The organism is Halobacillus sp. B23F22_1, from assembly GCF_043497005.1.
Classification (GTDB): Bacteria; Bacillota; Bacilli; order Bacillales; family Halobacillaceae; genus Halobacillus_A.
Genome location: NZ_JBIEKE010000001.1, coordinates 1,441,089 through 1,522,755, shown reverse-complemented (window position 1 = coordinate 1,522,755; position 81,667 = coordinate 1,441,089). Strand labels below are relative to the sequence as shown.

The window sequence follows — 81,667 nt, the reverse complement described above, 5'->3', positions numbered from 1 at the left end:
CATGTATTAGGCACGCCGCCAGCGTTCGTCCTGAGCCAGGATCAAACTCTCCATAAAAGTTGAGAATGACTTGCTCATTTGCACACCGAATGTGCTTGTTTTACTTCCTTCTATACTATAGAAAGAAATCTTGACGTACTGGTTGGTTCGTTCAGTTTTCAAAGATCAATGAACTGCCTTGCGACAGTAAATAAATTCTATCATAGTTCCTCAAAATATGTCAATACTATCAAAAGTTTTTTTCTCAATATAATTGATTGATAGAACTAAGCCGCTCAAATGAGCAACGATACCCATCGTAACTAAAATCAATATTAAAGTCAACAACAAAAACAAGAAAACCAAAGCGATAGTCAGCTTTGGTTTTTTTACTCTTACACTGCCTTTACATAATAAATCGTTTTCCCTCTTTTTCTGCGGATCATACGAGCAGCTAATTTTGCGCCTCGTTTGTCATCAGTAACTAAAAGTATATCTTTTGTACACTGAAGCCGTTCCTTTAATGCCCGCTGCAAATAACTTAATGGAATATTTTCTGCACCTGGATAAGGTGAACGATGGGCAGATATATAGTCACGTATGTCAATTACACAAAAATTATCGCGAGAAGTCGATTGATTTTTGTATGGTTTTAAAGCAAAAGTTTGATAAAGACCTCTGACCATAAAAAAAACCAAGAACACGATTAATACGATACTAAATTCCAGCATTATATAAGCCCTTCCTTACCTTAGAATACAAGTTCACCTTTCCAGTCTAACATTCCGCCTTCAAGATTATGAACTTTTTGAAAGCCTTTTTCATTAAGAAATTCGGATGCATTCATACTTCTTCTTCCCGACCTGCAAACCATAACATATTCTTTTTTGGGATCAAGGTTATTAACTTCCTCCGGTACATTTCCTAAAGGAATATGCTGTGCAGTAGGAATCATTCCTTGAGCTACTTCTTCATTTTCACGAACATCTATTATATTAAGTTCTTTATTTTCATCTAAAGCTTTTTGCAATTCTTCAGGTGTCATAATTTTCACTTCACTCATTAAGATTCCTCCTTCAAAATTAGATACTTCCATTTTTATTCTATTAAATTAATGAAGCTAGTCAAGAAATTAAAACTATATTAAAGACTATCCCCTACAAGAGGATAGTCTTTGATGGTTAGTTAGCTACAATATTAACTAACTTCCCAGGTACTGCAATTACTTTACGTACAGTTTTTCCTTCAAGCCATTCTTGGATATTTGAGTGTTCTAAAGCAGCTTTTTCAAGATCTTCTTTTGAGGCGTCTGCATTAACCATCATTTTAGCTCGAACTTTCCCCATAACTTGAATAACAACTTCTATTTCGTCTTCCACAAGTTTAGACTCATCATACATCGGCCATTGTTCAAAAGTTATACTTTCCGTATTCCCTAGTATATCCCACAGTTCTTCTGCTAGATGAGGGGCTACTGGAGATAGAAGTTTCACAAAGCCTTCTACGTATTCTTTAGGAATTTCTTCTACTTTATACCCTTCATTAATAAATACCATCATTTGTGATATCCCAGTATTAAAACGAAGTTCTTCAAAGTTTTCGGTCACCTTCTGTACGGTCTCGTGATAAGTTTTTTCCATGGAGGTATCAGCACTATTCTCCTTGACAGCACTAGCAAGCTTTCCTTCATCAGTAAATAGTCGCCATACGCGATCTAAGAATCTTCTGGCACCGTCTAAACCATTTGTAGACCATGCAATTGATGCTTCTAAAGGTCCCATAAACATCTCATACAACCGCAGCGTATCTGCACCATGAGTGTTCACGATATCATCCGGGTTTACTACGTTCCCTTTAGATTTACTCATTTTTTCGTTTCCTTCGCCTAAAATCATTCCCTGGTTAAATAGTTTTTGGAACGGTTCTTTCGTAGGGACAACACCCACATCGTATAAAACTTTGTGCCAAAAACGAGCATAAAGAAGATGTAATACTGCGTGTTCTGCCCCACCTATATATACATCAATAGGAAGCCATTTTTTCAGTTTCTCGTAGTCTGCAAAAGCTTTATCATTTAAAGGGTCTATATAACGAAGGAAGTACCAGCAGCTTCCTGCCCACTGCGGCATTGTATTCGTTTCACGGCGACCCTTCATTCCTGTTTCTGGATCAACAACGTTTACCCATTCATCAATATTAGCCAACGGGGATTCACCAGTGCCTGACGGCTTAATTTCTGAAGTTTTCGGTAAGCGAATAGGCAGTTTTTCCTCCGGCACGGCTGTTATTGAACCATCTTCCCAGTGGATCACTGGAATCGGCTCTCCCCAGTAACGCTGACGGCTAAACAACCAATCTCTAAGTCGATAGGTTGTTTTTCTTTTTCCTTTATTGTTTTCTTCAAGCCAGTGAATCGTTTTTTCAATAGCATTTTCTTTGTCAAGGCCATTTAACATACCTGAATTTATGTGCTTCCCATCCCCAGTGTATGCTTCTTCTTCAATGTCTCCACCTTCAACAACAGCAATAATAGGTAAGTCATACTTGCTAGCGAATTCATAGTCACGCTCATCGTGAGCAGGTACAGCCATTATTGCACCGCTGCCGTAACTCATTAAAACGTAGTCTGCAACCCATATCGGTAATTTATTTCCATCAATCGGATTAATGGCATACGCTCCGGTGAACACACCTGTTTTATCCTTGGCTAGGTCTGTTCTTTCTAATTCACTTTTATTTTGAGCGTCATGAATGTATTGATTTACTTGGTCTTTCTGCTCAGACGTTACAATTTGAGCGACTAGCGGATGCTCGGGTGCTAATACAGCATAAGTTGCTCCATAAAGGGTGTCCGGACGAGTCGTAAACACATCGAATGCAGCGTTATGATGAGCAATTTCAAAAACAACTTCAGCACCTTCAGATTTTCCTATCCAGTTTCGCTGCATATCTTTTATGCTCTCCGGCCAATCTAAATCTTCAAGATCTTCTAACAAACGATCCGCATATTCAGTAATTTTCAGCATCCATTGTTTCATGGGGCGGCGTTCCACAGGGTGTCCCCCACGTTCGCTTTTTCCATCGATCACTTCTTCATTGGCAAGTACTGTCCCCAGTGCAGGGCACCAATTCACCGCTACTTCATCAATATAAGCCAATCCTTTTTCATAAAGTTTAAGGAATATCCATTGGGTCCACTTGTAATAATGAGGATCTGTAGTATTAATTTCACGCTCCCAGTCGTAAGAAAAACCTAATTCTTGGATTTGCCGCTTAAACGTTTGAATATTTTGTTTAGTAAATTCTTCAGGATCATTCCCAGTATCAAGAGCATACTGCTCTGCAGGGAGCCCAAACGCATCCCATCCGATGGGATGCAGAACTTCGTACCCTTGCATTCTTTTCATCCGCGATAAAATGTCAGTAGCCGTATAACCTTCAGGGTGGCCCACATGAAGTCCAGCACCTGATGGGTAAGGAAACATATCCAAAGCGTAAAATTTCTTCTTACTTGATTCCGCATCCGTTTTAAAAGTTTTATGTTCTAACCAGTAGTTTTGCCATTTCTTTTCAATCGTTTTATGATTAAATGCCATTTGCCTTCCTCCTCATTTATAAAGTCAGTAAGTATCTTTTAAAATCTGCAAAAATAAAGAAAAAAAGCCACTCATCCCAAAATAAGGGACGAGAGACTTCTCCCGCGGTACCACCCAAATTAACGTTATCACGTTCACTTGTAATCGATATCGGTGATTAAACCGGAAGAAGTTTCTTTTTCACTTCTTCGACATCCAAGGTGAGTTCACAAAGGCCCAAGAACAACTTCCACCATCCGTTGCCTCTCTATATCTTGGGGGATTTATTACTATTCCTTTTCAACGTCGTTACATATCTATTCTGTATATTATTGAATGCAAAACTCTTTGTCAAGTTCTTACGTTTATAAAGAGATTTACCCCGGGAATATGTGTGACTAAGGAGGTAGTATATGAAGAAACCTATTCGCAGACCGGGCTCACCTCCCAAAAGTGGTGTAAAACGCACAATAAACACTCCAAAACGAGTCGTGCAATCCGAAAATAAGCATCGATATAAATAAAGCTTTACAATTCAACGAGTCTGATCGTTTTATCCGCAGATGCTATAGCCAACTGCTTTCCGCCAGGTAAGTAGTCAACACAGTAATTTCCTTTTGCAGTGAGATCATAATGCTGCATTTTTAAATTTTCTAATTGAACCCTGGTTAATCGATATGGCATGGCTATAGCTACCTCTTTTTCATCTGGTGAAATGGCTATTGTATAATACCCTTCACCCCCTATGGAGTGCGACTCTAACTTTTGGTGCGCTTCCATGTCCCACAGAATTAACTTGCCATCAAACCCTGTAGACACACCATGGCGGTCAGAATCAAAAAATTCAACATTCATAGTAGCACGCTCGTGTCCTTCGAATTCTGCTAACACTTCCCCTGAAGGTATTAAAAAACGTCTGAGTTTTGAGCCGCCCCCTCCTATTATAGCATGAAGTTCCTTTGTAGCAGCAGCTAGAACCCCGCTGTTCTGTTGATCACTTTTAAACTTTTCCACTACATCTCCTTCAGGCCATTCTCTAACTCTTAACATTGATGATTTGTTACTCGTCAGCAAAAAGCGTCCATCATATGTAAAACGAAGATGACTGACTCCTGACTTTAAATCCTGCCAGCTTTTAAAAGGGGAGGAGGCTGAGATTTCATGCATTAGTATCTTTCCATCCCCTGAGGCTGAAATCAGCTTCCGTCCATCGTCAATCCATTGAATACAATTAACTGTTTTCTCATGACCTTTATATTCTTGTATTTTTTCTTGTGTATCTATATCCCATAAAAACAACTCTCCAGAAAATCCCGCCGAAAGAAGAAAACGTTCATCCGGATGATATTTTAGTTGATTAACATGTGAAGAATGAGCCTTTATCAATCGTACGTTCATTAACCCTCTCCCTTTCTTTTATAAACAGATGGTTCATGCTAAAATAATTCAGTATTTAGTATTATTTAAAGGAGCCCCACATTTATGAAACTAAAACGAGTTTTACCCTTTGCTCATGAATTAATAAAAGAAGCGCTAACTGAAGGTGATGTAGCTATTGACGGTACTTGCGGCAATGGACACGATACGGTTCAATTATGTAAGTTTGTAGGTTCGACAGGACATGTATATGGATATGACATTCAAAAGCAGGCGATTGACCATACACTTGAAAGATTGCAGAGCAACCATTTAGCTGATCGATCTACACTCTTTCAAGTGAGTCATGACCAAATCGAATCAACTATTCCTGATGAAGCTCTTTCCCGTCTAAAAGCAGCCATCTTTAACTTAGGTTACCTCCCGGGCAGTGACAAATCGGTTGTAACTAAACCAGACCCAACCATTTCTTCAGTAAGTTTAATTTTAGAGCATTTAGCCCCAGGGGGTCTCATTGTTTTAGTAGTTTATCATGGACATCCAGGAGGCAAAGAGGAAAAAGATGCTCTCCTCGAGTATGTTCAACACCTTGATCAAAAAGATTACAGCGTCTTGCAATATGGGTTTATCAATCAAAAAAATTTTCCACCATTTATAGTTGCCGTTGAAAAGAAGTAATTATGAATGGATGGCTCTTAGTTTATTATACATTTTAGTATTGAAGTAAAAGAAAGTGGCTTTCCTTCCACTAGCTCGCAGGAGTGATTTCACAAACCCCTTTGCCTGGTTTAACGTTTTCACTTTATGATCGGCTAAATATAAACCTACCAGCCCCTCATGGATCATTTCGTGAAATGAAGGGTGTGGTAAGTCTTTAATTGAGCGGTTGGTTTGTTCGACGAAATAAACGAATCGCTCTTTCATTAATTCTTCATGTTCATAGTACGCGCAAAAGTTTAGATCTCCTTCTTTCTCATCTTCTTCTTGATCGATATAATAATCAAGCAAGATGTGGAGACCCTGCATATAAGGAAAGTAACTGCTTGTGACTTTCTCAGCTAATTGTTCCGTCATATCACCACTAAGTGTGTACGAGACTAAACAAAATATCCCCAATGTGGATCCCGTACAGGCAGAGAATTCATACCATTCTAGATGCGGACATTCTTTCCGATAATGTTCATACCAGCTTTTAAGCCTTGGGATTCTCTCTTCTACCCGTACATGTTTATTTACTTGCAAGTCATTATATAAACCGCCTAACTGAGTAGTATAGGCGTTCACCTTTGGATAGTCCTGCACATTTCTTAAAACTTTTTGACACGTCAGCACTAAGGAATGTAAATAACCTCCATCGTCCTTATCCTCTCTGTAATAATAGTAGTCTTTAAGTTCATTAGATGGATTAAGAGCATCAGTCATAGAATGGTGCAGCATACGGAAATCCTGAGGATCCATTGAGGTACTCCGGTCGCACAGATTATCTAAGTAATCACTGATGGTTTGATATGCTACAATAAACTGCACAGCCTCCCTCCAATTTTCTTTAGCAAGCAGAGAATAAATCCCGCCCCCCTCACAATGAAACGTTTTTAATTTAATGCTGGCTACTGCCTGGTCTTTTAATTCTTGGTTTGGTATGGCTTCGGCTTTTTTTCTCCAGTGACTCAATTGTTTGTGAACATAAGGAAAAACTTGCTTATAAACGCGAACCATTAATGGGAATGCACGTGTAGGAACTTTCTCACCCACATTAACCTCTCCTTTTACTGCTTGATCAGTTGCTGTTGTATAAAATTATACAAATAAAGATATGGTTGCTGCCACTTCACTTCATTAAATATTTCATGATAGTAGCCAGGCCACTCTTTATAAAATTTTTCGGAAGTACACACTAAATTGAACCATTGATATGTTCGTCGGCGGTCTACAATCAAGTCATCTCCTGCCTGCATAATAAGTAATGGGATATCAGGAAAATATTTTACCTCTTTAAAAGCTTTTTTTATCGAGCGTTGAAATTCGATGTACCATCTTACGGACACTTTATCAATGATTAATGGATCACTTTGATCACTTGCGATCATTTCTTGATTGGTTGTAACCGTCTCTGGCGCTAAAGAAGATGATACCTTAAAGGCAGGCCACACGATATTTAATCCTCTCGATAAAACTTCCATGGGTTTGCTCGCTCCATTTTTTATACTAAAAGCTGGAGAGGATAATATAACGCCGTCTACAGTTATTTTTAATTGTTGAAGTGTTCTTGTTACAATAAGCCCCCCCATACTATGCCCTAACAAAAAGACAGGTAAATCTTTGTCCGCTTCTTCGACCCACTCGCTCACTTTTTTTATGTAATCATTAAAGGATCGAATATGTCCTTTCTTGCCCTCTGACATACCTTGGCCTGGAAGATCATTTATCTTAACTTCAAAGCCATCTTGTTCCAGCTTTTTTACTAAATGGACATAACGGCCTGCGTGTTCAAAGGCTCCATGCACTATTATAATCGTAGCTCTTTTTTCACCTGTCATTCCATCGTTCTCCCTATCCTCTATTTGTTATACTGAATTTATCATAATTATAAGGGGGTTCGCTATGATTTACGAATATAAAGGAAAGAGGCCGATGATAGACGATAGCGCCTTTATTGCTGACGACGCAGTGATTACAGGGGATGTTACGATTGGATCCTTATGTAGTGTTTGGTTTAAAACAGTCATCAGGGGAGATGTAGCTCCAGTTTATATTGGAAATAAAGTAAATATCCAAGACTTAAGTATGCTTCACCAAAGCCCTGATATCCCACTAAAAATAGAAGATGGGGTAACGGTAGGACATCAGGTTACTTTACATTCTGCCCATATTAAAGAGAAAGCACTCATTGGAATGGGGTCGATAATTTTGGATGGTGCAGAAATTGGTGAACAGGCTTTTATTGGAGCCGGAAGTCTCGTACCACCTGGAAAAGTTATCCCTCCACGCACCTTGGCTTTGGGAAGACCAGCAAAAGTTGTACGTGATTTAACTGAAGAAGATTACCAAGAACTGAACCGGATAAGAGCTAGTTATGTAGATAAAGGCCAGGTTTACAAAGGCATGCAGTCTTCCTAATAAAATGGGCGCCGATCATTAAACGGCGCCCATTTTATTATTTATTCAGCTTTTCTTTTAATAACTCAGCTTTATTTGTTTGTTCCCATGGAAACTCAATATCTGTCCGGCCAAAATGACCATAAGCTGCGGTTTGACGATAAATGGGACGTCTAAGATCAAGCATCTTAATAATGCCTGCCGGTCGTAAGTCAAACAATTCTCGTACAGCTGAAACAAGCATCTCTTCAGGTACTTTACCAGTGCCGAATGTGTTGATTGAAATAGATACAGGCTGAGCTACTCCAATAGCGTAAGCAAGCTGTACTTCACAGGATTGAGCTAATTTCGCAGCAACTATGTTTTTCGCTACGTAACGAGCAGCGTAGGCTGCTGAACGGTCTACCTTAGTTGCATCTTTCCCACTAAAAGCTCCTCCGCCGTGGCGAGCATATCCGCCGTAAGTGTCCACAATAATCTTTCGTCCTGTTAATCCTGCATCTCCTTGAGGTCCACCAATTACAAATCGTCCAGTGGGATTAATGAAATACTTTGTTTGTTCGTCAATCAGCTGACTAGGAACCACAGGATTAATAACATGTTTCTTTAAATCGTGCTGAATTTGCTCTAAGGTGATTTCTTCAGCGTGCTGAGTTGAAATCACTATTGTATCGACTCTTACAGGCTGATCCTTTTCATCATATTCGATAGTAACTTGTGTTTTACCATCAGGGCGTAAATAACTTAAAGTACCATCATTTCTTACGTCGGATAGGCGTTTTGCAATTTTGTGTGCTAAAGAAATAGGAAGAGGCATTAATTCTTCCGTTTCGTTATTCGCAAAACCAAACATTAAGCCTTGGTCTCCTGCCCCTATAGCTTCTATTTCATCTTCACTCATCTGACCTTCCCTTGATTCCAATGCTACATCCACACCACCAGCAATGTCTGGTGACTGTTCATCTATAGCCGTTAGTACGGCACAAGTATCGGCATCAAAACCATACTTGGCTCTCGTATAACCGATTTCTTTTATTGTTCTTCGAACGATAGCGGGAATATCCACGTACGTATTTGTACTAATTTCCCCTGAAACTAAGACGAGTCCTGTTGTTACTGTAGTTTCGCATGCCACCCTTGCATTAGGGTCGTTTTTTAAAATTTCATCTAATATCGCATCAGAAATTTGATCACAGATTTTATCAGGATGCCCCTCTGTTACTGATTCTGATGTGAATAACCGGCGATTAGCAGGCATTCTTTAAAACTCCTCCTTCTGTAAATACAAAGTTTGGACGGAACTCTTTCCAGTATGTTTATAGAAGTTTAACTTAAAGGAAAACTTCTCGTTTTTTTATAGTTAAATAAATTATTATATGAAAGGATGTATATTGTGTACATAAAGAAAAACCCTTCCTTCTAAAAGAGGAAAGGTACTTATTCCTTTCGCTCTTATCGTCCAAGATCTCCTGGAAAAATAGGGATCTTGCTGCAGGTTGGCACCATGTCAGATGTCTGACGGGTTGCCGGGCTTCATTGGGCCTGTCCCTCCACCACTCTGGATAAGAGAGTATCCGTTCGGACTAATAGTATCGAAATCCCGCAACCATGTCAATTAGTTTTCCCATTATGAAAGGGAACAGGAGCCGTTTTTGCCACGTGTCTTTAATCATTTTATAACGATTATAACCATCTCGATAAAATAAGTTTCTTTTATTACCTAGTCCGGGAATAGACATTATAAGACCTATCCATAAAGTTAGAGCCGTTTATTGTTTAATAGCCTCTACAAGGCTTCCTTATTGGTGCTACTATTTGAATTTTTTTAGTGATACTATCCCTGTAATAAGATTCAACCTCAAACATGCCCTCAAGATTTTGAAACAATTTCAGAGCAGTACGAAAAACTGATCCAATACCTTAAATTCCTTTTGCTCTGATAAGTCAATCAACAGTTTTGTCTCCTAAACGATTTTCACAATGCCGATTACTTTCCATCAATAACAATATAGCTCAATGATTAATAAAATAAAAAGAAAGCAATTTCATTCAATAGTATGGACTAATAAATTGAATGTGTTATACTTTATCTCAAAGTAGCACCAAATCTTTAAAGTAAAGGCGGGTAGACACATATGAGCGCAATTAATCAGATGTCTGATTTATCTCAACTATTAAATGAATCAAATGTTCATCACCAATTATCAGTCCCACAACTAGTAGAAAAAATCCTTTCACGTAAAGAAGGCACCCTGACTAATAGTGGAGCGGTTCAAGCAACTACAGGTGAATATACTGGTCGTTCTCCACACGATAAATTTATTGTTAAGGATGAAGAATCTACTAAGAATGTAAATTGGGGAAAAGTCAATCAGTCCATTGACGAACTCACTTTTATAAAGCTTTATCATAAGGTGTTGGACTATTTAAAAAAACGTGATGAACTTTTTGTATTTAACGGTTTTGCCGGTGCAGACGAAAGATACCGCCTACCTTTACGAGTGATTAATGAGTTCGCCTGGCATAACTTATTTGCTCACCAAATGTTTATTCGTCCTGACCAAAACGATTTAAATCACCATGATGCTGAATTTACTGTCATCTCTGCACCAACTTTTAAAGCTGATCCCGAAGTAGATGGTACAAACTCAGAAGCTTTCATTATGATTTCCTTTAAACACCGAGTCGTGCTAATCGGAGGAACGGAATATGCCGGGGAAATCAAAAAATCTATTTTTTCAGTTATGAACTATGTCTTACCTAAACAAAACGTGCTCTCAATGCATTGTTCAGCTAATGTTGGTAAAGAAGGAGATGTCGCTCTTTTCTTCGGGCTCTCAGGAACGGGAAAAACAACTTTATCGGCAGACCCCGATCGTAAACTAATTGGAGATGATGAACATGCCTGGTCGAATTATGGAATTTCTAATATAGAAGGCGGCTGTTATGCAAAATGCATCAACCTTTCTTATGAGAAAGAACCTCAAATCTTTGATGCTATTCATTTTGGCGCTGTATTGGAAAATGTTATTTTACAAGAAGGAACACAGCAGCCTGATTATGACAACACAACGTTAACTGAAAATACGAGAGCTGCCTACCCGCTTCACCATATTAAGAACACTATTGTTCCAAGTGTGGCGGGTCATCCAAATGCGATTGTTTTCCTTACGGCTGACGCAACTGGCGTGCTCCCCCCTATAAGTAAGTTAACGAAAGAACAAGCGATGTATCACTTTCTTAGCGGCTATACCAGCAAATTGGCAGGAACCGAACGAGGGGTAACTTCCCCCCAGGCAACGTTCTCCGCTTGTTTCGGCTCTCCATTTCTTCCATTAGCTCCTTCTGTTTATGCAGAAATGCTCGGAGAAAAAATAGACCAGTTTAATTCAGACGTCTATTTAGTAAATACAGGATGGACAGGTGGGCCTTATGGAGAAGGTCAGAGAATGAAACTCACCTACACACGAGCAATGATTCACGCGGCACTCGAAGGAGAATTAAATTCCGCGGACACGTATACCGATCCTGTATTTGGCTTAAACATTCCAGTTCATTGTCCAGGAGTTCCTGATGATGTATTAATTCCTAGGAAAACGTGGGAGGATTCTCAAGCATACGATGAAAAAGCTCATGAACTTGCCAATCAATTCCATGAGAATTTCAAGAAGTTTAAACATGCAAGTACTGAAATTGCGAATGCAGGACCGAATTACGGCAAAGAATAATTATTTTTCCTCATTTCCTTAATATATAGAAAAAACCGTGCATGGGATGCACGGTTTTTTAATGAGCGTCCATATGTTTATTTTTAATGACTTTTAAACACTCTGTTAAGACTTCATCCTTCATCATGAAGCTGTAAAGAGCATTACTTTTTATACTTTCAGGTATATGAGCAAGCAATACAGGACCCTCTGTTTCATAATAATGAGGCCGCTCAATAAGTTCAGAAATGCTCGCGTAGTATACATTTTTTACAATGGTGCCGCCTTTACCTGCTACATAATACTGGCCGATATAGTGGAGGTTCTCTACCTCTGCCCCCGTTTCTTCTTTCACTTCACGCACAGCTGCATCTTTAGCTCCTTCTCCTTTTTCGACTTTGCCGCCAGGAAATTCCAAACCTCTATCTTTATGCTTTGTAAGAAGCCACTGGTTCTTGAATCGGCAAATAACCCAAACATGCTTTGGTGCAGTTGAGAATGGGTGATCCTCAAAAGAGAGTTTCACTTGATTTCTGTAATAATCATAAAAAGTTTTCACGTTAGCTCATCTGCCTTTAATATCTAGTTATGTACTTCTGCATTAAATCGTATCATAAGCTCTGCAGATTAAAAACAATAGTGAATATTACACTTGTGTTACACAAATCTTCACTTAATTGAAACCTTCTGTTAGTTAATCGTATAGATTCAACCAACATTAAAAGAGGCTCCTGATGAGAAATAATATATTTACATTGGCTGTATTCAGCCTTCTCTTTTTTGATTCTGCTTGTTCAAGTGCAGAAGGAGAGAAAGATAAAGAAGTATTCGAGCTGCAGCTTCTGAAGAGTTAGACAGCTTCTCTATGGACATGGAAATGAGTCAAAAGATGAACATATAATCTAAGGATGCTGAAGAAGGAATACCAAATGGAATCCCTTTACAGACTACTATGAATTCCGATATGCAAATGGATCCTGTTAATTTTTATCAAACCAATGAATTCATGTGCCAATCCATGGAAGAGTATTATACGGAAGACAGCATGTATATGACTGTTCCTGGCGAAGAAAGCTGGTATAAAGCTCCAGAAGAACTCGTTAATGGATCAGATTAGTACAGAAGAACAGCCCCCTGTAAACCAACTAGAAATCCTCGAAGTAGATGAATTCAACTTGGAAGAAAATTCCTTCCTTTTAGCTCAGAAGGGGAAAACATTCAGGCTTTAAATGAGGAATCTGTCAATGAAATGCTCCCGGAAGGTATTATGCCGGAATATGCTTTGAAGGAATAACAGTTAAACAAGTAAATTACACTTTTGAAATAGATAAAGAAAGTTACTATCCGAAACAATTGGAAGCGAAGATGAGCTTTATCGTGAATATGGAAGGTGAAGAAACCTCTATCCATCAAACAAAGAATGGAAGTTATAGCAATTTTAATGAAGTAAATGAAATTGAAGTTCCATAAGAAATCATCGAAAAAGCTGAAGATTTACCAGACGCCAGAAACAACCCTTAATAACAATCTACGCCGCTTCAATCTTGAAGCGGCGTTTCATTATTATTTAAATCCTCTAACACACCCATCGATGAAATATGCTGCTTCGTTTTTTCATCGCCGAGATCATAGATCATCCTAAAGGCAGACTTCATTCCCTCATCAAATTCATCATTAGACTGATCTCTATGATAGGGGTCAAAAGGAACATGAGCTCTAAAAAAAGACCTGGTGTCAGAATTGTACATTTCATCAAATACTTCTCTTAATAATAACAAGTCCTCTTCATCCGCATGAATAATAAAATCATCATTATTAGCATCATGATTAATCGAAATCTCCCGGGTCCCAATATTCACATAATAAGGTCTTTTATTCATTATCATAAGCCTCCTTTACTCTAGGTTTAGCAAAAGTGAGACTTTTATAACGTAAAATTACTTATGGTGTAAATGCGGACAAACTTTACAATAATTACTGTCTTTATAAAGCTTATAAGAGAGACAACAGCACTTTCGTTGTCGTGCTCCTGTTTCAAGCAAAGGCTGCTTTACAAAATAAGTGAAAGGATTTGTTTTTTCCCCAAAAGCCTCTCCTGGAAGCTGCTCCACAATATAATAAAAATCTTTTTTAAGTTTTCTTACCGTCTTAGGACCATACCATTGGTCTAATTCTCGTTCATAAAAACGAAACATATATATCGCTATGTTTTCCCACATTACGTCCATTGAAAGTCGAGTTAACTGGTTGATGTGCAAAAATAAGGGACGTACGTGATGCGTGAAAAGGTTCGTTACCTCCTTTTGCAACCATTTATCCCGATCAATTTTACCGGGTTCAGTTACTTCTTTGGAAATAAGCTCCAGTTTAGGAAACCATTTTTGCTCGTTATTCGTAAGTACAAGATTTATATTATCGAATTTCATGTTAGGACATTTATTAAAAAGAGTCATCATTGCTATAGGAACAGTAGCAATGTAATAACCATACCTTTTTGAAAGAACGGAAGCTGAAGTAAGCAGAAATTCTGATTTCATATAAGCGTGGATGTAATCAATGGTCTGCTGGATACCGGATTTTATCTTTAGACGTTCGCCTTTAATTGTTTCATACCCTTCGTCTTCCACCTCTAGATAATATCTAAAGTGCTTATGAAGAAATTGTTCTTCACTATATAGTAATGTTCCCAAAATGCCGCCTCCTATTATTCGATTAATTCACATGAAAATGCCAATATTTATTAGTTAATCTAGCCAAAGCAGCCTTGTCAACTTCGTAACCTATACCCGAGGCTTCAGGCACTTCTATGCTGCCTTCTTTTACTTTAATGTAAGGTTGAATAATATCCTCTTCCAAATAACGCGTAGAGTGAGATAAATCTCCGGGTATTGTAAAATTGCTAAGGGAAGCTAACGCAATATTATGAGCTTTAGAAATGCCTGTCTCCACCATGCCTCCACACCACACGGGAATTTGATGTTTCTTACATAAATCATGTATATGAATAGCTTCCGTTAATCCGCCTACACGGCTTATTTTTATATTTATTGTGCGACAGCAATCCATAGCAATGGCTTGTACAGCATCTTGAAAGCTTTGGATTGATTCATCTAAACAAATCGGGGTTGTGACTTGATGCTGCAGCTGTTGATGCAAATAAAAATCCCCAGTTCTAAATGGCTGCTCAATCATTTCTAAGTTATATTGGTCTAAGCGCTTTAAACCTGGGATATCCTCTGCATTGTACATACCATTCGCGTCAATCATTAGGGGTAAATCTGGATATCGCTCTCTAACATGGGAAATGATTTCTTCTTCTTTACCCTTTTCCACCTTCAACTTAAAACGCTCATATCCTGATTCCAGCAATAGGGGAACATCTGTTGACAATTGACTAGTTAAACTTAGTACTGCTCCTGCTTTTACATTCTTCCGAACCCCTCCAATTAACTTAGAAAGGCTTATATTCAACTGCTTTGCATGTAAATCCCATAAAGCTGCCTCTATTCCTGCCTTAGCCATTTGATTACCTTTAATAAAAGAAACACCTTCAGAAAAGTCACTCGGATGGGGCATCTCCTCAAAGTTAAGAGAAGGAATAACAATATCTTTAAGAACGTGCCAAGCTGTTTGAATGGTTTCAGAGGTATAAAAAGGGAGGGAAAACGCAGTAACTTCTCCATACCCTATCATTCCATTCGTATCCTCAATCGAAATTATAATGACCGAACGCTCTGATAACTTTCCACTATTTGTTTGAAAAGGAGTTTTTAAAGGGATGGTGATTTCATTTAAATTAATTTTACTTATGTTCACGGTTCTCTCCCTTTTCTATTAGTGAGTGCAATTTTCTTCTTACTATTTTGTTAGAGGCATTTCTAGGAATTTCTCCTATGAAATGTATAGAAACCGGTACTTTAAATCCAGCTAATCGTTGCTTACAATATCTCTGGATTTTTTCTTCCGTTACCGGATGATCGTCAATGGCTACTATAAAAGCAACAGGAACTTCCCCCCACTCTGAATGTTCAATTCCCGTTACAGCTGCTTCTTGCACCCCATCAACCTCTAAAAGTACACTCTCAATCTCAGCGGGATAAACATTTTCACCACCGGAAATCAGCATATCTTTGACTCGATCAATAACAAACAAAAACCCCTCTTCGTCCAAATAACCTAAGTCACCTGTAGCTAAATATTCATTGTCTTGGTAGTGATGACGATAATAACCACCTGAAACCATTGGACCTTTCACATGGATTTCACCTACTTCATTAGGAGCACAAGGTTTCCCGTCATCTCGTATGCTTAAGCTAGCAGGCGTAAGTGCCTTTCCAGCAGATCCCAACTTCTCAAAAGCGTCACCTGGTCGCAAGGTGGAAATTTGAGAGCTCGTTTCTGTCATTCCATACGTTTGAAAAACCGGAATATTAGCTTTATAGGCTTCTTTTAATAATGGTTCAGGCACAGGACCTCCACCAAGTAACGCCCCTCTAAACGTAATGGGATATGCTTGTTTCCTATTTTTTAGAAGCCTTTGGAGCATTACTGTTACGACAGATACTAAAGTAACCTGGTGATGAATAATCTTCTCATTGACGACCTCAGCATCAAATTTCTCCAATAATACGATGGGCATGCCGTATATAACATTTTTCATTATTAGAGAAAAACCGCCTACGTGAAACAAGGGCAAACATACCAACCATTTATCTTTATCTGTTAAACCAAGGTTTAATGCAGAAGCGATCGCACTAAACCAATGATTGCCATAAGTATGCATAACTGCTTTAGGTTTACCTGTAGTTCCTGAGGTATACATCATGGTAAATCGTTCATCCAATCGTAGGGTTTCTCTAACCTCCATTGTTTCTTCACTTTTGGCCAGTTGTTCTACCTTTAATAGATCAATGTCTGCTTGACTTTCTTTCATTGCTCGTTCGCCTAATCTTTTATATTGTGAATCTACCACAATACTACAGGTATCTGAATCATCAATTTGATAAGCTAACTCTTTTGCTGATAACCTTACATTCAGACAGACCGCCACTGCCCCCACATAGCTCACAGCATGTATAAACAATACATAATCAAGATGATTTGCTGATAAAAAAGCTACATGATCCCCCGGATTTATCCCTTTCTTTAGTAAGCCATTTGCTAGCTTCCGGCTATCATTCCTTAATTCTTTAAATGTAAACGATTCCCCGCCATCCATTTCTATCGCTATTGAATCGGGCTGTAAGTCATACTGCTTTTCTAACCAATGCGGAATTTCGATCATGTTTCTCCTTCTTTCCATACTATTAATGATTGAACTAAAGAAAAGGACTCTCCCTCAATGGGAAAGCCCTTATAACGACTAAATATTATGGGAAACGAGGAAACTGTTTAAAGTCGGGCTTACGTTTTTCCTTAAACGAATCGCGGCCTTCCTTTGCTTCTTCAGTGGTGTAATATAACAAGGTTGCATCCCCGCCCATTTGCTGTAGTCCTGCTAAACCATCTGTATCAGCATTAAAGGAAGCTTTAAGGAAACGGAGCGCTGTTGGTGATTTTTCCAGCATTTCTCTTCCCCATTGTACGATTTCATCTTCTAATTGGTCTAAAGGCACGACCGTATTGACGAGCCCCATATCTAATGCTTCCTTTGCGCTGTATTGACGACATAAATACCAAATTTCACGCGCTTTCTTATGACCAACAATACGCGCTAGTAACCCTGCGCCATATCCCGCATCGAAACTACCCACTTTCGGACCTGTTTGTCCAAATATAGCATTATCCGCTGCAATAGTTAAATCGCACACGATATGTAGTACGTGTCCACCACCAATAGCATACCCAGATACCTCAGCAACAACCGGCTTAGGTATTACGCGAATTAAGCGCTGTAAGTCTAATACATTTAAACGAGGAATGTGATCATCACCTACATAACCGCCATGACCTCTTACACTTTGATCTCCTCCTGAGCAAAATGCATCATCGCCGGCACCTGCTAATACAATAACACCAATGTTTGAATCGTCGCGTGCATATGCGAATGCATCAATTAGCTCTTGGACAGTCTTTGGACGAAATGCATTGCGCACCTCTGGACGATTTATTGTTATCCTTGCGATCCCTTCAAACGTTTGATAAAGAATATCTTCATATTCTCGTTCTGAAACCCAATCATACTTCATAATAAATACCTCCTTATTACTCTATACGGGGTCACCCCCGTTACAATCCACATTAATTATAGCATGAATTCTTCTACAATTTTAGCGAAAGTTCTTGGGTCTTCTACATGTACCGCATGACCTGTGCCTTTCACTTTAACCAACTCACTTTCTGGCAGAAGCTCATGCATCTTTTGGTTAAGTTTAACAAACTTCTCGTCTTTTTCTCCAATAATCAACAATACATTCAGGTTTAAACCAGGCATCTGCGCCCACCATGAGGGTTGTTTTCCTGTTCCCATTCCTTCTAGAGATTCAGCGAGTCCCTGAGCAGTATGACTTAAACGTTCCTCTCTCAGTTCAATCCGTTCTTTTTCCGGTAAACGGTTTTGTGATTTAAAGAGAGGAAGAGATTCCCAGTAATTAACAAAAGACGGTACACCTTTTTGCAGAAGCTGTTCGATATGGTGTTGATCTTTAGATTGGCGGGCCACTTGCTCTTCTACTGTTTCTAATCCAGGAGACGAGCTTTCAAGGATTAATGTCTCCACATATTCAGGATAAAGAATAGCAAAAGAAAGGGCAGCCCTCCCTCCCATGGAATAACCAAGCAGAGGAATCTTTGAATAACCAAGTTGCGTAATCAACGATTTTAAGTCGTCTGCAAACTCCTCCATGGAGATAGGTCCTGTCTCTCCAGTTTTACCATGTCCAGGCATATCCATTGAAACCAATCGAAAAGAAGAGGAAAGTGTAGCTTTAACCTTTTTAAAGGTAGAAGAACTTCCTGTAAATCCATGTAACATTAAAAGAGGCGGTCCATCACCTTTCTCCTCTACCCAATACTTCCGGGGTCCAGTTGATACATACATGACTTAACTGTTCCACCCTTCTATTAAGTCAGCAACTTTATTCCATCTCGTCTGGTGAAAAGCTACGTGACTCTCTCGATCTGTTATGACTTCGACAACAGAGAGTCCTTCTTCTTTATAGCTAAGTCTTAGGGCTTCTATATAACTCTCCCAATTTACTACCCTGCGATGACTACCTTCATACATAGAAACAACTTTTTCGAAATCAATTCCTAACGGAGTACCAAACAGTTCTTCAAAATGATCACTATTTAAAGCCTGTGGTAAATATGAAAATATCCCGCCGCCGTCGTTGTTAATCACCACAATCGTCATATTGATTTTTTTCTGTTTCGCTATTAATAAACCGTTTAAGTCATGAAAAAAGGATAAATCTCCTAACAATAAAGTCGTATTTCTCCCTTGAGCCGCTGTGCCCAAAGCTGTAGATACTACTCCATCAATTCCATTCGCCCCCCGATTTGCCATAATATTAATTTTTTTCGGAGATGACGCGAAAAAGCTGTCTACTTCACGAATAGGCATGCTGTTTCCTACAAAAAGATTAGACTCTTCTGGTATAGCTTCTGACAAATAAACGACAGCGTGCCCCTCATTTAAAGCCGGTTCAGGACTGGCAAGCATAATTTTCTTCACTTCGACATTTAAACTTTTCCATTGTGATAACCACTCGGTTTCATTACCCTCTTCCCCAACATCTTTTAATATCTGCTCGCAAAATTCTGCAGGATGAGAGAATACAAACGTGGTAGGAACACCCGAAGGCTCTCGATGACTGGCAAATTCATCAACGACGTAATGATCAACGTCATTACTATGTTTCTGAATCCATTTTAAATATGCTTTTGATACGGGCATAGCGCCAAACCTAATAATATAATCGGGTTTATAATCATTTTTAAACTTTTCTGATCTTAAAAGAGCATCATAGCTTTCAATCACGTTTCTTTTATCATGTGGTCCTGTACGTAATTGTGATAAAGGGTCAGCTATAATAGGCAAACCTGCTTTAGCTGCCAATTGTGCAATATAGTGCGGTAACTGCTTGTTTGATTGAGGTCCGCATACAATTAATCCCTTTTGACCACTAAATAACTTCTCTTTAAAAAAACGAATCTGCTCATTATTTAAAGTTGCATTTCCAGTGATCATAACAGGCACAGAAGGGATGTCACTTCTCCAACAACCCGGAGTAGTAAAATCAGGGATGAGAGGTTCTCTCAAAGGAATGTTCAAGTGAACCGGCCCAGAGTGCCCTGATGTACTCTCATGAACAGCACGTGACGCTTGTTTTCTTACATACGGAAGAAGCCTTTCCTCTGGTAAAGCTAAATCATGAAACCATTTAACATAGTTCCCATACATGTGGGACTGTTCTATGGCTTGAGGCGCACCTACATCCCTTAGTTCATGGGGACGATCAGCTGTAAGCACAAGCAAAGGAACCCTGCTATAGTAAGCCTCAACTATAGCAGGGTAATAATTAGCAGCAGCCGTTCCAGAGGTACAGACTAAAGCAACTGGTTTTTGTTTATCTTTAGCAATTCCTAAAGCAAAAAAAGCAGCAGATCGTTCGTCAAGGTTTATCCAATGAGCGATGTCTCCGTGTTCACGGAAAGTCATTGCTAAAGGAGTAGAACGTGATCCCGGAGATATTACTACATCCTCCACCCCGGAACAACAGAGTTGATCTACAAACTGTGTGATATATCTGGTAAGTGTTGCGGTGTGTTCCATTAGTATCCTCCTAAAGCTGATAACATTGGTTTTAACTTGACTGCCGTCTCTGCGAATTCTGCCTCAGGATCAGAATCTTCTACAACCCCACAGCCTGCAAAAAGTGAAGCTGCTTTTTTCTTTATCAAGGCAGAGCGAATCGCCACAGCAAATTCACCATTGTTTTTTCCATCGAACCAGCCTATAGGGCCAGCATACCAACCTCGGTTTAATATTTCGCGTTTACGAATATAATCAACAGAAGTTTGTTGAGGCAAACCGCCTAAAGCGGGGGTTGGATGTAGTCGAGCCACAACATCTAACAACGTATACCCTTTTTCCAACGTAGCGGTAACAGGTGTATACAGGTGCTGTAAATTTCTCAGTGGGTAAACAATTGGTTCTTCTGGGATAGTTACATTATAACAACACGCCTCCACAGCTTCTCGGATCATTTGAACTACAAATTCATGTTCTTGACGATTTTTTGGATCATTTAATAGCTGTTCTCCAAGCTTCCTATCCTCGTCTACATCCGTTCCACGCGGAATCGTACCAGCTAAGCAAGTAGATACAAGCCCTTGATTGTCCACTTTTGCTAACCTTTCTGGAGTAGCACCAACAAAGTAGTCGCCATCACTTTCAAAAGTAAAGATATAACTGTTCGTTTGTGTTTCACAAAGTTTTTCGATAACGGCAGCAAGTTCGACATCCTCACTAAACGTTATCCTTACTTCCCTAGCCAGAACAACCTTCTCAAGTTCTTTATCTTTTATATCAGAAGTTGCTTCTTCTACAATTGCCTTCCACTTCTCAGGTTCCACATCACTTCTACCTATACACTTTGGTAATTTTAACTCTTCCCTTTCGCCAAACAATAATTGTTCATGGTCACGCTTTATTTGGTGCACAATCTGTTGTTTGTGATCTTCCTCTAAAATTAAAATATTGGTTGTTAAAAATGAGTGATCCCCTTTATTAGTTAATAAATACATAGGAATAGTCATTTGGCTGTCAGGAAACCCTTCCCAAGGTTTGCCATTCTCCTGAGCAGTATCAAAACTAAATCCTCCAATTGATACAAGTCCTGTCCCTTTTTCGTGGAGTATATCGTATACATCAGCTTCTTGCTGTATCTCGTTCCAAACCGCCTCTATCTCGTTAAAACGATGAGCATTTGCTGACAGTATTTTTTTTGTAGAACCAACTCCTACTAAGGTGAATTCTTCATCCGCACTTCGCCAGAATAATCGGTGCTGGTCGATTTTGCTAGCTCGATCTAAAAATGCAATACTATCTGTATAATCAATTTGATTTACGATACTTATAAATTGGGGCTCCCCACTTAGTGAAGCCTGATTTATTGCTTCCTCAACGATCTCTTCGATCTGAGGTATTTTTGTATGAAGCATGAAAATTCCTCCCATCCCAAATAGGGACGCTGCATTTAATCGGTCTTTGTATAAGATTAAACAGACCCTCTTCTATTTTATTCTCTTTCTCTCCAGGACTCAAGGAATCCTCACTTTTTCCAGCATATTCTTACAACGATTGACACTTTGGGACCGTTTCCCTAAACTTAAGTTGATATTATTTTAATAAGGGAGAGGAACTCCATGAGCACGGTACCTAATCAAGATGTAAAAACTTCCTTAAACGAGCGGGGTGGGTTTCAAGTTTGGTGGCGCCTATTACGCCCCCACACGCTTACCGCAGCATTTGTTCCTGTTTTCATAGGATCAATGCTTGCCGCTTTAGAAGGAACGATGCATATAGGATTATTTGCAGCCATGCTGCTAGCCTCAATTTTAATTCAGGCTGCCACAAATATGTTCAATGAATACTTTGACTATGTTAGAGGACTTGATAACGAAAAATCTGTTGGAATAGGAGGTGCTATTGTACGAGATGGGATAAGCCCGAAAAAGGTTAAATCCCTAGCTTATAGTTTCCTTGGAACCGCCACTTTATTAGGTGTTTATATTTGTGCTTCTTCCAGTTGGTGGATTGCATTTATCGGTATTATTTGTATGATATTCGGCTACCTCTATACTGGCGGTCCGTACCCTATAGCGTATACACCATTCGGTGAACTAACGGCAGGCATATTTATGGGAACCGTAATTATTGCAATTAGTTACTACATTCAAACTTTAACTCTTCAACCGCATGTGCTCATCATTTCTGTCCCGGTTGCCATTTTAATCGGTGCCATCTTGTTGGCGAATAACATAAGAGACCGTGTAGGAGATGCAGAAAATGGACGCCACACTTTAGCTATACTTTTTGGCCACGAGGGTTCCATTCGCTTTTTAACTACTTTGTATGCTATCGCTTATGGATTAACACTAATTCTAATTTTATTAGGAATTTTACCTATCTGGTCGATCATTACGTTTATAAGCATAAAAAAAGCAATTGCTTCTGTAAAAGGATTTCTACACAAAAAGCAGCCTATCGAAATGATGCCTGCCATGAAGGCTACTGCTCAAACAAATACGTTCTTCGGCTTCTTACTAGGAGTTTCACTGCTCGTTCATTTGTATTTGCCGGTTTCACTCTAACATAGGATGGTTCCCAAACCATCCTTTTTCATTAGGTTTGATACTCCTCATCAAGGGAATAATAAAAAGGGAATGATTAAAAATGGATATATCAATGAAAAATACATTAATGGAAACGTTAGGTATAGAAGTTGTAGAAGCTGCCCCCGAAAAAGTGACACTAAAAATGCCGGTGGATGCGCGAACACATCAGCCTATGGGATACTTACACGGTGGAGCCACTGTGGCTCTGGCAGAATCAGCTGCAAGTATAGCGGGTTTTTTAAATATTAACCCTAATACGCACCAGGTTTTTGGGATTGAAATCAACGCTAACCATATTAAGAGTATTCAAACGGGGTATGTGTATGGTACAGCAAAGCCTTTTCACATTGGAAAACGTATAATGGTATGGGAAATAAAGATCGCAGATGATAAAAACGATCTTATTTCCATATCTCGTTGTACTGTGGGGGTAGTACCATTAAACAACTCCTAACGTAATGAAAGGAGAGCGAACAATGCTTACAGATCAGCAATTATCAAAGTTTAAGAAGCAACTGGAAGAAATGAAAAAAGAAACAGAGAAAGACATGAATCAATACGTTAAAGAGCAAGATACTTCATCTAGTGATTATGAGGGAGAATTATCAAGCGTCTCCGATCATCCCGGAGACCTTGGAACCGTACAGCATGAACGAGAGAAAGACCAAACTTTATATGAACAATCCAAAGAAAAATTAATGGATATTAATGATGCACTTCAGCGCATAGAAGACGGTACGTTTGGACGGAGCGAAAAATCAGGTGAACCAATACCTATTGAACGCTTAGAAGCTATGCCTACTGCAAGATTAAAAGTAGAAGAGGTAGAAGAAGAGCGGCGTTAAACCGCTCTTCTTATTTCTATGATTAGAAAATTAGGACCCGCCATTCTTAGTTTCATTATTATCTATATTAGTTTTTCGTTAGCCGGTTTCTTATTTCCAATTGATCAGAGCTGGTACGATCAACTCAATAAGCCCTCTTGGACACCAACAGGCGGTACTATAGGCCTCGTATGGTCGATTTTATTTGCTTTTATATCGCTATCTTTCTCTTATGCGATATTTAAAAAAGGGATCAAAAATATTCCTAAACCTTTATGGTTAGCTTTTATTTTGAATTATTTAAGTAACCAATTATTTAGTTACTTCCAATTCACTCAAAAGGATCTGTTAATAGCTTCGATTGATTGTGTACTTGTAGCGGTAACTGCTATCTGTACCACTCTTTTGCTCAATAAAATCAGTCGATTGAGCAGCTTGTTATTTGTCCCTTATAGTGCATGGAGTACATTTGCTACATTTTTATCTTTTACCTTTTATACGCTTAATCCAACGATGACTGCATTTTAAAAGGAGCCCTAAATAGGGCTCCTTTTACAGGCTGTCGAAAAAGCTAAGATGTCCTTCATATAAGTATGGAGAAAGGAACAGGGAAAAGCGCTGGGTTCCGAGGGGCAAGACGGAAAAATATCCTCAGTCTGTGAAGTGAACCCTAACATCGGACGCGCATAAAATTGTATTAAACGACTGCTTTTTGCGGGCCTTTGACCAGAATGAGATCTTGAAACCTTCGTAATGTGAATACCCTTTTGCAAACGCTGCTTTTATAAGGGCACAGCTTGAATAAATGAATGCCCATAATCTATTTCGAAAAAGGGTTTGAGGAAACGGCGAGACTCCTGCGGGAAATGGGAATAAGGTGTGACCCCGGAGGGCTGATAAAGCCCGAGGAGGTCTTAAATAGGAAGTTCGATTAAGTTCGGCACGTCGTGTGCCAACATCGAACGACCCCACGTCGTGTGGGGCCGCGGAAAGGGAGTCGTTTCCTCAAACCCTTTACACTCTATAAGGTCTCTCTACAATCTGTAAAAGGAGCCCTAAACTGGGCTCCTTTTATATTAAGTTTAATCATCTAACGGGTTTAAACTTTCATTTCCTGTCATATTCTCAATCATGTGAACAAGTAGTTCAATTTCTTGATCAATATCTTTTATACTGGCTGTTTCCACAGGCGAATGCATGTACCGTAAAGGGAGGGATACTAAGCTGACAGGCACCCCTTTCCCCGTTAAACGCATGCGATCAGCATCCGTTCCAGTAGCTCGAGAAGTTAACTCATATTGAACATTTATATTTAATGAATTCGCGCTGACCTCGAGCATTTTGTTGATTTTGCGATTAATAGGAGCGCCTTTTGCTAACACCGGACCACCTTCCAGTTTCACATCTCCGTGTTTATTCTTATTAACTCCTGGATAATCAGTAGCAAATGTAACATCGCATGCTATTGCCATGGTGGGCTCTACTCCTGCAGCCGCGAAATAAGCTCCTCCCATGTTTGTTTCCTCATTCACAGTACTCGCTGCATATAACCCTACTTTTATATTTTTTTGGGAAAGCTTACGAACCACTTCTCCAACAATAAATAGCCCCGTTCTATTATCCAATCCTCTCCCCGTAATATAACGATCCATCATCACTTCCGGTTCACGCTTGTAAACCGCTAAATCACCAATTTGCACCTCGTTCTCTAACTCTTCTTTTGTTTTGGCACCACAATCAATAAACAAATCATCTAGGCCGAAGTCACCTTTAAGACCACCATGATGCTGAGCATTTACCCCGATGACCCCACTGAATTGCTTCTCCTCTCCCAGCACTTTTACTTTCATCCCTACGGCCGCTTTAGGATTAATGCCGCCCATCTTGTCAAAGTATAAGAATCCCTGGTCATCTATTCGGTTAATGACGAGTGCTATTTCATCACAGTGCCCCGCAAGTAACACTTTAAATTCGGCTTCCGGGTTTAAAACAGCAATAGCATTACCGGCATGATCTGTGCGAATCTCATCTGCATATGGCTGCATTTCTTTAATCCACCGCTTTTGTATTGTCATCTCCATACTGGAGGGAGATGGAGTATCTAACAGCTCTAATAGAAAATTTTGTTCGTTATCATTCATATGTAATTCCCCCATTCATTTAATATAAATTATAACACTCTCACTTTAAAAATTACGTAAATGTAGTGACTATTTTTAATGGTTTATCTATCAGGTAAAGCAAGCTGTATGCTTACAGTTTTAATTACCCCCATACAGGATTAGTCCTCTGTAAATTATAAAAGTTAGCTTAAATATTCTATATTTGGGGAATGGGTATAAGGATGTAGTTTATGAGGAGGAATTGTAATGGTTTTAAACGATTGGTACTCAAAAGGTTTAAGTGCCCAAGAATATGTTGATTCAATGAAACAGCACCAAGAGGGCTTTATTTATATTTACGAGCATTTCAAAATTCCAGCCGAAGATGAGCCGCTTTTTGCAAACTTAAGAGGTGAAAAATGGCGGGCAATTATATTAACAGAAGACTGGTGCGGAGATGCCATGCTGAATATACCCATCTTCTTAAGAATTGCTGAAGTTGGCAGAATTAATACTCAATTTTTAGCGAGAGACGAAAACCCGGAACTTATGGATCAGTATTTAACTAATGAGAAGGCAAGGGCTATTCCTAAAATTATTATTATCGACCAAGATGGAAAGGAAGTATTAAATTGGGGGCCAAGAGCTCCAGAAATTCAGCAATTTATAGAAAATGCTACATCTTCACTCCCAAGCAAAGAAGAATCCCAATTTGCGGATAAACAAAAAGAAATGTATCAATTTATAACGAAAGCATTTAGAGACAATGAAGACTTTAGGTATTATGTGTATCAAGATCTAAAAAATGCATTAACAAATCAAACTCACTAAAAAAGAGCCTATCCCTTAAAGGGGGCTCTTTTATGTTTTAAGATTCTCACGAAAAGACATACTAAATAAAAAAAGAGGAGCTACTTTATGCAGCACTGGATGCGTTTATACTTTCAACTCCCTTTGTTTATAAGACTTTTTAGTACTGTAATTGTTTTTATGATCTTTTTCGGTATTATTATTCATACAATCGAGCCCCACAATTTTCCTACTCTTTTTGATGGGATATGGTGGGCATTTGTTACAGGGGCGACCGTAGGGTATGGAGACTACGTGCCTTTAAGCACAGCAGGAAAAATTACCGCTATTTTTCTTATACTTACAGGTGGAGGGTTGGTGACCTTTTATATGGCCACTCTTTCAGCAGCTACTGTTCAGCACGAACGTAACTTATCAAGGGGAAAAGTAGATTTTAAAGGAAAAGAACATATTATCCTAATAGGTTGGAATGAACGTACCCGCCAATTAATTGAAATGATGACAGAAAACAAATGCCATGAGTATATTGTTCTTATTGATCGTTCAATGAAAAAACTCTATGAGAACCATTCAAATGTTCATTTTATTCATGGAGACGCCACTATGGAAGAAACTCTTAATAAAGCTAATGTTAAAGATGCTAAAACGGCAATAGTGACAGCTGACCCTTCTAAAGCAGAACATGAGGCTGATCAATCTGTCATTCACCAACTAGTCTCTTTAAAAGGGCACAACTCTCACCTGTTTATAATTGCTGAAGTTTTAACCGATAAGCAAAAAATAAATGCTGAGCGAGCTGGTGCCGACCGTGTTATTCGCTCAAATGATTTTATGAGCAGTTTATTTTATCATGAACTCTTCCACACAGATCCAGGAGAGCCTTTTCAACTTCTATTAGATCTTTTAACTTCCAGACAGTTTCACGAAGAAGCCGTCCCAACAGAATTGGAGGATCAACTTGTTGAAGATGCTGTTACCTATTATTTAAAAAAAGGTTCAGTTGTTATTGGGTATCGAGCTAATCAAACCGCCCATTTTATCCTGGAGCCATCCCTGCCTTTAACTAAAGTCCAAACATTAATATTGCTTATTCCGCTGCGTACGTAAGGCTTGCTCAGCTTCTTTCAACACTTCCCTGCCTGCATCGACAAATTCCTGCGGGAACTCGGCATCTTTATTTTTTGGTTCTTGGAATTGATCAAATGAAGCTCTGAAGTTACCCTCTCTAACATGATCATCAAGGCTGTCTTGATATTGATGGTAAAGTAAGAAAGGATTTTTCACCTTCACCATCGTTGATTCATCTGGGGGATCCATGAATCCTCCCATCACTTCTACCGGAAGTCGTAAGAAGAGGTAACCTTCTTGATCATCAATCTTATAATCAAAATAACCATGATCGTAATCCCAGTTGTCCGAAAGCTTAAATCCTATTGGACCAAGTGCTTGTTCCATTTCATGATACACAAAAAATTTATTGGTTAAATCTGACTCTAAAGTAAGCAATTCTATCCCTCCTTTAGAGCTTAGTTTACCCAAAAAAACCACCTCCGATTAACCAATAATTGGAGGTGGTTTTTCTTTTCTCTATAAACGCTTTTCTAATTCTTCTTTTTCTTTTTCAAATCCTGGTTTTCCTAAGAGAGCAAACATGTTCTTCTTGTATGCTTCAACTCCTGGTTGATCAAAAGGATTAACTCCAAGAAGATAACCGCTCACTGCACAAGCTTTCTCAAAGAAGTAGACAAGATACCCGAATGTGTAAGCATCTAATTTAGGTAAATGAACGATCAAGTTAGGAACTTGTCCATCTGTATGAGCCAACATAGTACCCTGGTAGGCTTTTTCATTCACGTAATCAACGGTTTGACCAGCCAAGTAATTTAGACCGTCTAAATTCTGCTCTTCCTCTTCTATGGTAAAGTCAGATTTAGGGGTTTCCACATGCAGCACTGTTTCAAATAGATCACGACGACCGTCTTGTACATACTGACCTAACGAATGTAGATCAGTTGAGAAGTTCGCTGAAGAAGGGTATATGCCTTTTTGGTCTTTCCCTTCGCTTTCACCAAACAACTGCTTCCACCATTCTGAGAAGTACTGCAAGGATGGTTCATAATTAATCATCATTTCAATAGTATTGCCTTTATTGTATAGGACATTGCGGACAGCTGCATACTGATATGCCGGGTTATCTGAAAGTTTATCTGAGTTTAATTCATGACGGGCTTTTTGTGCACCAGCCATCATCTCCTCGATGTTCACTCCACTTACAGCAATCGGCAGTAAACCTACAGCTGTTAAAACAGAATACCGTCCTCCGACATCGTCAGGAACAACAAAGGATTCATATCCTTGCTCATCTGCTAAAGTCTTTAGAGCGCCTTTCTCTTTATCAGTAGTAGCATAAATGCGCTTTTGTGCATCCTCTTGACCGTACTTTTCTTCGAGAAACTTTCGGAAGGCGCGGAATGCAATCGCTGGCTCTGTTGTAGTACCACTTTTTGAAATAACATTAACAGAGACGTCTTTTCCTTCAAGCAAGTCAAACAAATCATTTAAATAAGGAGCGCTAATGCTGTTGCCTACAAAGAATACTTGAGGATTTTTACGTTGTTCTGAAGAGAGTTCATTGTAGAAGCTGTGATTTAACATTTCAATAGCTGCTCGAGCACCTAAGTATGAACCGCCAATTCCTATGACAAGCAGCACATCAGAGTCTGATTTAATTTTCTCAGCAGATTTTTGAATTCTTGAGAATTCTTCCCGATCATAATTTTCTGGAAGGTCCAACCAACCAAGAAAATCATTCCCTGCCCCGGTTTTTTCATGTAAAGCATTATGAGCTAGAGATACTGCATCCTGCATATATTCAAGTTCATGCTCACCAAAGAATGGCAATGCTTTTTCGTAATCAAATCGCACGTGTGTCATTAATGATTCCTCCACCTTCTTTTTTTACTAAGTCAATTTTACTTTATCGAAACCTCCCTCTCAAATCAAGTAGGGCTATCATTGAAACCGTATTCATTTTAAAAAAAGGACACATATTTGTGCCCTTTTCCTTATTTAGAAAGTTCCAATATTTTTTCTACATCCTGGTCTTCAAGCTTATTAAAGTTTCCAAAGGCTCCTCGTTTCATCGCTCGATTTACAATAACATTAAATTGATCGTCATCAATATTATAATCTGCTAATGTTTGAGGCGCCCCTAAGGATGCCCAAAAGTTTTTAAGTTCTTCTATACCTTGTTCGGCTACTTCGCGATTACTCTTCGCTTCTTCACTAACATGGAAAACCTTCACAGCCAGACGAGCAAAACGATCTACATTTACATCGAGATTGTGCTTCATCCAGTTTGGAAATAGGATAGCTAATCCACCAGCGTGGGGAATATCATAAACAGCAGAAACTGCATGTTCGATGTTGTGGGTGGCCCAATCTCCTCGATACCCCATTTGCAGCATACCGTTTAACGCAATAGTGCCTGCATAAAGGATAGTTTCACGATGTTCATAAGACTCTAGATTGTCCAGCAGTTTAGGTGCTGTATCGATAATTGTACGCAAAACTCCTTCAATCATCTCATCTTGAATAGGGGATTGAGTGTTATTATGGAAATATTGTTCAAGTAAATGACTCATCATATCTACGATCCCATAAATCGTTTGATCACGAGGTACAGAAATCGTGTTCTGCGGGTCTAAAATAGAAAAGGTTGGATACGTGTAAGGAGCGTAACCCCAACCATATTTTTCATTAGTCTCCCAGTTTGTGATAACGGCACCGCCATTCATCTCTGAGCCTGTAGCCGCAAGTGTCAATACTGTGCCAAATGGCAAGGCGCCATCTGGAGTAGATTGACGCGTGACTAAATCCCAAGCATCCCCTTCATATTCAGCTCCGGCTGCGATCGTTTTTGTACAATCAATTACACTTCCTCCACCTACGGCTAGAAGAAAGTCAATACCTTCCTGCTTACATATGTCAATCCCTTTTCTCACTGTGGTCAAACGGGGATTTGGCTCTACGCCTGCTAATTCAAATACTTGTACATCGACTTGATTCAGCTGTTCAATTACACGATCGTAAACACCATTTTTCTTAATACTCCCCCCACCGTAGACAAGCAGTACTTTACTTGTATTCTTAGGTAGTTGTTCAGATAATTGCTGTACTTGATCTTTACCAAAAATTAATTTTGTAGGGTTATGAAATGTAAATGAATCCATTTAAAATATTCTCCTTCCTTTAACCTGAATCATTCTTACATTATCCCTTATATCAAACGGATACTCAAAAGAAATGCGTTATGTATAAATTTTCAAGCAATGTACAAACTATGCATGAAATTAATAATAAGGAGGAGGGATGATGATGAGTTGGGTACAACGTACTGCACTATTTTTAATTATCGTTGGTGCCATTAACTGGGGGCTAATTGGACTGTTCCAATATGACTTAGTTGCTGGTTTATTTGGCGGCGGTGAGCAGAGTGGAGCCTTTGCACGTGTTATCTATACACTTGTAGGAATTAGCGGACTTATAGCCATTTCGATCTATTTCTCACGTGCCGCTGAATACCATGATGCTACAGTTAATGCTACTGACAAATAAAAAAAACCCGGCAATTCAGCCGGGTTTTCTTATTATTTACGGAATTTTTCGCGGTCGTCGGACTGTTTGATCCAATCTTCTAGTTTATCTTTAAGAGTGTTGAAACCCGCAGAAGAATCTTCTTGCTGCTGTTTAGCTGCTACCGGTTTACGAGGACGACGCTGCTCTTGTTTTGGCGCTTCCTGAGTGGCACGAATAGAAAGAGAATATTTATTCTTTTCTTCATCGATGTTTAGGATTTTAACTTGAACTTCGTCACCTTCAGTAAGATGTTCATTAATGTCTTTGACATAACCGTGTGTCACTTCTGAGATGTGGACTAAACCTTGAACTTGCTCATCTAAAGCAACAAATGCTCCATATGGCTGAATTCCTGTAACTTTACCTTCTAAAACTTGACCTTCTTGAAACTTATCTGACATGCTATACAACTCCTGATATAAATTATTCGTTTCTTTTCACGCAATTATTGATTTTATCATATCTTTTGTGTTTAGGCAAAGAGTTCATGAAAGTTCCACAACTTTATAAAATGCATACATGCTATACTTAAGGTATAAACGAGGAGGGGTTAACATGCCTGCAGGAGAAAATATCCAAAAGTATCGCAACCTCAAAGAAATGACGAAAGAAGAACTTGCTATGAGAGCTAGAATAGGACTCCATACTTTAGAAGTTTATGAATCAAACAAAAGGAGTCCAGAGCTTGATACGTTATTAAAAATTTCGACTGTGCTCGATGTTCCAGCTTCCGAACTAATGGAAAATGAAGAAGAGCATAGGATCGATGAAGAACTTCATCGGCTAATTCAACAGGTAGGAATCAAACGCTCTAAACTTTTACTTAAAAAAGCACAAGACTTCTCAGAAGATGAAGTTTTAAAAGCTATGAATCTTCTTTATGATTTAAAAGTTGAAAAAAATAAAAAAATAGGTTTAAAGATATAAAAAAATGGCTATATTGATTAACGTAAGACTTTCTCGTATTCCCCCTGTGTAGCAAAGCGAATTATCGCTTTGCTTTTTTTTGTCTAAAATATAAAATCACATTACTGTTTTCCTCTTACTTTTTTGGTTATGATGAAAAGTGTTAATGAATTAATGGAGGGATAGCTAAATGAGTCGATTTACTACAGTAATCCCACGAAAAGGTACACGATCAGTAAAATGGGACTATGCTGAAGAGCTTTATCAAGATAAAGATATTCTGCCGATGTGGGTGGCTGATATGGACTTTCAAGCTCCGCAAGCGGTTATTGATTCACTAAAAGAAAGAGTAGACCACGGCGTGTTTGGTTACACAATGCCTGATGAAGACATTAAACACTCTATTACAAGTTGGATTGAGAAGAGACATCAATGGAAGATACAAAAGGATTGGGTTACTTATAGTCCTGGTGTCATACCAAGTCTTCACATGATCGTTCAATCATTAACTGACAAACACGATGGAGTTCTTATCCAAACACCTGTTTATCCTCCCTTCTTTAGTGTAATAAAAGATCACGAGCGTAAAGTCATAACTAATTCTCTCCTTTATAATGAGGGTGCGTACTCAATTGACTTTGAGGATTTTGAACATCAAATTGTTAAAGGTGATGTGAAGATGTTTATCTTATGTAATCCTCATAATCCAATTGGGCGAGTATGGACGAAAGATGAGTTATCTAAAATGGGAGAAATCTGTTTAAAACATAATGTATTAATTGTCTCTGATGAAATTCACGCAGACCTTATATTGGACAACCATAGACATATACCAATGGCATCTATTAATAATGAGTTAAGCAACCAAACTCTTACCTGTTTTTCTCCTACGAAAACATTTAACTTAGCTGGCTTACAAGCTTCTTATATAGTTACACCGTGTGAAGATAAAAGAAAAACTGTTAAAAAGCAATTTGATCACCAAGGTATGTTTATGCTGAATACTTTAGGTCTCACCGCTATGGAAAGTGCATATTTAAATGGCGAAGAATGGCTTGAAGAACTGCTTGAAACGATACAAACCAATCGAGATTTTGCTATTGAACAATTTCAAAGTATTTCCGATCACATTCAAATCGTTCCATTAGAAGGCACCTATTTGCTTTGGATGGATTGCCGTTTAATGAACATGTCCCAAGCGGAACTAAAATCATTTATGCAGAAGCAAGCAAAAGTGGGCTTAAATGATGGTGTGTCCTTTGGTGAAGAAGGTGAAGGCTTCATGAGAATGAATTTAGCTGCTCCTCGTAAAATTGTCGAAGAAGGAGTTCACAGGATAATAACTGCTGTTGATCAAAAAATAACATCCTAGTTTTGAACTAGGATGTTATTTTTTATTCCTGGTTTTCATTTAATTCAGTAGGATCACTTGATTCATCGTCATCTGCATCAACAGTAATTTCCGCACATGCAATTCGATCACCAGAATCACCTGCAGGCTGACTCATTCCATCATCCGCTTCACTATGAATCACTAATGAAGTTCCTTCATCTCTTAACAAAGAAGTTTGACCATCCTTAAGCGTAGCCTCTGGCAACATAAGTTCAACATCCACTGTTCCGTCTCCCCCAGCTTCTATGTTAGGGAGATCACCTATATGAGCGCCTTTTTCATTCATTAAACCATGATCCGTGTTTTTCGGGTTAAAATGATTTCCTGCACTTTTAAAATCTGGACCTTTACACTCTGGCCGTTCATGAACATGAATACCATGTGGCCCAGGATCAAGACCCTCCACTGTTACTTTCACTTCGACTCCTTCTGCTTGTTCTCTAAAAGTAGCATTTCCAATTCGATCACCCTCTTGATTATAAATTGGCGTTTCAAGGGGAGAACGGCTGTTATCGTTACATGCAATTAATAAAAGTAAGCTTAACATCCCTAACCACTTTTTCATGATCAAACGTCCTTTCACCAGACAATATAGTGGTTAGTTTTTCCATAAATAATAAACTTTATAACTAAAAAACAAGACTTGGAGAAATCTTATCCTAGTCTTGTTTAACGATGATGGTTTGTAGAATGTTTTGTTTTAGAAGCAGCTAAATTTTCCGTCCTCTTCTCTTCTTTGCGAGAAGCTTTTATAATAAAGTACATCGTTATGCCTGCCAAAAGAATAAAAACTGCTAACATAAGGACAGCTGGTATGTACTCTGATTTATCGGTTGGAAAATATAAAAATTCCATCATAACAACCACTACCTTTCGTTCATTATTATAACAGATTTACTATAATTGAGAGCGGATTTCACTATTTTATCACAACTACCGCTCTCTGTTACAATAGCTAAAAGGAGGAAATAGCTTATGATTCATTTACAACCTGGTGATAAAGTAAAAGCACATTATAAAACCGGAATCTATATAGGGGAATATATAGAAGAGCGTCCTCATGCTTATTTAGTCAGAATCCTAGCAGTTGATAAGCATCCTATGCAAGGAGACCTGCACAATCCAGGGCAGACCGATGAAGTCTTTTTTCATCAAAGAAAAGCATTAAGTTATTTAGAAAAAGCGAACATTCATAAAAAAGCAGTAGAACCCCTTGGGGACTCATTTATTCCAGAGTATAATGAGTCCTTAAAGAAATCAGTAAACCAATTAAAAGAAAAATTAAATCGTCGTGAAACTGAATTTAATAAGCTGGCATTAGATCAGTTAGAAGGTTTAGAGAAACAATATTTTAAATAAAGGTTGTTATACAGGTTTTCGTATATGGAAAGGGCCGGAAACAATAGTCGCATTCTAAGTGACATGCCGGTGAAGTTTCCCCACCCCTTTCTATCTTTTAAATAAGCAATATTCTTTTTAATCCCCAGGAACCCGAAGAGTTTTCTTTTTCTTCACAGGCTTCCCATAAATTTTCGTTGTTATTTTAGGAGCTTTCTCAAATAATACCATTCCAATAAAAGCAGCAATTAGAATATAAAGACCACTAAAGGCTTTCAAGGTTCCGGTCGCTACACTTGCTATAACTACTGAGAATTCTCCTCTAGCACATAAAGATAGACCTGCGCGCAATGAAGAACGCTTAGATAAACCGTAAATCGGACCGCCGACTACTCCTAAAATTAACTTAGCTGTTATTGACCAAACAATAACTGAAACTAAAAGCATAGCCATAGGAACACCATCGCCAAGCTCTATAGTTGTCCCAAAATAAACAAAAAAAGTAGGGAGCATTAAGTCTCTGACAGGAAATACCGTTTGTTCAACCTTTTCAATTTTCCCTATTTCTGCAAGCATCATCCCTGCTAAAAAAGCACCTAACACTTCTGAAAGTCCAAGGAAAAGAGCAAGACCACCATAAGCTAATGCAATCCCTATAAGAAGTGAAATTTTGAAGTCTTCATCAGAAATTCGATCAAGAAATCGTTCAAATTTCTTAAATACCGTTTTCCCTATAATAATGGCTAGTAAAGTAAGAGCGAAAATCTTTCCAACTAAAGCTAAAAAAGTAAGGCTAGTGAAACTTTCCCCAGAACTTATGCCAAACAGGATAGCTACAACAATAGGAGCGACGAGGTCTTCAAATATTAAAATAGCAAGGATAAATTCAGTTTCCGAATTTGCCATTCGTCCTCGATCATCTAAGAGCTTAGCTGTTATTGAAGAACTCGTAGCATAAGCAATCCCCCCAACAAGAAAACTGGAAAACAAATCCAATTTAAATAACAAAGCGATTACCGTCGTGACACCTAAGCTTAAAAAAACGTCCAATAAACCTGAAGGCCAAACTTTTTTCGCAATTCCTCCTAGCCGTTTTATGTTAAATTCCAAACCTAGCAAAAAAAATAACAGTACAATGCCCACTTCGCTGGCAAAGTGTAATATTTCATTATCAGCCAAAGCATCTGCTAGTATTATGCCTAACAAAATATAAAGAATAACGTTCGGTATTTTAATTTTCAGGCTCAAAAACCCTAGATAAAAAATAAATAGCAAAATGAGCCCTGCCCCTAGTAACTCCGGAAATTCTGAATGCAAGTTCGATCATTCCCCTCCATTGCATAAGGCTATCATGCTATCAATCTGATCTTGCTTCCCTATAGACATAATAACGTCCCCAGGTTGTAATTTAGTATCAGCTTCCGGGATCGCAATGGTCTCGTCACCTTTTATTATTCCAATAATAGTGACTCCTGTTAAGTTACGCACTTCAGACTCTTCAATTGTTTTATAAACAAGCGGTGACTTCGGCTTTAATTCAATCCAATCAATTACTATTTGATTTTTAAACATTTTTAATTGATCAGCATTCACCGGCTGATAAGTTGCCCCCAATAATTGAGCTCCTAGTTCTCGTGTTTCATCTGAAGTTAAATCCATTGCAAAATCAGCTTCTTCACTTTCTGAATCATCAAAGAAGTACAATTCTCGCTTTCCAGTATGATGTACAATCAACACAAGCATACTATCCTCTGCTGTTTTTAAAGAAATTTTTTGTCCAATTCCAGGAAGTTGGGATATAGAGATATTCATGTCTTCATCCTTTCAAACCAATCTGCTGCTTACGTACCTTAATCATAAAGGTAACTTTCCAATAGAAGCAGTCATTTTTTAATCTGTTGTTTCATCATAAAGGTGGTAACGCTTTCGTTTAATTAAGTTTATTCTATCAGTAGACTATTTGCCATTCCACTTCTATATTTGTTTTATCTAATTGATTATGGTAATTTTAAAGGTGTTAAAGAACTTGAAGGAGGTCTGACCAATGAGTGTACATATTGGTGCAAAGCCTGGAGATATAGCTGATAAAATTTTATTACCTGGAGACCCGCTGCGAGCAAAATATATTGCTGAAAATTTCTTGGAAGACGCAACTTGCTATAACGAAGTTCGCGGAATGTATGGATACACTGGTACTTATAAAGGTGAACGCATTTCCGTGCAAGGAACAGGAATGGGCGTTCCTTCTATTTCTATTTATATAAACGAATTGATGGAAAGTTACGAAGTAAAAAAATTGATTCGTGTTGGAACTTGTGGAGCACTTCAAAAAGACGTTCAAGTTCGTGACGTTATTCTTGCCTCTACATCAACTACGGATTCCCAAATGAACCGCATGGTATTTGATGGAATTGATTTTGCGCCTACAGCTGACTTTAATTTACTGAAAAACGCTTATGAGGCTGGCGTACATAAAGGATTAAAGCTTCGTGTTGGTAACGTTTTTACAAGCGACAGTTTTTACAGAGATAATGCCATGGACCTTTTCAATTTGTTGGCTAAATATAATGTACTGGCAGTTGAGATGGAAACCACTGCACTTTACACTTTGGCCGCCAAATATGGCCGTGAAGCACTCTCTGTTCTAACTGTAAGCGACCACATCCTTACAGGTGAAGAAACTTCTTCTGAAGAGCGCCAAACGACTTTTAACGAAATGATTGAAGTTGCTTTAGATGCAGCGATTCAGTAATAAAAATAATAGGGCTGTCCCAAAAGTTTTAAATGCAGACTTTTCCGGACAGCCCTATTTTTTATGAGTCCATAGCAAAGCCGGCTAGAGTTCTTACCATAACACCAGTTGGACCTTTAGGCCCCAGTTCGTAAGCAGATTCAGCGATTGAAGTACCCGCAATATCTAAATGAACCCATGGTGTATCCTCCGCAAATTCTCCAATGAATGCCCCTGCCATAATAGGATGTGCTTTCCTTGTAGGTGAATTGTTAAGGTCGGCTACATCGCTTTTCTTTACCTGAGACCTATAATCTTCATTATAAGGAAGCTGCCAAACAGGTTCGCCCATTAGTTGTGCCATTTTCTGGACCTTTTCATATAACATTTGATCGTTGGTCATCGCTCCTGTCATCCAAGAACCTAATGCAGTGACCACACCTCCTGTTAGTGTAGCTACATCAATAATACGATCGACTTTCTGCTTCTTGGCATACGTAATCCCATCAGCTAACGCAAGACGTCCTTCAGCATCCGTATTTAATACTTCGATTGTTCTACCGCTCATAGAAGTGATTACATCGTCAGGTTTAAACGCCTCCCCTGAGATCATATTGTCAGTAGAAGGAATAACAGCGAGAATATTACATTCCGGCTTAACTCGTCCAATGGTTTCCATGGCCCCTAAAACAGCAGCAGCTCCACCCATGTCACCTTTCATTCCAGGCATACCCGCCTTTGATTTAATGGAGTAGCCACCTGTATCATAAGTAATCCCTTTTCCTATAAAAGCCGTCACGTCTTTCCACTCTTCTAATCCTTGATACTTAATAACAATCAAGGCAGGGGGTTCTGAGGACCCCTGATTTACAGCTAGAAGAGCTCCCATACCTAATCGTTCAATATCTTCTCTTTCAAGAATTTCGACTGAGAAATCATGCATTAATGCTAATTCCCGGGCAAATTCTCCCATTGCTGTAGAAGTTAACAAATTAGCAGGGGAATGAATAAGATGCCTGGCTGTATTTACTCCTTTACTTAATGCATAGCCAGTAGCAAGAGCGTAAAGCAATGAATCAGGGGCAGTATCTGTAATCAAGGACAAACGGTTAAAAAAAGGTAACTCTTTTTGTTTAGTTGTTTTAAAGTGAGCTAATTGATAAGTAGCCATCCCCATGCTTTCTGCAATAAGAGAGGCACACTCTTCCTCTCTTAAAGAAGGAAGACTCACACTATCTAATAGTATAGATACCTCACTAATTCTATCCTGCTGCATTCGTTTAAATAATGTTCCAAAAGCTTTTCGATACCTATCCTTGTTTAAAGCAGATGACTTGCCTAATCCTACAAAATAGATCCTTTTCACTCCACTCCCCTTTAATGGTAAGATCTTTTCTACTCTTTTATATTCTCCTGTAAGCTCACCATTCTCTATGTAGTAATCTAACGTCCCCTCCAAATGCTCATTTAATTTTACATAGTTTTCAGACTGTTTCTCATTATTAAAAACACCTACCACTAATGTTTCTTTTTCTTGCATAAAAGATGTATGGATCGTAAACATTTCTATCCCCTCCTGCATTCAGTATACTAAAATATTTTATTTCTTCCTATATACGTGGAGGACAATTAATTTAGTTGTGTGCTACAATCATAATACTACCAATTTTTATTTAGTTCATAATGAGAGAGGATGTCAAAAACAGAGATGGATTTACTCCAAAATTTTCCTTTATGGGCATCTATTACAGCCATTTTATTCGCTCAATTAGTCAAAATCCCCATTCAGTTTATCGTATCCCGAAAGCTTGATGCCGGTTTAGCTTTCAGCACCGGTGGAATGCCTAGCAGTCACTCTGCTGCTGTTACTGCATTATCTACAGCAGTTGGTATAGAACACGGATTTAATTCTTCTATATTTGCTATTGCAGCAGTATTTACTATAATTGTAATGTTTGATTCAACAGGGGTAAGACGTCAAACGGGCGAACAAGCCATTATGTTAAATATTTTACTCAATGATTTTCACCGATTTGTTAATGAGGCAAGAGAATGGTCAACAAAAGAGCAATTCCAAAAGCGCGAAGAGTTAAAAGAGTTGTTAGGTCACAAGCCGATTGAAGTCCTTTTTGGAGGTCTTACAGGTATATTACTTACTACTCTTCTTCATACCCTTCTTAATTAGAAAAATCCGGGTCGTTTCAAAGCGAACCGGATTTTTTACTCATTTAATATAGCTTCTCTATATACTTTCATGGTTTCATTATTGTTGTAATGAAGTAAGTCTTCTTCTTTTAAACTCCCGTCTCCCTCTTCAATCACATACACTTCTACTTCTTGTTTTCCCCAATTTTCATAAACTTCCTCAACTGTAGGGTAATATAAGTCTAACTTATCTCCTTTAATAGCCGATCCAGTATCTGCCACTACTCCATAACCGTATCCTGGTATAAACAAGACGGTGCCAATTGGGAAAATATCAGGGTCAGCTGCGATCGTAGAATATAAGTCTCTAGTCACCCCAACGCCTGAATAAGTAACTCCGTAGGCAGGATGATCTTCATGTTTCCCGGTAGACTCATAACCAGCGGTATATCCAGTAGCAGTCACTGTATGAGAAGGATATTGGGCTAAATCTAAGAAATCTTTTAAGTCAGATGATGTTGCTGCAGCCTGCTGGCTGACAGGGGATGTTACTAGCTCATTTCCATCTTTTTCTTTACTCGATAACCAATCATTTAAGTCTTTAATTGATAGGTTGGAGATATTAGACCATGTACTGTAAACAGCACCTATAAATAATAGAAAGAATATCAGTTGTTTTAACAATAAAGACATGATGATTCACCTCTCGGTGTTCATCATGTCCAATAATCTGATTTTTATTCTAGTTGTGAAGCCTTTTGTACCGGCAGATCGGTAAGATTAAAACATTTGATAGCCATTTTTCCTAAGCCATTTAATGACTAAGCCAGCTAATATTGTTCCCAAAAAGCCACTTGCTAAGATAACAATATCTACGACTTTCAAATTCGCTAATAAACTAAATACAGTAGAAAAGGCTTCCGATGGATTAGTAAAATATAAATTGAACTTAAAATTATCCACAATTAACAAAACGATTATGGGATACAAAAATGCCATAATCCAGGATGATCGCAAAATCATATTTAACAAGAAACCAATACCAAAAAATAACACAAAAAATAAAAGCAAAGATACTGCAAATTGTACAATATTCAACAGAAGATCCCCCTACTTGTAAAAAAGCAAAGACAGAACCGCTGTCTTTGCTTTTCTCATCTTCCTTTATTTAAAGAAATTCAGTTTTCCTTTTTTCAACAGTAAGCTTGGACCACCTAGTTTAAGAAGATATCGATTATCGATAACTTTCTTCATAGCAGTAGCAGACCAGCCAAATAATTTCTTATCGTCGAATATAACACCAATGGCGTCGTTATGACCTAATGAAGCAACTGTTCCTTTAAGGTCTGGCTTAAAGGGTTCAATGTGATCGTCACCTTTGACTAGTTTTGCAAGGTTTGCTGCTGTATTTTCTGCCATTTGAATGGCAATCTGTGCAGTTGGAGGATAAGGACGCTCTGTTTCTTCGTTAAAGATTAGCGCACAGTCTCCTACGATAAATACATCTGAATATTGTTTACTTCTTAAGTCAGCCTCTACAGGCATACGCCCACGATTGGCCTCAAACCCTGATTCTTCTACTAAAGAATTCCCGCGTACACCTGCTGCCCACACCACTGTGTTTGTAGCAATTTCTTCACGCTGTTCATCTTTTTCAAAAACTAGTTTATTTTCAGTAACTTCTTTAATCATTGCACCTATTTTGAATTCTACCCCTCTAGCTTCAAGCGAGTTCATAGCGTATTCCACTAGTTCGGGATCAAAACCAGGCAGTGCTGTTGGAGCAGCCTCAACATTAATGATACGAACTTTATCCCGTGGAATATCGTACTCTTTGCAAAGTTCAGGAATACGGTTAGCTAACTCTCCTACGAACTCAATTCCAGTAAAACCAGCACCTCCGACAACAATGTTCAAACGTTCTTCTTTAGGGTTTTCTTCATTATTATATTTAGCAAAGTTATACTCGATGTGCTGACGAATTAAACGAGCACTATTAATGCTGTTAATAGTGAAGGCATTCTCTTTAAGACCAGGGATACCAAATGTAGCTGCTTCAAAACCGAGCCCGATTACTAAGTAATCATAGGAAAGCTCGCCATTCTCAAGAACAACTTTTTTCTCTTCTGGAAGAATGCTTGTTACTGTATCTTGAACAAAATTCACCTGGCTTGTGTTAACAACGTCTTTAATATTAATACGAGTGCGATCATGGTGAAGAGTACCAGCTGCATTTTCGTGAAGCCATGTTGTTTGATAGTGATAGCTGTGTTTATTTACTAACGTGATATTTGCATCGTTAGGTCCGAGGCTCTTTTGCAATTTAACTGCTGTCATAATCCCACCGTAACCGGCACCGAGAATGACGATATTAGGGTTATTCATCCTTATCACTTCCATCTCATAATGTTTTGTTTACTTGTGACTCGTTTCACACAATGCTGCATAAAAAAAAGCCTGTCGTTTCGTATATATTTCTGTCACAAAATCGTTAAATGTTTTCTAGTGTCAATATTAGACGTTTTTCTTTACATTTTCAACCCTTTGCAGTTTTATCCGAAAAGTTTAAATATTTAAACAATTCGAAAGCGCTTTCCTTACATCTTCTGTGCTCACACGACTTGATTTATGATAGAATAGAAAAAGTGTAATTTGAATTTATATAGGGGGACAATGATTATGTGCGATAAAGTTTATGATATAACTGTTATTGGCGGCGGCCCCACCGGATTATTCACTGCATTCTATGGTGGGATGCGCCAAGCAAGCGTTAAAATTATTGAAAGCTTACCTCACTTGGGTGGTCAGCTATCTGCTCTCTACCCTGAAAAATATATTTTTGATGTAGCTGGGTTTCCAAGAGTTGGTGCGCAAGAATTAGTAGACAATTTAAAAGAGCAAGCTTTAGCATTCGATCCTACAATTTCTTTAGAACAGGAAGTTCAGACAATTGAACGGCTTGAAGACAATTCATTTAAACTAACAACAAATAAAGAAGTCCATTATACCAAGACAATTATTGTTACGGCTGGGAACGGAGCCTTTCAACCGAGACGTCTAAAAATTGAAGATACTGAAAAATTTGAAGATACAAACCTTCATTATTATGTTGACGATATGAACAAATTTGCCGGCAAAAATGTAGTAATTTGCGGAGGCGGGGATTCAGCAGTTGATTGGGCACTTATGCTTGAGCCGATTGCAAAACAAGTTCACCTTGTTCACCGTCGAGATAAGTTTAGAGCGCATGAACACAGTGTAGAACAATTAAATAACTCTAAAGTTAACACCCTGACTCCTTATACTCCTGAGAAAATGATTGGTGATCATCGCATTAAACAAGTAGAACTTCATGAGGTAAAAGGAGATAACGTGAAAACGGTGGACGTTGATGAAGTTATTGTCAATTATGGATTCATATCTTCCTTAGGTCCTATAAAAGAGTGGGAATTAGAAATTGAGAAAAACAGTATTGTCGTAAACTCAAAAATGGAGACCAACATAAAAGGAATTTATGCTGCCGGTGATATTTGCACGTATCCAGGAAAAGTAAAACTAATTGCTTCCGGATTCGGAGAGGGACCAACAGCTGTAAATAATGCAAAAGCATATATGGACCCAGACGCAAGGGTGCAACCTAAGCATTCTACAAGCATGTTCTCCTAAAAAAAGCATCTTTCCTAGTAGGAAAGATGCTTTTTTGTAGTTTTAGCAGTTTGGATCCGGCGTTCCTTCATTTGTAGCTGTTTTAAATGAAGAACCACATCCACAAGATACAATGGCATTCGGATTATCGATCGTAAACCCGCCGCCCATCATATTTTGTTTGAAATCAATTTTTGTGCCTTCAATTATTGGAATATCCTGTGTTCGAATAACCACCGGTATTCCATTGTGCTCTTCAATCGTATCTAATTCTTCATTAATATCATCTTCAAAACCCATGGCATAAGACAATCCACTGCATCCGCCGCCTTTTACGCCAAATCGAAGGCTGACCTCAGTCGACTCTTCTTCTTTCAACATTTGCTGAATCTGATGATTTGCCGCATCAGTAATATTAAGAATCATCTAAGACTCTCCTTTCCATTCGTTACAGTCAGTATACTAACTGTCAAAATTTTAATCAAATAAATGGAATTAATTTAATAATAATAGGTTTTACTGTGAGCACTGCAAAACCTTAGCTGACTGCTTTTAAAACAGGGGGTTTTCTTCCAGGTGCTTATATATATTTGAGACAAGCTCTTCAGCAGTGTCAGCCATCACTCGTTCTCCATTTACTAAAGCAAATAAACCTTGTGAACATATGCCACAATGGCTAAGACAACCGTATTCTACAACATCTAAGTCAGGATCCTTCTCCAACACTTCCATAGCTTCATCAGACCCACTAACTAAATTGTTAACACAAAACTCAATAATTGGATTCATCCGTATCACCTCTTTTACCTGGATGAACCCCCAGTCCATACCCATAATATCACAACTTTATGTCATTGAGTATATGCTTAGACTATTATCCCAAAGGTTTTACACCGTTTTTTTCCAATACAGCATAAACTTCCTTCAATTTTGGATTTCCTTCCCCGGCTATCTCATCATTAATCACAACTAAAGGATAAAATAATTCATCATCTTTAATTTTTTCGATATATGCTTGATCTTCAGATTTATGTTGGTCTTCAAATAGATCGACATAACGATAGAAAAGATGATCTGTACGATATTTTCTTTTAATAGCTGCTTGCAGCCATTCATAAGTTTCTTTAGAGCCTGGAGCGTTAACACAGCTTGCACAACGTTCTTTTGCCCCGTATACAATAACCCGAACATCACCACTCATTGCTGTTCCCTCCTGTCAACCGATGGATTTGTACTTCAATTTTACAAAACTTCATAAAAAAGATAAAATGAAAATGGTTCTCAATTTATTTTTCTAATGAGACATGAATAGATTTTTTAGTGAATTCGTTCTATAATAGAATTAACGAAAGGGGAAGATTGAACATGGAAGCTCAAGTTCAAGAAGTACTTAATAAACTTCGCCCATTTTTACTTCGTGACGGCGGGGACGTGGAGCTTGTAGATGTAGAAGACGGTATTGTACGCCTGCGCCTGATGGGAGCATGTGGTAACTGCCCTAGTTCTACGATTACACTTAAAGCAGGTATCGAACGTGCCCTTGCACAAGAAGTTCCTGGAGTTTACGAAGTAGAGCAAGTTTTCTAAATAAAGACAACTTCAAAACCGTACACATGTAATGTGTACGGTTTTTATGATGAAACAGAAGTTATAGGTTTTTCCCCCAGAAGCACATTTTTCAAGTTACTCAAGCTCAGTTGGAGCATAGCTTCCCTCGTTTCCACGCTTGCCGAACCAATGTGCGGTAAACATACAACCTGACGTAAAGAAAGGAGGGGATGGGATGAGGAAATAGGTTCTTGTTCAAATACATCTAACCCTGCTCCTTTAATTTCTCCAGCTGTTAACGCCTGATACAAATGCTCTTCGTTCATCGTCGCTCCTCGGGAAGCATTTATGAAAATTGCACTATTTTTCATCTGTTGAAACACCTGTATATTAAATAAATGCTTGGTCTCACTTGTTAAAGGGACTAGACACATTACGTAGTCGGAGGTTTCAATTAATTCTTCCCACTCTTCATAACGAACATTGAGTTTTTTCTCTATATCTTTTTTTCTTGATCGATTGTAATAAACAACCTCCATATCAAATCCTTTGGCACGCTTTGCTACCGTCTCACCAATTCTGCCCATCCCTACAATGCCCAGTTTTTTATGATGAACATCTGATCCGGCTAAAAGAAAAGGTGACCAGTTCTCCCATTCTCCTTTTTTCACATATTCAGCGGCTTCTATCATTCGGCGTGCAGTCGTAAGCAATAAACTAAAAGCCAGGTCAGCCGTTGTATCTGTTAATACGTCCGGCGTATTTGTAACGATAATGTTCTGTTTGTTTGCAGCCTTCACATCAATGTTGTCATACCCCACTGCCATGTTAGCGACAATTTTAAGTTGAGAAGCACGTTGAAGCAGATCTTCATCTACCTGGTCCGTTAACATAGTTAATAGTCCATCAGCCCTTAAAGCTTCTTCTTCAAGCACTTTTTTACTCACAGGTGTAGTTTCACTTCCCCACATCTGAACTTCAAAATGTTCTTTAAGGGGGCTAATCAATTCTTCGCTGATTTTTCTTGTAATAAAGATATACGGTTTCGTCATTGCTATCACCTCTTCCTTTCATTATAAAGGAAATGAAAGCGTATGACACAATTTTAGATAACTATGAACCAATTCTGGTATAATACAGGTATCGTTTTTATTTTTTAATAAGAGAGAACTAATGTACAGGGAGGTCATCAGAGTGACAGACGAAAATCGAAAAGTCAGCACACTTGAAAAAAAAGCCAGAGATTGGCTTATCGAAAGAGGAGTAACAATTGATGATATGGCAGAGCTTGTTCATTTCTTGCAGTCTAAGTATCACCCTAACTTAACAATGGAGGACTGCCGTTTTAATGTTCATCAAGTTCTTAAAAAGAGAGAAGTTCAAAATGCAGTAATTACAGGTATTCAATTGGATATATTGGCTGAGAAAAACAGCCTTGAAGAACCACTTCAATCAACCATTGAAGCGGATGAAGGACTATACGGCGTGGATGAAATCATCGCTTTCTCTATCGTAAATGTTTATGGATCCATCGGTTTTACGAATTATGGATATATAGATAAACAAAAACCAGGAATTCTTAAAAAGCTAAATGATAAATCCTCCGGAGAATGTCATACTTTTTTAGATGATATTGTAGGCGCTATTGCCGCCGCTGCCTCTAGCAGGCTAGCTCATAGTGCAGTTGGAGAAGAGTACTGATCAGCCACGCAACTTTGCGTGGTTTTTTATTATTATGAAACTACTTTCTTCTTCCATCGTATATAATGGTAAATAAATCACATATGTGGAAAGGATAGGAAGATAATGAAATCACTGAAAAGAAAATATGTCTGGATTTGGCCTTCATTAATCATTTTCTTAGGAATCGCTCTTCTATATTATGAAAATTATCAAAAGGTAACTGAACCTCCCAGTGAAGAATGGAGCAGAGAGTTGGAACTGGGATTAACTCCTTTTACCAATGCTCCTGTAGTTAAAGAAACAGAAAGTGGCATAAACGCTGCTTACCTGACTAACCATGGGGTACATAAAATATCGTATGACGAAAATATATCAAAGGAAAATGAATCATCTTTTTCTATTCCTTATAATAAATGGACAAAGTTTTATCTTAGTGAGGACCATCTTATATATTCTGACTATTATACAATGTATAACGGGAAGACGAATGATAAGATAGCAGACATCAATCAATTTATTCCTTTAGAAGATTCTATCATTTTTCAAGAAAACTTAGATGTTAACATATACAATCCCGCCTCTTCAGAGTCAGTACATCTCCTCACCCTAGAAAACGAAAAAATGAAAATTCACACATTTGAAACTAAAGAAAATACTTATCTCCTTACAGAATATAATGGAAATGGCAATACTGCACTTAACTTTTACAATATTCACTCAGATGAAATTAATAAAATAGGCTCTAGTAAATTTACCACAAAAAATTCTGAGGATATAAACGATCTTCAGTTTACTATTCAAGATGGCAGATATGCGCTACTTCTTACTACATATGAAAAGCGAAACATGTCTGGCTCACCAACAAATTATTATTATTATGCGAAACAGCCTCTAAATGAAGATCCAGAATTTAACGAGCTGCATTTTAAAGATCCATATGGCCATGAGAATTTATCAGAAATATCAGATATTACCTTAGATTTTTCAAATAATACGTTGAAAATGCTATTCAAAGGTTATGGGCAGACTGAAACCCTGTATAAGTCCGGTCGTCAATTCAACATTTATGAAGCCGAGTTAAAGGAATCGTCACCTGTTAATGTTACAAGATTAAGTAATACTCCAAAGTCTTCTGCTTCTCCTCAGTGGGTGAACGACAATACGATTGCCTGGCTGGATATGAAGGGCGATGAGAACCAACTTCTTCTTGCTTCTACTGAGGAAACCATTATTAACAAATCAATCAAAGTATCGGGTCACTACTTCATGAATGCGCTGGGCAAAACGTTAGGCATGCTCTCCTTTAGCTTTTTAACTCTAATTGTTGCTCTTATCTGGTTCATTTGGCCAATGGTTTTTATGTTGTTCATAATGTTCGGACGTTCCTCAGCTCTTGATCATGACCGTAGCTGGGTATTTTTTTCCGGAGCAAGTATTTATTTACTTGCCGCTTTCTTCTTTAAAGGAAAAGTGTTCACACCTGGCTTAATGGCACGTGCGCCGGAATACTTGAGTTTCTTAGCAAGTCCGTTTGTTTACATCTTACTGTTTGCCTTACTAGCTTACATTATTTTAGCCGCAAATAAGAAAAGTATTGACTGGTCCGTATCTGTTAAGCTTACATATTTCATTTGTATTCATTTATTGTTTATTACTATATTTTTTGGTCCCTATTTACTATGAGTTTTTTGTAACTTGTGGTAATAATAAAATGTGTAGAAACGACAAGGTAAGAGGATTTACGTTATTCCTTACGTATAGCGACTCATTTCCCTCCCTTCTTCTCAGACCGTTTTTATCAAAATTATCATTTAAAAATTAACCCCAAGACACTAACTAAGGTGCCTTGGGGTTCCATTCTGTTAAATTTCCAACACAATAAGTTGGCTGCTCACTCAAATGCTTAATACTTTCCATTGAACTTACCCCGGTTTCCACCATTAGCGTATCCAGGCTGGAGCGAATCCCCGCTAATATATCTGTTTGATAGTTATCCCCTACCATCAAAATGTCTTCTTTCGGGATGCGTAATTTTTTAATTGCTTGCTGCATGATAATGGCTTCAGGCTTCCCTATAAATAGAGGAGCTACACCTGTGCTCACAGAAACTACTGAAGTTAAGGCTCCGTTCCCTGGAAGAAGACCCCTCTCTGTTGGAATAGCTGTATCTTTATTTGTGCTAATTAGTCTGGCTCCATTTCTGACTTGTAGGCAAGCCTCGGCAAGTTTCTCGTAATTAATCGAGCGATCAATCCCTATAACTACATAATCAGCAGATTCTTCAACGACTTCAATATGATGCTTAGCTAACGCATCGTAAAGACCTTTTTCCCCAATTACATATACTTTTGAATCAGGATTAATGGTATGAATATAGCTCGCCGTAGCCATACTTGAAGTAAAGATTTGTTCATCATTTGCTTTTATACCCATATTTCTTAATTTAGCTGCAACATCTTCAGCCTTTGACGATGAGTTATTTGTAATAAACATAAATGGCAGAGACCATTCGTCTAAACGTTTCACAAAATCTGCTGCTCCCGGGATAGGTTCATTTCCTCTATACATCGTGCCATCTAGATCAATTAGGTAAGCTTTATAATTCTTCATTTGTTTTTTTATCCACTCCATCATTTGCAAAAGCAGATACAGGCCCAAGCTCTTGGTCTAAATATTTCCGCACACGATTCGGAAATTGAGTTAAGGTTCCCATTTGGTTTTTCCATACTAAGATGATATCAGCATGGTTAATATCCGTGTAATTCTGAACCACCATTTTGCGCAGACGAACAACTTCTTTATAATCATTTATTTGATCAATCGGAAGCACATTCTCATCGGCTAATATATCGATAATATCTTCATAGCTACCTGGGTCTCTCATAATAAATCCGTCGATCATTTGATTCCCCACATCTATTATAGCTTCTACAGTTAAATGGGTCAGTCTCTCTAATAACAGCATCTCCGAAAAAGAGCGATACTCGTGGTTCGCCTGCTCCTCTAGAAGCTGTTCCATGTATCGTAATATGCTCTCTATTTGCTCGCGATTAACAAAATACACAATAGGTTCCTCCTAAGCAATAGCAAATTTTACTAATAAATCATCTTTCTGCTATGATAAATTGTAACTGAAATTATTACTAAGAAAAATAAATAAAGGAGTTATGTAAATGAGTGACATTAAAGTAATAAAAGATTTAGAAGAACAAGCACCCACACGTTTTATAAATTTTTCGACTAGTGGAAGGCGTTTCGAATTTGCTTTTCTTAAAGCTGACTATTTTAAAGGTGATACATTAGTTATCGACCTATTAGGAAATCACAACTTTTTGTTAAATCATGAAACTCTTCATAAAAAAGGCCACCTTGAGCATGTTTTTCACATTAACGAAATGCAAGCCGATCAACTAAGGAACTGTCTTGATGAATTCTTGTATTAACGCATAACCCCTTTTTCAATGGTCAAACTAAAGTAAACTTTACCACAAAAATAGTTTACTGATTTGTTCAAAGAAAGAAGGTTTATGGCTGTGAGTAAAAAAGATAAAAATAATTATTCCGATTTTGCGAACGTAGAGACTCAACGCAACTATTTAGTTCCAGAACAACTCCCTGAAGGTCCTTATGGAGCTCCACGCAATAAAAACACTCCTGTTTCAAATGATAAAAGTGCTCCTTGGACAGATGAACAACGATACTACAGTGCATTTAACTATGAGTATAAAGCTCTGCATCAGGACTTACAAAGACGAATGCCAGGGGCTCATCCTACTCATGACGAGAAACACAGAGATATCAAGCCTTCTGAAGAAGATCACTAAAACAAACCGACGTGCGTATAGTCTGCACGTCGGTTTGTTAGTCTACTCGCTTTAATACAAAATAGGCGCAGCCAAAATTACAATATTCGTAAAGATAATCATCTAATGTGCTTATTTTAGTATCAAATGAAGCTTTTGAGTTTTGGTCATCATAAAAACCTTTTAATCGAAGCTGTCCATAGCCCCAGTCCCCGACGATAAAGTCATACTTGCTTAGAATATCGCTAAAACGCGCTTCAACATCTTCCGCATTAAAGCCTTCTCTATAATCTTCCAACAGTTCATAATTCTTGCCAAACAATTCGATCATTACTATCACCTCTAACTTGTCTTTAGTGTACCATATTTCCAATTGTTCAAGGAAATAGTACCGAAAAAATTGTATCATAATTAGATTTACGTCCAAGCTAAAAGAAAAGAACGAACAAAGGATGAGAATGATGAAGCTATATCAAATAATATTAATGATGATCATTCCTTTTACAATTATTACTGGCTGTAATATGGATAAAGAGGAAGGAATGAAAAATGAACAAGATAAGGACCACTCTATTGAAGGTAATGCCATGGATAACTACAACGAACCATCAGCTGATGGACAGGTTGGTTATGTCCGCTTCCAAAAAGACCAACTAGATCAAGAAGCGGAGAAAAACCATAAAATTAAAGTGAATCGCGAACAAATGGCAGATATGATCACTCGTATGATCCTTAGATATGAGGATTTTGATGATGTAGCCACTCTTGTTGCCGACGATGAGATTCTTGTTGCCTATACGGCACCTGAAGATAAAGATCGTAACGAAGCGGCAGACATGATTAAAAAGACAGCCTACTCTCTAGTACCGAGCTTCTATCATGTTTATGTATCGGATGATCCAGAAGCATATGGAGATATACAAAGTTTAAGTAATTCAACTGTTTATGATGAACAATACAGTGAGGTTATTGATCGTATTGTTGATCGTATGAAAAAGTCTCCTCAAGGAGAAACAAATAGCGAAAATGTAAAAGAAAGCTAAACAGTAATCACAGGGAGGTGTTCATAGAAATGAAGACAGTATTATGTTTCGCTTTAAGTTTATTATTCATGTGTTCTATACCTTCCCTTTCCCCTTTAGCAGCATCTGAAGAAGAAGATATAGAAAGAATGTCATTGTATAAAAAGACTTCTGCAGTTAGTGGAATCCCCTGGACTTACTATGCGGCGATCGATCAATATGAAAGGCAAATTCACGATGACATTCCAGAAGGCAGAGTAACAGCGTTTCGTCCAGACCCTCTATTTTGGAACGGAATTGACACTGAGCCTTCCTTTTTTCCAAAAGGGTGGGGAGAAAACGGTGATGGTAATAAAAAAGTTGATATGACAAATGATGAAGATATTTTATGGAGTCTTGGAAAATACCTTCAGTCTTACGGCACGACAGAGCAAGATATTCGTATTGCCTTATGGAACTATTATAAAAGAGATTTAACGGTGCAAACCATTATGAATACCGCAAAAGTTTTTGAAAAGTTTCAAACGGTATCATTAACAGACCGCGATTTTCCACTGCCTACTACCTCTAACTATACTTACCATAATACTTGGGGAGACGCTAGAGGTTTCGGGGGAAGGAGAATTCATGAAGGCACAGATATTTTTGCTGATTACGGTGTACCTGTCCATTCTACTACTTATGGTGTCATTGAAATGAAGGGCTGGAACGAGTTTGGCGGGTGGAGAGTAGGTATTAGGGATATTTACAATATTTATCACTACTATGCCCATTTAAGCGGTTTTGAAGAAAGTAAGAAAGTCGGCGATGTGGTCCAGCCTGGTGACGTAATTGGATCAGTTGGTTCTACTGGGTATGGGCCTCCCGGAACTTCAGGCAAGTTCCCCCCACACCTGCATTATGGTATGTACCAGGATAATGGTAAAAATGAATGGTCTTTTGACCCCTATCCTTATTTAAAAAGATGGGAACGTATGGTTAAAAATAAATAAGCGTCGCAAGTAAGCGACGCTTATTTCGTATTTATGATTGTTTTGATTTCTTGACTGCATTCATAATACTTGCAGCAAGTCCTCCCCAGATTACGACCATCCCGATGATCATCATAAAAATTGCACTTGCTGTCATATCATTCTACCTCCTTATGTGTTTCTTCGAGAGCTTTGGAGTCCCAACGCTTCAGAGTCATTAGAAAACCAATTACTAATGCAAATGCTGCGACTGCCCAGCCTCCGAATAAGATAAATGTATCTCCATACCCTTCGTAGTTGCCGGTGTCAGTTTCAAACAGGCCAAGCAGATTCGTTCTGAAAAGATCAAACATCATATATCCAAGTACGATTGGTGTAATAAATCCAAGACAAATCTTCCACCATCCACCCAGGTGCAAATCAGAAATGCCGTTTGCATGGGTCTGGAAATCATTAAGGTTACGTATAAACCAAGCAATCACGATAACTTCAACTAACCCAATAAAGGCTACACCGAACTGGTTAATGAAGTAATCAGCAGCGTCCAAGAAATATAGACCGCCTTGTGTGGCAAATGTAAGTGAAATAAGTGCAGCGATTCCGCCTCCGAACCCAACAGCGGCTTTTCTTGACAGACCAAATTTCTCACTTATACCAGCGATATAAGTCTCAGATATAGAGATTAATGAAGACAATCCCGCCAAAACTAACGAAGCAAAGAATAAGAAACCAAACAATCCATTCAAAGCTGGAAATTCATTAATGATTTGCGGGAAGACAACAAAGGCGAGACCAACACCGCCGCTAACGACTTCTTCCACAGGGACGTTAATTTGGGACGCCATAAAACCTAATGCCCCAAATACACCAATACCGGCTAGAAGCTCAAAACTAGAGTTACTAAAACCAGTTATAAAAGCATTATTCGTAATATCTGATTTCTTTGGCAGGTAACTGGAATAAGTAATCATAATCGCAAATGCAATGGAAAGACTAAAGAAGATCTGTCCATAAGCTGCAACCCATACACTACCTGAAGTAATGGTTTCAAAGTTTGGCGCAAAAAAGGTTTGCAGTCCTTCTGCAGCACCAGGCAAGGTGATTGCTCGGATTACAATGATCAAGAACAATACAACCAGCGTCGGGATAAAAATCTTATTTGCAGCTTCAATCCCCTTCTTGACACCTTTAAATAGTACTCCTAAAGTAATTATCCACACAACGATTAAAGGAATTAAAACGCCGGGTACTAAGCTTCCTGTTTGACCAGGATCAACAGATAAATTCAAATATTCACTAAACAAGAAGCCTTCTGTGTCTTCTCCCCAAGAAAGGTTGAAGGCAAAAATACTATAAGAAATTGCCCAGGCAATAATGACGGCGTAATAGGTTGAAATTACAAATGCTACTAATACGGCCCACCATCCAAGCCATTCTGTTTTCTTATTCATACGAAAAAATGATAGCGGTGCTGATCCACGATACTTATGACCAATAGTAAATTCCATAACCAGTAGCGGGATACCTGCGGTTAAAAGAGCGAATAAATACGGTATAAAAAATGCCCCTCCACCATTCTCGTATGCTACTGAAGGGAAACGCCAAATATTACCCAGACCGATTGCTGATCCGACTGCTGCCAGGATAAACCCGGCTCTCGTCCCCCATTGTGCACGATTTTCCATGTGTAAGACCTCCCTTGGATCCATTTCTCTTCCTTTTATATTATGAGCATGTACAGAAGAGAATGTTTCCAAATTTTTATTTTTTTCTGATTATTCAAGCTTATTATACCGATACACTAGTTCGATGTCAAAGTAATATTATAAAATTAATAATTATCCAAATATTACTAAAAAAAGACAAAGAAGTACATTTGATGCACTTCTTTGTCCTTTGTTCTACTCCGGAATATAATCAGATCGATTTTTTATGTGAATCAATATACCTATTACTACTACTGTGCTTAATGTTACTATTAGAGGGATGGCTATACCGCCTGTAACAGCGAGCAGTACATAACCCAGGATAGCTCCAGTAGCTGCTATAAACGCGTAAGGAAGCTGTGTTACTACGTGGTCGATATGGTCTGAGCCCGCCCCGGTTGACGATAAAATAGTCGTATCCGATATAGGAGAACAATGATCTCCAAAAACCGAACCTGCCAGCACCGCTGATAATGCTGGAAGAATCATTGCAGCGTCGGAAACCGCTGCAATCTCCCCAGCGATTGGGAGCATAATACCAAATGTGCCCCATGAAGTACCTGTTGCCAGTGCCATAAAGCCGGAAACTATAAATAGTAACAATGGAAGAAATCCAGTACTAATATTAGAGTCATTTACTAAACCTGCTAGATATTCCCCTGTCTGCAGCTGGCCGATTACATCCCCAATCATCCAGGCAAAAATTAGAATATAAATGGCAGGCAGCATGGCTTTTACACCTTCAACAAGGACATGACCCATCCCAGATTTCTCTCCTGATTGATTTATATACATAATGGCAGCCAGTAATACCGCAATGATTCCACCGGTAAATAAAGAAATGTTTACATCCGTATTCTCAAAAATACTCAGAGCTGTTACAGCCCCTTCTGTGTTTTGGATCCCCGTAACAATCATTGTTCCAACCGTTCCAGCTATTAATGCAATGATCGGCCAGATCAAGAAAGAAATCTTCCCTTGCTTGTGATCCTTAAATTCATCATTTAAGTCTCCAGGAATATCACCTTTCTCTTCATCTTTTAGGACACCTGTTTTAATCGCTTTCTGTTCATGCTTTTTCATCGAAAAAACATCAAGCCTTAGGAAAATTGTTAAGAAAACAAGAAGTAACGCTGCAAAGACATAGAAGTTAGCTGGGATCATTCGAACAAAGGCTTCCAGCGGCTGATATTGTGTTATCTCGTTAGCTGCTAAAATGCTTCCGATGGTTCCGATAATGTATGCACCCCAGCTGGAAATAGGTGAGATGACTGTAATTGGCGCGGATGTGGAGTCGATATAGTAGGCCAGATTTGCCCGTGAAATACGATGACGGTCTGTCACAGGCCTAGCAACCTGGCCTACAGCTAACGCATTAAAATAATCATCAATAAAAATAACAATACCGAGTAACGCAGGAACTAGTTTTGCCCCTTTACGGGATTTTATTCTTTGTACAGCCCAGCGCCCAAAAGCCTGACTTCCTCCTGAAGCTGTTAAGAATGCAGTTGTAATACCCAGCAAAATTAAGAATGATAATAAATATAAATTCCCCGTATTTAAAGCACCATCACTGACGAATATGGAATATAAATTCGTCCAGATCAGTTGAATTCCTTCAAGAATATTAAACTGGGTGAGCATAAATGCGCCTACAATAATTCCAATTCCAAGTGAAAGTATAACCTTCCGCGTGGCAATAACAAGAATCAGCATTAAAACGGCTGGAATTAAAGAGTAAATTGTTCCTTCCATGTGTGGTTCCCCTTCCGTAAATCTTTTGATGAGATTAGGCGGTATGGAAGTCTACTGGGGCAAATGAGGGACTCTGGAGAGCTGCAGGCCAAAAAAAGGGATGGTTTTTTCCGGCATACGAAAAAGCAATGATAGAAAATAACCTATCATTGCTTTTATAGCAATTTGATTATCCTCCATTTCGATCAGTAGCGCACCATGCACCTAAAAAGCTTGCATGACAGTATATCTCTTATTCAGACATATACCAGTTTATAAGAGCTGACGACTCAAAGAAACTTCGGCAGGTCTCCCCTTTCTTCACGTGATCTTAGCTGTCCTACTCCCACTGAATACTGATGAAGCCTGCGCCTCTACCTCACCGATCTGATAAGGTCACGCATATTTAATTCTTTCACATTCTAACAGTTGGCCATCGTTATTGCAAGGGGTCCATAGGATAAGAAAATGTTGGTGATTTTCCTGCATCACCAGTTTCATTAAAAAACTGGGGAACTTCTCCCATAATTGTGCTTGAATCAATTGGAATATCATTAACCACTGTTGTAGTTTCAGTAGAGAAGGGGATAACAACACGTAAGCTAACAGTAAAATTAATCGACAACTGGAAGTGGGCAGAATTTATACCATATTCCGTTATTTCGTTCTTAAACTCTGACTGAACATCACCTATAACTCGTAACTGTACTGGTATTTTGGGACCAAGATTAGAAAGAATTGAATTATTTGTAGCTAAACCAACCGGGATTTCAATAAGAGTAGCTGGTTCTTCACCTAGTTCTTCGCTAGTCTCTTCATTAGGGAAAATATCGGCTTCTAATGAAGTGTCTTCAAGGGGAAGTTCATTCAACTCCATTCGTTTCAAAAAATTCTGGACTCTTAATGTAGTATTTCGTAACGTTCTATTGACTACAACAGAATTCCAGCCCATGTACACAATATTTCCGTCATTGTCTTTTTCCATTCTTATTAAATCATCGAACTGCAACTCCTCGGATATCTGCTTGCTCACTGCTTCATTAATCGCATCTCTTGCCAGCTGCTGGGCTTTCGTTTCTGCAATTTCCTCTAACGTAGGAGTGATCCCCCGGTCAATTACCACTAAACATATCCCTGTAAATAAAATAAAGAAGATGATCGTCCATAATATCCGCTTACCAAATGAGGGTGGATTCGCCCTGATTTTCCCCATTAAACAACCCCTCCTGACCTATCTATATGATCAATAAAAGGCGTTTAAAACTAACTTAATAAAGTTATGAGACAGCCTGCAGATACGTTGAAAATCAGAAACAAGAATAGACGTTACGACTCGAGGTGGGATCTTCTATTATACCCAATCCCAGGGTTGCCTTTAGCTGTGTATAGGTGTTACCTCGAGAAGGTTTATATTCGTTCACTTTTGTATACAAAATAAAAAAGCTGCTCTTAGGCAGCTAGTATTTCTCTTGGTATCAATATAAAAAGTAAGTTAAATTTTTTGTATTGCTTTCGCAAGGACATCCCTTAAGAGCTCCGGCATAAAGTATTTTTTACTTTTGGCATAAGCAATTTCTGGAAATAGGCGTCCGAAAGTAAACGTATCTGCGGTGCCTAATGTATAAACATGGTTTCGGTCTATTGGCGCTCCATTTATCGTTACTTTTCGAACTCTTTCTTCTCCATCCTTACTCATAACGGTTTGAATTTCAACCCCTGTAAAGACCATCTTCCCTATTACTTCCCCGCGAAACCCAAGTCCTTTTAAACGGATCTCAGTAAGTTTTTTAGTATGACCTACCCTAATGATTTCAAGCAATTCATCCCCAGTTACTTCTACTTTACAAGGATTCATGGGATGTGGACAAATGCGATGGATGTCTTCATACGTAATCTTCCCTTGATTTAAATGATCAAGTAACACACCTGAATTAAGCATCCCGACATCGGATTGCGTCCAAGCCTGTAATTCTTCTGTCAGACGTCTCATAAGAAGCGTCTGCTTAAACCATGCTACCGACAGCGATTTTTCCAGCGTAGTCACGCTTGTTTGTAAATACTGCAAGGCTCTAGTTCTCATAGTCTCCACGTCTTCAGTGACATCCTCATCTTTCATTAAATTTTCTGTTGATACTGCATAAGCTTCTTTCTTAGATAACCGATTTGAATCATGATCCCACTCTAAGAAGACTTCACCAAGATGGGTTCCATGTTTACCCACTGCTGTTAGAATGGTCTCGCCATACAGTTCTCCATTTTGAAACAAATGATGTGTATGACCGCCGATTATAACATCAATTTCAGGAAACTTCCGTGCCATCTCTTCATCATCATGAATCCCTAAGTGAGAGAGAAGTATAAAAATATCGGCTTGCTCTTTTATTTCATCATAATAGCGATTTAGCGTTTCAAACGGAGGCTGGATCTCCCAGCCTAACAGCCGGTAGAAAGTTTCAAACGGAGCTGTTAACCCTATTACAGCCACCTTTGTCCCTAATGGCGTAGTTTTAATCGTATAAGGACACAGCCATTTGGGCTGGCGACCTTCCATTGAACGTAAATTTGCACATAATACTTGAAACTTTGCCTCATCATAAAGGTGATAAAGATCATAATAGGAAAGTGTAATTCCTTCATTGTTACCTAAAGTCGCAAAACTGTAACCTGCCTCATTGAGAAGCTCTACATTCCCTTTCCCCATGAGACCTTCAGTTATAGGATGAAAACGATCTGCATGGTCTCCGTTATCAAGAAGCCAGAACGTTTCCTCTTTTTGTTTATGTTTTTTTATTTTTTTGTTAAAATAACCTACAATTTGAGGCCAATTTTCAAAATGACTATGTAGGTCGCTCGTATAATAAAGAAAAATCTTCTCCTTCATTTTCATTCTCCTTATCCGATGCCTTGCCAAATTAGTCGTATGCCAATTAATATAAGCAATATTCTTAAGAACCATTCTACAGTTTGACTATTGAGTTGACGATTAACAATCGCTCCCACTGAGCCTCCTAAATAAGCACCCGGGATAAATAATAAGGTATGGGCCCATTCTACATGGCCTAAGTAAACGTGAGTAGCTGAGCTAGTAATACTTGCAAAAAAGATCATAAACATAGATGTAGCCGTCGCAATATGCGGTGGAATCTTAAATAGTAAAATCAAAGCTGGAACGATTAATGAGCCGCCTCCGATCCCTAGGAGTCCAGAAAGAACTCCAACACCAAATGCAAATAGGACACTTGTAATAATAGGCACTCGATAAAAGAAAGTTTGTCCATGTATTTCTTTTTCTCGAGAAAGACCTTTATTAAAAGGAGTTGCTTTTGTACTATCTCTTGGCAGGAAAAACACTAATGATACGGCAATCATGACGATTCCAAACAATAATGCAAATCCATCCGTTTGGAAAAACTGATTAAGCCATGAACCGAATATACCTCCAGGAATACTTCCAGCCATTAAAACTAAACCTAGCTTTAAATCGACTCTTTTATGCTTCAAGTATGATAGAGCAGAAGAAAGACCAGTAAAAATCATTACGACGAGTGAAATTCCCACAATTGTTTGAGGTGAAACCCATTGAAAGGAATCAAGCTGATCTCCTAAAAATAATAGAACTGGAACGAGAATTACCCCGCCACCTAGTCCAGCTATGCTGCCTATAAATGCAGTAATAAAACCAATTAACAAAGAAAATACAATTAACATATTCAGCCTTCTAACTATATATAAGATAATATTATAGTATCATGATTACTATGCGAAATTCATCTTGCCTTTTTATAAATAAAAAACGTACAGGCGGCATGCGCCTGTACGTTTCACCTTTGTGTCTATTAGCCAATAGAACCTTCCATCTCGAACTTAATCAGACGGTTCATTTCTACAGCATATTCCATTGGTAGCTCTTTTGTAAACGGCTCAATAAAGCCCATAACGATCATTTCTGTAGCTTCTTCCTCAGAAAGACCTCTACTCATAAGATAGAATAACTGTTCCTCAGACACTTTTGAAACTTTGGCTTCGTGTTCTAATGAAATATTTTCATTCATAATTTCATTATAAGGAATAGTATCTGAAGTAGACTTATTATCCATAATAAGGGTATCACATTCGATGTTCGAGCGTGCTCCTTCTGCTTTACGACCAAATTGAACAATTCCACGATACGTAACTTTACCACCATGTTTAGAAATGGATTTAGAAACGATTGTAGAAGACGTATTAGGTGCTAAGTGGTGCATTTTAGCCCCAGCGTCTTGGTGCTGTCCCTTACCTGCAAGCGCGATGGAAAGTGTCATTCCTCGTGCTCCTTCACCCTTAAGAATAACAGCTGGGTATTTCATCGTAAGTTTGGAACCTAAGTTACCATCTACCCATTCCATTGTTGCATTTTCATCAGCAACCGCACGTTTTGTAACAAGGTTATAAACATTGTTGGCCCAGTTTTGAATTGTTGTATATCGGCAGTAGGCATTCTTCTTCACGAAGATTTCAACAACTGCACTGTGTAGTGAGCTTGAAGAATACGTTGGTGCTGTACAACCTTCCACATAGTGAACAGATGCTCCTTCATCTACAATGATAAGCGTACGCTCAAATTGTCCCATGTTTTCAGAATTAATTCTGAAATAAGCCTGCAGCGGTGTTTCCACTTTTGTATCTTTTGGTACATAGATGAATGAACCGCCAGACCATACAGCAGAGTTCAGTGCTGAGAATTTATTATCCGAAGCTGGAATTACTTTTGCAAAATATTCTTTGAAAATCTCTTCGTCTTCTTTAAGGGCGGTATCCGTATCCTTAAACACGACACCTAGATCTTCTAGATCCTTCTCCATGTTGTGATACACAACTTCAGATTCGTATTGGGCAGAGACACCTGCAAGATACTTCTGCTCAGCTTCTGGAATACCCAGGCGATCAAACGTATTCTTAATCTCTTCAGGAACTTCATCCCAAGAACGTTCAGAACGCTCTGAAGGTTTTACGTAATACGTAATATCGTCAAAGTTCAGTTCTGAAAGATCGCCGCCCCATTGAGGCATAGGCATTTTATAGAATTGTTCTAATGCTTTCAAGCGGAAATCAAGCATCCACTTTGGTTCTTCTTTATAATCAGAAATTTGTTTAACAACTTCTTTCGTTAAACCTTTTTGAGTACGGAAAATAGAGACATCTTTTTCATGAAACCCGTATTGGTACTCTCCAACTTCTGGCGCTTTTTTAGCCATTGTTAAATACCTCCTTTTGGTATATCAAGCAATTACGCTTCCTCTTCGTCAACGCCTTTCTCCATAGCCTTCCATGCTAATGTCGCACACTTTATCCTAGCGGGAAACTTAGCAACTCCTTGCAGGGCTTCGATGTCCCCTAAGTCAAGGTTATCATCATCTACCTCATTACCCAACATCATATCAGAAAAAATACGTGACATTTTAAGCGCATCATCAACTGACTTACCTTTTATTGCCTGCGTCATCATGGAAGCGGACGACATGCTGATTGAACATCCTTCTCCATCAAATTTTGCATCTTGAACTACATTGTCTTCGACTTGAAGCTGCAATTGGATGCGGTCTCCGCATGTAGGGTTATTCATATCAACTGTCAAATGATCGCCTTCTACAGCCCCACGGTTACGAGGATTCTTGTAGTGATCCATGATAACTTGGCGGTACAGCGTATCTAAGTTATTAAAAGACATCGCCAAAATACTCCTTTGTTGTTTGTAGTCCTTGGACGAGGCGATCAATATCATCTTCTGTGTTATACAAATAGAAGCTCGCTCTTGCCGTCGCTGTAACATCTAACCATCTCATGAGCGGCTGTGCACAGTGATGCCCGGCTCGGACTGCAATACCTTCAGCATCTAGAACAGTAGCCACATCATGCGGATGAACATCAGATATATTAAAAGTAACTAACCCAGCTCTTTCTTTAGGTCCATAAATCGTAAGTCCTTCAATTTCACTCATTTTTTGTTGAGCATACTGAGCGAGCTTGTGTTCATGCGCTTCTATTTCTTCCAATCCGATTTCTGTCAAGAAATCAATCGCTGCCCCTAAGCCGACTGCGCCAGCGATAATGGGCGTACCACCTTCAAATTTCCAGGGCAGTTCTTTCCATGTAGAATCATACAGGTTGACGAAATCAATCATTTCTCCCCCAAACTCTACAGGTTCCATTTCTTTAAGAAGTGAGCGTTTACCATAGAGTACCCCGATTCCTGTAGGACCACACATCTTGTGACCTGAAAAGGCATAAAAATCACAATCCATATTTTGCACATCAATTTTCATGTGAGGGGCACTTTGCGCTCCATCAACGAGAATAACTGCACCGTGTTTATGAGCAATTGTTCCAAGTTCTTTAATAGGATTAATCGTTCCTAATACATTTGAAACTTGCATGATTGCTACAATTTTCGTTTGATCGGTAATTGTATTCTCTGCATCGTCTAAAGAAATGGTGCCGTCAGCCTGTAATGGCATATATTTTAAAGAAGCTCCTGTTTCTTTAGCAATTTGCTGCCAAGGAATAATATTACTATGATGCTCCATTGGAGTGATGACAATCTCATCACCTTCTTGCAAGTTATCACGCCCATAGCTTGCTGCAACTGTATTAATAGCAGTTGTCGTACCTCTAGTAAAAATTACTTCCTGAGTACTTTCAGCATTAATAAATCGTCTAACTTTCTCACGAGCACCTTCATATTCATCTGTTGCTTTTGTGCCAAGTGAATGAACACCACGGTGCACATTCGAGTTGTAGCCTCGGTAATATTCTTCCAACTTCTCAATAACCTGATTTGGCTTTTGAGAAGTTGCAGAAGAATCTAGATAAACGAGAGGATGTCCATTAACTTCCTGATGCAGAATAGGGAAAGCATCACGAACGGCTTTTACATCCATTAATATACTTTCCTTTCAATCAATTGTCTAAGCTGTTGTTTTACAGCTTCAATTGGCAATTGGTTTACGACAGGTGCTAAGAATCCATGAATAATTAAGCGCTCAGCTTCAAATTGAGAGATTCCACGGCTCATTAGATAAAAGAGCTGCATTGGATCAACACGTCCAACGGAAGCGGCGTGACCAGCCGTTACATCGTCCTCATCAATCAGTAATATTGGGTTAGCATCACCCCGAGCATCCTTACTTAACATCAATACACGTGATTCTTGTTCTGCATTGGATTTTGCTGCACCATGTTCAATTTTTCCAATTCCATTAAAAATACCAGTAGATTTATCTTTCATCACACCGTGTTGGAGAATATATCCATCGGAACCTTTTCCAAAGTGAGTAATGTTTGCCGTAAAGTTCTGCTTTTGAGCACCTTTACCAATAGCAACTGTTTTGGCATTGGAATGTGAATTATCACCAATAAGATGAGTAATGTTTTCAGATACAGTATCGCCTTCATTCATTTGACCAAGCGCCCATTCGATCGTTGCGTCACGATCAGTAATACCACGACGGTTAGCGTAAACGGTTGTACCTGCTTCAAAGTTATCTACAGCGCCAAATGAAATTTTAGAGCCTGCTTTAGCAAAGACTTCTGTGACATTATTGGCAGATGTTTTTTCATTCTTATTGTTGGAAGTATAGTTCTCCACATACGTAACAGAACTATTTTCTTCTGCTACCACTAGCACGTGATTCACTAACGCTGCTTCCGGGTCTTCTTGCCAGAAAATAGCTTGAAGAGGTTCTTCAATCGTTACATTCTTCGGTACATATAAGAAGATTCCACCATTCATAAGGGCTGCATGCAAGGCTGTTAATCTATGCTCATCGACGTGTACCGCGTCAGTCATATAATATTTTTCCACTAAATCACTATGGTCACGAAGTGCCGATTGAATATCAGTGAAAATAACTCCTTGTTCTTTTAAAGAAGGCTCAAGATTTGCATATGCAACTGAATGGTTTCGCTGTAATATTAAATTTTGCTGCTCTTTTTCTTGATCGATGAGATTAATCATTTCACTAGGAAGCTCTTGAATAGACTGGATTTCTTCTCCTTCAGCAAAATGTTTGAAATCTGTAAAATTCCAGTCTTTAATATTAGTTTTATCAGGCTTAGGTAATTCCAAAGCTTCTGCTTTATCCAGGGCACTTAAACGAAGGTTCTTCATCCATTCTGGTTCATTGAAGCCTTGAGAGAAATTTGAAACATAATCTTTGTCGTATGGTAGTGAGACTTTTACAGTCATTGTATCCCTCCTATCTCTGTTACGCTTTTTGACCGATCGTTTCGTCTTCGATGCCCAGCTCTTGTTTAATCCAGTCATAGCCTTCAGCTTCAAGACGTTCGGCTAATTCAGGTCCACCAGATTTCACAACGCGGCCCTGCATCATTACATGTACTTTATCAGGTGTAATATAATTTAGAAGTCGTTGATAGTGAGTAATCGTTAAGCAGCCAAAGTTTTCGTCACGCATTTCATTAATTCCTTTAGCAACTACTTTTAGCGCATCTATATCAAGTCCAGAGTCGATTTCGTCTAAAATTGCAATCGCCGGCTGGATCATCATAAGCTGCAGAATTTCATTACGCTTTTTCTCTCCGCCGGAGAACCCTTCATTTAAATAACGCTGCGCCATGTTCTTATCCATATCCAATGTATCCATTGCTTCATCCATTTCCTTAATGAATTTCATTAAAGAAATTTCGTTGCCTTCTTCTCTATGAGCATTAATTGCCGAACGTAGGAAATCAGAGTTTGTTACACCGCTAATTTCACTTGGATACTGCATAGCAAGAAAAAGACCCGCTTGTGCTCGTTCATCCACTTCCATCTCAAGTACATCTTCCCCATCAAGCAAGACTTGTCCCTGAGTAATTTCAAATTTAGGATGACCCATGATTGCGGACGCCAACGTTGATTTACCAGTGCCGTTAGGCCCCATTACCGCATGGAATTCTCCACCTTTTATTGTAAGGTTAACACCTTTTAAGATTTGCTGACCTTCGATTTCTACGTGAAGATCTTTAATTTCTAGAGTTGATCCTGCCATAAATAATACCTCCAGTATCTATTTTTATTAATTGCTCTGGTTAGATTGGATCAAAAACCATTCTCAATTTATTCTCATTACAATCTTATATCATTTAGAAAGTGATATCAACTGATTTCCTTTGTTTCGACATCAATCGAGAATGATAAGGACTGTTAGATACCCCATACTATTTTCTTCCTTATTATAATAACAAACTTATTTCAAATAAAAAAATCGGATAACTGAAATAGCTACCCGATTTCTATTCTAACGTATTATTTATGGATTTGACGACCGACTTCTGAAACAAATTTCTGACTACGTTCGAATTCTTTTTCGCGCTTCTTTTCAACCTTCATCATTTGGTCTAAGCTTCTAGCATACTCAGCATAACTCACATTATGCGTTTGGTGCATGGCTTTTTCCATGTCCGGAGTATAATTCAAACCTAAATTGTCAGTAATAATAAATCAATCCTTTCAGATTTTTTACACAATTTAGATTACCATAGATTGTCATTTGCTCCAAACCCGCTACACACTCGTTTTACTGCTTTATTTTGTTATTTACATCAATGTAAGCGGTTGTATCTAAAATATAAAACTCATTTATTTAATTTACTCTAATTTTCTAAGTTTTCACTTAATGTTGCTTTAAATCAGTCATTGATTCTTGAACAAGAGTGACCGCTTGACTAAGTGCTGCTCCCCCGCCAAAGGCAGCGGCAACTCCACAAGCTTCCATTATCTCTTCTTCACTGGCTCCTTGATCAATGCAGCCTTTCGTATGATAAACAATACAATACTCGTCTTGTGCTACTACACTAATACTTAACGCGATTAATTGTTTTGCTTTTTGTGAAAGTACACCTTCTCTAAAACATGTATCTGAAAATTCACTAAAAGCGTGTGCTATATGTGGCATTTTTTCTGAGAAAATTCCCATCCCATGTTTATATTCCTGCAGGTATGCTTCAGCAAGATTCATTTCTTGATTTTCCACCTTGCACTCATCTCCTTCAAAATAAAAATCCTTGATGCGGTTAGTATCAACCGCATCAAGGATTTCATACATCTTTACTCATCTACTGGTACGACTGCCCCTTCGTACTCTTCTTCAATAAATGATTGAATTTCATCAGAACGAAGAACGTCTACTAGCGTATTTAACGCTTCATTACCTTCATCTTCACTTTGTGCCGCAATTACATTAACGTATGGAGAATCAGAGCCTTCAAGAATCAATGCATCTTCACTAGGATTCAATCCTGCTTCAATAGCATAGTTTGTATTGATGGCTACAAGTACATTATCTTCACGCTCATAGTTTTCTGGGAGCAGCGCAGCGTCAATTCCAGCATCAAATTCTAAGTTTTTTGGATTTTCTGCAATATCTTCAATGGTTGCTTCAACTTTTTCCACATCTTCATCAAGTGTAATTAAGCCCTCTTCTTCCATAAGAGAGAGGATACGTCCGTGATCAGCTGTTGAATTACTCATTAAAACAGTTGTACCATCTTGGACATCATCAAGGCTTTCAAAATCTTTTGAATAAATACCCATAGGTTCAATGTGAATGCCACCAAGGTTTGCAAAATCGTAACCATTTTGCTCCTGCTGATCCTCTAAGTAAGGAATGTGCTGAAAATAGTTAGCATCAATTTCTCCTTCATTTAAATCACGGTTAGGTAATACATAATCCTGATACTCTTCAACATTTAACGTAATCCCTTCTTCTTCAAGAAGTGGTTGTGCTTCCTGAAGGATTTCGGCGTGAGGAGTGCTTGAAGCACCTACTGTAATTTCAGATTGAGCTTCTCCATCCTCTGAAGACCCTTCTTCTTCTGAAGAACCGCATGCGGCTAGAATGAGTGCTAAAGTTGTAAAAATAAAAATAGACCATATTTTCTTCATGTTATTTCTCCTTTTTTAATTCAAAATTTTTATCTTTTATCCAATCTACGAGAAACTAAATCCCCGATAAATTGAAATATAAATACTATAATGACAATTAAGATTGTACATACAGCTACTACATCAAAATCCCTGCGTTGAAAGCCATAAAAATAAGCAAAGTCTCCAAGACCTCCAGCCCCTATTACACCAGCTACTGCTGTATAACTTATTAAAGCAATAGCGGTAACTGTTATACCTGAAACCAAGGCCGGCATTGATTCGGGTAGTAAAACTTTAAAGATGATTGTTCTGTACTTTGCTCCCATAGATTTAGCTGCTTCAATAACGCCTTTGTCCACTTCTTTAAGAGCAATTTCAACCAATCTTGCATAAAAAGGTGCTCCGCCTATTATAAGAGCAGGCAATGCGGCTCCCGGCCCCCTAATCGTTCCCATAAGAAAGTCTGTAAATGGAAACAATAATAAAATTAAAATAATAAAGGGAATAGCACGGAATACATTGACTAATGTAGCCGTAATCCAATTTAGTAATTTATTATCCCATAATCCTCCGGGCCCAGATAAATATAACAACAAACCCAGAAGCAAGCCCAGAATAAATGTTCCAGCAACTGATACGGTTGTCATGTAGAGTGTTTCATTTGTAGCTTCAATCATATCTTCCATTTTCACATTAGGAAATAGCTCTTCAAGCATTTGGACTCACCTCCACTTCAACGGAAGTCGTGCGAATGTAATTAATGGATTGACTCACAACTTCTTCGTCTCCAACTAGCTGGACAAGCATAGTCCCATATGCCCCTTTTTGTGTTTGGGTAATTTTACCGTGAAGAATATTAATATCAACTTCAAATCTGCGTGATAAATCACTAATAAGTGCTTGATTCGTATTTTCTCCAACGAAATGGAGTTGTATAACTTCCCCGGAGCGATAATTTTCTTGAATGAGGTTCAATGAATCTTCTCGATCAGGATCCCCCATGACTTGATCCACAAAACGTTTCGTGACTTTTTCTTTAGGATGCAGGAATACATCAAGAACATCTCCAGATTCCACTACTTTCCCTTGCTCCATAACGGCCACGCGATGGCATATTTTTCTTATTACATGCATTTCATGGGTGATAAGAACTATGGTCAGCCCCAGTTTTTCATTTATTCCTACAAGTAAATCTAAGATCGAATCTGTTGTTTCTGGGTCTAACGCAGAAGTCGCTTCATCGCATAGGAGAACTTTAGGATTGTTAGCTAAAGCTCTTGCAATACCTACACGCTGCTTTTGGCCTCCGCTTAATTGAGACGGGTAAGACCCCCCGCGTCCACTTAAACCGACGAGCTCGATTAACTCATTTACACGTTCTTCCCTATTCTTTCTAGATACGCCGGCTATCTCTAGAGGAAAGGCAATATTATCAAAAACCGTTCGAGACCAAAGTAAATTAAAGTGTTGAAAAATCATCCCAATTTCTTGACGGGCTAACCTCAAATCATTTTTCTTTAACCCCGTCAAAATTTCATTATTTAACTCAATCTCTCCACTTGTAGGCTCTTCTAGGCGGTTTAATAATCGAATAAAAGTACTTTTCCCTGCACCACTATATCCGATGACCCCAAATATTTCACCTTTGTCTATAGACAGATTCAACTCGTCTACTGCACGAACTTCCTGATCTTTTGTTTGAAACACTTTTGTTAAATCTTTGATGGAAATCATGTACTCCACTCCTAACTAAAAAACGCTTTTCTGTATAAGAACAGAAAAGCGCATCCACTTTCGTATCTGTTCTCTCATCTGTCAAAGTTTTTACTTTGCAGGATTTGGCACCTTCTCAAGTTTCGCTCACTTGACGGTTGCCGGGCATCAACGGGCCAGTCCCTCCGCCTCTCTCGATAAGAGGTTTCATTTTATTTTTTAGTTTGTTAATACACTAAATGACTTAAGTACCAAGATGGATTGTAGCACCCACTATTCTCTATGTCAACTAATAAAAATGTCCATAAAAAAACTCTTCACCACGTAGAAGAGCTATAACTCATTCTTCTTCTCATCTATCAAAGCAACTAAGCTTCGCTGGAAGGAGCACCGTGTACATCAACCGGTTGCCGGGCTTCATAGGGCCAATCCCCTCCGCCTCTCTGGATAAGTGAAGATGTGGATATACAATTGTTTATTATGTTAGCATTGTTCATTATACACGTCAATAAACCCTGAGAGGTGAATAAAAGATGAAAAAAGCACCAGATTTCGATCTAACTACCATTCAATCCAACAAATCATATCAACTTAAAGATGACTTAGGAAAAGTAGTGGTCTTAACTTTTTGGACCTCGTGGTGCCCCGATTGCCGAAGAGATTTACCTAAAAAAGAACACCTTTATCAAACGATGAACAAGGAAAAAGTTTCTATGATTACTATTAATGTTAAAGGAAGAGAACGTAGTTTTGAGGAAGCCGTTAATTATTTTAGAGAGCATATCACTCAACCTACATTAGTAGATGAAAATGTTGAAACTTACTTAAAATATAATGCACAAGGTGTACCCACTACTGTAATTATTGATCAAGATGGTTTCATAATTAATCAGTTTAATGATCAGGCTGATTTCCTGGAAATTGTTGAAGCTATAGGGAACGCTATTTAGATAGGAAAAATAGCGATTCGACGTATAATAAGTCTCGAAGTTTTCCTTTTACATCAACATGGGGATAAAGATCAGTAAGCTTTACTTTTCCTTCTAGCATTTCTTTTATGTTTTGAGGATTTCCTTTGATGTGAACCTGACGATGAAATTCATAATCGTGATCAATTTTAATTTCATTTGAGTTAACTGTAAGGGGAACCATTTTCTCTTCTTCTTGAATAAATATAACGATAGGTCTTTCTTTCCATAGGGGGAGTAGATCCTGTCTATCGTTAACACTATCCATCCATTCTAAAATAGTTTCCATACAAAACCCTCCTCTGTTGTACTAACTATTTCGTCATCAGAGGAGGGTTCACCTTTTTATCAATATAAGATTCGTTCGTCATTTCCCGGGAAATGACGCTATTTTCATACATATTCCTTTGTTTTTTCATACATATGAGAAACGGAGTGAAAAGCATAAGTTTTTTCTAGTGTGTAACCGTGTTTAGTAATTAATAAACAAGGCACACTCTTAATTTGATACTCTTGCATAAACTCTGGATATAAAGAAGCGTTCATTTCATGAAAAATCGACCGTCCAAATGTATGTTCGACAGTTTCTAAAAATGTCCTTGCCAAATGGCAAGTACCACAAAAGGGAGTATAAATATAAATAAGTGCCAATTCGTGCTCTTTAATCCTAAATGATTCATGATTTTCAATTACTAGCAAATTAAACCTCCTAAGCCCTATGTGAGATAGATAGGTTTCACCTTAAAATGATGGCTCAATAAAGCACGAGCAAGTTCAGATTCAGGTGTAGCAGCTACCTCTCTAAACATTTTATCAATATAGATGTGTTCTGCATGGGGTAATTCTGCAGTAAGTTGTTTTCGTAATTTATTACCTGAATCGTCTTCATCCACCAATATAAAAACAGGACGATGATCGAGATTATAATCCATAATAAGTTCTTCCATTCGCTCAATACCTAATGTACCATGCGTACACAATATTTCTACAGGGCTATTTAACACTTTGTTTATTTGCTTTTTATCCGTAATTCCCTCAACGATTAATATTCTTTCATCCATTATCGCAGTCACCTACTATATAGAAACAGACCATGCTAGTAAGCACGGCCTGCACCTTGTGATAAGAGCATGCAAGTCATGCACCTATGTAAGCTAATACGTACACGACTTCATTAATGTTTAATCTTCATCAATCATTTCTTTGTATTCATCAGCAGACATCAAATCATCTATTTCAGAAGAGTCACTTGGCTCCACAACAATCATCCATGCTTTTTCGTATGGTGATTCGTTTACGAATTCAGGGCTATCTTCCAACTCTTCATTGACTTCAACAACTTTTCCGCTTACAGGCGCATAAAGCTCAGATACAGTTTTCACAGATTCAACACTACCGAATGGTTCATCCGCCTCTACTTCATCACCTTCTTCTGGTAACTCAACAAAAACTATATCTCCTAATTCTGATTGTGCGAAATCCGTAATTCCTACGCGAACCTTTTCGCCTTCTTTTTTAACCCATTCGTGTTCTTCGGAATAAAGCAATTCATTAGGTAAACTCATGGTAACCCCTCCAGATTAAAATTAATATAAACAACAATTATAAAGATAAAAGCTTTACGCTTTTATTTCCAATGTTCTGCTCACCGCTTCCAGTGATTTTCAAATTGTTCCTCTTTAAATCCAACCGTTACGTTATTACTATCCGTAACAATCGGTCTTTTGATTAACATACCCTCAGAAGCAAGCCACTTAATCATGTCTTCCTCACTAGCATCGTTAAGTTTTTCTTTCATATTCAATTCCCTATACTTTTTACCACTCGTATTAAAAAACTTCCGGGCCGATAAGCCACTCTTCTCTATTAAGGCTCTCAAATCTTCTTCAGTTGGAGTTTCTTCTACAATATGTATCGGCGTATAAGAGACTTCGTGCTCGTCCAACCACTTTTTTGCTTTCTTGCACGTTCCGCAATTTGGATACCAGTAAAAGGTTAATGACATGCTTATCATACCCTCCTTGTTTATTGTTGATTCTTATTTTACCATACTCAGGAGCATCAATTCATTGGTTAGGTGTAATATTAGTCAAATTTAAAACCAGCTGCTTCTGATAAGCAGCTGGTTTTAAAGGTCTAAACCACATATTTTTGTGTATTTATTAACGTTTGTGCAGCTTCTCGTTTTTTGGCAATTACGTTGGTTGGAGTATGGCGCGTAAGCTTTCTTAAAGCACCCAGCATCATACGCAAAGAATCACCAGATTCCGCTGCAATTAAAGTTTCTTTCGCATGTGCTTCAATGCGGTTAAACGCTTCTTGCACATATATTTGTGTGTAAAGAAGCTTTTGCAAGTTCTTGTCTTCTCCGTTTTTTAATATCGCTTTTTCTGTTCTTAATATGGCTGATTCCATATTATAAATTTCTCCTGTTATGTCAGCAATATTCACTAATAACTCTTGCTCACCTTCTAATTTTTCCCCATACTTTTGAGCTGCCAGACCAGCTGCTAACAAAGCAATCTTCTTCGCATTTTTAAGCAGGTATTTCTCTTGCTCAAGGGGCGCATCCCCGGGCTCTTCTGGCATAAGGGTCATAATCTCTTCTTGAAGGGCCTGCGCTTTCTGCAGTAAAGGTAGCTCTCCTTTCATTGCTTTTTTAAGCAATGTACCTGGAACAATCATTCGATTTATCTCATTGGTACCTTCAAAGATACGATTAATTCTAGAATCACGATAAATTCTTTCGACTTCATATTCCTGCATAAAACCGTATCCCCCATGAATCTGTACGGCTTCGTCTGCTGCAAAATCCAAGAGCTCGGTACCAAATACTTTATTTAAAGAGCATTCGATTGCGTATTCGGCTATTACTTTAGCTACCTCTTTTCCATCCTTCAGTTGTTCTTGTGTAAGCTTACCCATACTTTGCTCAAATAGACCAACTGTTCGATACACTGAGCTCTCATTCGCATACGTATTCGCAGCTACAGTGGCTATCTTCTCTTGTATAAGCGGAAAGCTGGAGATAGATGTTTTAAATTGTTTTCGTTCGTTAGCGTATTTAACAGCAAGTTCTAACGCGCGTTTGGAGCCGCCTACACCACCTATCGCAAGCTTATAGCGTCCAACATTCAATATATTAAATGCAATAACATGCCCTCTTCCAATCTCACCTAAAACATTTTCTACTGGTACTTCAGCATCTTCTAATACAAGTGTTCTGGTAGAAGAACTCTTAATTCCCATTTTTTTCTCTTCCGGGCCGGTAGATACACCTTTGAAACCTCTCTCAACGATAAACGCGGTAAATTTATCACCGTCGATTTTAGCGTAAACTACGAAGACATCAGCAAATGCTGAATTTGTAATCCACTGTTTTTCTCCGTTTAATACATAGTGGGTCCCTGCATCATTAAGTTTCGCTGTCGTTTTTGCTCCTAATGCATCAGAACCTGAGCCTGGTTCAGTTAATGCATAAGCTGCGATTTTCTCTCCTGTAGCTAATAATGGTAAATATTTTTGTTTTTGCTCTTCACTCCCGAAAAAGACAATGGGGAGAGAACCGATACCTACATGAGCACCGTGAGTGACAGAAAAACCACCTGCTCGTGAAAATTTCTCTGTGATCAAAGAAGAACTAATCTTATCAAGCTGAAGACCGCCATATTCTTCAGGGACGTCTGCTCCAAGAAGACCTAGCTCTCCGGCTCTTTTTAGTAGTTCGACAGAGTGCTCGAACTCATGGTTTTCAAGATTATCAATCTTAGGAACTACCTCTCCTAATACGAAATCTTCCGTAGTTTTTGCAATCATTTGATGCTCATCTGTAAAGTCCTCTGGAGTAATAACATCACTCGCTCCTAGATCTTCAACAAGAAACCCTCCGCCTTTAATCATCTCTTTTAATTCACTCATTTTTCCGTTCCTCCCATTTAAATTAATTCGAATACACCGGCAGCCCCCATACCGCCGCCAATACACATTGTCACTACCCCAAACTGCTCTTTTCTTCGTTTCATTTCGTGTATTAAACTTAACGTCAATTTTGTACCCGTGCAGCCAAGTGGATGACCTAAAGCAATTGCGCCACCATTGACGTTTACTTTGTTCATATCTAAATCTAGTTCACGAATAACTTGAAGAGACTGAGAAGCAAAGGCTTCATTTAATTCAAATAAACCTATATCTTCAATTGATAAGCCCGCCATTTTTAAAGCCTTGGGTACAGCTTCTATGGGGCCAACACCCATAACTTCTGGTTCTACCCCAGCTACAGCAAATGACCGGAATTTTACTAAGGGTATTAAACTATTTGCTTCAGCTTTTTGACGGTCCATTACAAGAACAGAAGCAGCCCCGTCACTCATTTGAGAAGAGTTACCTGCCGTCACTGACCCTTTAACAGAAAAGGCTGGCTTTAATTTAGCTAATACATCAACGGTCGTTCCTGGCCTGACTCCCTCATCCATAGAAAAAACTTTAGATCCTTCTTTTACTTTGTTGTCATTTCCTACAATTCGATTTGTTACTTCAACGGGTACAATTTCATCATCGAATCTGCCTTCTTTTATAGCGGTTTCAGCTCTTTGGTGGCTTTGTGCTGCAAATTCATCTTGATCCTGCCTTGAGATGTTAAAACGATTTGCAACTTCTTCTGCTGTATGCCCCATCGACATGTAGTACTCTGGGGCATTCTCAACCAATTGAACGTTCGGTTTGATCACATGACCTCCCATTGGGATAAGACTCATAGATTCTGCTCCTCCAGCAATGGCTGTGTCAATATGACCTAACATAATCTTTTCTGCTGCGTAAGCAATACTTTGCAACCCAGATGAACAGTAACGGTTTATCGTAATAGCAGGAACTTTATGATGGAGTCCAGCTAATCCAGCTATATTACGAGCCATGTTCATTCCTTGTTCCGCTTCAGGCATCGCACATCCAATAATGACATCATCTATATTACCTTCGTAATTACCAGCACGTTTCAATGTTTCTTTTATCGTTAAGGCAGCTAGATCGTCTGGCCGCGCATTCGCAAGAGATCCCTTTTTGGCTCTGCCTACAGGTGTTCTAGCTCCTGCAACAATGACTGCTTCTTTCACGATTTTTCCCCCTTTTGATATTAGTTACGTAGTGGTTTCCCTTTCATTAACATGTGCTGCATCCGCTGCTGTGTCTTTCCTTCACCAACTAGACTTAAGAAAGCTTCTCTTTCTAAATCTAATAAATATTGTTCATCAACAAACGTACCCTCTTTCACACGACCTCCTGCAAGCACAAAAGCTAACTTTTCAGCAATTTTCAAATCATGTTCGCTTGCATGACCGCTAAGAGCTAACGACTTAGCACCCAGCAGCATGGTAGCGTAGCCTTGCTCTCCCACCACAGGTATCTTTGTCCTTTTTGGAGCTTGATATCCTGACCTAGCTAAACCAAGCACTTTTTGTTTTGCATCGTGCAGCAGGTGATCTTGATTCATACTTATGGCATCCTGACGATCCAGGAATCCATTTTCCTTAGCTTCTTCTGCAGAAGTTGAAACATTAGCCATAGCTATTTTTTCAAAGACGCTGTTGGATATTTTCTGAAGATCAAAGTCTACTCCCTCAGGAATGTTTCTTAAATGTTTAATGTATAGTTCTTTATTACCTCCACCACCAGGTATCAGACCAACCCCGGCTTCCACAAGTCCCATATAAGTTTCTGAAGAAGCTTGAATGGCTGAAGAAGGTAAACAAACTTCTGCTCCACCGCCAAGCGTCATTGCAAATGGAGCAGTTACTACTGGCTTATCAGAGTATTTTAAACGCATCATCGCATCTTGAAAGTGTTTAACAACCATTTCTATTTCAAAGAAATTAAAATCTTGTGCTTCCATTAAGATCATTCCAAGATTTGCCCCAACACAGAAGTTCTTTCCTTGGTTGCCAATAACCAACCCTTCAAAATTGTTGTCTACTTCATCAATCGAATGATTAATCATCTGTATAATATCTAACCCTATCGCATTACTTTGGGAGTGGAATTCAAGTCCAGCTACCCCATCCCCTAAGTCAATTAAGCTGGCACCTGCGTTTTTCTTAACTACTTTTTTTGTTTCTTTTAATCGTTTAATATTTATATTTTTACGATTAAATTGTTGAGGCTCATAGCTGCCGTTATCATAATAGTAAACGGTTCCATTTTCTTGTTTGTAGAATGTTTCCATACCATTATCGAGCATGTTATTGACCCAGTCAGGAATGGTATCCCCTTCTTCTTTCATGCGTTCTACAGATGCTCTAACACCTATGGCATCCCACATTTCAAAAGGACCTAACTCCCATCCAAACCCCCACCTCATTGCTTCATCAATAGAAGGGATATCATCAGCTATTTCATTAAGCAGTTCTGCAGAATAGATAAGAACAGGTTTAACTACAGACCATATAAAGTCTCCAGCTCGATCTCCTTTTGCAGTTACCAGAGCTTTTAACTTGCGTTTCGAACCTTTTTCTTGTTTTGCAAGTTCAACAGCTTTTGATTTAAGCTTTTCACTCGGTTCGTAATCTAAGGTGTCAGGGTTTAACTGTAAAATCCTGCTTCCGCTTTCCCCTTTTTTCTTTAAGAAAAATCCCTGGCCGCTTTTAGCTCCTAACCACCCGTTTTCCTGCATTGTTTTCATAAAATCTGGAACTTCAAATGCATTCTTTTCGGCTCCTTCTACTTGATCATAAACATTTTTTGCCACATGTATAAACGTATCTAACCCAACTACATCAAGGGTACGAAACGTTGCGCTTTTCGGGCGTCCTATTAAAGGACCCGTCACAGAATCAACCTCACCTACACTATAACCGCCCTTAAGCATTTTCTGAACGGTTATGAGAAGTCCATAAGTACCTATACGATTCGCAATAAAGTTAGGGGTATCTTTGGCTTCCACTACACCTTTACCTAGCGTATCTTCACCGAACTCCTTCATAAACTTAAGTACATCTTGATCCGTATCTTTCGTTGGAATGACTTCTAATAATTTCAGGTAGCGTGGCGGATTAAAAAAGTGAGTGCCTAAAAAGTGTTTACGTAAATCTTCACTGCAATCTTCTGACATCGCTTCTATAGATATTCCAGAAGTATTTGAGCTAATAATACTTCCCTGCTTACGATGCTGATCTACTTGAGCAAGAACCTTTTTTTTCACTTCTAAATTCTCAACGACAACTTCGATCACCCAATCTACTTCACTCAACTTTTCCATATCGTCCGTGAAGTTTCCCACTTGAATTAAATCCAAGTTCTTCTGACTAGTTAAAGGTGAAGGTTTATGTTTTTTTAAAGCTGCTTTATTTTGAGCAGCTATTTTATTTCTAACTACTGAATCTTCAAGTGTCAGTCCTTTATCTTTTTCAGCATTCGTAAGTTCACGAGGTACAATGTCTAACATCAAAGTTGGTATTCCGACATTCGCCAAGTGAGCAGCAATACCAGCCCCCATAACTCCAGAGCCTAACACTGCAGCACGCTTGATTTTCTGGTTCATGTTTTATCCCCCTATCTCATTTTGAATGAATACTCATTCATTTTAAAGGTAAAAAAATATTTTGGTGCAAATAGTGGTATCTATTTCTACTATAAATTATATTCTGATATTTCGCAATCGTTTTCAAAAATAAAAAGAAATCAAGTATGTCAGACCCTCGTCCGACGTACTTGATTATTTTCCAACAACACCTTTTAATACAAACGCTACATTCGCCGGTCGTTCCGCTAAACGTCTCATAAAATAACCATACCAGTCCGTACCATAAGGCACATAAACTCTCATTTTATAACCTTCTTTCACTAATTCCTCCTGCCGCTCCACTCGGATACCATATAACATTTGAAACTCAAATTGATCTAATGGAATATTATGCTCTTGAACAATCTTTAAAGTGTACTCAATCATGGCATCGTCATGAGTAGCTACAGCTGTATAATTTCCGTTAAGTAAGTGAAGTTTTATAATCTTTTTATAATTCTCATCCACATCTTTTTTATCTGGAAAAGCTACTTTAGGTGACTCTTTATAGGCTCCTTTTACAAGTCTTAAATTAGGGTTGTACTGATTTAAATCTTCAATATCTTCTACTGCTCGATATAAGTAAGATTGAATAACAGTACCTATATTGTTATATTCCGTTCGCAGTTCTTTAAACAATCTAAGGGTCTTTTGACATCTTTCAAAGTCTTCCATGTCAATCGTTATAAAGACATCTCTTTCTTCAGCCACTCGTAATATTCTCTTCATGTTATCTAGAGCCAGTTCATTGGAGATGTCTAACCCCATAGATGTTAACTTTAGGGATAGCTGGGAATCCAGTTTATGCTCAGCAATAGCTTTAACAGCTTCTATACATTCATCTGCAGCTTCTCGAGCTTCTTTTTCTGTATCAATGAATTCCCCTAAGTGATCTATAGTGACGCTCATTCCCTGATTATTTAACTTTTGTATCGTATTTACAGCATTAGGTATCGTTTCCCCGGCTACAAAGCGTCCGGCACCAAACCGTAACCCATATCGTCTGGCCAGCTTCGTGAAAAATTTATTTTTAGATAAAAATAAGAAGAAGTTCCTTAAAATTTGTTCCATCAAACCCCTACCCCCAAGAAAATATTAAATTCTCTATACTTTTGACACTTCCATTCTAATTTTTGTATTGTAAGCGATAACACAATTATATTTTATCACCAGTTTACAAAATTGGGTACAACTTCGCATGAATTAACCTCTTCTAAACTTGTTATTTCTAACATATATGACAGATATTCGGGCATATTAAAAGTGAATTTAAAAAAGGAGGACGAACATATGCAACAGCAGAACACAAACCCTAATGTGCAGGGTTCCCAACCTATGGAACAAGTTCCTGAAATCGTTAGTACTAAGGACCAGCTTTATATTACAGATATGCTTTCTTGGAACTTGAACGCTTGTAAAAAAGCTCATTTTTTTGCTGAACAGTGTCAGACCCCTGAACTGCAGCAGGCACTAGAGGACGCTGGGCAAATGCATCAGCGTCATTACAACAAAATTTTAGAACATTTAAATACAAGCCCACAAAAAATGAATTAAGGAGTGTTCTTTGTGCAGCAAAATCAGCAGAATAAAATTCAAAATCCTGAAACTCAGATTCCAAAAACGCCTCAGATGAATGAGCGAGACTTCGTCAATGATTTATTAACCACTGAAAAGTACATGACAGGCGCCTACAATATTGCCCTTAATGAAGCAAGTAACCAGACTTTGTATCAAGAACTAGCTACAATCTTTAAAGAAACACAGGATTGTCAGCGAAATCTTTACAATCTAATGTTTAAAAACGGATGGTATGCTCTTGAACAAGCAGAACAAACGAAGGTTCAGAATTCTTATCAACAGTTTTCTGGTTATAAAAATCAGCTTCCTTACAGTGTTCAATAAGAACAAAGACCCAATTCGCAAATTCGAATTGGGTCTTTTCTTTCTTATTAACCCACAGGTTCATAACCTTGGGCTTCAATAGCTTCTTTCATCATACTTTTAGTAACATACGCTTCATCAAAAGCCACACCTACTTTTCCGCTCGTAAGATCTACACTCACTCCATGAACACCCTCTAAAGCGTTTAGAGCATCTTTTACTGATTTCTCACAGTGTCCACAACTCATACCATTTACTTCTAATGTCAATTCCATTTAAAACATCACCTTTCTATTACAATTTTAGATTTTTCAATCTTAATGAATTAGAAACTACACTAACCGAACTGAAAGCCATCGCTGCTCCTGCAATCCATGGAGCAAGCAACCCTAAAGCTGCTACCGGAATCCCGGCTGTATTATAAGCAAGTGCCCAAAACAAGTTTTGACGTATGTTCTTCATCGTTTTCCTGCTTAGTTCAAATGCTTTAGGGATAAGTTCTAAATCTCCCCTCAGGATCGTTAAATCAGCTGCTTCGATAGCTACATCTGTACCTGTGCCGATTGCTATTCCTAAGTCACTGATAGCTAAAGCGGGAGCATCGTTTATTCCATCTCCAACCATGGCTACCACATAACCTTCTTTACGAAGTTTTTCAATCTCTTCAGCTTTTTGTTCGGGAAGCACTTCAGCAATTACATTATCTATTCCAGCTTGAGTAGCAATGTGACGTGCCGCGCGCTGATTATCACCTGTGAGTAATATTAACTGATTCCCCTGCTCTTTAAGTTGATTTAAAGCATGCTTGGCAGACTCCTTAATGGTGTCCATAACAGCAAGTAATCCTTTTACTTTGCCGTTAACGCCTATAAGCATTACGGTTTTTCCCTCATTTTCTAAATCAGTCATTTGGCTTTCATATTGGGTGTATTCCACACTTTGCTCATTAAATAACTTCCTATTTCCAATTATTATCGATTTTTGATCGACATCGGCTTTTAAACCTTGCCCTGTTATAGCTGTAAATTTACTTACATCATAAATAATCGCTTGTTTCTGATGGCCATATTTAGTAATCGCTTCTGCAAGTGGATGTTCTGATCGTTTTTCGGCACTTACAACTAAAGATAATGTCTCTATATCTGCCGTAAAGTCAGTGACTTCAGGTTTACCATTGGTTATTGTACCTGTTTTATCAAATACTACAGTATTCACATTTTGGGCTCTCTCCAAGTATTCACCGCCCTTAAATAAAATACCCATTTCCGCTCCTTTACCTGTTCCTACCATAATTGAAGTGGGGGTTGCTAACCCTAGAGCACAAGGACAAGCAATTACTAATACTGCTATAGAAGCCACAAGTGCTGAAGCCATTGAACCAGGAACAATAAAACTAATCCACACTATAAAAGTAATCATGGCAATGGCTACAACAATGGGTACAAAATAGCCTGAAATGACATCAGCCATCCGTTGTATAGGAGCTTTAGAACCTTGAGCATCTTCGACCACTTTTACGATAGAGGCTAAAGCTGTATCCTTCCCTACTTTTGTAGCTTTTATTTGTATAGAACCATTTTTATTCAAGGTGGCACCTATTACTTCTTCGCCCACTTGTTTAGATACAGGCATAGATTCACCAGTTATCATAGATTCATCAACGTGGGTTTCTCCACTGACGACGACACCATCTACTGGAATTTTTTCACCTGGTCTTACGATTACGATATCCTCCACCTCTACTTCTTTTAGAGGTATAGTTGTTTCCTCTCCATTTCGTAACACAGTTGCTTCTTTAGCCTGTAAATTAAGTAAGGCGGATATAGCTTGTGTTGTTCTTCCTTTAGCTCTCGTTTCAAAATACTTTCCTAGTAACACTAAAGTAATTAAAATGGCACTTGTTTCAAAATACAAATGGACTTCCTCAGTGGCCCCCGTACTGAACCTAATAGCTTCACTTAAGCTGTAAAAATAGGCTGCGCTTGTGCCTAAAGCTATTAATACATCCATATTCGCGCTTTTGTTCTTAAGGGTATGGTAAGCCCCGCGATAAAACTGCCAGCCGATTACAAATTGCACAGGAGTAGCTAGTGCAAATTGGAACCAAGGGTTCATAAATATCATAGGTAACGAGATACCTAATAGGTGATCTAGCATGGTTAAAAGAAGCGGAAAGGAAAGTATCGTTGAAGCTGCTAAATATTTCTTTTTGCGAACTAATTCATCTACTTTTCGTTGATTAGAAAGTTCTTCACTTTCCCTAACATTCGCTTCGTAACCAAGCTGGTTAACCTTATTAATAATAGAGTCAGTATTAACCATGCCTTCGGTAAAAGACACATTAGCCGTTTCATTCGCTAAGTTGACTGAAGCTGTTTTTATGCCCGGGGTTTTTTGAAGGACCTTTTCAATACGAGAAGAACATGCTGCACACGTCATGCCTGACACGTTAAACTCTTCTTTTGCTTCAGCCACGTTATATCCTATCCGCTCTATCTCTTGGACTACTTCATTTAAACTTACGTGTTGGTCATCATACTTTACTTCAGCTCTTTCAATAGCTAAATTAAC

91 protein-coding genes, 4 riboswitches and 1 other annotated feature (1 of these 96 running past the window's edge) are annotated in these 81,667 nt (G+C 38.5%); of the genes, 28 read left to right on the top strand and 63 right to left on the bottom strand.

Going from position 1 to position 81,667, the window contains the following annotated elements:
* Positions 1–374 precede the first annotated feature (374 nt).
* The 4 genes from ACGTNH_RS07715 to ACGTNH_RS07700 all read right to left on the bottom strand — a co-directional run bounded on the left by ACGTNH_RS07715 (position 375) and on the right by ACGTNH_RS07700 (position 4,952).
* Positions 375–710 (bottom strand): rhodanese-like domain-containing protein, encoded by a 336-nt coding sequence (locus ACGTNH_RS07715; protein WP_394586093.1) that lies wholly within the window; start codon positions 708–710, stop codon positions 375–377.
* Positions 711–730: 20 nt separating this feature from the next.
* Positions 731–1,042, bottom strand: a complete 312-nt coding sequence (locus tag ACGTNH_RS07710) for a rhodanese-like domain-containing protein (RefSeq protein ID WP_394586092.1) — start codon at positions 1,040–1,042, stop codon at positions 731–733.
* Positions 1,043–1,160: 118 nt separating this feature from the next.
* A complete protein-coding gene (leuS, locus tag ACGTNH_RS07705; RefSeq protein ID WP_394586091.1) occupies positions 1,161–3,575 on the bottom strand; it encodes a leucine--tRNA ligase in 2,415 nt (804 codons plus the stop codon).
* A gap of 81 nt (positions 3,576–3,656) precedes the next feature.
* Positions 3,657–3,867, bottom strand: a binding site (T-box leader).
* 215 nt (positions 3,868–4,082) lie between these two features.
* Positions 4,083–4,952 (bottom strand): WD40 repeat domain-containing protein, encoded by an 870-nt coding sequence (locus ACGTNH_RS07700; protein ID WP_394586090.1) that lies wholly within the window; start codon positions 4,950–4,952, stop codon positions 4,083–4,085.
* A gap of 84 nt (positions 4,953–5,036) precedes the next feature.
* On the opposite strand from ACGTNH_RS07700, the gene mnmM reads away from it, so the two are divergent.
* The gene (mnmM, locus tag ACGTNH_RS07695; RefSeq protein WP_394586089.1) at positions 5,037–5,609 is read left to right on the top strand and encodes a tRNA 5-(aminomethyl)-2-thiouridylate-methyltransferase MnmM; all 573 of its coding nucleotides are present in this window, start codon (positions 5,037–5,039) and stop codon (positions 5,607–5,609) included.
* Here mnmM and tbcS read toward each other — a convergent pair whose 3' ends face one another.
* Both tbcS and ACGTNH_RS07685 read right to left on the bottom strand, forming a co-directional pair.
* On the bottom strand, positions 5,610–6,683 hold the full coding sequence (gene tbcS, locus ACGTNH_RS07690) for a tetraprenyl-beta-curcumene synthase (protein WP_507161307.1): 1,074 nt from the start codon (positions 6,681–6,683) through the stop codon (positions 5,610–5,612). It abuts the gene before it with no gap.
* 14 nt (positions 6,684–6,697) lie between these two features.
* Complete coding sequence (locus ACGTNH_RS07685; RefSeq protein WP_394586088.1) at positions 6,698–7,468, bottom strand: alpha/beta hydrolase; 771 nt, start codon at positions 7,466–7,468, stop codon at positions 6,698–6,700.
* A gap of 64 nt (positions 7,469–7,532) precedes the next feature.
* Here ACGTNH_RS07685 and ACGTNH_RS07680 point away from each other — a divergent pair, with 64 nt between their 5' ends.
* Positions 7,533–8,048 (top strand): gamma carbonic anhydrase, encoded by a 516-nt coding sequence (locus ACGTNH_RS07680; protein ID WP_394586087.1) that lies wholly within the window; start codon positions 7,533–7,535, stop codon positions 8,046–8,048.
* A 37-nt stretch (positions 8,049–8,085) separates the two neighbouring features.
* Here the strand turns inward: ACGTNH_RS07680 and metK are convergent, their stop codons facing one another.
* Positions 8,086–9,285: a methionine adenosyltransferase gene (metK, locus tag ACGTNH_RS07675; protein WP_394586086.1), complete on the bottom strand. Its 1,200-nt coding sequence runs from the start codon at positions 9,283–9,285 to the stop codon at positions 8,086–8,088.
* Between the two features lie 191 nt (positions 9,286–9,476).
* Positions 9,477–9,596, bottom strand: a riboswitch (SAM riboswitch).
* Positions 9,597–10,162: 566 nt separating this feature from the next.
* On the opposite strand from metK, the gene pckA reads away from it, so the two are divergent.
* A complete protein-coding gene (pckA, locus tag ACGTNH_RS07670) occupies positions 10,163–11,755 on the top strand; it encodes a phosphoenolpyruvate carboxykinase (ATP) (RefSeq protein ID WP_394586084.1) in 1,593 nt (530 codons plus the stop codon).
* Positions 11,756–11,813: 58 nt separating this feature from the next.
* Here the strand turns inward: pckA and ytkD are convergent, their stop codons facing one another.
* Positions 11,814–12,293 (bottom strand): RNA deprotection pyrophosphohydrolase, encoded by a 480-nt coding sequence (gene ytkD, locus ACGTNH_RS07665; protein ID WP_394586083.1) that lies wholly within the window; start codon positions 12,291–12,293, stop codon positions 11,814–11,816.
* 363 nt (positions 12,294–12,656) lie between these two features.
* Between ytkD and ACGTNH_RS07660 the strand changes: the two genes are divergently transcribed.
* Both ACGTNH_RS07660 and ACGTNH_RS07655 read left to right on the top strand, forming a co-directional pair.
* Positions 12,657–12,851 carry a DUF6612 family protein gene (locus ACGTNH_RS07660; RefSeq protein WP_394586158.1) on the top strand — a complete coding sequence of 65 codons (195 nt, stop codon included), beginning with the start codon at positions 12,657–12,659 and terminating at the stop codon, positions 12,849–12,851.
* Between the two features lie 158 nt (positions 12,852–13,009).
* The gene (locus tag ACGTNH_RS07655) at positions 13,010–13,204 is read left to right on the top strand and encodes a DUF6612 family protein (protein WP_394586156.1); all 195 of its coding nucleotides are present in this window, start codon (positions 13,010–13,012) and stop codon (positions 13,202–13,204) included.
* A 68-nt stretch (positions 13,205–13,272) separates the two neighbouring features.
* Here ACGTNH_RS07655 and ACGTNH_RS07650 read toward each other — a convergent pair whose 3' ends face one another.
* From ACGTNH_RS07650 to ACGTNH_RS07615, 8 genes are all read right to left on the bottom strand, one after another.
* On the bottom strand, positions 13,273–13,614 hold the full coding sequence (locus ACGTNH_RS07650) for a hydrolase (RefSeq protein ID WP_394586082.1): 342 nt from the start codon (positions 13,612–13,614) through the stop codon (positions 13,273–13,275).
* A gap of 57 nt (positions 13,615–13,671) precedes the next feature.
* Positions 13,672–14,424: a hypothetical protein gene (locus ACGTNH_RS07645; protein ID WP_394586081.1), complete on the bottom strand. Its 753-nt coding sequence runs from the start codon at positions 14,422–14,424 to the stop codon at positions 13,672–13,674.
* A gap of 22 nt (positions 14,425–14,446) precedes the next feature.
* Positions 14,447–15,550 carry an o-succinylbenzoate synthase gene (gene menC, locus ACGTNH_RS07640; protein ID WP_394586080.1) on the bottom strand — a complete coding sequence of 368 codons (1,104 nt, stop codon included), beginning with the start codon at positions 15,548–15,550 and terminating at the stop codon, positions 14,447–14,449.
* Complete coding sequence (locus ACGTNH_RS07635) at positions 15,537–17,018, bottom strand: o-succinylbenzoate--CoA ligase (protein ID WP_394586079.1); 1,482 nt, start codon at positions 17,016–17,018, stop codon at positions 15,537–15,539. Before ACGTNH_RS07635 ends, menC begins: the two co-directional genes overlap by 14 nt.
* A gap of 85 nt (positions 17,019–17,103) precedes the next feature.
* A complete protein-coding gene (menB, locus tag ACGTNH_RS07630) occupies positions 17,104–17,922 on the bottom strand; it encodes a 1,4-dihydroxy-2-naphthoyl-CoA synthase (RefSeq protein WP_188378807.1) in 819 nt (272 codons plus the stop codon).
* Positions 17,923–17,978: 56 nt separating this feature from the next.
* A complete protein-coding gene (menH, locus tag ACGTNH_RS07625; protein ID WP_394586078.1) occupies positions 17,979–18,773 on the bottom strand; it encodes a 2-succinyl-6-hydroxy-2,4-cyclohexadiene-1-carboxylate synthase in 795 nt (264 codons plus the stop codon).
* Positions 18,774–18,776: 3 nt separating this feature from the next.
* Entirely contained in the window at positions 18,777–20,510 is a 1,734-nt protein-coding gene (gene menD / locus ACGTNH_RS07620) for a 2-succinyl-5-enolpyruvyl-6-hydroxy-3-cyclohexene-1-carboxylic-acid synthase (protein ID WP_394586077.1), read from the bottom strand.
* The gene (locus ACGTNH_RS07615) at positions 20,510–21,901 is read right to left on the bottom strand and encodes an isochorismate synthase (protein ID WP_394586076.1); all 1,392 of its coding nucleotides are present in this window, start codon (positions 21,899–21,901) and stop codon (positions 20,510–20,512) included. Before ACGTNH_RS07615 ends, menD begins: the two co-directional genes overlap by 1 nt.
* Before the next feature lie 204 nt (positions 21,902–22,105).
* Between ACGTNH_RS07615 and ACGTNH_RS07610 the strand changes: the two genes are divergently transcribed.
* The 4 genes from ACGTNH_RS07610 (at position 22,106) to ACGTNH_RS07595 (ending at position 24,429) form a co-directional block, all read left to right on the top strand.
* Positions 22,106–23,053, top strand: coding sequence for a 1,4-dihydroxy-2-naphthoate polyprenyltransferase (locus ACGTNH_RS07610; protein WP_394586075.1), 948 nt, complete (start codon positions 22,106–22,108; stop codon positions 23,051–23,053).
* Between the two features lie 82 nt (positions 23,054–23,135).
* Positions 23,136–23,531, top strand: a complete 396-nt coding sequence (locus ACGTNH_RS07605) for a PaaI family thioesterase (protein WP_394586074.1) — start codon at positions 23,136–23,138, stop codon at positions 23,529–23,531.
* A gap of 22 nt (positions 23,532–23,553) precedes the next feature.
* The gene (locus tag ACGTNH_RS07600; RefSeq protein ID WP_394586073.1) at positions 23,554–23,922 is read left to right on the top strand and encodes a TraR/DksA C4-type zinc finger protein; all 369 of its coding nucleotides are present in this window, start codon (positions 23,554–23,556) and stop codon (positions 23,920–23,922) included.
* Between the two features lie 18 nt (positions 23,923–23,940).
* Positions 23,941–24,429 (top strand): TspO/MBR family protein, encoded by a 489-nt coding sequence (locus ACGTNH_RS07595; RefSeq protein WP_394586072.1) that lies wholly within the window; start codon positions 23,941–23,943, stop codon positions 24,427–24,429.
* A gap of 554 nt (positions 24,430–24,983) precedes the next feature.
* Here the strand turns inward: ACGTNH_RS07595 and ACGTNH_RS07590 are convergent.
* Entirely contained in the window at positions 24,984–26,042 is a 1,059-nt protein-coding gene (locus ACGTNH_RS07590; RefSeq protein ID WP_394586071.1) for a M20/M25/M40 family metallo-hydrolase, read from the bottom strand.
* Positions 26,043–26,270: 228 nt separating this feature from the next.
* Between ACGTNH_RS07590 and ACGTNH_RS07585 the strand changes: the two genes are divergently transcribed.
* Together ACGTNH_RS07585 and ACGTNH_RS07580 are read left to right on the top strand one after the other, a co-directional pair.
* A complete protein-coding gene (locus ACGTNH_RS07585; protein WP_394586069.1) occupies positions 26,271–26,834 on the top strand; it encodes a thioredoxin family protein in 564 nt (187 codons plus the stop codon).
* Positions 26,835–26,921: 87 nt separating this feature from the next.
* The gene (locus ACGTNH_RS07580) at positions 26,922–27,920 is read left to right on the top strand and encodes a potassium channel family protein (protein ID WP_394586067.1); all 999 of its coding nucleotides are present in this window, start codon (positions 26,922–26,924) and stop codon (positions 27,918–27,920) included.
* On the opposite strand, the gene ACGTNH_RS07575 is transcribed toward ACGTNH_RS07580, so the two are convergent.
* The 3 genes from ACGTNH_RS07575 to ACGTNH_RS07565 all read right to left on the bottom strand — a co-directional run bounded on the left by ACGTNH_RS07575 (position 27,891) and on the right by ACGTNH_RS07565 (position 31,045).
* Entirely contained in the window at positions 27,891–28,319 is a 429-nt protein-coding gene (locus ACGTNH_RS07575; protein WP_394586066.1) for a YugN family protein, read from the bottom strand. The two genes, ACGTNH_RS07580 and ACGTNH_RS07575, sit on opposite strands and share 30 nt — an antisense overlap.
* A gap of 81 nt (positions 28,320–28,400) precedes the next feature.
* Complete coding sequence (locus ACGTNH_RS07570) at positions 28,401–29,747, bottom strand: glucose-6-phosphate isomerase (protein WP_394586064.1); 1,347 nt, start codon at positions 29,745–29,747, stop codon at positions 28,401–28,403.
* A gap of 131 nt (positions 29,748–29,878) precedes the next feature.
* Complete coding sequence (locus ACGTNH_RS07565) at positions 29,879–31,045, bottom strand: iron-containing alcohol dehydrogenase (protein ID WP_394586062.1); 1,167 nt, start codon at positions 31,043–31,045, stop codon at positions 29,879–29,881.
* Positions 31,046–31,190: 145 nt separating this feature from the next.
* Here ACGTNH_RS07565 and ACGTNH_RS07560 point away from each other — a divergent pair, with 145 nt between their 5' ends.
* The gene (locus ACGTNH_RS07560) at positions 31,191–31,430 is read left to right on the top strand and encodes a DUF378 domain-containing protein (RefSeq protein WP_394586061.1); all 240 of its coding nucleotides are present in this window, start codon (positions 31,191–31,193) and stop codon (positions 31,428–31,430) included.
* Positions 31,431–31,462: 32 nt separating this feature from the next.
* Here the strand turns inward: ACGTNH_RS07560 and yugI are convergent, their stop codons facing one another.
* The gene (gene yugI / locus ACGTNH_RS07555) at positions 31,463–31,861 is read right to left on the bottom strand and encodes a S1 domain-containing post-transcriptional regulator GSP13 (RefSeq protein WP_507161306.1); all 399 of its coding nucleotides are present in this window, start codon (positions 31,859–31,861) and stop codon (positions 31,463–31,465) included.
* A 145-nt stretch (positions 31,862–32,006) separates the two neighbouring features.
* Between yugI and ACGTNH_RS07550 the strand changes: the two genes are divergently transcribed.
* Both ACGTNH_RS07550 and ACGTNH_RS07545 read left to right on the top strand, forming a co-directional pair.
* Positions 32,007–32,378, top strand: a complete 372-nt coding sequence (locus tag ACGTNH_RS07550; RefSeq protein WP_394586058.1) for a helix-turn-helix domain-containing protein — start codon at positions 32,007–32,009, stop codon at positions 32,376–32,378.
* A 169-nt stretch (positions 32,379–32,547) separates the two neighbouring features.
* Positions 32,548–33,729: a MalY/PatB family protein gene (locus ACGTNH_RS07545; RefSeq protein WP_394586056.1), complete on the top strand. Its 1,182-nt coding sequence runs from the start codon at positions 32,548–32,550 to the stop codon at positions 33,727–33,729.
* 22 nt (positions 33,730–33,751) lie between these two features.
* On the opposite strand, the gene ACGTNH_RS07540 is transcribed toward ACGTNH_RS07545, so the two are convergent.
* Both ACGTNH_RS07540 and ACGTNH_RS07535 read right to left on the bottom strand, forming a co-directional pair.
* Positions 33,752–34,315, bottom strand: coding sequence for a superoxide dismutase family protein (locus ACGTNH_RS07540; RefSeq protein WP_394586054.1), 564 nt, complete (start codon positions 34,313–34,315; stop codon positions 33,752–33,754).
* A gap of 104 nt (positions 34,316–34,419) precedes the next feature.
* Positions 34,420–34,608, bottom strand: a complete 189-nt coding sequence (locus ACGTNH_RS07535) for a hypothetical protein (protein WP_394586053.1) — start codon at positions 34,606–34,608, stop codon at positions 34,420–34,422.
* A gap of 117 nt (positions 34,609–34,725) precedes the next feature.
* Between ACGTNH_RS07535 and kapB the strand changes: the two genes are divergently transcribed.
* Positions 34,726–35,109: a kinase-associated lipoprotein KapB gene (gene kapB / locus ACGTNH_RS07530; protein WP_394586052.1), complete on the top strand. Its 384-nt coding sequence runs from the start codon at positions 34,726–34,728 to the stop codon at positions 35,107–35,109.
* 117 nt (positions 35,110–35,226) lie between these two features.
* On the opposite strand, the gene ACGTNH_RS07525 is transcribed toward kapB, so the two are convergent.
* Positions 35,227–36,405 carry a cation:proton antiporter gene (locus tag ACGTNH_RS07525; protein ID WP_394586051.1) on the bottom strand — a complete coding sequence of 393 codons (1,179 nt, stop codon included), beginning with the start codon at positions 36,403–36,405 and terminating at the stop codon, positions 35,227–35,229.
* Positions 36,406–36,411: 6 nt separating this feature from the next.
* On the bottom strand, positions 36,412–36,900 hold the full coding sequence (locus ACGTNH_RS07520) for a cation:proton antiporter regulatory subunit (RefSeq protein WP_394586050.1): 489 nt from the start codon (positions 36,898–36,900) through the stop codon (positions 36,412–36,414).
* A gap of 232 nt (positions 36,901–37,132) precedes the next feature.
* Here ACGTNH_RS07520 and deoD point away from each other — a divergent pair, with 232 nt between their 5' ends.
* The gene (gene deoD / locus ACGTNH_RS07515; protein ID WP_394586049.1) at positions 37,133–37,840 is read left to right on the top strand and encodes a purine-nucleoside phosphorylase; all 708 of its coding nucleotides are present in this window, start codon (positions 37,133–37,135) and stop codon (positions 37,838–37,840) included.
* A gap of 61 nt (positions 37,841–37,901) precedes the next feature.
* On the opposite strand, the gene ACGTNH_RS07510 is transcribed toward deoD, so the two are convergent.
* The gene (locus tag ACGTNH_RS07510) at positions 37,902–39,383 is read right to left on the bottom strand and encodes a leucyl aminopeptidase (RefSeq protein ID WP_394586048.1); all 1,482 of its coding nucleotides are present in this window, start codon (positions 39,381–39,383) and stop codon (positions 37,902–37,904) included.
* Between the two features lie 144 nt (positions 39,384–39,527).
* On the opposite strand from ACGTNH_RS07510, the gene ACGTNH_RS07505 reads away from it, so the two are divergent.
* The gene (locus ACGTNH_RS07505; protein ID WP_394586047.1) at positions 39,528–40,004 is read left to right on the top strand and encodes a divergent PAP2 family protein; all 477 of its coding nucleotides are present in this window, start codon (positions 39,528–39,530) and stop codon (positions 40,002–40,004) included.
* 35 nt (positions 40,005–40,039) lie between these two features.
* Here ACGTNH_RS07505 and ACGTNH_RS07500 read toward each other — a convergent pair whose 3' ends face one another.
* The 3 genes from ACGTNH_RS07500 to ACGTNH_RS07490 form a co-directional block, all read right to left on the bottom strand.
* Positions 40,040–40,657, bottom strand: coding sequence for a 3D domain-containing protein (locus tag ACGTNH_RS07500; RefSeq protein WP_394586046.1), 618 nt, complete (start codon positions 40,655–40,657; stop codon positions 40,040–40,042).
* 87 nt (positions 40,658–40,744) lie between these two features.
* On the bottom strand, positions 40,745–41,062 hold the full coding sequence (locus tag ACGTNH_RS07495) for a YuiB family protein (protein WP_394586045.1): 318 nt from the start codon (positions 41,060–41,062) through the stop codon (positions 40,745–40,747).
* A 66-nt stretch (positions 41,063–41,128) separates the two neighbouring features.
* A complete protein-coding gene (locus ACGTNH_RS07490) occupies positions 41,129–42,349 on the bottom strand; it encodes an NAD(P)/FAD-dependent oxidoreductase (RefSeq protein ID WP_394586044.1) in 1,221 nt (406 codons plus the stop codon).
* A gap of 294 nt (positions 42,350–42,643) precedes the next feature.
* On the opposite strand from ACGTNH_RS07490, the gene ACGTNH_RS07485 reads away from it, so the two are divergent.
* Entirely contained in the window at positions 42,644–43,630 is a 987-nt protein-coding gene (locus tag ACGTNH_RS07485; protein WP_394586043.1) for an NAD(P)/FAD-dependent oxidoreductase, read from the top strand.
* 42 nt (positions 43,631–43,672) lie between these two features.
* On the opposite strand, the gene ACGTNH_RS07480 is transcribed toward ACGTNH_RS07485, so the two are convergent.
* The 3 genes from ACGTNH_RS07480 to ACGTNH_RS07470 all read right to left on the bottom strand — a co-directional run bounded on the left by ACGTNH_RS07480 (position 43,673) and on the right by ACGTNH_RS07470 (position 44,810).
* Complete coding sequence (locus ACGTNH_RS07480; protein WP_188378777.1) at positions 43,673–44,035, bottom strand: HesB/IscA family protein; 363 nt, start codon at positions 44,033–44,035, stop codon at positions 43,673–43,675.
* 126 nt (positions 44,036–44,161) lie between these two features.
* On the bottom strand, positions 44,162–44,398 hold the full coding sequence (locus ACGTNH_RS07475) for a YuzB family protein (RefSeq protein ID WP_188378776.1): 237 nt from the start codon (positions 44,396–44,398) through the stop codon (positions 44,162–44,164).
* 85 nt (positions 44,399–44,483) lie between these two features.
* A complete protein-coding gene (locus ACGTNH_RS07470; RefSeq protein ID WP_394586042.1) occupies positions 44,484–44,810 on the bottom strand; it encodes a YuzD family protein in 327 nt (108 codons plus the stop codon).
* Between the two features lie 164 nt (positions 44,811–44,974).
* Here ACGTNH_RS07470 and ACGTNH_RS07465 point away from each other — a divergent pair, with 164 nt between their 5' ends.
* Complete coding sequence (locus tag ACGTNH_RS07465) at positions 44,975–45,196, top strand: NifU family protein (protein ID WP_188378774.1); 222 nt, start codon at positions 44,975–44,977, stop codon at positions 45,194–45,196.
* A gap of 44 nt (positions 45,197–45,240) precedes the next feature.
* Here ACGTNH_RS07465 and ACGTNH_RS07460 read toward each other — a convergent pair whose 3' ends face one another.
* Positions 45,241–46,209, bottom strand: a complete 969-nt coding sequence (locus ACGTNH_RS07460; RefSeq protein WP_394586041.1) for a 2-hydroxyacid dehydrogenase — start codon at positions 46,207–46,209, stop codon at positions 45,241–45,243.
* 142 nt (positions 46,210–46,351) lie between these two features.
* Between ACGTNH_RS07460 and ACGTNH_RS07455 the strand changes: the two genes are divergently transcribed.
* The gene (locus tag ACGTNH_RS07455) at positions 46,352–46,858 is read left to right on the top strand and encodes a phosphatidylglycerophosphatase A family protein (RefSeq protein ID WP_394586040.1); all 507 of its coding nucleotides are present in this window, start codon (positions 46,352–46,354) and stop codon (positions 46,856–46,858) included.
* A 105-nt stretch (positions 46,859–46,963) separates the two neighbouring features.
* Complete coding sequence (locus ACGTNH_RS07450) at positions 46,964–48,523, top strand: hypothetical protein (RefSeq protein ID WP_394586039.1); 1,560 nt, start codon at positions 46,964–46,966, stop codon at positions 48,521–48,523.
* Between the two features lie 153 nt (positions 48,524–48,676).
* Here ACGTNH_RS07450 and nucF read toward each other — a convergent pair whose 3' ends face one another.
* Positions 48,677–49,450, bottom strand: coding sequence for a 5' nucleotidase NucF (nucF, locus tag ACGTNH_RS07445; RefSeq protein ID WP_394586038.1), 774 nt, complete (start codon positions 49,448–49,450; stop codon positions 48,677–48,679).
* Positions 49,437–49,904 carry a DUF86 domain-containing protein gene (locus ACGTNH_RS07440; RefSeq protein ID WP_394586037.1) on the bottom strand — a complete coding sequence of 156 codons (468 nt, stop codon included), beginning with the start codon at positions 49,902–49,904 and terminating at the stop codon, positions 49,437–49,439. The genes nucF and ACGTNH_RS07440 overlap by 14 nt, the downstream gene beginning before the upstream one ends.
* Positions 49,905–50,013: 109 nt before the next feature.
* Here ACGTNH_RS07440 and ACGTNH_RS07435 point away from each other — a divergent pair, with 109 nt between their 5' ends.
* Positions 50,014–50,283 (top strand): SAV0927 family protein, encoded by a 270-nt coding sequence (locus ACGTNH_RS07435; protein ID WP_394586036.1) that lies wholly within the window; start codon positions 50,014–50,016, stop codon positions 50,281–50,283.
* Positions 50,284–50,367: 84 nt separating this feature from the next.
* On the top strand, positions 50,368–50,664 hold the full coding sequence (locus ACGTNH_RS07430) for a cytosolic protein (protein WP_394586035.1): 297 nt from the start codon (positions 50,368–50,370) through the stop codon (positions 50,662–50,664).
* Positions 50,665–50,701: 37 nt separating this feature from the next.
* On the opposite strand, the gene ACGTNH_RS07425 is transcribed toward ACGTNH_RS07430, so the two are convergent.
* Positions 50,702–50,974, bottom strand: a complete 273-nt coding sequence (locus tag ACGTNH_RS07425; protein WP_394586034.1) for a YutD family protein — start codon at positions 50,972–50,974, stop codon at positions 50,702–50,704.
* A gap of 130 nt (positions 50,975–51,104) precedes the next feature.
* Here ACGTNH_RS07425 and ACGTNH_RS07420 point away from each other — a divergent pair, with 130 nt between their 5' ends.
* Both ACGTNH_RS07420 and ACGTNH_RS07415 read left to right on the top strand, forming a co-directional pair.
* On the top strand, positions 51,105–51,686 hold the full coding sequence (locus ACGTNH_RS07420; RefSeq protein ID WP_394586033.1) for a YhcN/YlaJ family sporulation lipoprotein: 582 nt from the start codon (positions 51,105–51,107) through the stop codon (positions 51,684–51,686).
* 29 nt (positions 51,687–51,715) lie between these two features.
* Complete coding sequence (locus ACGTNH_RS07415; RefSeq protein ID WP_394586032.1) at positions 51,716–52,657, top strand: M23 family metallopeptidase; 942 nt, start codon at positions 51,716–51,718, stop codon at positions 52,655–52,657.
* A gap of 31 nt (positions 52,658–52,688) precedes the next feature.
* On the opposite strand, the gene ACGTNH_RS07410 is transcribed toward ACGTNH_RS07415, so the two are convergent.
* The 16 genes from ACGTNH_RS07410 to ACGTNH_RS07340 all read right to left on the bottom strand — a co-directional run bounded on the left by ACGTNH_RS07410 (position 52,689) and on the right by ACGTNH_RS07340 (position 68,716).
* The gene (locus ACGTNH_RS07410; RefSeq protein WP_394586031.1) at positions 52,689–52,793 is read right to left on the bottom strand and encodes a methionine/alanine import family NSS transporter small subunit; all 105 of its coding nucleotides are present in this window, start codon (positions 52,791–52,793) and stop codon (positions 52,689–52,691) included.
* 1 nt (position 52,794) lies between these two features.
* Complete coding sequence (locus tag ACGTNH_RS07405) at positions 52,795–54,321, bottom strand: sodium-dependent transporter (RefSeq protein WP_394586030.1); 1,527 nt, start codon at positions 54,319–54,321, stop codon at positions 52,795–52,797.
* A 216-nt stretch (positions 54,322–54,537) separates the two neighbouring features.
* Positions 54,538–56,097, bottom strand: a complete 1,560-nt coding sequence (locus ACGTNH_RS07400; protein WP_394586029.1) for a Na+/H+ antiporter NhaC family protein — start codon at positions 56,095–56,097, stop codon at positions 54,538–54,540.
* 181 nt (positions 56,098–56,278) lie between these two features.
* A riboswitch (Lysine riboswitch) is annotated at positions 56,279–56,461 on the bottom strand.
* 54 nt (positions 56,462–56,515) lie between these two features.
* Positions 56,516–57,289, bottom strand: a complete 774-nt coding sequence (gene yunB, locus ACGTNH_RS07395) for a sporulation protein YunB (protein ID WP_394586028.1) — start codon at positions 57,287–57,289, stop codon at positions 56,516–56,518.
* 279 nt (positions 57,290–57,568) lie between these two features.
* Positions 57,569–58,957, bottom strand: a complete 1,389-nt coding sequence (locus ACGTNH_RS07390; RefSeq protein ID WP_394586027.1) for a bifunctional metallophosphatase/5'-nucleotidase — start codon at positions 58,955–58,957, stop codon at positions 57,569–57,571.
* Between the two features lie 11 nt (positions 58,958–58,968).
* On the bottom strand, positions 58,969–59,784 hold the full coding sequence (locus tag ACGTNH_RS07385) for a sulfite exporter TauE/SafE family protein (protein WP_394586026.1): 816 nt from the start codon (positions 59,782–59,784) through the stop codon (positions 58,969–58,971).
* Between the two features lie 128 nt (positions 59,785–59,912).
* On the bottom strand, positions 59,913–61,310 hold the full coding sequence (sufB, locus tag ACGTNH_RS07380; protein WP_394586025.1) for a Fe-S cluster assembly protein SufB: 1,398 nt from the start codon (positions 61,308–61,310) through the stop codon (positions 59,913–59,915).
* 32 nt (positions 61,311–61,342) lie between these two features.
* The gene (gene sufU, locus ACGTNH_RS07375; RefSeq protein WP_394586024.1) at positions 61,343–61,783 is read right to left on the bottom strand and encodes a Fe-S cluster assembly sulfur transfer protein SufU; all 441 of its coding nucleotides are present in this window, start codon (positions 61,781–61,783) and stop codon (positions 61,343–61,345) included.
* Positions 61,773–62,993, bottom strand: a complete 1,221-nt coding sequence (locus ACGTNH_RS07370; protein ID WP_394586023.1) for a cysteine desulfurase — start codon at positions 62,991–62,993, stop codon at positions 61,773–61,775. Before ACGTNH_RS07370 ends, sufU begins: the two co-directional genes overlap by 11 nt.
* Positions 62,993–64,300, bottom strand: a complete 1,308-nt coding sequence (sufD, locus tag ACGTNH_RS07365) for a Fe-S cluster assembly protein SufD (protein ID WP_394586022.1) — start codon at positions 64,298–64,300, stop codon at positions 62,993–62,995. The genes ACGTNH_RS07370 and sufD overlap by 1 nt, the downstream gene beginning before the upstream one ends.
* A 19-nt stretch (positions 64,301–64,319) precedes the next feature.
* The gene (sufC, locus tag ACGTNH_RS07360; RefSeq protein WP_394586021.1) at positions 64,320–65,105 is read right to left on the bottom strand and encodes a Fe-S cluster assembly ATPase SufC; all 786 of its coding nucleotides are present in this window, start codon (positions 65,103–65,105) and stop codon (positions 64,320–64,322) included.
* Between the two features lie 257 nt (positions 65,106–65,362).
* Positions 65,363–65,503: a YuzK family famiily protein gene (locus ACGTNH_RS21155; RefSeq protein WP_507161305.1), complete on the bottom strand. Its 141-nt coding sequence runs from the start codon at positions 65,501–65,503 to the stop codon at positions 65,363–65,365.
* Between the two features lie 226 nt (positions 65,504–65,729).
* Positions 65,730–66,089 (bottom strand): carboxymuconolactone decarboxylase family protein, encoded by a 360-nt coding sequence (locus ACGTNH_RS07355; protein WP_394586020.1) that lies wholly within the window; start codon positions 66,087–66,089, stop codon positions 65,730–65,732.
* A gap of 74 nt (positions 66,090–66,163) precedes the next feature.
* Positions 66,164–67,000 (bottom strand): MetQ/NlpA family ABC transporter substrate-binding protein, encoded by an 837-nt coding sequence (locus ACGTNH_RS07350; RefSeq protein ID WP_394586019.1) that lies wholly within the window; start codon positions 66,998–67,000, stop codon positions 66,164–66,166.
* A gap of 29 nt (positions 67,001–67,029) precedes the next feature.
* On the bottom strand, positions 67,030–67,698 hold the full coding sequence (locus tag ACGTNH_RS07345) for a methionine ABC transporter permease (protein WP_394586018.1): 669 nt from the start codon (positions 67,696–67,698) through the stop codon (positions 67,030–67,032).
* The gene (locus ACGTNH_RS07340) at positions 67,691–68,716 is read right to left on the bottom strand and encodes a methionine ABC transporter ATP-binding protein (protein WP_394586017.1); all 1,026 of its coding nucleotides are present in this window, start codon (positions 68,714–68,716) and stop codon (positions 67,691–67,693) included. The genes ACGTNH_RS07345 and ACGTNH_RS07340 overlap by 8 nt, the downstream gene beginning before the upstream one ends.
* Positions 68,717–68,787: 71 nt before the next feature.
* A riboswitch (SAM riboswitch) is annotated at positions 68,788–68,899 on the bottom strand.
* 145 nt (positions 68,900–69,044) lie between these two features.
* A riboswitch (SAM riboswitch) is annotated at positions 69,045–69,149 on the bottom strand.
* Between the two features lie 79 nt (positions 69,150–69,228).
* Between ACGTNH_RS07340 and ACGTNH_RS07335 the strand changes: the two genes are divergently transcribed.
* Entirely contained in the window at positions 69,229–69,645 is a 417-nt protein-coding gene (locus tag ACGTNH_RS07335) for a TlpA family protein disulfide reductase (protein ID WP_394586016.1), read from the top strand.
* On the opposite strand, the gene ACGTNH_RS07330 is transcribed toward ACGTNH_RS07335, so the two are convergent.
* The 9 genes from ACGTNH_RS07330 to ACGTNH_RS07290 all read right to left on the bottom strand — a co-directional run bounded on the left by ACGTNH_RS07330 (position 69,638) and on the right by ACGTNH_RS07290 (position 78,286).
* Positions 69,638–69,952 (bottom strand): hypothetical protein, encoded by a 315-nt coding sequence (locus ACGTNH_RS07330; protein ID WP_394586015.1) that lies wholly within the window; start codon positions 69,950–69,952, stop codon positions 69,638–69,640. The genes ACGTNH_RS07335 and ACGTNH_RS07330 overlap by 8 nt on opposite strands.
* Before the next feature lie 104 nt (positions 69,953–70,056).
* Positions 70,057–70,362 (bottom strand): thioredoxin family protein, encoded by a 306-nt coding sequence (locus tag ACGTNH_RS07325; RefSeq protein WP_394586014.1) that lies wholly within the window; start codon positions 70,360–70,362, stop codon positions 70,057–70,059.
* Positions 70,363–70,379: 17 nt separating this feature from the next.
* Positions 70,380–70,724 carry a toprim domain-containing protein gene (locus tag ACGTNH_RS07320; RefSeq protein ID WP_394586013.1) on the bottom strand — a complete coding sequence of 115 codons (345 nt, stop codon included), beginning with the start codon at positions 70,722–70,724 and terminating at the stop codon, positions 70,380–70,382.
* Positions 70,725–70,844: 120 nt separating this feature from the next.
* A complete protein-coding gene (gene gcvH, locus ACGTNH_RS07315) occupies positions 70,845–71,228 on the bottom strand; it encodes a glycine cleavage system protein GcvH (RefSeq protein ID WP_394586012.1) in 384 nt (127 codons plus the stop codon).
* Positions 71,229–71,308: 80 nt separating this feature from the next.
* Positions 71,309–71,668 carry an arsenate reductase family protein gene (locus tag ACGTNH_RS07310; RefSeq protein WP_394586011.1) on the bottom strand — a complete coding sequence of 120 codons (360 nt, stop codon included), beginning with the start codon at positions 71,666–71,668 and terminating at the stop codon, positions 71,309–71,311.
* Between the two features lie 131 nt (positions 71,669–71,799).
* Positions 71,800–73,581, bottom strand: coding sequence for an acyl-CoA dehydrogenase FadE (locus ACGTNH_RS07305; RefSeq protein WP_394586010.1), 1,782 nt, complete (start codon positions 73,579–73,581; stop codon positions 71,800–71,802).
* Positions 73,582–73,598: 17 nt separating this feature from the next.
* Complete coding sequence (locus tag ACGTNH_RS07300; RefSeq protein WP_394586009.1) at positions 73,599–74,774, bottom strand: acetyl-CoA C-acetyltransferase; 1,176 nt, start codon at positions 74,772–74,774, stop codon at positions 73,599–73,601.
* A 20-nt stretch (positions 74,775–74,794) separates the two neighbouring features.
* Entirely contained in the window at positions 74,795–77,194 is a 2,400-nt protein-coding gene (locus tag ACGTNH_RS07295) for a 3-hydroxyacyl-CoA dehydrogenase/enoyl-CoA hydratase family protein (RefSeq protein WP_394586008.1), read from the bottom strand.
* Positions 77,195–77,368: 174 nt separating this feature from the next.
* Positions 77,369–78,286, bottom strand: a complete 918-nt coding sequence (locus ACGTNH_RS07290; RefSeq protein ID WP_394586154.1) for a proline dehydrogenase family protein — start codon at positions 78,284–78,286, stop codon at positions 77,369–77,371.
* 219 nt (positions 78,287–78,505) lie between these two features.
* Here ACGTNH_RS07290 and ACGTNH_RS07285 point away from each other — a divergent pair, with 219 nt between their 5' ends.
* Complete coding sequence (locus tag ACGTNH_RS07285) at positions 78,506–78,769, top strand: hypothetical protein (RefSeq protein ID WP_394586006.1); 264 nt, start codon at positions 78,506–78,508, stop codon at positions 78,767–78,769.
* Positions 78,770–78,844: 75 nt separating this feature from the next.
* Entirely contained in the window at positions 78,845–79,117 is a 273-nt protein-coding gene (locus tag ACGTNH_RS07280) for a spore coat protein (RefSeq protein WP_394586153.1), read from the top strand.
* A 47-nt stretch (positions 79,118–79,164) separates the two neighbouring features.
* Here the strand turns inward: ACGTNH_RS07280 and copZ are convergent, their stop codons facing one another.
* Positions 79,165–79,371 (bottom strand): copper chaperone CopZ, encoded by a 207-nt coding sequence (gene copZ / locus ACGTNH_RS07275; protein WP_394586005.1) that lies wholly within the window; start codon positions 79,369–79,371, stop codon positions 79,165–79,167.
* Between the two features lie 19 nt (positions 79,372–79,390).
* Positions 79,391–81,667: the 3' portion of a heavy metal translocating P-type ATPase gene (locus ACGTNH_RS07270; protein ID WP_394586004.1), read on the bottom strand. The gene runs 102 nt beyond the window's last position; the window shows 2,277 of its 2,379 coding nt (coding positions 103–2,379); its start codon lies beyond the right edge, outside the window; it ends in the stop codon at positions 79,391–79,393.

Excerpts from the sequence above, each read along its gene's own strand:
- ACGTNH_RS07715 (WP_394586093.1), bottom strand. The coding sequence starts at position 710 with ATGCTGGAATTTAGTATCGTATTAATCGTGTTCTTGGTTTTTTTTATG.
- ACGTNH_RS07710 (WP_394586092.1), bottom strand. The coding sequence starts at position 1,042 with ATGAGTGAAGTGAAAATTATGACACCTGAAGAATTGCAAAAAGCTTTA.
- leuS (WP_394586091.1), bottom strand. The coding sequence starts at position 3,575 with ATGGCATTTAATCATAAAACGATTGAAAAGAAATGGCAAAACTACTGG.
- ACGTNH_RS07700 (WP_394586090.1), bottom strand. The coding sequence starts at position 4,952 with ATGAACGTACGATTGATAAAGGCTCATTCTTCACATGTTAATCAACTA.
- mnmM (WP_394586089.1), top strand. The coding sequence starts at position 5,037 with ATGAAACTAAAACGAGTTTTACCCTTTGCTCATGAATTAATAAAAGAA.
- ACGTNH_RS07685 (WP_394586088.1), bottom strand. The coding sequence starts at position 7,468 with ATGACAGGTGAAAAAAGAGCTACGATTATAATAGTGCATGGAGCCTTT.
- ACGTNH_RS07680 (WP_394586087.1), top strand. The coding sequence starts at position 7,533 with ATGATTTACGAATATAAAGGAAAGAGGCCGATGATAGACGATAGCGCC.
- metK (WP_394586086.1), bottom strand. The coding sequence starts at position 9,285 with ATGCCTGCTAATCGCCGGTTATTCACATCAGAATCAGTAACAGAGGGG.
- pckA (WP_394586084.1), top strand. The coding sequence starts at position 10,163 with ATGAGCGCAATTAATCAGATGTCTGATTTATCTCAACTATTAAATGAA.
- ACGTNH_RS07650 (WP_394586082.1), bottom strand. The coding sequence starts at position 13,614 with ATGAATAAAAGACCTTATTATGTGAATATTGGGACCCGGGAGATTTCG.
- ACGTNH_RS07635 (WP_394586079.1), bottom strand. The coding sequence starts at position 17,018 with ATGATCGAAATTCCGCATTGGTTAGAAAAGCAGTATGACTTACAGCCC.
- menB (WP_188378807.1), bottom strand. The coding sequence starts at position 17,922 with ATGAAGTATGATTGGGTTTCAGAACGAGAATATGAAGATATTCTTTAT.
- menH (WP_394586078.1), bottom strand. The coding sequence starts at position 18,773 with ATGTATGTATCAACTGGACCCCGGAAGTATTGGGTAGAGGAGAAAGGT.
- menD (WP_394586077.1), bottom strand. The coding sequence starts at position 20,510 with ATGGAACACACCGCAACACTTACCAGATATATCACACAGTTTGTAGAT.
- ACGTNH_RS07615 (WP_394586076.1), bottom strand. The coding sequence starts at position 21,901 with ATGCTTCATACAAAAATACCTCAGATCGAAGAGATCGTTGAGGAAGCA.
- ACGTNH_RS07610 (WP_394586075.1), top strand. The coding sequence starts at position 22,106 with ATGAGCACGGTACCTAATCAAGATGTAAAAACTTCCTTAAACGAGCGG.
- ACGTNH_RS07605 (WP_394586074.1), top strand. The coding sequence starts at position 23,136 with ATGGATATATCAATGAAAAATACATTAATGGAAACGTTAGGTATAGAA.
- ACGTNH_RS07600 (WP_394586073.1), top strand. The coding sequence starts at position 23,554 with ATGCTTACAGATCAGCAATTATCAAAGTTTAAGAAGCAACTGGAAGAA.
- ACGTNH_RS07595 (WP_394586072.1), top strand. The coding sequence starts at position 23,941 with ATGATTAGAAAATTAGGACCCGCCATTCTTAGTTTCATTATTATCTAT.
- ACGTNH_RS07590 (WP_394586071.1), bottom strand. The coding sequence starts at position 26,042 with ATGAATGATAACGAACAAAATTTTCTATTAGAGCTGTTAGATACTCCA.
- ACGTNH_RS07585 (WP_394586069.1), top strand. The coding sequence starts at position 26,271 with ATGGTTTTAAACGATTGGTACTCAAAAGGTTTAAGTGCCCAAGAATAT.
- ACGTNH_RS07580 (WP_394586067.1), top strand. The coding sequence starts at position 26,922 with ATGCAGCACTGGATGCGTTTATACTTTCAACTCCCTTTGTTTATAAGA.
- ACGTNH_RS07570 (WP_394586064.1), bottom strand. The coding sequence starts at position 29,747 with ATGACACACGTGCGATTTGATTACGAAAAAGCATTGCCATTCTTTGGT.
- ACGTNH_RS07565 (WP_394586062.1), bottom strand. The coding sequence starts at position 31,045 with ATGGATTCATTTACATTTCATAACCCTACAAAATTAATTTTTGGTAAA.
- ACGTNH_RS07560 (WP_394586061.1), top strand. The coding sequence starts at position 31,191 with ATGAGTTGGGTACAACGTACTGCACTATTTTTAATTATCGTTGGTGCC.
- ACGTNH_RS07550 (WP_394586058.1), top strand. The coding sequence starts at position 32,007 with ATGCCTGCAGGAGAAAATATCCAAAAGTATCGCAACCTCAAAGAAATG.
- ACGTNH_RS07545 (WP_394586056.1), top strand. The coding sequence starts at position 32,548 with ATGAGTCGATTTACTACAGTAATCCCACGAAAAGGTACACGATCAGTA.
- ACGTNH_RS07540 (WP_394586054.1), bottom strand. The coding sequence starts at position 34,315 with ATGAAAAAGTGGTTAGGGATGTTAAGCTTACTTTTATTAATTGCATGT.
- ACGTNH_RS07535 (WP_394586053.1), bottom strand. The coding sequence starts at position 34,608 with ATGATGGAATTTTTATATTTTCCAACCGATAAATCAGAGTACATACCA.
- kapB (WP_394586052.1), top strand. The coding sequence starts at position 34,726 with ATGATTCATTTACAACCTGGTGATAAAGTAAAAGCACATTATAAAACC.
- ACGTNH_RS07520 (WP_394586050.1), bottom strand. The coding sequence starts at position 36,900 with ATGAATATCTCTATATCCCAACTTCCTGGAATTGGACAAAAAATTTCT.
- deoD (WP_394586049.1), top strand. The coding sequence starts at position 37,133 with ATGAGTGTACATATTGGTGCAAAGCCTGGAGATATAGCTGATAAAATT.
- ACGTNH_RS07510 (WP_394586048.1), bottom strand. The coding sequence starts at position 39,383 with ATGTTTACGATCCATACATCTTTTATGCAAGAAAAAGAAACATTAGTG.
- ACGTNH_RS07505 (WP_394586047.1), top strand. The coding sequence starts at position 39,528 with ATGGATTTACTCCAAAATTTTCCTTTATGGGCATCTATTACAGCCATT.
- ACGTNH_RS07500 (WP_394586046.1), bottom strand. The coding sequence starts at position 40,657 with ATGTCTTTATTGTTAAAACAACTGATATTCTTTCTATTATTTATAGGT.
- ACGTNH_RS07490 (WP_394586044.1), bottom strand. The coding sequence starts at position 42,349 with ATGAATAACCCTAATATCGTCATTCTCGGTGCCGGTTACGGTGGGATT.
- ACGTNH_RS07485 (WP_394586043.1), top strand. The coding sequence starts at position 42,644 with ATGTGCGATAAAGTTTATGATATAACTGTTATTGGCGGCGGCCCCACC.
- ACGTNH_RS07480 (WP_188378777.1), bottom strand. The coding sequence starts at position 44,035 with ATGATTCTTAATATTACTGATGCGGCAAATCATCAGATTCAGCAAATG.
- ACGTNH_RS07475 (WP_188378776.1), bottom strand. The coding sequence starts at position 44,398 with ATGAATCCAATTATTGAGTTTTGTGTTAACAATTTAGTTAGTGGGTCT.
- ACGTNH_RS07470 (WP_394586042.1), bottom strand. The coding sequence starts at position 44,810 with ATGAGTGGTGATGTTCGGGTTATTGTATACGGGGCAAAAGAACGTTGT.
- ACGTNH_RS07465 (WP_188378774.1), top strand. The coding sequence starts at position 44,975 with ATGGAAGCTCAAGTTCAAGAAGTACTTAATAAACTTCGCCCATTTTTA.
- ACGTNH_RS07460 (WP_394586041.1), bottom strand. The coding sequence starts at position 46,209 with ATGACGAAACCGTATATCTTTATTACAAGAAAAATCAGCGAAGAATTG.
- ACGTNH_RS07450 (WP_394586039.1), top strand. The coding sequence starts at position 46,964 with ATGAAATCACTGAAAAGAAAATATGTCTGGATTTGGCCTTCATTAATC.
- nucF (WP_394586038.1), bottom strand. The coding sequence starts at position 49,450 with ATGAAGAATTATAAAGCTTACCTAATTGATCTAGATGGCACGATGTAT.
- ACGTNH_RS07435 (WP_394586036.1), top strand. The coding sequence starts at position 50,014 with ATGAGTGACATTAAAGTAATAAAAGATTTAGAAGAACAAGCACCCACA.
- ACGTNH_RS07430 (WP_394586035.1), top strand. The coding sequence starts at position 50,368 with ATGGCTGTGAGTAAAAAAGATAAAAATAATTATTCCGATTTTGCGAAC.
- ACGTNH_RS07425 (WP_394586034.1), bottom strand. The coding sequence starts at position 50,974 with ATGATCGAATTGTTTGGCAAGAATTATGAACTGTTGGAAGATTATAGA.
- ACGTNH_RS07420 (WP_394586033.1), top strand. The coding sequence starts at position 51,105 with ATGAAGCTATATCAAATAATATTAATGATGATCATTCCTTTTACAATT.
- ACGTNH_RS07415 (WP_394586032.1), top strand. The coding sequence starts at position 51,716 with ATGAAGACAGTATTATGTTTCGCTTTAAGTTTATTATTCATGTGTTCT.
- ACGTNH_RS07410 (WP_394586031.1), bottom strand. The coding sequence starts at position 52,793 with ATGACAGCAAGTGCAATTTTTATGATGATCATCGGGATGGTCGTAATC.
- ACGTNH_RS07405 (WP_394586030.1), bottom strand. The coding sequence starts at position 54,321 with ATGGAAAATCGTGCACAATGGGGGACGAGAGCCGGGTTTATCCTGGCA.
- ACGTNH_RS07400 (WP_394586029.1), bottom strand. The coding sequence starts at position 56,097 with ATGGAAGGAACAATTTACTCTTTAATTCCAGCCGTTTTAATGCTGATT.
- yunB (WP_394586028.1), bottom strand. The coding sequence starts at position 57,289 with ATGGGGAAAATCAGGGCGAATCCACCCTCATTTGGTAAGCGGATATTA.
- ACGTNH_RS07390 (WP_394586027.1), bottom strand. The coding sequence starts at position 58,957 with ATGAAGGAGAAGATTTTTCTTTATTATACGAGCGACCTACATAGTCAT.
- ACGTNH_RS07385 (WP_394586026.1), bottom strand. The coding sequence starts at position 59,784 with ATGTTAATTGTATTTTCTTTGTTAATTGGTTTTATTACTGCATTTATA.
- sufB (WP_394586025.1), bottom strand. The coding sequence starts at position 61,310 with ATGGCTAAAAAAGCGCCAGAAGTTGGAGAGTACCAATACGGGTTTCAT.
- sufU (WP_394586024.1), bottom strand. The coding sequence starts at position 61,783 with ATGTCTTTTAATAACTTAGATACGCTGTACCGCCAAGTTATCATGGAT.
- ACGTNH_RS07370 (WP_394586023.1), bottom strand. The coding sequence starts at position 62,993 with ATGGATGTAAAAGCCGTTCGTGATGCTTTCCCTATTCTGCATCAGGAA.
- sufD (WP_394586022.1), bottom strand. The coding sequence starts at position 64,300 with ATGACTGTAAAAGTCTCACTACCATACGACAAAGATTATGTTTCAAAT.
- sufC (WP_394586021.1), bottom strand. The coding sequence starts at position 65,105 with ATGGCAGGATCAACTCTAGAAATTAAAGATCTTCACGTAGAAATCGAA.
- ACGTNH_RS21155 (WP_507161305.1), bottom strand. The coding sequence starts at position 65,503 with ATGCACCAAACGCATAATGTGAGTTATGCTGAGTATGCTAGAAGCTTA.
- ACGTNH_RS07350 (WP_394586019.1), bottom strand. The coding sequence starts at position 67,000 with ATGAAGAAAATATGGTCTATTTTTATTTTTACAACTTTAGCACTCATT.
- ACGTNH_RS07345 (WP_394586018.1), bottom strand. The coding sequence starts at position 67,698 with ATGCTTGAAGAGCTATTTCCTAATGTGAAAATGGAAGATATGATTGAA.
- ACGTNH_RS07340 (WP_394586017.1), bottom strand. The coding sequence starts at position 68,716 with ATGATTTCCATCAAAGATTTAACAAAAGTGTTTCAAACAAAAGATCAG.
- ACGTNH_RS07335 (WP_394586016.1), top strand. The coding sequence starts at position 69,229 with ATGAAAAAAGCACCAGATTTCGATCTAACTACCATTCAATCCAACAAA.
- ACGTNH_RS07330 (WP_394586015.1), bottom strand. The coding sequence starts at position 69,952 with ATGGAAACTATTTTAGAATGGATGGATAGTGTTAACGATAGACAGGAT.
- ACGTNH_RS07320 (WP_394586013.1), bottom strand. The coding sequence starts at position 70,724 with ATGGATGAAAGAATATTAATCGTTGAGGGAATTACGGATAAAAAGCAA.
- gcvH (WP_394586012.1), bottom strand. The coding sequence starts at position 71,228 with ATGAGTTTACCTAATGAATTGCTTTATTCCGAAGAACACGAATGGGTT.
- ACGTNH_RS07310 (WP_394586011.1), bottom strand. The coding sequence starts at position 71,668 with ATGTCATTAACCTTTTACTGGTATCCAAATTGCGGAACGTGCAAGAAA.
- ACGTNH_RS07305 (WP_394586010.1), bottom strand. The coding sequence starts at position 73,581 with ATGAGTGAATTAAAAGAGATGATTAAAGGCGGAGGGTTTCTTGTTGAA.
- ACGTNH_RS07295 (WP_394586008.1), bottom strand. The coding sequence starts at position 77,194 with ATGAACCAGAAAATCAAGCGTGCTGCAGTGTTAGGCTCTGGAGTTATG.
- ACGTNH_RS07290 (WP_394586154.1), bottom strand. The coding sequence starts at position 78,286 with ATGGAACAAATTTTAAGGAACTTCTTCTTATTTTTATCTAAAAATAAA.
- ACGTNH_RS07285 (WP_394586006.1), top strand. The coding sequence starts at position 78,506 with ATGCAACAGCAGAACACAAACCCTAATGTGCAGGGTTCCCAACCTATG.
- ACGTNH_RS07280 (WP_394586153.1), top strand. The coding sequence starts at position 78,845 with ATGAATGAGCGAGACTTCGTCAATGATTTATTAACCACTGAAAAGTAC.
- copZ (WP_394586005.1), bottom strand. The coding sequence starts at position 79,371 with ATGGAATTGACATTAGAAGTAAATGGTATGAGTTGTGGACACTGTGAG.